This window comes from Corynebacterium sp. 2571A, from assembly GCF_055700935.1.
Genome location: NZ_JASTTE010000004.1, coordinates 171602 through 284501, shown reverse-complemented (window position 1 = coordinate 284501; position 112900 = coordinate 171602). Strand labels below are relative to the sequence as shown.

The 112900-nt window shown below is 65.9% G+C and carries 103 protein-coding genes, 2 tRNA genes and 1 pseudogene (1 of these 106 only partly in view); 45 read left to right on the top strand and 61 right to left on the bottom strand.

Translation table 11 applies throughout. The features are described 5' to 3' along the window. Nucleotides 1–254: 254 nt before the first annotated feature. The 12 genes and pseudogenes from QQS53_RS10040 to QQS53_RS09985 form a co-directional block, all read left to right on the top strand. Nucleotides 255–1187 (top strand): annotated as a pseudogene (locus QQS53_RS10040) (hypothetical protein); the annotation flags it as partial. After that, nucleotides 1188–2174 carry an HAD-IIA family hydrolase gene (locus QQS53_RS10035; RefSeq protein WP_472775682.1) on the top strand — a complete coding sequence of 329 codons (987 nt, stop codon included), beginning with the start codon at nucleotides 1188–1190 and terminating at the stop codon, nucleotides 2172–2174. It abuts the pseudogene before it with no gap. Then, nucleotides 2174–2341, top strand: coding sequence for a hypothetical protein (locus tag QQS53_RS10030; RefSeq protein ID WP_472775681.1), 168 nt, complete (start codon nucleotides 2174–2176; stop codon nucleotides 2339–2341). Before QQS53_RS10035 ends, QQS53_RS10030 begins: the two co-directional genes overlap by 1 nt. After that, nucleotides 2341–3156: a TlyA family RNA methyltransferase gene (locus QQS53_RS10025; protein WP_472775680.1), complete on the top strand. Its 816-nt coding sequence runs from the start codon at nucleotides 2341–2343 to the stop codon at nucleotides 3154–3156. The genes QQS53_RS10030 and QQS53_RS10025 overlap by 1 nt, the downstream gene beginning before the upstream one ends. Further along, nucleotides 3153–4058 carry an NAD kinase gene (locus QQS53_RS10020; RefSeq protein WP_472775679.1) on the top strand — a complete coding sequence of 302 codons (906 nt, stop codon included), beginning with the start codon at nucleotides 3153–3155 and terminating at the stop codon, nucleotides 4056–4058. Before QQS53_RS10025 ends, QQS53_RS10020 begins: the two co-directional genes overlap by 4 nt. 30 nt (nucleotides 4059–4088) lie before the next feature. Further along, the gene (gene recN / locus QQS53_RS10015) at nucleotides 4089–5825 is read left to right on the top strand and encodes a DNA repair protein RecN (RefSeq protein WP_472775678.1); all 1737 of its coding nucleotides are present in this window, start codon (nucleotides 4089–4091) and stop codon (nucleotides 5823–5825) included. A gap of 26 nt (nucleotides 5826–5851) precedes the next feature. Beyond that, nucleotides 5852–7045: a putative cytokinetic ring protein SteA gene (steA, locus tag QQS53_RS10010; RefSeq protein ID WP_472775677.1), complete on the top strand. Its 1194-nt coding sequence runs from the start codon at nucleotides 5852–5854 to the stop codon at nucleotides 7043–7045. Then, nucleotides 7042–7974, top strand: coding sequence for a copper transporter (locus QQS53_RS10005; protein WP_472775676.1), 933 nt, complete (start codon nucleotides 7042–7044; stop codon nucleotides 7972–7974). The genes steA and QQS53_RS10005 overlap by 4 nt, the downstream gene beginning before the upstream one ends. Nucleotides 7975–7990: 16 nt before the next feature. After that, nucleotides 7991–8629, top strand: a complete 639-nt coding sequence (locus QQS53_RS10000; protein ID WP_472775675.1) for an NUDIX domain-containing protein — start codon at nucleotides 7991–7993, stop codon at nucleotides 8627–8629. A 10-nt stretch (nucleotides 8630–8639) separates the two neighbouring features. Then, entirely contained in the window at nucleotides 8640–9569 is a 930-nt protein-coding gene (gene xerD, locus QQS53_RS09995; RefSeq protein WP_472775674.1) for a site-specific tyrosine recombinase XerD, read from the top strand. A gap of 144 nt (nucleotides 9570–9713) precedes the next feature. Continuing rightward, a complete protein-coding gene (locus QQS53_RS09990) occupies nucleotides 9714–10595 on the top strand; it encodes a ParA family protein (protein WP_368519434.1) in 882 nt (293 codons plus the stop codon). Beyond that, nucleotides 10588–11430: a segregation and condensation protein A gene (locus QQS53_RS09985; protein WP_472775673.1), complete on the top strand. Its 843-nt coding sequence runs from the start codon at nucleotides 10588–10590 to the stop codon at nucleotides 11428–11430. Before QQS53_RS09990 ends, QQS53_RS09985 begins: the two co-directional genes overlap by 8 nt. Before the next feature lie 31 nt (nucleotides 11431–11461). On the opposite strand, the gene QQS53_RS09980 is transcribed toward QQS53_RS09985, so the two are convergent. Continuing rightward, nucleotides 11462–12031: a GNAT family N-acetyltransferase gene (locus QQS53_RS09980; protein ID WP_472775672.1), complete on the bottom strand. Its 570-nt coding sequence runs from the start codon at nucleotides 12029–12031 to the stop codon at nucleotides 11462–11464. Nucleotides 12032–12167: 136 nt separating this feature from the next. On the opposite strand from QQS53_RS09980, the gene scpB reads away from it, so the two are divergent. The 4 genes from scpB to der all read left to right on the top strand — a co-directional run bounded on the left by scpB (nucleotide 12168) and on the right by der (nucleotide 16101). After that, entirely contained in the window at nucleotides 12168–12722 is a 555-nt protein-coding gene (scpB, locus tag QQS53_RS09975) for an SMC-Scp complex subunit ScpB (protein ID WP_472775671.1), read from the top strand. Nucleotides 12723–12848: 126 nt separating this feature from the next. Next, nucleotides 12849–13784 carry a pseudouridine synthase gene (locus tag QQS53_RS09970; RefSeq protein ID WP_472775670.1) on the top strand — a complete coding sequence of 312 codons (936 nt, stop codon included), beginning with the start codon at nucleotides 12849–12851 and terminating at the stop codon, nucleotides 13782–13784. After that, the gene (cmk, locus tag QQS53_RS09965) at nucleotides 13785–14483 is read left to right on the top strand and encodes a (d)CMP kinase (protein ID WP_472775669.1); all 699 of its coding nucleotides are present in this window, start codon (nucleotides 13785–13787) and stop codon (nucleotides 14481–14483) included. Next, nucleotides 14473–16101: a ribosome biogenesis GTPase Der gene (der, locus tag QQS53_RS09960; protein WP_472775668.1), complete on the top strand. Its 1629-nt coding sequence runs from the start codon at nucleotides 14473–14475 to the stop codon at nucleotides 16099–16101. The genes cmk and der overlap by 11 nt, the downstream gene beginning before the upstream one ends. Here the strand turns inward: der and QQS53_RS09955 are convergent. Continuing rightward, nucleotides 16098–16907, bottom strand: coding sequence for a class I SAM-dependent methyltransferase (locus QQS53_RS09955; protein WP_472775667.1), 810 nt, complete (start codon nucleotides 16905–16907; stop codon nucleotides 16098–16100). The genes der and QQS53_RS09955 overlap by 4 nt on opposite strands. Nucleotides 16908–16956: 49 nt before the next feature. On the opposite strand from QQS53_RS09955, the gene QQS53_RS09950 reads away from it, so the two are divergent. Genes QQS53_RS09950 through QQS53_RS09940 form a run of 3 tightly spaced genes read left to right on the top strand, consistent with a single transcriptional unit; the run spans nucleotide 16957 to nucleotide 21085 of the window. Then, a complete protein-coding gene (locus tag QQS53_RS09950) occupies nucleotides 16957–18393 on the top strand; it encodes an ABC transporter transmembrane domain-containing protein (RefSeq protein ID WP_472775666.1) in 1437 nt (478 codons plus the stop codon). Then, nucleotides 18393–20135 (top strand): ABC transporter ATP-binding protein, encoded by a 1743-nt coding sequence (locus tag QQS53_RS09945; RefSeq protein WP_472775665.1) that lies wholly within the window; start codon nucleotides 18393–18395, stop codon nucleotides 20133–20135. The genes QQS53_RS09950 and QQS53_RS09945 overlap by 1 nt, the downstream gene beginning before the upstream one ends. After that, entirely contained in the window at nucleotides 20132–21085 is a 954-nt protein-coding gene (locus QQS53_RS09940) for a CE1 family esterase (protein WP_472775664.1), read from the top strand. The genes QQS53_RS09945 and QQS53_RS09940 overlap by 4 nt, the downstream gene beginning before the upstream one ends. Nucleotides 21086–21137: 52 nt before the next feature. Here QQS53_RS09940 and QQS53_RS09935 read toward each other — a convergent pair whose 3' ends face one another. Further along, complete coding sequence (locus QQS53_RS09935) at nucleotides 21138–22394, bottom strand: SLC5/6 family protein (RefSeq protein WP_472775663.1); 1257 nt, start codon at nucleotides 22392–22394, stop codon at nucleotides 21138–21140. 349 nt (nucleotides 22395–22743) lie between these two features. On the opposite strand from QQS53_RS09935, the gene QQS53_RS09930 reads away from it, so the two are divergent. Both QQS53_RS09930 and QQS53_RS09925 read left to right on the top strand, forming a co-directional pair. Beyond that, entirely contained in the window at nucleotides 22744–22947 is a 204-nt protein-coding gene (locus QQS53_RS09930; protein ID WP_070768093.1) for an antitoxin, read from the top strand. Between the two features lie 133 nt (nucleotides 22948–23080). Continuing rightward, complete coding sequence (locus tag QQS53_RS09925; RefSeq protein WP_472775662.1) at nucleotides 23081–24466, top strand: TetR/AcrR family transcriptional regulator; 1386 nt, start codon at nucleotides 23081–23083, stop codon at nucleotides 24464–24466. A 3-nt stretch (nucleotides 24467–24469) separates the two neighbouring features. Here the strand turns inward: QQS53_RS09925 and QQS53_RS09920 are convergent, their stop codons facing one another. From QQS53_RS09920 to QQS53_RS09885, 8 genes are all read right to left on the bottom strand, one after another. Further along, nucleotides 24470–26164 (bottom strand): hypothetical protein, encoded by a 1695-nt coding sequence (locus QQS53_RS09920; protein ID WP_472775661.1) that lies wholly within the window; start codon nucleotides 26162–26164, stop codon nucleotides 24470–24472. A 276-nt stretch (nucleotides 26165–26440) separates the two neighbouring features. Continuing rightward, complete coding sequence (locus tag QQS53_RS09915; RefSeq protein ID WP_472775660.1) at nucleotides 26441–29524, bottom strand: type I restriction endonuclease subunit R; 3084 nt, start codon at nucleotides 29522–29524, stop codon at nucleotides 26441–26443. After that, nucleotides 29517–30764: a restriction endonuclease subunit S gene (locus QQS53_RS09910; protein WP_472775659.1), complete on the bottom strand. Its 1248-nt coding sequence runs from the start codon at nucleotides 30762–30764 to the stop codon at nucleotides 29517–29519. The genes QQS53_RS09915 and QQS53_RS09910 overlap by 8 nt, the downstream gene beginning before the upstream one ends. Next, nucleotides 30764–32698 (bottom strand): type I restriction-modification system subunit M, encoded by a 1935-nt coding sequence (locus QQS53_RS09905; protein WP_472775658.1) that lies wholly within the window; start codon nucleotides 32696–32698, stop codon nucleotides 30764–30766. The genes QQS53_RS09910 and QQS53_RS09905 overlap by 1 nt, the downstream gene beginning before the upstream one ends. Nucleotides 32699–32888: 190 nt before the next feature. Further along, complete coding sequence (locus QQS53_RS09900; RefSeq protein ID WP_472775657.1) at nucleotides 32889–33050, bottom strand: hypothetical protein; 162 nt, start codon at nucleotides 33048–33050, stop codon at nucleotides 32889–32891. Between the two features lie 553 nt (nucleotides 33051–33603). After that, nucleotides 33604–33677, bottom strand: a tRNA-Pro gene (locus QQS53_RS09895). A 98-nt stretch (nucleotides 33678–33775) separates the two neighbouring features. Continuing rightward, a complete protein-coding gene (locus tag QQS53_RS09890) occupies nucleotides 33776–34171 on the bottom strand; it encodes a YchJ family protein (RefSeq protein WP_472775656.1) in 396 nt (131 codons plus the stop codon). Then, nucleotides 34168–35325: a bifunctional alpha/beta hydrolase/OsmC family protein gene (locus QQS53_RS09885; protein ID WP_472775655.1), complete on the bottom strand. Its 1158-nt coding sequence runs from the start codon at nucleotides 35323–35325 to the stop codon at nucleotides 34168–34170. The genes QQS53_RS09890 and QQS53_RS09885 overlap by 4 nt, the downstream gene beginning before the upstream one ends. A gap of 91 nt (nucleotides 35326–35416) precedes the next feature. Here QQS53_RS09885 and secA2 point away from each other — a divergent pair, with 91 nt between their 5' ends. The 5 genes from secA2 (at nucleotide 35417) to QQS53_RS09860 (ending at nucleotide 40631) form a co-directional block, all read left to right on the top strand. Then, a complete protein-coding gene (gene secA2, locus QQS53_RS09880; protein ID WP_472775654.1) occupies nucleotides 35417–37714 on the top strand; it encodes an accessory Sec system translocase SecA2 in 2298 nt (765 codons plus the stop codon). A 75-nt stretch (nucleotides 37715–37789) separates the two neighbouring features. Continuing rightward, nucleotides 37790–38224, top strand: coding sequence for an oxoglutarate dehydrogenase inhibitor Odhl (gene odhI / locus QQS53_RS09875; protein ID WP_290221697.1), 435 nt, complete (start codon nucleotides 37790–37792; stop codon nucleotides 38222–38224). Between the two features lie 187 nt (nucleotides 38225–38411). Further along, nucleotides 38412–39143: a transcriptional regulator FtsR gene (gene ftsR / locus QQS53_RS09870; RefSeq protein WP_472775653.1), complete on the top strand. Its 732-nt coding sequence runs from the start codon at nucleotides 38412–38414 to the stop codon at nucleotides 39141–39143. Nucleotides 39144–39212: 69 nt separating this feature from the next. After that, nucleotides 39213–39902: a bifunctional nuclease family protein gene (locus QQS53_RS09865; protein WP_472775652.1), complete on the top strand. Its 690-nt coding sequence runs from the start codon at nucleotides 39213–39215 to the stop codon at nucleotides 39900–39902. Nucleotides 39903–40070: 168 nt separating this feature from the next. After that, the gene (locus tag QQS53_RS09860) at nucleotides 40071–40631 is read left to right on the top strand and encodes a MerR family transcriptional regulator (RefSeq protein WP_472775697.1); all 561 of its coding nucleotides are present in this window, start codon (nucleotides 40071–40073) and stop codon (nucleotides 40629–40631) included. A gap of 288 nt (nucleotides 40632–40919) precedes the next feature. On the opposite strand, the gene QQS53_RS09855 is transcribed toward QQS53_RS09860, so the two are convergent. The 4 genes from QQS53_RS09855 to gndA all read right to left on the bottom strand — a co-directional run bounded on the left by QQS53_RS09855 (nucleotide 40920) and on the right by gndA (nucleotide 45613). Then, nucleotides 40920–41780 (bottom strand): VWA domain-containing protein, encoded by an 861-nt coding sequence (locus tag QQS53_RS09855; protein ID WP_472775651.1) that lies wholly within the window; start codon nucleotides 41778–41780, stop codon nucleotides 40920–40922. Between the two features lie 63 nt (nucleotides 41781–41843). Next, the gene (locus QQS53_RS09850; RefSeq protein WP_472775650.1) at nucleotides 41844–42704 is read right to left on the bottom strand and encodes a 3-methyladenine DNA glycosylase; all 861 of its coding nucleotides are present in this window, start codon (nucleotides 42702–42704) and stop codon (nucleotides 41844–41846) included. A gap of 3 nt (nucleotides 42705–42707) precedes the next feature. Then, a complete protein-coding gene (locus QQS53_RS09845) occupies nucleotides 42708–44114 on the bottom strand; it encodes a DEAD/DEAH box helicase (RefSeq protein WP_472775649.1) in 1407 nt (468 codons plus the stop codon). Between the two features lie 38 nt (nucleotides 44115–44152). Beyond that, on the bottom strand, nucleotides 44153–45613 hold the full coding sequence (gene gndA, locus QQS53_RS09840; RefSeq protein ID WP_472775648.1) for an NADP-dependent phosphogluconate dehydrogenase: 1461 nt from the start codon (nucleotides 45611–45613) through the stop codon (nucleotides 44153–44155). A gap of 57 nt (nucleotides 45614–45670) precedes the next feature. Here gndA and QQS53_RS09835 point away from each other — a divergent pair, with 57 nt between their 5' ends. Then, nucleotides 45671–46144, top strand: a complete 474-nt coding sequence (locus QQS53_RS09835) for a PaaI family thioesterase (protein WP_472775647.1) — start codon at nucleotides 45671–45673, stop codon at nucleotides 46142–46144. A gap of 4 nt (nucleotides 46145–46148) precedes the next feature. Here the strand turns inward: QQS53_RS09835 and QQS53_RS09830 are convergent, their stop codons facing one another. Further along, the gene (locus QQS53_RS09830; protein ID WP_472775646.1) at nucleotides 46149–47222 is read right to left on the bottom strand and encodes a magnesium and cobalt transport protein CorA; all 1074 of its coding nucleotides are present in this window, start codon (nucleotides 47220–47222) and stop codon (nucleotides 46149–46151) included. A gap of 88 nt (nucleotides 47223–47310) precedes the next feature. On the opposite strand from QQS53_RS09830, the gene QQS53_RS09825 reads away from it, so the two are divergent. Continuing rightward, a complete protein-coding gene (locus QQS53_RS09825; protein ID WP_472775645.1) occupies nucleotides 47311–47913 on the top strand; it encodes a class I SAM-dependent methyltransferase in 603 nt (200 codons plus the stop codon). A 28-nt stretch (nucleotides 47914–47941) separates the two neighbouring features. On the opposite strand, the gene QQS53_RS09820 is transcribed toward QQS53_RS09825, so the two are convergent. The 4 genes from QQS53_RS09820 to QQS53_RS09805 all read right to left on the bottom strand — a co-directional run bounded on the left by QQS53_RS09820 (nucleotide 47942) and on the right by QQS53_RS09805 (nucleotide 52751). After that, the gene (locus QQS53_RS09820) at nucleotides 47942–49528 is read right to left on the bottom strand and encodes a bifunctional hydroxymethylpyrimidine kinase/phosphomethylpyrimidine kinase (RefSeq protein WP_472775644.1); all 1587 of its coding nucleotides are present in this window, start codon (nucleotides 49526–49528) and stop codon (nucleotides 47942–47944) included. Nucleotides 49529–49619: 91 nt separating this feature from the next. Continuing rightward, nucleotides 49620–50261: a thiamine phosphate synthase gene (gene thiE / locus QQS53_RS09815; protein WP_472775643.1), complete on the bottom strand. Its 642-nt coding sequence runs from the start codon at nucleotides 50259–50261 to the stop codon at nucleotides 49620–49622. Further along, nucleotides 50258–51061, bottom strand: coding sequence for a hydroxyethylthiazole kinase (gene thiM / locus QQS53_RS09810; protein ID WP_472775642.1), 804 nt, complete (start codon nucleotides 51059–51061; stop codon nucleotides 50258–50260). Before thiM ends, thiE begins: the two co-directional genes overlap by 4 nt. A 334-nt stretch (nucleotides 51062–51395) precedes the next feature. Then, nucleotides 51396–52751, bottom strand: coding sequence for an NAD(P)/FAD-dependent oxidoreductase (locus tag QQS53_RS09805; RefSeq protein WP_472775641.1), 1356 nt, complete (start codon nucleotides 52749–52751; stop codon nucleotides 51396–51398). Between the two features lie 290 nt (nucleotides 52752–53041). Here QQS53_RS09805 and QQS53_RS09800 point away from each other — a divergent pair, with 290 nt between their 5' ends. Both QQS53_RS09800 and QQS53_RS09795 read left to right on the top strand, forming a co-directional pair. After that, nucleotides 53042–54367, top strand: a complete 1326-nt coding sequence (locus QQS53_RS09800; RefSeq protein ID WP_472775640.1) for a class I SAM-dependent methyltransferase — start codon at nucleotides 53042–53044, stop codon at nucleotides 54365–54367. A 90-nt stretch (nucleotides 54368–54457) separates the two neighbouring features. Beyond that, on the top strand, nucleotides 54458–54985 hold the full coding sequence (locus tag QQS53_RS09795; RefSeq protein ID WP_472775639.1) for an SRPBCC domain-containing protein: 528 nt from the start codon (nucleotides 54458–54460) through the stop codon (nucleotides 54983–54985). A gap of 553 nt (nucleotides 54986–55538) precedes the next feature. Here QQS53_RS09795 and QQS53_RS09790 read toward each other — a convergent pair. From QQS53_RS09790 to QQS53_RS09780, 3 genes are all read right to left on the bottom strand, one after another. Beyond that, entirely contained in the window at nucleotides 55539–55697 is a 159-nt protein-coding gene (locus QQS53_RS09790; RefSeq protein ID WP_296203653.1) for a hypothetical protein, read from the bottom strand. Nucleotides 55698–55841: 144 nt separating this feature from the next. Then, a complete protein-coding gene (locus QQS53_RS09785) occupies nucleotides 55842–56549 on the bottom strand; it encodes a YceI family protein (RefSeq protein ID WP_472775638.1) in 708 nt (235 codons plus the stop codon). 6 nt (nucleotides 56550–56555) lie between these two features. After that, nucleotides 56556–56894, bottom strand: a complete 339-nt coding sequence (locus QQS53_RS09780; protein ID WP_472775696.1) for a hypothetical protein — start codon at nucleotides 56892–56894, stop codon at nucleotides 56556–56558. A 138-nt stretch (nucleotides 56895–57032) separates the two neighbouring features. On the opposite strand from QQS53_RS09780, the gene QQS53_RS09775 reads away from it, so the two are divergent. Next, nucleotides 57033–57413 (top strand): RNA polymerase-binding protein RbpA, encoded by a 381-nt coding sequence (locus QQS53_RS09775; protein ID WP_296203648.1) that lies wholly within the window; start codon nucleotides 57033–57035, stop codon nucleotides 57411–57413. A gap of 87 nt (nucleotides 57414–57500) precedes the next feature. Here QQS53_RS09775 and QQS53_RS09770 read toward each other — a convergent pair whose 3' ends face one another. The 4 genes from QQS53_RS09770 to QQS53_RS09755 all read right to left on the bottom strand — a co-directional run bounded on the left by QQS53_RS09770 (nucleotide 57501) and on the right by QQS53_RS09755 (nucleotide 61828). Beyond that, nucleotides 57501–58673 carry an ABC transporter ATP-binding protein gene (locus tag QQS53_RS09770; RefSeq protein ID WP_472775637.1) on the bottom strand — a complete coding sequence of 391 codons (1173 nt, stop codon included), beginning with the start codon at nucleotides 58671–58673 and terminating at the stop codon, nucleotides 57501–57503. A gap of 89 nt (nucleotides 58674–58762) precedes the next feature. Next, the gene (locus QQS53_RS09765; RefSeq protein ID WP_472775636.1) at nucleotides 58763–59659 is read right to left on the bottom strand and encodes a polyprenol monophosphomannose synthase; all 897 of its coding nucleotides are present in this window, start codon (nucleotides 59657–59659) and stop codon (nucleotides 58763–58765) included. 16 nt (nucleotides 59660–59675) lie between these two features. Beyond that, nucleotides 59676–61229: an apolipoprotein N-acyltransferase gene (gene lnt / locus QQS53_RS09760; RefSeq protein ID WP_472775635.1), complete on the bottom strand. Its 1554-nt coding sequence runs from the start codon at nucleotides 61227–61229 to the stop codon at nucleotides 59676–59678. Then, the gene (locus QQS53_RS09755; protein ID WP_472775634.1) at nucleotides 61229–61828 is read right to left on the bottom strand and encodes an FxsA family protein; all 600 of its coding nucleotides are present in this window, start codon (nucleotides 61826–61828) and stop codon (nucleotides 61229–61231) included. Before QQS53_RS09755 ends, lnt begins: the two co-directional genes overlap by 1 nt. A 95-nt stretch (nucleotides 61829–61923) precedes the next feature. On the opposite strand from QQS53_RS09755, the gene QQS53_RS09750 reads away from it, so the two are divergent. Then, the gene (locus QQS53_RS09750) at nucleotides 61924–62778 is read left to right on the top strand and encodes a hypothetical protein (protein WP_472775633.1); all 855 of its coding nucleotides are present in this window, start codon (nucleotides 61924–61926) and stop codon (nucleotides 62776–62778) included. On the opposite strand, the gene QQS53_RS09745 is transcribed toward QQS53_RS09750, so the two are convergent. Both QQS53_RS09745 and QQS53_RS09740 read right to left on the bottom strand, forming a co-directional pair. After that, nucleotides 62775–63584: an SDR family oxidoreductase gene (locus QQS53_RS09745; protein WP_472775632.1), complete on the bottom strand. Its 810-nt coding sequence runs from the start codon at nucleotides 63582–63584 to the stop codon at nucleotides 62775–62777. The genes QQS53_RS09750 and QQS53_RS09745 overlap by 4 nt on opposite strands. Further along, a complete protein-coding gene (locus QQS53_RS09740) occupies nucleotides 63581–64735 on the bottom strand; it encodes a M24 family metallopeptidase (protein ID WP_472775631.1) in 1155 nt (384 codons plus the stop codon). Before QQS53_RS09740 ends, QQS53_RS09745 begins: the two co-directional genes overlap by 4 nt. A 21-nt stretch (nucleotides 64736–64756) precedes the next feature. Here QQS53_RS09740 and QQS53_RS09735 point away from each other — a divergent pair, with 21 nt between their 5' ends. Then, on the top strand, nucleotides 64757–65446 hold the full coding sequence (locus QQS53_RS09735) for a serine protease family protein (protein ID WP_472775630.1): 690 nt from the start codon (nucleotides 64757–64759) through the stop codon (nucleotides 65444–65446). A gap of 26 nt (nucleotides 65447–65472) precedes the next feature. Here the strand turns inward: QQS53_RS09735 and QQS53_RS09730 are convergent, their stop codons facing one another. From QQS53_RS09730 to QQS53_RS09680, 11 genes are all read right to left on the bottom strand, one after another. Next, nucleotides 65473–68250 carry a DEAD/DEAH box helicase gene (locus QQS53_RS09730; RefSeq protein WP_472775629.1) on the bottom strand — a complete coding sequence of 926 codons (2778 nt, stop codon included), beginning with the start codon at nucleotides 68248–68250 and terminating at the stop codon, nucleotides 65473–65475. Nucleotides 68251–68271: 21 nt separating this feature from the next. After that, a complete protein-coding gene (gene tatC / locus QQS53_RS09725) occupies nucleotides 68272–69267 on the bottom strand; it encodes a twin-arginine translocase subunit TatC (protein ID WP_472775695.1) in 996 nt (331 codons plus the stop codon). A gap of 231 nt (nucleotides 69268–69498) precedes the next feature. Next, entirely contained in the window at nucleotides 69499–69810 is a 312-nt protein-coding gene (gene tatA / locus QQS53_RS09720) for a Sec-independent protein translocase subunit TatA (protein ID WP_296203622.1), read from the bottom strand. Between the two features lie 101 nt (nucleotides 69811–69911). Then, the gene (locus QQS53_RS09715; RefSeq protein WP_472775628.1) at nucleotides 69912–70868 is read right to left on the bottom strand and encodes a helix-turn-helix transcriptional regulator; all 957 of its coding nucleotides are present in this window, start codon (nucleotides 70866–70868) and stop codon (nucleotides 69912–69914) included. Continuing rightward, nucleotides 70868–71926 carry a helix-turn-helix transcriptional regulator gene (locus QQS53_RS09710; RefSeq protein WP_472775627.1) on the bottom strand — a complete coding sequence of 353 codons (1059 nt, stop codon included), beginning with the start codon at nucleotides 71924–71926 and terminating at the stop codon, nucleotides 70868–70870. Before QQS53_RS09710 ends, QQS53_RS09715 begins: the two co-directional genes overlap by 1 nt. A 68-nt stretch (nucleotides 71927–71994) precedes the next feature. Beyond that, nucleotides 71995–73377, bottom strand: a complete 1383-nt coding sequence (pafA, locus tag QQS53_RS09705) for a Pup--protein ligase (protein WP_472775694.1) — start codon at nucleotides 73375–73377, stop codon at nucleotides 71995–71997. Between the two features lie 63 nt (nucleotides 73378–73440). Then, a complete protein-coding gene (locus tag QQS53_RS09700) occupies nucleotides 73441–73638 on the bottom strand; it encodes a ubiquitin-like protein Pup (protein ID WP_070768054.1) in 198 nt (65 codons plus the stop codon). Between the two features lie 75 nt (nucleotides 73639–73713). Next, nucleotides 73714–75231, bottom strand: a complete 1518-nt coding sequence (dop, locus tag QQS53_RS09695; RefSeq protein WP_472775626.1) for a depupylase/deamidase Dop — start codon at nucleotides 75229–75231, stop codon at nucleotides 73714–73716. Further along, on the bottom strand, nucleotides 75216–76760 hold the full coding sequence (gene arc / locus QQS53_RS09690; RefSeq protein ID WP_472775625.1) for a proteasome ATPase: 1545 nt from the start codon (nucleotides 76758–76760) through the stop codon (nucleotides 75216–75218). The genes dop and arc overlap by 16 nt, the downstream gene beginning before the upstream one ends. Before the next feature lie 84 nt (nucleotides 76761–76844). Next, the gene (locus tag QQS53_RS09685) at nucleotides 76845–77681 is read right to left on the bottom strand and encodes a tRNA (adenine-N1)-methyltransferase (RefSeq protein WP_472775624.1); all 837 of its coding nucleotides are present in this window, start codon (nucleotides 77679–77681) and stop codon (nucleotides 76845–76847) included. Nucleotides 77682–77764: 83 nt separating this feature from the next. Then, nucleotides 77765–79039 (bottom strand): M18 family aminopeptidase, encoded by a 1275-nt coding sequence (locus QQS53_RS09680; RefSeq protein ID WP_472775623.1) that lies wholly within the window; start codon nucleotides 79037–79039, stop codon nucleotides 77765–77767. Nucleotides 79040–79085: 46 nt separating this feature from the next. Here QQS53_RS09680 and QQS53_RS09675 point away from each other — a divergent pair, with 46 nt between their 5' ends. After that, nucleotides 79086–79949 carry a RecB family exonuclease gene (locus QQS53_RS09675; RefSeq protein WP_472775622.1) on the top strand — a complete coding sequence of 288 codons (864 nt, stop codon included), beginning with the start codon at nucleotides 79086–79088 and terminating at the stop codon, nucleotides 79947–79949. 163 nt (nucleotides 79950–80112) lie between these two features. Here QQS53_RS09675 and QQS53_RS09670 read toward each other — a convergent pair whose 3' ends face one another. The 9 genes from QQS53_RS09670 to QQS53_RS09630 form a co-directional block, all read right to left on the bottom strand. Further along, nucleotides 80113–81777: a formate--tetrahydrofolate ligase gene (locus tag QQS53_RS09670; protein ID WP_472775621.1), complete on the bottom strand. Its 1665-nt coding sequence runs from the start codon at nucleotides 81775–81777 to the stop codon at nucleotides 80113–80115. A gap of 140 nt (nucleotides 81778–81917) precedes the next feature. After that, nucleotides 81918–83225 (bottom strand): anaerobic C4-dicarboxylate transporter, encoded by a 1308-nt coding sequence (locus tag QQS53_RS09665; RefSeq protein WP_472775620.1) that lies wholly within the window; start codon nucleotides 83223–83225, stop codon nucleotides 81918–81920. A gap of 232 nt (nucleotides 83226–83457) precedes the next feature. Further along, entirely contained in the window at nucleotides 83458–85023 is a 1566-nt protein-coding gene (aspA, locus tag QQS53_RS09660) for an aspartate ammonia-lyase (protein ID WP_472775619.1), read from the bottom strand. 112 nt (nucleotides 85024–85135) lie between these two features. After that, nucleotides 85136–85981, bottom strand: coding sequence for an ATP phosphoribosyltransferase (gene hisG / locus QQS53_RS09655; RefSeq protein ID WP_472775618.1), 846 nt, complete (start codon nucleotides 85979–85981; stop codon nucleotides 85136–85138). Between the two features lie 81 nt (nucleotides 85982–86062). Then, nucleotides 86063–86326, bottom strand: a complete 264-nt coding sequence (locus QQS53_RS09650) for a phosphoribosyl-ATP diphosphatase (RefSeq protein ID WP_472773479.1) — start codon at nucleotides 86324–86326, stop codon at nucleotides 86063–86065. A 51-nt stretch (nucleotides 86327–86377) separates the two neighbouring features. Further along, entirely contained in the window at nucleotides 86378–87139 is a 762-nt protein-coding gene (locus QQS53_RS09645) for an HAD family hydrolase (protein ID WP_472775617.1), read from the bottom strand. A 99-nt stretch (nucleotides 87140–87238) separates the two neighbouring features. After that, nucleotides 87239–87619 carry a hypothetical protein gene (locus QQS53_RS09640; protein WP_472775616.1) on the bottom strand — a complete coding sequence of 127 codons (381 nt, stop codon included), beginning with the start codon at nucleotides 87617–87619 and terminating at the stop codon, nucleotides 87239–87241. 24 nt (nucleotides 87620–87643) lie between these two features. Then, nucleotides 87644–88882, bottom strand: coding sequence for a cysteine--1-D-myo-inosityl 2-amino-2-deoxy-alpha-D-glucopyranoside ligase (gene mshC / locus QQS53_RS09635; RefSeq protein WP_472775615.1), 1239 nt, complete (start codon nucleotides 88880–88882; stop codon nucleotides 87644–87646). 104 nt (nucleotides 88883–88986) lie between these two features. After that, nucleotides 88987–89811, bottom strand: a complete 825-nt coding sequence (locus tag QQS53_RS09630; protein WP_472775614.1) for an undecaprenyl-diphosphate phosphatase — start codon at nucleotides 89809–89811, stop codon at nucleotides 88987–88989. Between the two features lie 257 nt (nucleotides 89812–90068). Between QQS53_RS09630 and QQS53_RS09625 the strand changes: the two genes are divergently transcribed. Together QQS53_RS09625 and QQS53_RS09620 are read left to right on the top strand one after the other, a co-directional pair. Then, complete coding sequence (locus QQS53_RS09625; RefSeq protein WP_472775613.1) at nucleotides 90069–91100, top strand: hypothetical protein; 1032 nt, start codon at nucleotides 90069–90071, stop codon at nucleotides 91098–91100. A 12-nt stretch (nucleotides 91101–91112) separates the two neighbouring features. Beyond that, nucleotides 91113–92222, top strand: a complete 1110-nt coding sequence (locus QQS53_RS09620; protein WP_472775612.1) for a quinone-dependent dihydroorotate dehydrogenase — start codon at nucleotides 91113–91115, stop codon at nucleotides 92220–92222. A gap of 115 nt (nucleotides 92223–92337) precedes the next feature. Here QQS53_RS09620 and QQS53_RS09615 read toward each other — a convergent pair whose 3' ends face one another. Together QQS53_RS09615 and QQS53_RS09610 are read right to left on the bottom strand one after the other, a co-directional pair. Further along, a complete protein-coding gene (locus QQS53_RS09615; protein WP_472775611.1) occupies nucleotides 92338–92739 on the bottom strand; it encodes a hypothetical protein in 402 nt (133 codons plus the stop codon). A gap of 14 nt (nucleotides 92740–92753) precedes the next feature. After that, entirely contained in the window at nucleotides 92754–93290 is a 537-nt protein-coding gene (locus QQS53_RS09610) for a YbhB/YbcL family Raf kinase inhibitor-like protein (RefSeq protein ID WP_472775610.1), read from the bottom strand. Between the two features lie 303 nt (nucleotides 93291–93593). Between QQS53_RS09610 and QQS53_RS09605 the strand changes: the two genes are divergently transcribed. The 3 genes from QQS53_RS09605 (at nucleotide 93594) to QQS53_RS09595 (ending at nucleotide 95212) form a co-directional block, all read left to right on the top strand. Continuing rightward, nucleotides 93594–93679: transfer RNA gene (locus QQS53_RS09605), tRNA-Leu, on the top strand. 143 nt (nucleotides 93680–93822) lie between these two features. Continuing rightward, nucleotides 93823–94572 carry a TVP38/TMEM64 family protein gene (locus QQS53_RS09600; protein ID WP_472775609.1) on the top strand — a complete coding sequence of 250 codons (750 nt, stop codon included), beginning with the start codon at nucleotides 93823–93825 and terminating at the stop codon, nucleotides 94570–94572. Between the two features lie 70 nt (nucleotides 94573–94642). Beyond that, nucleotides 94643–95212: a MarR family transcriptional regulator gene (locus QQS53_RS09595; protein ID WP_368519327.1), complete on the top strand. Its 570-nt coding sequence runs from the start codon at nucleotides 94643–94645 to the stop codon at nucleotides 95210–95212. Here the strand turns inward: QQS53_RS09595 and QQS53_RS09590 are convergent. Continuing rightward, nucleotides 95209–96063, bottom strand: a complete 855-nt coding sequence (locus QQS53_RS09590; RefSeq protein WP_472775608.1) for a DUF3097 domain-containing protein — start codon at nucleotides 96061–96063, stop codon at nucleotides 95209–95211. The two genes, QQS53_RS09595 and QQS53_RS09590, sit on opposite strands and share 4 nt — an antisense overlap. A 33-nt stretch (nucleotides 96064–96096) precedes the next feature. Between QQS53_RS09590 and QQS53_RS09585 the strand changes: the two genes are divergently transcribed. Then, nucleotides 96097–96873: a hypothetical protein gene (locus QQS53_RS09585; protein ID WP_472775607.1), complete on the top strand. Its 777-nt coding sequence runs from the start codon at nucleotides 96097–96099 to the stop codon at nucleotides 96871–96873. Here QQS53_RS09585 and QQS53_RS09580 read toward each other — a convergent pair. The 3 genes from QQS53_RS09580 to QQS53_RS09570 form a co-directional block, all read right to left on the bottom strand. Then, entirely contained in the window at nucleotides 96870–97955 is a 1086-nt protein-coding gene (locus QQS53_RS09580) for a ferrochelatase (RefSeq protein WP_472775606.1), read from the bottom strand. The two genes, QQS53_RS09585 and QQS53_RS09580, sit on opposite strands and share 4 nt — an antisense overlap. 47 nt (nucleotides 97956–98002) lie before the next feature. Beyond that, on the bottom strand, nucleotides 98003–99886 hold the full coding sequence (locus tag QQS53_RS09575; RefSeq protein ID WP_472775605.1) for a DIP1281 family NlpC/P60 protein: 1884 nt from the start codon (nucleotides 99884–99886) through the stop codon (nucleotides 98003–98005). Nucleotides 99887–100715: 829 nt separating this feature from the next. Then, nucleotides 100716–101303 carry an Rv1476 family membrane protein gene (locus QQS53_RS09570; RefSeq protein ID WP_472775693.1) on the bottom strand — a complete coding sequence of 196 codons (588 nt, stop codon included), beginning with the start codon at nucleotides 101301–101303 and terminating at the stop codon, nucleotides 100716–100718. A gap of 387 nt (nucleotides 101304–101690) precedes the next feature. Between QQS53_RS09570 and can the strand changes: the two genes are divergently transcribed. Together can and QQS53_RS09560 are read left to right on the top strand one after the other, a co-directional pair. Further along, nucleotides 101691–104507 (top strand): aconitate hydratase, encoded by a 2817-nt coding sequence (gene can / locus QQS53_RS09565; RefSeq protein ID WP_472775604.1) that lies wholly within the window; start codon nucleotides 101691–101693, stop codon nucleotides 104505–104507. Nucleotides 104508–104686: 179 nt separating this feature from the next. Beyond that, a complete protein-coding gene (locus QQS53_RS09560) occupies nucleotides 104687–105256 on the top strand; it encodes a TetR/AcrR family transcriptional regulator (RefSeq protein ID WP_070768031.1) in 570 nt (189 codons plus the stop codon). Here the strand turns inward: QQS53_RS09560 and QQS53_RS09555 are convergent. The 5 genes from QQS53_RS09555 to QQS53_RS09535 form a co-directional block, all read right to left on the bottom strand. Beyond that, on the bottom strand, nucleotides 105253–106503 hold the full coding sequence (locus QQS53_RS09555) for an ATP-binding cassette domain-containing protein (RefSeq protein WP_472775603.1): 1251 nt from the start codon (nucleotides 106501–106503) through the stop codon (nucleotides 105253–105255). The two genes, QQS53_RS09560 and QQS53_RS09555, sit on opposite strands and share 4 nt — an antisense overlap. Next, nucleotides 106494–107261, bottom strand: a complete 768-nt coding sequence (locus QQS53_RS09550; protein WP_472775692.1) for an energy-coupling factor transporter transmembrane component T family protein — start codon at nucleotides 107259–107261, stop codon at nucleotides 106494–106496. The genes QQS53_RS09555 and QQS53_RS09550 overlap by 10 nt, the downstream gene beginning before the upstream one ends. Nucleotides 107262–107288: 27 nt before the next feature. Further along, nucleotides 107289–108029, bottom strand: a complete 741-nt coding sequence (locus tag QQS53_RS09545) for an ECF transporter S component (RefSeq protein ID WP_472775691.1) — start codon at nucleotides 108027–108029, stop codon at nucleotides 107289–107291. A gap of 194 nt (nucleotides 108030–108223) precedes the next feature. Beyond that, nucleotides 108224–109228 (bottom strand): nucleoside hydrolase, encoded by a 1005-nt coding sequence (locus QQS53_RS09540; RefSeq protein ID WP_472775690.1) that lies wholly within the window; start codon nucleotides 109226–109228, stop codon nucleotides 108224–108226. 181 nt (nucleotides 109229–109409) lie between these two features. Continuing rightward, nucleotides 109410–110090: an NAD(P)H-binding protein gene (locus tag QQS53_RS09535; protein WP_472775602.1), complete on the bottom strand. Its 681-nt coding sequence runs from the start codon at nucleotides 110088–110090 to the stop codon at nucleotides 109410–109412. 88 nt (nucleotides 110091–110178) lie between these two features. On the opposite strand from QQS53_RS09535, the gene QQS53_RS09530 reads away from it, so the two are divergent. Continuing rightward, nucleotides 110179–110448 (top strand): ACT domain-containing protein, encoded by a 270-nt coding sequence (locus QQS53_RS09530; RefSeq protein ID WP_290221813.1) that lies wholly within the window; start codon nucleotides 110179–110181, stop codon nucleotides 110446–110448. A gap of 15 nt (nucleotides 110449–110463) precedes the next feature. Continuing rightward, nucleotides 110464–111828, top strand: a complete 1365-nt coding sequence (locus QQS53_RS09525) for a PFL family protein (protein ID WP_070768026.1) — start codon at nucleotides 110464–110466, stop codon at nucleotides 111826–111828. A gap of 237 nt (nucleotides 111829–112065) precedes the next feature. Here the strand turns inward: QQS53_RS09525 and QQS53_RS09520 are convergent, their stop codons facing one another. Continuing rightward, nucleotides 112066–112317, bottom strand: coding sequence for a hypothetical protein (locus QQS53_RS09520; RefSeq protein WP_472775601.1), 252 nt, complete (start codon nucleotides 112315–112317; stop codon nucleotides 112066–112068). Nucleotides 112318–112635: 318 nt separating this feature from the next. On the opposite strand from QQS53_RS09520, the gene QQS53_RS09515 reads away from it, so the two are divergent. After that, nucleotides 112636–112900: the beginning of an inorganic phosphate transporter gene (locus QQS53_RS09515; RefSeq protein ID WP_472775600.1), read on the top strand. The gene runs 1025 nt beyond the window's last position; the window shows 265 of its 1290 coding nt (coding positions 1–265); it begins with the start codon at nucleotides 112636–112638; the stop codon falls past the right edge of the window.

Sequence of the window (112900 nt, the reverse complement as noted above, 5' to 3'; positions counted from 1 at the left end):
CCGATGGTACTGCAACCGGGAGGTTGTGGGAGAGTAGGTTACCGCCGACACCAAACAACAACATATAATTCAATAACTCGAGGCGCTCGGTAGGGCAGTCACCCGATGACTGTCTTACCGGGCGCTTTTTCGTGCCTGCATGAGGCCTTATGGTTCTTCAGCCACGTGCTGTTAGTGCACCCCGGGTGCGGGTTCTTAATAGAGCTTCTACGCCTAGTAGAATGGGCGGGTATTAGATTGCTGTCGCGATGGTAGAAACGGATTTAGGTATGTCAGACAACGAAGGTGGCCGTAAGTCTTTTGATTCCGCTGGCGGTGAGCGTCGCGGCGGTGGCCACAAGGGCGGCCGGAAGCCTTACGGGAAGCCTTACGGGAAGCGTTCGGAAGGCTCCCGGGATGAGCGCCGCGGCAATCGGAGCGGGCGCAAGCCGGCCCACAAGGGCCGCGGTGGCAAGCCCAATTCCCAGCAGCGTCGCAGCCACCCGCAGCGCAGCGGCTTCCGCGAAGAGCGCCTAAACCAGCGCATGGCGGACCCGGATCTGCCCAACGATATTGACGTGCGCGACCTGGACCCGATGGTCCTGCAGGACCTGAAGGTGCTGTCCAAGGACAACGCGGAGGCCGTCGCCAAGCACATGATCATGGCAGCGACCTGGATGGAAGACGACGCGCAACTGGCCCTGCGTCACGCCCGGGCGGCGAAGAACCGCGCGGGGCGGGTCTCCGTGGTGCGGGAGGTCAACGGCATCGCCGCCTACCGCGCGCAGGAGTGGAAGGAAGCCCTCTCGGAGCTGCGCGCCGCCCGCCGTATTTCCGGCGGCCCGGGGCTGATGGCCGTGATGGCCGACTGTGAGCGCGGCCTGGGCAAGCCGGAGAAGGCCCTGGAGCTAGCCAAGGAGCCGGAGGCGAAGGACCTGGACGAGGAGTCCCGCATCGAGCTGGCGATCGTTCTGGCCGGCGCCCGCCAGGACCTGGGCCAGAACGAGTCCGCCGTGGTGACACTGTCGCGGCTCAACCCCGACAAGGACGACCGCGGGATTAGCGCCTGCCGTTTGTCCTATGCCTACGCCAACGCGCTGGAGCTGGCCGGCCGCACTGATGAGGCCAAGGACTGGTTCCAGCACACCGTCGCCATCGATGAGGGCGAGTGGACCGACGCGGCCGAGCGCGTGAAGGAAATCGGATAGATGGCTTCCCTGTTAGAGTCGCACGACTCGTTGCTGCTTGACCTCGACGGCACGGTCTGGGAGGGCGACCGCCCCATCGGCGCCAGCGTGGACATCATCAACGCCTGCGGCCTGCCGTGCGTGTATATCACCAACAATGCCTCCCGCAGCCCCGGCGCCGTCGTCGACAAGCTGGTGGGAATGGGCATTCAGGCAGACGCGAAGCACGTGCTGACCTCGGCCCAGGCCTGCCTGAACCTGGCAGGCGAGGAGCTAGCTAGCGGCGCGACCGTCCTGGTCGTGGGCGCCGAGTCGTTTAAGCAGCTGGCCCGGCAGGCCGGTTTCACCGTTGTCACCAGCGCGGACGAGAACCCGCAGGCTGTGCTGCAGGGCTTCGACCCAGCCATCGGGTGGGCGGAGCTGACCGAGGCGGCCCTGGCTATTCGCAACGGCGCTAAGTTCTACGCCTCCAACCTGGATACCTCCCTGCCCATGGAGCGCGGTTTGGCTGTGGGCAACGGCTCGCTGGTGGCGGCCGTGTCCACGGCGACCGGGGTGCAGCCGGCCTCCGCCGGCAAGCCCGCCGCCGCCATGTTCACCCAGGCTGTCCAGGACATTGGCTCTAAGGCCCCGCTGGCAGTGGGCGATCGCTTAGACACCGATATCCAGGGCGGCAACGCCGCCGGTTGTGACACCTTTCACGTGCTGACTGGGGTCTCGGGCCCGCTGGCGCTCATCGAAGCAGAAAAGGACCAGCGCCCCACGTTTATCGGCGAGTCGATGGGCGATATCAACCTGCCGGAGGCGCAGCTGCGCCCGGGCGCCCAGGGCGGTTTCACGGCCCGCGTCGACGGCGAGGACATCATCTTGAGCGGCGGCGACCCGGGGGCGACCCCGGGGCAGGCGCTGCGGACGGTGCTCGAGGTCGCCTGGGCCATGCCGCACCCGCCGCGGTATGTGCGCCCGGCCTCCGACGCGGCCGATCAGGCCACCGGGGCGTGGTGGTAATGGCACGCCCCATCCCGCACGAACCGCGGCAGACCCAGGTCAGCCCGGAGGACGTGGACGCGAAGATCGCGGAGATCTTCAACGAACCGGCTGGGGACCTGCCGGAGGAAGTCGATCAACTCAACAACGCCCACGAGGTCCTGCGTGCGGCGCTGCAGGAGAACTGATGCCACCAGCACGCAGGCGGCTGGACGCGGAGCTCGTCCGGCGCAAAATCGCGCGTTCCCGGGAGCAGGCCGTCGAGATGATCAAGGGCGGCCGAGTCTTCGTCAACGGCTTCAAGGCGGCCAAGCCGGCCACCATCGTGGATCCGGAGGCCTCCATCCGGGTCGAGCACGCCCCCGAGGACGATTGGGCCTCCCGCGGCGCCCACAAGCTGCTCGGCGCGCTGGGAGCCTTTGACGTCTCGCTGGAGGGTAAGCGCGTGCTCGACGCGGGCGCATCGACGGGCGGGTTCACCGACGTCTGCCTGCGCAACGGCGCAAAGGAAGTGCTCTCCGTGGACGTGGGCTACGGCCAGCTGCTCTGGCGGCTGCAGAACGACCCGCGCGTTCATGTTTTCGATCGCACCAACATCCGCCACCTGGATCTTGAGACCATCGGCCAGCCGGCCGATGCCATGGTGGGCGACCTATCGTTTATCTCCCTGAAGCTGGTGCTGCCGGCCATCGTCTCCTGCCTGCGGCCCGGCGCCTTCCTGCTGCCGATGGTCAAGCCCCAGTTCGAGGTCGGCAAGGACCGCCTGGGCCAGGGCGGGGTGGTGCGCTCGCCGCAGCTGCGCGCCGAGGTCACGCTCGACATCGCGCTTTTCGCCCAGGAGCTGGGGCTTAGCTGCCAGGGCGTGTGCGCCTCCCCGCTGCCCGGGCCGAGCGGGAACGTGGAATACTTCCTGCACCTGGTCGCCGATGAGGCGAAGACGCAGCCGGGGCAGGCAGAATTGGAGACAATGATCGACAAGGCAATCAAGGAGGGGCCGCAGTGAGCCAGGAAAACACCGTGACACAACAGCGCGAAATCCTTTTGGTCCCCCACGCCGGCCGCAGCACCAACCTGGCCGCCACGGACCGGGCGGCGCAGCTGCTGGACGAGGCCGGCATCGTCGTGCGCGTGTGCGCCCCGGCCGAGATCCTGCCCGACTTCCCGCACGTCCAGCACACCGCGGCGGCAGCCGAAGGCTGCGAGCTGGTACTGGTCCTGGGCGGGGACGGAACCTTCCTGCGCGCAGCTGACATGGCACGCGCCGTGGACGTTCCGGTGCTGGGCATCAACTTGGGCCACGTCGGCTTCCTCGCCGAATGGGAGGCAGAATCCCTCGACAAGGCCATCGAGCGGGTGGTCTCGCGCAACTACCGCATCGAAGACCGGATGACCATCGACGTCACGGTCACCGGACCCGACGACGAGCTGATCGGCCGCAGCTGGGCTCTCAACGAGGTCAGCATGGAAAACCTGAACCGTTCCGGGGTCTTGGACGCCATCCTGGAGGTGGACGCCCGCCCGGTCATGGCGTTCGGCTGCGACGGCGTGCTGATTTCCACGCCCACGGGTTCCACCGCCTACGCGTTTTCTGCCGGCGGCCCGGTGCTATGGCCGGAGCTGGATGCCATCCTGGTAGTGCCCAACAACGCCCACGCGCTGTTTACCAAGCCGCTGGTCGTGTCACCGAAATCTACCGTGGCCGTCGAATCCGCCTCCGAAACGTCGGCGGCGTTGGTTAACATGGACGGGTTCCGCGAGATCGCCATGCCACCCGGCTCCCGCGTCGAGGTCGTGCGCGGCGAGCACCCGGTGCGCTGGGTCCGGCTGGACGATCACCCGTTCACGGACCGACTGGTGTCCAAGCTGCGGCTCCCCGTCGAGGGCTGGCGGGGCCCGCAGCGCTAAACGCCCCCACGGAAGGAGTCAGTGATAGGCGTGCTAACCGATATCACCATCGAAGATTTGGGTGTCATCCACAAGTCGAGCGCCGAGCTGGCCGACGGCCTGACCGTTCTCACCGGTGAGACCGGCGCCGGCAAAACCATGGTGGTCACCGGCCTGCGCCTGCTGGCCGGCGCCCGCGCGGACGCCTCCCGCGTGCGCAGCGGGGCGAAGAAAGCGGTCGTGGAGGGCACCTTTGCCACCTCCTCCCCGCGCGCGGCCGAGATCGTCGAGGAATCCGGCGGGCAGCCGGACGACAACGGCGAGTTCATCACCACCCGCACCGTGTGGGCGGCCGGCCGCTCCAAGGCCCACCTGGGCGGCCGGGCCGTCCCGGCCGCGACCCTGGCCGAGTTCACCGGCGAGGTACTAACCATCCACGGGCAAAACGATCAGCTGCGCCTGCTCGCCCCGGAACAGCAACTGGCGGCCCTGGACCGCTCCGACGAAGCGCTGCCCGGCCTGCGCGAGGCCTACGCCGAGAAGTTCACCGCCTGGCGCAAGCTGGCCCGCGAGCTCAAGCGCAAGACGCAGTCGCGCCGCGAGATGGCCCAAGAGGTCGACCGCCTGCAGTTCGCCGTCGACGAGATCGACAAGGTCGGCCCGGTGGATGGGGAAGACACTGAGCTGGTCGAGCAAATCCGGCGGCTCCAGGACGTCGACGCCCTGCGGGAGGCGGCCACCACGGCGCTGGCCGGCATCGACGGCCCAGAGGGCATCTCGGGCGCGGACGGGGCGGAGGCAGCCGGCGGCTACGCCGAACAGGAGGCCGCCTCCACCCAGCTGGGGACTGCCGCGGCAGCGCTGGCTGCCAGCTCGGATTCCCAGCTGCAGGCGCTAGGCGAGAGGATGCAAGACATCACCGCCCAGCTGGCGGATATCTCCGGCGAGCTAGGGCTTTTCTTGGGACAGCTGCCGGCCGACCCAGACCTGCTGGAAAAGTCCCTGGTGCGCCAACAGGAACTCAAGCAGTTGACCCGCAAATACGCCCCGGACATCCAGGGGGTTATCGCCTGGCGGGACGAGGCGGTGGCCAAGCTGGGCACCATGGACGTCTCCAGCGAGGCCCTCGAGGAGCTGAAGAAGGACGTCGCCGCCGCCGAAAAGGAGATGATCGCCGCGGCGGAAGTGCTCACCCGGGAACGCACGTGCGCGGCGGGGGACTTGGCGGCGGCTGTCACCCAGGAGCTGCGCGGGCTGGCGATGCCCAAGGCGCGCATCGAGGTCGCGGTCCGGCCGGCGAAGTACTCGCGCACCGGGGCGGACGAGGTCGAACTCGCGATGGCGCCCAACGACGCCGCCGACGCCCGGCCCCTGGCCAGCGCCGCCTCCGGCGGTGAGCTCTCCCGCGTCATGCTCGCCCTCGAGGTGATCCTCTCCGCGGACAACGAGGGCGGAACCATGGTCTTCGACGAGGTGGACGCCGGGGTGGGCGGCCGCGCGGCGGTGGAGATCGGCCGCCGGCTGGCCAAGCTCGCGCGCAACCACCAGGTCATCGTGGTCACCCACCTGCCGCAGGTGGCCGCCTACGCGGACTGCCACCTGCACGTGGCCAAGGAGGTCTCCGACGAGACCGTGACCTCCGGCGTATCCAACCTGGACCGGCAGGAGCGCATCGAGGAGCTCGCCCGGATGCTGGCTGGCCTCGACGACACGGCCACCGGCCGCGCCCACGCGGCGGAATTATTTGACAAAGCGCAAGCGGAAGTCGCATCTTTCCGCGCGCCTTGACCACTTTTGCCCCGCGACGGGGGACAATGCCACACATGAGTTTGTTTTCCCGCAACGACGACCTGCCGGGGCTGCACGGCGCATTGCGCGATTGCACCCCGGGCGGCAAAGGCATGAAGAAGTTCCATGCCGGTGATATTGCCGTCATTAGCGCCGCAGATATCTCCCGCCAGGAGGCCCAGGCCCTGGTGGATATTTCCCCGGCTGCCGTAATCAACCTCAACAAGTTCACCACGGGAGCCATCCCGAACTACGGCCCGCACATGCTGCTGGACGCCGAGGTGGTCCTCCTGGAGGACCTCGGCGAGGCCTTCATGTCCGAGTTCCGCGACGGCAAGAAGGCGCGGATCACCGACGACGGCACCGTCTACCTCGGCGACAAGGCGATCGGCACCGGCAAGCTCGTGGAGCGCGCCGCCGCCGAAGACGAGTTCGCCAACGCCCAGCGCGGCCTCATCGACCACATGGAGGCCTACTTCGGCAACTCCATCGAGTTCATCCACTCCGAGGGCCCGCTGCTCATCGACGGCCTCGGCGTTCCGGACGCGGGATCCGAAATGCAGGGCCGGAAGGTCGTCGTGGTCTCGGACACCGAGGGCCACCGCGGCAAGGTCAAGGATCTGCACAACTTCATCCGCGAGTACGAGCCCTACCTGATCGGCGTCGACGCCGCCGCCGACACCTTGGTGGAGCTCGGCTACAAGCCGGATCTCATCGTGGGTAACCCGGCGGGCATCGCCGCCGAGACGCTGCGCTCCGGCGCGCGCGTGATCCTGCCGGCCGAGCCGGACGGCACGGCCGAGGGGCTGGAGCGCATCCAGGACCTGGGCATCGGCGCGATGACCTTCCCCGCGGCCACGCAGTCCGCCACGGACCTGGCGCTGCTGCTGGCCGACTACCACGACGCCCAGATGATCGTGCAGGTTGGCAACGCCGTGGACCTGGACGACGTCTTCGCGGACCGCCCGCATGCCACGCCGGCCGCACTCCTGTCGCGGGTCAAAGCGGGAACCCGCGTGGTGGACGCGGACGCCATCATCAATCTCTACACGGTCAACCGCGGCGGCGGGGGCGCGTGGCTGTGGGCCATCCTGGGCATCCTGGTCGCCTTGGCCGTTATCGTGCTGGTGGTCGGCTTGGGCGGCGACGGCGGATTCGCCGACAACCTCGTCGACACCTGGAATAACCTGGCTTTGACCGTCCAAGGGTGGTTTAAGTGAAAGTCTCTAGCTCCGTACCCGGCGGCGTCATCGCCGGGCTTGGTTTCGGCGTAGCCGCGGGCGTGGCCCTAGGTGCCCTGGTGCTGGCCCCCTCGATGGATGGGGCGCCTACCGCCGGCGGGAACAACGACAACAGTGATTATGAGAAGGCCGTGCAGGACAAGGAGGTCGCGCGCGCCCAGGCTAATTCCTCCGACTCGGTCGTCCGGGAGTTTAGCTCCGAGACGGTGCGGGACACCTTGAGCGACCGCCCGGTGCTGGTCATCAGCACCCCGGACGCCGCCGACGGCGATATCCGCGGGCTGCAGTCCCTATTGCACAGCGCCGGCGCGCAAAAGGCCGGCCACCTCAAGCTGACGCAGGACTTTTTCACCCAGGACAAGGCCGACGAGCTGAAGTCCATCGTCGCCAACACCCTGCCCGCGGGGGCAGAGCTGAGCGAGGACAAGATCTCGCCCGGCACCCACGCCGGCCAGGCCCTGGGCGCGGCCATGCTCATGAACCCGGACGACGCCCAGCCGCTGGCGAGCGTGGACGATCGCGCGCAGCTGCTGCAGGCGCTGCGCAAGGCCGGCTTCATCGACTACGAGGACGGGACCATGCGCCCGGCGCAGGCGGTGCTGCTGGTGACCGGTTCCGAGAAGGAAGGCTACGCCACGGAGACGCTGGGCACCTTCGCCGAGGCCATCGACGAGGTGGGGAACAACACCGTCGTGGCGGGCCGCGTGGAGCAGGCCGCCCCGGACGGCGTGATCGGCTCCCTGCGCGGCGCCGACTCGCACATCTCCACCGTGGACTCGGTGGACCGTTCCTTCGCCCGGATGGCGGCGGTGCTCGCCGTCGCCGAGCAGCTCGATGGCGGCGACGGCGCCTATGGCTCCGCGGCCTCGGCAGAGGCCGCCGCGCCGGCCAAGCCGGAATCCAACTAGCACGAGAGGGGATACCGTGGCCCACGAATTCGCAACGCTCGACTCGGAGCTCCTCCTGGACGCTCCGATCATCGCCGTCCGCAAGGACCTGGTGTCCATGCCGGACGACCACCAGGCCTACCGCGAGGTGGTCGAGCACATGGGCGCGGTGGCCATCGTGGCGCTCAACGATAAGGGCCAGGTAGCGCTCATCCGGCAGTACCGCCACTCGGTGGGGCAGCGGCTGTGGGAGATCCCCGCCGGGCTGCTCGACGTCAAGGACGAGCCCGCCTTCGACGGCGCCCAGCGGGAGCTGCAGGAGGAAGCGGGCCTGGCCGCCGAAGACTGGGCGGTCTTAGCCGACATCGTGACCTCGCCCGGCTTCTGCGAGGAGGCCAGCCGCATCTACCTGGCCCAAAGCCTGCGCCAGGTGGAGCTGCTGGACGCTGTCGGGGACGAAGAAGCCGACATGGAACGCGCCTGGGTCGACCTGGGGGAGGCGGTCGACATGGTCTTTTCCGGCCAGGTGGTCAATTCCATCGCGGTCGCCGGCATTCTCGCCGCCTTCGCCTACCAGCAGGGCGAGCGGACCCTGCGCGGGGTCGATGCCCCCTTCGAGCTGCGCCCGAGCTCGATCGCGGCGCGCCGGCCCGGCCCGGATCTGAAGAAGCTGTGAGTGACAAGCGGTGAGCGATAGCCACAGCCCGCTGCGCGAGGTGGCGGATACCTGGCTCAACCACCTGGCCGTCGAGCGCGGCGCCGCCGGCAACACGCTGAGCAATTACCGCCGGGACGTCAACCGCTACCTGGAGTGGCTGGAACAGGCGGGGGTGAGTGACCTTAAGGACGTGACGACCGGCCAGGTCGAGGCCTATATGGCGGATCTGCGCCGCGGCTATGCCGGGCACCGGCCGTTGGCGGCGTCCTCGGCCAACCGCGCGCTGGTGGTGGCCCGCGGCCTGCACAAATTCGCGGTCACCGAGGGGGAGGTGGCCGTCGACGTGGCCGCGGAGGTCTCGCCGCCTTCGACCGGCACCCACCTTCCCGAGACCCTGTCGGTGGACGAGGTTTCGGCGCTTATCGATGCTGTGCCCCAGGGCCCGGAGGCCACCGCGCTGGATCTGCGGGACCGCGCGCTGCTGGAGATGCTCTATGGCACCGGCGCGCGTATCTCGGAGCTGATGCGCGTGGACGTGGACGAAGTCTCCGGCGGCGAGGGCATCATCAAGCTCGAAGGCAAGGGCGGCAAACAGCGCCTGGTGCCGGTGGGCTCGATGGCTCAGGCGGCCGTGGAGGCCTACCTGGTGCGCGGGCGCCCGGCTCTGAGCCGCGGGCTGAGCCCGGCGGTCTTCCTCAACACCCGGGGCAAGCGCCTGTCGCGCCAGTCCGCGTGGGCGGTGATCCAGCAGGCGGTGGCCCGGGCCGGGTTGAGCAAGAAGATCTCCCCGCACACCCTGCGCCACTCTTTTGCCACGCACCTGTTGGAGGGCGGCGCCGACGTGCGTACCGTCCAGGAGCTGCTGGGGCATTCCTCGGTGACGACGACGCAGATCTACACGCACGTCAGCGCGGATTCCCTCCGCGAGGTGTGGCGGACGGCCCACCCGCGCGCGTAAAATCAACCAAATAGCCTTGACTGTGACGGTTGGGTGTCGCCGCGTTACGGTCTAAGGGTAATGTGTTAATTACAAGCGTGTAATTGCTAGTTGCGGTACCGGCGTTGCGTGGCGCGCTAGCTAGTCAAGGAAGCAGGTGTGACTGTGAGCGACGATGGTCTGTTCGATGCCTCTGAGGTCGAAGTGGGCTTGACGGGCCGGCCGGTTCGTGAGCTGCCCGAGCCCGCGCCCCTTGATTCCCATGGGCCCGCGACCATCATCTCCATGTGCAACCAGAAGGGCGGGGTCGGCAAGACCACCTCGACCATCAACATGGGGGCGTGCCTCGCGGAGCTCGGCCGCCGCGTGCTCTTGGTGGACCTGGACCCGCAGGGCGCGCTCTCGGCGGGGCTGGGGCTGACCCATGACGAGATTGAAGACACGATCTACGACGTCATGCTGGACAGCCAGACCTCCATCCACTCCGCCATCAAGCACACGGCCGTCGACGGCCTGGACCTCGTGCCCGCCAACATCGACCTGTCCGCGGCGGAGATCCAGTTGGTCAACGAGGTCGGCCGCGAGCACACCTTGGCCCGGGCGCTGCGCCCGGTCCGCCGCGACTATGACTTCATCATCATCGACTGCCAGCCCTCGCTGGGCCTGCTGACCGTCAACGCGCTGGCCTGCTCCCAGGGCGTTATTATCCCGATGGAGTGCGAGTTCTTCTCCCTGCGCGGCCTGGCGCTGCTGACGGACACCGTGGAGAAAGTCTCCGACCGCATCAACTTCGATCTGGAAATCCTGGGCATCCTGGTGACCATGTTCGATCGCCGCACCAAGCACGCCCGCGAGGTGATGTCGCGGGTGGTCGAGTACTTCGGGGACAAGGTCTTCGACACGGTCATCACGCGCACCGTCCGCTTCCCGGAGACCTCCGTGGCCGGCGAGCCGATCACCACCTGGGCGCCGAGCTCGCAGGCGGCCTCGCAGTACCACAACCTGGCGCTCGAGGTCATTGAGCGCACCAGCCCGTCGCGTGGCTAAGAACGAGGCCGCGGTAGCCGAGGCGCCGGCGGGGGAGCCGGTTCAGCCTGAAATCACCGGCTTCCGGATCGCGCTGGATAACTTCGAGGGCCCCTTCGACCTGCTCTTGCAGCTCATCCAGTCTAAGAAGATGGAGGTCACCGACCTAGCGCTGTCGGAGGTGACCGACGAATTCGTCGAATACACCCGCGCCCTGGGGGTGGACGCGGACTTGGACGAGACCACGGAGTTCCTCGTCGTGGCCGCCACGCTGTTGGATCTCAAGGCCGCCCGCCTGCTGCCGCGCGGGGAGGTCGATGACTTGGAGGACCTGGAACTCCTCGAGTCCCGGGACCTGCTTTTCGCGCGCCTTCTGCAGTACAAGGCCTACAAGCAGGTCGCGGATCAATTCGCCGAGTGGCAGCGCCACGCACAGCGGCGCTACCCGCGCGCGGTCAGCATGGAGGAGCGCTTCGCCGATCTCTTGCCCCCGGTCCGGCTGGGCCACAGCCCCGCCAGCTTCGCGGAGCTGGCCGCCAGCGTCTTCCGGCCGAAGCCGCCGGAGGAAGTCGGCATCGGGCACGTGCACCAGGTGGCCGTGTCCGTGCCGGAGCAGGCCGGCAAGATCATGGACACGCTCAAGCTGCTGGGCCAGGCCCGGTGGATGAGTTTCGCGGCCCTGACCCGGGACTGCACGGTATCCATGCAGGTGGTCGGCCGCTTCCTGGCGCTGCTCGAGCTGTATAAGGCGAAGGCGGTCGACACCGAGCAGCCGGAGTCCCTCGGCCCGCTGTCGGTTAGCTGGACCGGTCTCGACGTCGACCCCGCGGTGGTCGCCGCCGCCAACTGGGACTAGGCGGCAACCACAGCGGGGTACTGGGGCAGTCTTAAGGGCGCTGCTGGATGAACTCGAGCACCTCGGCGGACAGTTGGCGGTCGGCGTAAACGCGCACGTCCGGCTCGTCCGGGTTGTCCTCGGTGCCGATACGGCGGCCCTCCCACATCTTTTCCAACCCGAATTTTTCCGCGATGTGCGAGGAGGCCGGGTGGTTGGTGGTCACGCGGATGGTGATCGGGGCGTCCGGGTGGACGCGGCGGGCGGACTCGATGGCTTGCTTAGTCAGCTCGGTGGCGATCCCCTGGCCCCAGTGCTCCGGCAGCAGGCGGTACTTGATGTCCCAGAAGCCCCCGGCGCCGTCGACGTATTCTGCGCCGCCGACGCCCAGGAACTCACTGGGGCGGTCGCGGAAATAGGCGCTCCACGGGCCGAGCTGGTGCTCCGACCAGGAGTTGCTGGCCACCTCGGCCAGCGCGCGCGTGGTCCGGATGTCCATGTGGCGGGCGTTGGGGCGGTGCGTCCAGATGCGGCTGTCGCCGTAGACCTTGTGGGCTTCTTCCACGTTGGCGGTCGACAGCGGGATGAGGAGCAGGCGGTCAGTTCGTGTGATTGTATCCATGACACCATGTTATTAACGTCACAAGTGCTGTCAAGTGTGAGCGTATTAAGGATTGATAAATTTTTGCCCGGGTTTTGAAGGGCAGTACGGGCGGTGACGCTAGTGCGGGTGGAAGGGGGAGTCTAGACTGTGGCGCATGGATTTGCCCATGATTTCCCAACAGCGCTCCCGCCTGGAGTCCATCCTGCTGGTCCTGGACGCCCCCGCGCCGGTCGAGCAGCTCGCCGCGGCGCTGAACGAGGAGACCGCGGTGGTCAGCGACTTGCTCCGGGAGCTGTCGCAGGAATACGACGCGCGCGGCTCCGGCATCGACGTGCGCGAGACCGCCGAAGGCTGGCGGTTATACACCCGGCCGGCCAACGCCTCGGTGGTGGAGCGCTTCGTGCTGGACGGCGCGCAGTCCAAGCTCTCCCGCGCCGCCCTAGAGACCCTGGCCGTCGTGGCCTACCGTCAGCCGGTCACGCGTGCCCAGGTCGCCGGCGTGCGCGGCGTGAACGTCGACGGCGTCATGCGCACGCTGACCCTGCGCGGGCTCATCCGGGAGCTGCCGGAAGAGGACTTCGAAGGCTCGGCGCACCGCTACGAGACCACCGAGCTCTTCCTCGAGCTTTTGGGCATCGATTCTCTGTCTCGCCTGCCCGACCTAGCCCCGCTGCTGCCCGACGTCGACGCCATCGACGAGGAGTACTAGCGCGCGGGCCCCAGCGCTGGGGCGCTAGGGCTCTTGGCCTGCTCGCGGCGTTTAGCGTGGCCTGCGGGCGCTGGGGTAGCATGGCGGGGTACCTAATCAACTGCATATTTCGAAAAGGATGCACCTGTGAATCCACCCGCTCGCCGCGATGGCACACCGGACAAGAAGGAGCGCGTCGACGATATCATCGTCTCGAACGCCAAACCGGCACGCCACCAGCACGTTTCTAAGAAAGACCGCGCCGCGACCGCGCAGTCGGTAGCCGAAGAACTGGGCGCCGACTGGCTGTATGCCGACGAAGACTCCGCGGATTCCGCCGCGCCCGCCCAGCAGGGCGAGCGCCTCCAGAAGGTCCTGGCCAAGGCCGGGGTAGCCTCGCGCCGCCACGCCGAGGTCCTCATTGAAAAGGGCCGCGTCGAAGTCAACGGCAAGAAGATCACCCGCCAGGGCGTGCGCGTGAACCCGAACGTGGACATCATCCGCGTGGACGGCACCCGCGTCAACGTCAACGAGGACATGGAATACTTCGTGCTCAACAAGCCGCGCGGAGTCCACTCCACGATGTCGGACGAGATGGGCCGGCCCTGTGTGGGCGACCTCATCTCCGAGCGCGTGGCCGCCGGCCAACGCCTCTTCCACGTCGGCCGCCTCGACGCGGACACCGAGGGCCTGCTCCTACTCACCAACGACGGGGAGCTGGCCAACCGCCTGATGCACCCCAAGTACGAGGTCCGCAAGACCTACCTCGCCACGGTGCTGGGCGAGGGGGACAAGAAGCTCGTGCGCGCGCTCAAGGAAGGAATCGAGCTCGACGACGGTGTCGCCAAGGCCGACTTCGTGCAGGTCGTGGACAAGAACCAGGGCTATTCCCTGATCCGCCTCGAGCTGCACGAGGGCCGCAAACACATCGTGCGCCGCATGCTCAAGGCCGCCGGCTACCCGGTCCAGCGCCTGGTCCGCACCAAGATCCACACGGTGCAGCTGGGCGAGCTCAAGCCGGGCAAGATGCGCGCCCTCAACGACAGCGAACTGACCAGCCTGTACAACGAAGTGGGGATGTAGATGTTAAGCAATATGCCCAACGACGGCCTGCTGCTGGCCGTGGATGGCCCGTCCGGCACCGGCAAGTCCAGCACCTGCCGCGAGCTGGCCAAGCGGCTTGCGGCCAAGTACGTCGACACCGGCGCCATGTACCGCGTGGCGACCCTGGCGGTTTTGCGCGGCGGCGTGGACCCGGCCGATGCCCCCGCGGTCATCGAGGCCACCAAGGATCTGCCGCTGGAGGTCTCTGACGACCCGGACACGACCGCCGTCTTCCTGGGAGGCGAGGACGTCTCCGGCGAGATCCGCGGTGACGAGGTCACCCGGAACGTCTCGGCCGTCTCCGCCATCCCCGAGGTCCGCGACAACTTGGTCGCCCTGCAGCGCAAGCTGGCCCACCAGGCCCACCGCGCGGTCGTCGAAGGCCGCGATATCGGCACCGTCGTGCTGGCGGACGCCCCGGCGAAGGCCTACCTGACGGCCAGCGCGCAGGTGCGCGCCCAGCGCCGCCACGATCAGAACCTCGCCGCCGGCCGCGAGTCCGATTTCGACGCGGTGCTCGCCGACGTGGAACGCCGCGACGCCGCGGATTCTTCCCGCGCGACCTCGCCGTTGCGCCCGGCCGACGACGCCGCCGTCATTGATACCTCCGAGCTCAGCCTCCCCGAGGTGGTAGAGCGTTTAGTGCAGCTAGTAGAGGAGTCCCGTAATGACTCATAACCCCAACGACCACGCCGCCGGCAACGGTCGCGACAACGCCCCCGAAGCCGAGACCGAGTTTTACTACCCGCACGGGCAAACCCCGGGTACCGAGCCGGCCGAGGAGACTTTAGAGCGCGATCCCCACGAGGGCTGGGCGGCGGCCGATTTTGATGCCGAGGAGTTCGACTACGAATTCGACGACTCCGAGTTCGGCGACGCTGACTACGGCGAGGACGAGGAACCGGAGACCCCGCTGACGGAAGAGGAGTGGGCCGAGATCGAGGCCGCCTACGGGATGGGCGGCCAGCAGTATGACTCGGAGGCCCTGTGCACCGTGGCCATCGTCGGCCGCCCGAACGTGGGCAAGTCCTCCTTGGTCAACCGCTTCTTGGGCCGCCGCGAGGCCGTGGTCGAAGACCACCCGGGCGTGACCCGCGACCGCGTGTCCTACATCGGCGACTGGAACGGCCAGCGCTTCCTCGTCCAGGACACCGGCGGCTGGGATCCCAACGTCAAGGGCATCCACGCGGCCATCGCCCGCCAGGCGGAGGTGGCCATGGAAACCGCCGACGTCATTGTCTTCGTGGTCGACACCAAGGTCGGCATCACGGAGACCGACTCGGTCATGGCGCGGCGCCTGCAGAAGTCGCAGGTCCCGGTCATCCTGGTGGCCAACAAATTCGACTCGGACAACCAGTACACCGACGTCGCAGAGTTCTACGCCTTAGGCCTGGGCGATCCGTGGCCGGTCTCGGCGCAGCACGGCCGCGGCGGCGCGGACGTCCTCGACGAGGTCCTGCGCCTGTTCCCGGAGACCCCGCGGTCGCATTCGATTACCGCCGGCCCGCGCCGCGTGGCGCTGGTGGGCAAACCGAACGTGGGCAAGTCCTCGCTGCTGAACAAGTTCACCGGTGAGAACCGCGCGGTGGTCGACAACGTCGCGGGCACCACCGTGGACCCGGTCGACTCCTTGGTGCAGCTGGACCAGCAGCTGTGGCGGTTCATCGACACCGCTGGCCTGCGCAAGAAGGTCAAGAACGCCCAGGGGCATGAGTACTACGCCTCCCTGCGCACCCGCGGCATCATCGACGCGGCCGAGGTCTGCGTCATGCTCATCGATGCCTCGGAGGAGATCTCCGAGCAGGATCAGCGCGTGCTCAACATGGTGCTCGAGGCCGGCAAGGCCCTGGTCATCGCCTTCAACAAGTGGGACCTGATGGACGAGGACCGGCGCTACTACCTGGATCGGGAGATCGACCAGCAGCTGGCTCACCTGCCCTGGGTCACCCGCATCAATATCTCCGCGGAGACCGGGCGTGCGCTCCAGAAGCTGGAACCGGCCATGATCGAGGCCCTGGAGAGCTGGGATCAGCGCGTGACCACCGGCCAGCTCAACAACTGGATGCGCGAGGCGATCGCGGCCAACCCGCCGCCGATGAAGAATAACCGCCTGCCGCGGGTGCTCTTTGCCACGCAGGCCTCCACGCAGCCGCCGACCATCGTGCTGTTTACCACCGGCTTCCTGGATGCGGGCTACCGCCGCTACCTGGAGCGCAAGTTCCGCGAGCGCTTCGGTTTCCACGGCACCCCGGTCCGGATTGCGGTGCGCGTGCGCGAGCGCCGCAAGAAGCGCTAGGCGCGGCGCAGCAGGAAGGCGTCGGTGCGGTAGCGCAGCCGGACTGCGTCGTCGTCGCTCAGCCCGGTGTGCTCGCGCAGGTACCAGTTGAGGTTGTGCGTCATCCGCTGGTGGATCTTGTCCCCGTTGCGCAGCCAATAGGCGCGGGTGTGCATGAGCTGGTGCAGCTGCGCGGGGTACAGTTCCTGCGTAAAGGTCGTGCGCAGCTCGCGCTCGATGGTCCAGGGCGCGGCCAGGGCCGGTAAAAAGCCGGGCTTCTGGACGTCGCCGCTGTGCATGATGCGCGCAAGCCGCAGCAGCCACGGATCATCGGTGACATCCAGGGTGTTCCACACCAGCAACACGTGCCCGCCGGGGCGGACTATCCGGTCGAATTCCGCGCAGGCGGCCGGCACGTCCACCCAGTGCCAGGTCTGCGCCGCCGCCACGGCGTCCACGCTCGCCTCCGGCAGCGCGGTGGCCTCGGCCTTGGCCCGCCACACCGGAACCGCGAGGTTTTCTTCCAGCACCCGCGCCATGTCGGCGGAGGGGTCGACGGCAAAAACGCGCTCGACGCCGGGGACCGCGGCCAGCTGTTCCGTGAGCTTTCCGGTGCCTGCCCCGATATCGACCACGGTGGCGTGGCCGGCCAACAGCTGCGCGACCTGTGCCGGGTAGGCCGGCCGCACGTCGTGGTAGGTGCCGGCGCCGTGCCCGAAGGCTCGGGCCGTGGCGGTGCGGTGGGCGGCCCCGCGGAACTCGGGGCCCTCCTTCTCCGAGGGCGGGCGGTAGGACGGGAAATTGCGCGGGTCAGGCTGTGTGGACATCGCTAATCAACTTACCTGTTTCTCACGTTCCCTTATAGAATGGATCCCTATGTCAAGTCTTCCAGCACCCGACCAGAGGCGTTGGCTGCTGAAAACCGTCTTCTCGCAGAAGCAGCGGACAATCCCGGCCGCGGTGCTCATGGCAGTGACCTTCGTGTGCAACGGGCTCACCCCGGTGGTCGTCGGCAAGGCCGTGGACGACGCGATTGCCAGGGGGTCTGTGCGCTCGCTCGTGGTGTGGGTAGCGGTGCTCGTCGGGCTTTTCGCCGTCAACGCGGCCGCGAGCTGGTTCTCCCGGGGCCTGTTTAACTGGGCGATGTTGCTCATCGCGCACGAGCTGCGCATGGCGGTCACGGACCGGATCACCCACCCGCGGGGCATCGGCGGGCGGCGCCGCACCGCCGGCGAGCTGCTGTCCATCGCCTCCACCGACACCCAGCGCGTGGCGAACGCCGTGTTCATGACGGTGTTTCCCGTCGCCGAGGTCGTCTCCATCGTCTACGTGGCCGTCATGGTGGGGCTTATCTACCTGCCGCTGGGCCTGGCCGTCCTGCTGGGCGGACCCATCATTGTCTGGTGCTCTCTGACGGCGGCGCGCCCGCTGCGCAAGCGCTCCAGCGTGCGCCAGGCCGCCCTGGCCCAGGCGGCCGCCACGGCCACCGACGTCGTGGAAGGGCTGCGCATCATCAAGGGCATCGGCGCGGTCGATCCGGTACGGCGCCGCTACGCGGAGGCCTCCGATAACGCCTACGACAAGACCATCTATGCCAACGCCGCCCAGGCGCGCCTGAACGCGGTGACCACCGGCATCGGCAGCCTGTATGTGATCGTCGTTGGCTGCGTGGCGGGTTGGCTGGCGCTGCAGGGGCACCTCAGCGTGGGCGAGCTCATCACGATCATCGGCCTGACCCAGTTCATCATCACCCCGATGACCATGCTGGGCCGCAATATCGCCTCGCGCTGGGCGGCCGCCCAGGCCAGCGGGGCCCGGATCGTCGATCTGCTGAACCAGCCGCCGGAATTCGCCGCCGATGACACCGCGGAGCTGCCGGCCCTGCGCCCGGGCATCCACGTGGAGACCGGCGAGGTTCCGGACTACCTGGCGCGGCTGCCGCGGGAGCGCTACCTGGTGGCCCCGCACCAGGCCGATATCTTCGACGGGACCGTGGGCAGCAATGTTTCCGCAGACGCCGAATCCGCCGCCCGGGCGCTGTGGGTGGCCGCGGCGGAGGAAATCCCCGGGGGCCACGACCGCGAGGTAGGCGAGAACGGCGGGCACCTGTCCGGCGGCCAGCGCCAGCGCGTGGCCCTGGCCCGCGCCATCGCGGCGGACCCGGAAGTCCTCGTGCTCATCGAGCCGACGTCTGCGGTGGACTCGGTCACCGAGGCCACCATCGTGGAGCGCATCGCGGCCACCCGCGCGGACAAGCCGACGGTGGTCTACACCTCCTCGCCGGCCTGGCTGGCCCAGGAGGTGAGCGCCTAATGCGGTTCCCGAACGCCACCTGGCCGCAGGTGCGCCGCTGCGTAGCGGGCAACGTGAAGGCCATCCCCGGGGCGGGCTGGCGGCTGGTCCTGGCACTGGTGGTCTTAAGCGCCGGCGCGGCCGCCAACATCTTAATCCCGATCTGGTTGGGACGGATCGTCGACGTCGTCATCGCGGACGAGCCGCAACGCCTGGGCGGCCTGGCAGCCCAGCTACTGGGCGCGGCTGCGGCCGCGGCGATCCTGGCGGCGCTGGGTTTCTACCTCATATCCCGGGTCACGGAGAAGATCATCGCGCAGCTGCGCCTGCAGATGGTCTCCACCGCCGTGGGCCTGCCTACCCACCGGGTCGAGGACGCCGGGACGGGGGACCTGGTCTCGCGCTCTACCGACGACGTCGCGGAGCTGTCCGCCGCGGTCACCGAGACCGCGCCGGTGCTGAGCAATTCCGCCTTCTCCATCGTTGCCACCGCCATTGCCCTGGTTACCCTGGACTGGCAGTTCCTCCTGGTGGTCGCCTGCGCGGCCCCGCTGTACTTCTTCGCCGCGCGGTCCTACCTCAAGGTCGCGCCCGGTCGTTACGTGGCCGAGCGCGAGTCCATGGCTACCCGCGCCCGCCGCGTCCTGGAGGTCATCCGCGGCAGCGCCACCATTCGGGCCTTCCGCCTGGAAGACGAGATGCACGACAAGGTCGGGCAGGCCTCCTGGCAGGTCGTCGAGCGCGGTTACAGCGCCCGGCGCACCATGATCACGCTGCAGTTCTGGATGACCGTCGTCGAGCTCGTCATGCTGTCTGCCGGTCTCATCGCCGGTTACCTGGCCACGCAGTCGGCCGGCCTGAGCGTCGGCGCGGTCACGGCCGCCATGCTCATGCTCATCCGCCTGCGCGGACCGCTGCTGGGTCTGATGCGCATCCTGGACACCGTCCAGTCGGGGTATGCCTCCCTCTCGCGCATCGTGGGCGTGGTCATCGATCCGCCGCGGCCGGTTTCCGCCGCGGGCGCGCCCACCAGCCGCGGCGAGGTCGAGATGGAAGGCGTCAGCTTCGGCTACGGCGACGGCTGGGCGGTCGAAGACGTCAGCCTGCGCGTGCAACCCGGTCAGAAGATCGCCCTGGTGGGCGCCTCCGGCGCGGGCAAGACGACGGTGGCCGCGTTGGTGGCCGGCCTGCGCGTGCCGGACGCGGGTAGCGTCACCGTCGATGGGGTAGAGGTCTTTGCCCTTTCGGACCGCGAGCGCGTCGCCCGCCTGGCGCTGATCTCCCAGGAGGTCCACGTCTTCTCCGGCACGCTGCGCGAGGACCTCGCCCTGGCGGCCCCGGCGGCCACGGACGCACAGATGCAGGCCGCGCTGGACCGCGTGGGCTTCCCCGAGCTCGTGGACGGCCTCGACACGGAGGTGGGCGCCCGGGGACTACAACTGGACCCGGTCGCCGCGCAGCAACTCGCCCTGGCTAGGATTCTCTTGTTGGATCCGAAGGTGGTTATCATGGACGAGGCAACCGCGGAGGCCGGCACCTCGGGTGCGGCAGTGCTTACCGACGCGGCGCAAGCGGTCACCGAGTCCCGCTCCGCCCTCGTCGTCGCCCACCGCCTCGACCAGGCCTGTGATGCCGACGAAATCCTCGTCATGGACAGCGGGCGGATTATCGAACGCGGCAACCACACGCAACTAGTCGCCCGCGGTGGGCAGTACGCCCGCCTGTGGGCCGCATGGAAGAAAGGCCGGGATAAAGCGCAGTGAAACCCATTCTCCGCGCACTAGCGGCAGTCACGGCGACGGCCGCCTTGATGGCTGGGTGTTCCTCCCAGGGCACTCCGGACGAGGACGCGGCTGCCCCCACCTCGCGGGAGCGCACCGATCTGGGCATCCCGCGCTCGGCGCCGCTGGACGGGCCGGAGCCCGGCAGCTTCACCGAGATCAACCTGCCCTCGGGACGCACCTACGTGCTCGCGGTGCCGGAAGACTATGACCCGGCTAAAAAGTGGCCGCTGTTGATGTCCTTCCACGGTTGGAAGGAAACCAGCTGGAACAACTTCAAGTACACCGAATTCCGGCACGCGGAAGCCATTTCCGTCTACCCGCAGGGCAAGAACGGCGCGTGGGCGCCGGCCCCTTATGCGGACACCAAGGGCTCCGAGGACATCGCCTTCGTCGAGGACATCCTCGACACCGTGCGCGCCACCTACACCATCGACGACGAGCGCATCTACGCGACCGGCATGTCCAACGGCGGCGGTTTCGTGGCCTACCTGGCCTGCCAGATGCCCGGGACGTTCAAGTCCATCGCCAGTATCTCGGCCGCCTATTATGAGGCGATCCACAACAACTGCGCCGATCAACCCGTCGGGCGCCTGGACCTGCACGGCACCAACGACCCGGTGGTCAAGTACTACGGCGGCAAGCGGCACGGTACCCGCTACAACTCGGTGGTCGATGTCCTAGCCCACGACGAGGAGCGCAACCGCTGCAGCTCCCGCATCCGGACCGAGCGCCTGGCCAATTCCGCCCTGCTGCAGACCTGGAGCGGCTGCGAGGAACCACTTCAGCACATCCGGATCGGCGGCGGCAAGCACGTCTGGCCCGGCGGCGCCTACGATAAGGACGCCAAGGTGGGCAAGGGCTTTGCCACCGACAAGGTCCTCGACTTCTTCGGGATTCCGGGCCGCCCCGAGGGCACCCGCGATACCTAGTTGCCAGGCGTAGAAGCCGCGCCCTGAGCGCGGCGTGCCACCTGGGGCGCGTTTAGTTGAACAGGCCCCAAACCGCAGCGGAGATGGTGATGACGCCGAGGACCACCACGAACCAGTTGGTCCAGCGGCCGCGGAAGCGCTTGAGGGCATCGATGCGGTAGATGGCCCAGATGGGCATCAGGTAGAGGATGGCCGCGATGAACGGGCCGCCGATGCTCTCGATAAGCCCCAGGATATCCGGGTTCAGGACGGCGGCAATCCACGTGGTGATGAAGATGAGCGCGTAGGCGATGTTGGTGATCTGCTGGTGCGTGGTGCGCTCGGCCAGGGAAGGAGAGACCTTCTTGAGGATGTAGCGCGCTCCCTCGGTGGTACCCAACACGTGGCCGAAGTAGGAGGAGATGATAGCCAGGATGGCGATGACCGGGGAGAGGTAGGCCAGCACCGGAACGCCGGAGATATTCGCCAGGTAGGACAGGACCGGGATGTTTTGTTCGCGGGCCTCCTGCAGACCGTCGGCGCCGAGCGCCAGGGTGCACGACCAGACGAAGAACATGGTGAACACGGTCAGCATCAGCGCCGTGGCGAGCAGGACCTTGGAGGCGTTCTCGTGGGACTTGATGCCCCACTGGCGCTGCATGGCCAGGGAGAACTGGGAAATGGCCGGGGAGTGGTTAAAGGAAAAGACTAGCACCGGCAGAATCATGATGATGCCGCCGATGAGAGCCAGCGAGTTGCCGGAGTCGACCTCCATGAAGCTTTGCAGGTCCCACTGCGGGATGAGGTAGATGGACACGCCCGCCAAGCACAGGATGAGGGGATAGACGATGAACTGGGTCAAGTACAGCATCAACTTCTCGGAGAAGGCGAAGACCAAGGTCATCGCGCCAATGAGAAGGAAGGACAGCAGCGCGCGGTTAATGTGCGGACCGTTGAACTGGTTGACGATGAAGGAGTCGACCGTGTTGGTAATGGACACGCCGTAAATCAGCACGATCGGGTAGATCGCGAAGAAGTACAGCACGGAGATGACTAAACCGATCTTCTTGCCGAAGTAGTCGGTGACGACGACCGTGATGTCCTCGCCCTGGCGCGGGGAGACGCACATGATGCGCGCGAGCGCGCGGTGGGACAGGTAGGTCATGGGGGCAATCAGGATGGTGGCAATCAGCAGCGGCCAGAAGCCGAAGCTGCCCGCGTTAATCGGCAGGAAGAGGATGCCCGCTCCCACGGCGGTGCCGAAGAGTGAAAAAGCCCAGCTAGTGTTGACGGCCCGGCCGGATGCCTGGGCTGGGGCAGAAGAGGTCATGAAAAGATCTCCTTGTAGGGGAGGTAGACGGTGCAATCGACATCAGCAGCGTAGGAGCTACTACCTTGTGGATTACGCTAACACTTGGGAATAGACCTGTTTGCTCTTTGGAAACAGAAGAAGTCTCACCCCTCCTTTTGGGGGTAAATCTGCGCCCGCCCCACGACGCGGCCGGTGCCCCTAGGCTGGGACAGATCCGGTGGTCGGAGGGCGCGGTTATCAAATTGTTGCGCTTGCGCGGTGGGCGCGTTGCAAAGAAGTCGGTACGATCGGTAGCGGCCGGTCAAACGGTCCAGATAAGTGAAAATTTAAGCAGTCAAGATACTCGAGACTATTAGGAGTAAAGACAATGGGTTTGATGGACAAGGCTAAGGACGCACTGAACTCTGACAAAGGCAAGGAAGCCACCTCTCAGGGCCTCGACAAGGCCGAGGACTTCGCCAAGGACAAGCTGGGCGAGGACAAGTCCGACCAGATCTCTGACGTCCGCGGCAAGGTCGAGGATCGCCTGGGCACTGGCAACGACGAGAACAAGGGTGAGGACGAGAAGTAAATCGTCTAACTCTTCAACCGCCGTGGCACATTGGGGCCTCGGCGGTTTTTGCATGCTTAAGCGAGATGTTAACTGTGCTACTTTTGGCCAACTCTAGGGTATGCCCATGGATTTAACCGCTAGGCTAGGGGCTGTGGCTATGTCTCAGGAGGATTCCGAAGTCCCAGCCCTACCGAAGACCGCTATTGTCCGTCAGGCGCTGCGCATCACCGCACATCTCGGCGAAGCTCAGCTATCGCTAGAGCGCGCGGCCACCTACGCCGGCGTGGACTACGCCGCCGCTCAAGCGATTTTCGGGGATACCCCCGGGCTCATCGATGAACTCAACGGTCACCTCAACTCGCGCCTGCGCAAGCGGTGCGCGGAAGAAGACGCCCACTTAGCAGAAGCGGCGGGCGCCGTCGAGCGGCTCCGAGCGTATATGAACGCCTATTTCCGCTTCGGTCAGGAAGACCCCGCGAGTTTCGCTGCGTTTATCGCCCTTCGGTGGGACGGCGAGCCCGCCATTGAATTCGAGGAAAGCCCGAACCAGGCGGATTGGCAGTGGTCTTACGCGGAGATGCTCCGGCGTACCCGCGCGGTCTTGGTCGAGTACGGCGCTCCCCGCAGCGTCAACCTGCTTAACCGCTACGCCCTTACCGCACTGGCCGTCGTCCATGGGGCCTCCCACATGTGCGTCTTCGGCGCGGCCCGGCACCTAACTCCGGCCGGTCGCCGGCACACCATGGCGCGCGTCTTCGACGTCTTTATCACCGGTCTGGAATACGAGCTCGAAGGCCATCCGCAACGCGCTTTCGAGCCGGTTAACCTTGAGCCTACCCAGGCTTATTCCGCGGTCCCGCCGGCCCGCCAGCTTCCGCGCGGAACCGACCAAGAAAAGACCGTGGCCTTATACCGCGGCGGCATCGAGCTGTTGGCGGCATCCACTACCTTCAACGTCTCTATAGCTGCGGCGGCCGAGCAGGCCGGACTCGATTCGGCGGAGGCGCGCCGCCTCGTGGACGGCGACAACCGCTTCGATGCCCAGATAGAGCGCTTCTTAGACCAGCAGTGCCGCGCGGCAACTGAGAAATTCCTACGTACTCTCCAGCCGGAGGCGACCCCCATCAACCGCATCAAAGCTTTGGGTATTGGCTACCTGGGCCTAGCGTTGTCGGACCCCGCCGGCTTCCTGGCCCTGGGGTGCGTCAGCTCGGGTTCTATCATCCCGTCCACCTTTGACCTAGACGGGCGGGCCGAAAGGCTAGGGCCGACGCTGCGCTTCCTTGTCGAGGAGGTGCGCGAAGTCATGCAGGACAGTTCGGAGTCCGGGAATACCTGGGCTCTTTATACCTATTCCATGGCGCTTTGGTGCGCCGCACACGGCATGGCACACCAGTTCTCAGTCGGATCGTTTAGGCTCCTCTCGCTGGAGGAAAAATTGCGTTCTTCCAGTCACATTATGGATCTGGGGCTTATGGGCCTGATAAATTCCCTCGGCCTCGACGTCCCGGTCGACGCACTTCATAGGCACCGCTGAGCGCTAGCCCGCCGGCCAGAGCGTGCCAACGCGACTGGTCTGCACGCAGATGGGGGAGGCTCCCTCCGGCAGGTCCACGGCCAGCTCGGTCCCGCCGCCGGTGACCTGAACGAAGACTTGGTTCAGCCCGGCGCGCAGGGGAACCTCCGTGGGCTCGCCGTCTAGGCTGAGCTGCGCCGTTGTTTCCGAACCAGCCAGGTAGTTGAGTTCCACCACCCACTCGCGCTCCAACAATGGGCCGTCCAAACGCAGTTTTTGTTCCTGGCCGGGCCCGATCTCCTGCCCGCACCGTGCCATGCCGGCGTTACCGGCCCCAGTCGGGGTGGTGGTGCGGGCGGGGTTGAGGTCAGCGGCGAGGATGCGGCCGTCGCCGCCGACGATGCCGGGTTGCTCTGTCCAGGCGGCGATTGCTGCGCCCGGCAGGATCATGCTCAGCCGGTTGTCGGGGTAGGCGACAGGTAGTAGGACCTGGGTGTCGACCTCCTGGTCCAGCTGGGGAGCCTCCCGCGCGGCGAGCTGGCCGTTAAGGGTCCGGAAATACTCGCGGGCCGGCTGTTCGGCCCAGGACGCTGCATAGCTGAGCGTGCTAGCGATACTCAGGGCGGCAATCACCGCGCCCAGGGCGAGAAGGATTCTACCCGGCCAGGTGGTGGAGTCCAGGCCGCGGAAGGCGAGTGCCGTGGCGATAACCAGCAGCACGCTGACCTCGGAGAAGTGGCGCAGCGTCTGCACGATCTCGAAGGCCGTGTCTGTACCGCCCCGGCCCAGGCTGACCGCGAGGAGGCAGGCGGCCACGTAGGCGCCGCAGATGAGAAAACCTGCCAGGCCGCGCCGGCTGCGGGCGCTTAGCACCACGACGGCTGCCGCGACGAGGACGCCGACGGCCACCATGGCGGTAGCCGGCGTGGCGAAAGGCGGTCCCGGGTGCCACCTATCCCACCTCAATGGGCCGCCGGCCGCCGCCGGCAGGAAGCCCTGCAGGAAACCGTGCCTTAAGGTCTCCGCAAGCCCCAGGCTCTCCGCGCGGGGGAGGTCGACCGCGAGGAGGTAGACACCCGCCCAGACCACGGCCACCCCGAGGGAGGGGAAGATGCTGCGCCGGCACCCCAGGAGGAACCAGCAGAAAGCGAGGAAGGGCAGGGCCAGCAGCATGCGCTCGCTGAACAGGCAGCCCACCAACACGCAGAGTGCGGCGGCCCACGGGCCGACGTGCGCCCTCGGACGGTCCTTGCTGCGGCCGCGAACCACGCGGGCGCCACCGAGCACGCAGGCGGTCGCCGTGGCCATGGCGGCCTCCAGCGGGAGCAGGTTGATAGCCGCCGAGAGCCAACTGGTGGCTGGTAGGTTTAGCGGCGACAGGCAGTACAGGGCGAAGGCCAGCAGCACCGGCCAGCCGCCCCGCAGGTGGTGGGCGAGGAATCCCACCGCAGCGATAGCCGCGGCATTGAGTAGGCCCAGCACGCACAGCGCGGCGGCCCAATTGAGGTCGCCGGCGGCCGCCACCAGCCGCATGATCCCGCGGGCGGCCGGCATGAGGTGCCCGTCGTGCGGGGCCATTAGCGCGGTCTCCGGGGCCTGGGCCATAAGGATGAAGTCGTCCCAGTAGAACCAGCCGCGGGCGGCAACCCCCATGCGCACTAGCCAACCTACGATCCCAACGGCCAGCAGGGGCAACAGCTGGTGGCGGCGAGTACGCATAATGACGGCTATTCTAACCGGCCCCGGCGGCCCCGTTGCGGAAACTCGGCCGCGAAGCGCCCTGAAAATGGGGCGGTGGCGGCAATGGGTATGAAATATGAAAAAGGCCCGTGCCGAAGCACGGGCCGAGAGTCTTTCGCGGAACTACCCACCCACCAGCAACGAGCCGCACCACAGCGATGGTTTCCGCCGGTTTCCGTGGCCGATTCCGTCGGCTGGGACCGGGGCGGTGTGGTGAGACGACAGGGGGTACATCAGGAGGTTCGTCCCCTAAACCTACTCCAACTCGCCAGTTTCATTCGCCGCGGCCATGATTTCAGCCAAGGTGGAAATCACGTTGCGTAGCACGTCTCGGTCGGTGGTAAGCAGCGCGTCGCGCTGTTTGCGTTGTTCGATGCCGTCGAAGATGGCGCTGGTGGCTTCCTGCTGGAACTTGCGCGAGCGTTTGAGTTGCTCGCGGTTGTTCTCTTTGCCCAGCCGCACCGCTATTGGACTGGAGGACAATGTTCCCCAGGCAGCAACAATCATCTGCGCGGTTTCATCACTGTTGACATCTACACCTGCCATGGAGAAGATGTCGTTGACTTTTTCAACGGCTTCATCAAAAGCCGCGCGTAGTGGGGTTTTCGGCTCACCAAGACGAACCGTGAACTCAGGGACATTCAACGGTTCTGGTTCACTGTTCCTCACGCTATAGTCTTCCTCTACGCCGCTCTGGGCAATGGCGACACCGGCCAGGGTGACACCTGTCAGGAAGTCTTCATCGCCGTCTAGCTCGGTGATGTGCAGGTTCGGCTCCAGCACGCTACACAACATGGCGCGGCGTGACACGTCAGCATCTGCGTAGGCAATGATCTGGGAGAGGAACTCGTAGGCGTGCCGATATTTGAGTACGTGTGCCCTGAAATCCTTGGCACGCTCGCGGGTGTCCTTATCGGTGGAGTTTCGGTCTGAGCGCCAGCGGTCAAGAATCGTATTGGCCGCACCGCGCAGATTTTCTGAGTCCTCGCCTGCTATATAGGCTTCGGCAACCTTGTTCATCTCGTCTAGGTCATAGTAGCCAGCGGTGTCCAACTCGTCTGCCAGCGTGTGCAGGGAATTAGGGTCAATGTCGGTGTCAATGACCGCGCCCTGGTAGTAGCGTTTGAAATCAGCCTCAATGAGTTCGGGATCATTGACGAAATCGACCACCATCGGGGCGGGCTTATTCGGATAAATTCGGTTCAGGCGAGATAGAGTTTGCACCGTTGCGACACCAGAGAGGTGCTTGTCCACATACATCGCGCACAGTCGCGGCTCGTTGAAGCCGGTTTGGAACTTGTTGGCCACGATGAGCACGCGGTAGCTTAAATCGTCGTCTTTGAAGGCGCGCTCCACATCGGATTCGCCGTTCATGCTGACTTCGGTGACCGGCTCTGATTCGTCCTCCATACGCACCGCGTCGGAGAACGCCACGAGCGAGTGAAACTCGTAGCCTTTTTCGTTGATGTAGCGGTTCATCTCACGCGCCCAGTGCACCGCTGCCTTGCGCGAGGAGGTCACCACCATGGCACGTGCCTGGCCGTCGAGGTGGTGGGCCACGTTGCGGCGGTAGTGCTCTACAACGACCTCAACTTTTTGTGCAATGGAGGTCGGGTGCAGGCGGACAAAACGCACCATGTCGGAGACTGCTTCGGACTGATCTACCTCTTCGGTTCGTCCCAACTCGTCGCGGACTTCCGCCCACATAGTGTAGGTGGAGTAGTTGGTAAGCACGTCCATGATGAAGCCCTCGGCAATGGCCTGACCCATCGGGTACGTATCAAAAGCGATGTAGTGCCCGTCCGGGGTCTGTGAACCGAATAGACGCAGGGTTTTACCTTTCGGCGTGGCCGTGAGCGCTACAAAAGTCATGTTGGACGCTGTTGCCACAGCCTCCTGGCGCAGCTCCAGCAGGTCGTCGGCAGTGTAGTCCTCCGACTCGTCTAACTCCACCTCAGCGAGAAGCTCACGCAGCGCCGAGGCAGACGAACCAGTTTGTGAGGAGTGGGCTTCATCGGCAATCACACACCAGTTGCGGCCCTGAATATCTGGGTCGTCATCTAGCAGTGAGAGCACATACGGGAATGTCTGCAGCGTACAGGTGATGATGTGACCGCCCTCGACCAGTGCTTCGCGCAGCTGTGGTGATTTCGCACCGGAGTTTTCACCGACCGAGACCACCAGTCCGCGCGATGCCGCTAGTGCCTGCATGTCCTGGCGAATGTTGGTATCGAGTGCTGTGCGGTCGGTGACCACGATGACGGAATCAAAGGTCTTGGTGCCGTCCTCGGCTACCTGCCTAATTAGGCGGTGCGCAAGCCACGCAATGGTCTTTGTCTTGCCTGAGCCTGCTGAATGTTCGATGAGGTAGCGCCCGCCAGCGCCACGCTCGGCGACATCGGTGGTGACTTTCTCCACCGCGCGCAGCTGATGGAAGCGCGGGAAAATCAAGGTACCTTTCGCACCGCGCTTGGACGTGGAATTCGGCTCCCATACCGCGAAGTCGCTCAAGATGCGCAGCAGTAGCCTCGGCTGCAACACCTGCTCCCACAAGTAGGACGTAGCCGACTTATCCGCAATCGGCGGGTTTCCGCCTGCGCCGTCATGTCCCTGATTAAACGGCAGGAACCTCGTGTCGTTGCCGTGAAGCGCGGTGGTCATGTACACCTCGTCATTCGACACTGCGAAGTGAACCAGTGCGCGCCCCGGCAGGAGTACGCGGCGATTCTTCGACGGCACACGATCCTTGCGGTACTGCTTTATCGCATGAGCCACTGACTGTGTGTTGTCCGTCTTCAACTCAAACGTGGCTACCGGAATGCCGTTGACCGTAGCCACCAGATCCAGCGTCTCGCCGCTGGTGGTATCAAAATGCACCTGGCGGACAATGCGCAGGCGGTTGTCCTGTGCTCGCTTGGCAGCAGACACACTGAGCGGATTAGCTGGTGGGAACGCCACCATGGGGCCAAAGGTGGCTGAGCGCGCGTTAGGCTGCGCGTACTTAAAGCCCTCGCGCAGAGTACCCAGCAGACCTCCACGGATGCGTCCGGTCTGTGCGTCCTTACGGGTTGCGGATTCGAGCCGCTTGGCGACGTACTCCAGCAGCAACCTCTCCGAATTCTCCCGTGTTGCTTCAGGGGCATCCTGCGGTACGGCTTTGGCGTAGTCCTCTGGGTACTGGGTAGAAAGCCAGTGCAACACATCAGCCGGGAACAGCCCCAGGCGTGCATCCCAGCCAATGTCCTTCATTCCCGGTTCATAAATCCAGCCGCTAGCTTGCAACGACTCGCAGATGGTCTCTTCCAGGCGCTCTTCGCGCATAATGTCACGTTTAGGCATGAGGTTCGTCCTTGTCGTCGAGTGAAGCAGGAATATCGATCTGGCCAGTCACCGCCGCCGAAATCACTGCCGCGCGGCGCTCCGTCAGCAAGTCCCGCAACTTCGTAATGTCCTCCAACATCGAATCAATCTCGGCGGTTTCACGGTCGATCTCGTCGGCGATGCGGCGCTGTTCGGCAAGGGGAGGGAGAGGTATACGATTTTGCCTTAGTCCGGTTAGATCGAGGGTGGGAACAGGCCCAGGTCTCTCTAATAGTTCAATATCTACTAAGGAGAGTGAAAGCATTAGAAAACTTGAATCCACATTGTTGCTAGGAATCAGTGCCAGCATGTTGTTGTCAATGCAGCAAGCTATTGAATTTCTAACAAACCTACCCAGAAGTAGGGCTGCACCAATTTTAGCCATTAGCACACTATTTGCAGGGATGATGTGAGCAGCTAGCTGGTGGGCTTCCTCAGAACTTATTGTGTTCCTGTCGTCACGAATGAAACCCTGCCGGTCTACAAGGGATATAGAACCAACTTTATAGAATGGAAGCTCTTCGCCGACCTTCCCCTGATGCTTATGTGGAAATCCGCTTCCCGAAACCAGCTTAACGAGCGTACCGACCTGAACATTTGGATACTCCTCTGCTAGATGGAGCATTGTCTCTGAAATAACCGCCGCCCGTCGCTCCGTCAGCAGCCGCTCCATCTCGTCCAAATCGGCACGCATACCGTCGATCTCGGCGGTCTCGCGGTCGAGGTAGTCAGCGATGGCGCGCTGGGTGGGGAGTGGAGGGACGGGTACTTCAAGCCGAGAAAACTCTTCATAGTTTAAAGTCTGACGAACTCCCGTGCCCATTTCATAAAAGACCTTTGCCTGATCCATCGCACGCATGAAGTATGCAATGAAATCAGGGTGCACTCTTGAACTATCCGGCCGAAAGTTGATGTAAGCAGAAGTCATTATTCCTCGCTCCGTAACCAATGCTGAACGGAGTGAGCGGTGATCGTTCTGGAGGTCAGTGAATCGGAAAATAACATCACCCGGTTCCACTATCTGATAGGTCTCATACGATGCAGGTCTAAGTCCGGTCTTGTCTTTGATGTCCTTTCTAATGACATTTCCATAGGACAATGACAGTAGGTTTTTCTCTTTTAAACCATAGTTCTTATCGTTAGTTCTTTGTCCTAGAATCCATAGCGCCGCAGTCGGCCATTCATCAGGAACAGAACCTATCCACTTGTGGATCCCCATCACTTCCTCACCTGCCCGAACTTGTCCATAAGACGGCCCATGACCTCGGCTACGTCGGCATCGATCTCGGCTAGAGGACGAACCGGCTCAGGTTTGTAGAACACGCGCTTAAATGGGATTTCGTAGCCGGTGATGGCCTTGGTTGCATCCCAGGTGACATCGGGTGCGAAGGGGAGTACTTCGCGCTGCATGTGCTCGTCGATGTCCTCGGTGAGTGGCACGCGCTCAGTCATGGTGAATGACGGATCGAGAACTGGGTTGCCCTTGCGGTCTACTGCTGGCTCGGCTTCGTTGTCGGGAACGGCGATGGCCTTGGAGATGGTGTCGATAAGCGTGGCGGGCATCTTCACGCCGTGTTCCTTGGCCGCGGCCTTGAGCGCGTCCGGCAGGTCGTTGTAGGAAGCGTTAGCTACCGCGCGCACCACGTCGGCGTGTTCATTAACTGCCTGCTTGTGTTCCAGTACCTCAGCAATTGCGGCGTCGGTGACGTGGACTCCTAGGCGTGCTTGCTTCGTCACCTTCACATCGCGGAAACCCAAGTCATCTGGGGTAAGTACCTTGGACATGTCACTATCGGCAAAAGCACTGTAGGCCTCCAGCACCTTGGCGCGGTCGGCCTCGCGCATCTCGCGGCGCTTGTCGCCCAAGCCCTTGTCTGGCACAGACCAGCACGCGGAGGCATCGATAAGCTGCACAAAGCCCTTGCGGTGGTTTTCCTTGTTGGTGTCCAGAATCCAGACGTAGGTGGAAATACCCGTGCCGTAGAACATGTTGGTGGGCAGCTGGATAATCGCGTCCACCAGGTCGTTTTCCAGCAGCCACGCGCGGATCTGGTCGGGGCCTGAACCAGGGCCACCCGTAAACAGTGGGGAACCATTGGACACCACCGCGCCACGTCCCCCAGACCCGTTCTTGCCTGCGGGCATGAGCTTGGAAGCTACGTGGGAGAGGAACAGCATCTGGCCGTCGCCCTTATTGGGCAGGCCGTGGCTAAAGCGAGAACCCGGTACCTTGGCCTGCTCCTTGACTGATGATTGTTGAACCGACCAGTCAGAACCAAACGGCGGGTTAGACAGAATGTACTCGAACTGCTCGCCCTCATAGAGGTCTGTCAGCAACGTGTCACCGTGGCGGATCGCGTCGGGCTCACCGCCCTGAATGAGCAAGTCGGCCTTGCCAATGGCATAGCCGGTGGGCATCAGTTCCTGACCGGCGAGGTTGACCTCAATGTTGGGGTTGAGTTCCTTCAACGCGCGCTCGGCCACGAGCAACATGCCGCCCGTACCCGCGGTGGGGTCGTAGACGGTGCGCGACGCGCCAGGGGAGGTCAGACCAAGGTCATCGGAGGCAAACAGGATGTCCACCATAAGACGAATCGCATCACGTGGGGTGTAGAAGGCACCCGCGGCTTTGCCCTTGGTGTTAAACGCGCGGTACATGACGTGCTCGAACAGGTCACCCATCTGTGCATCTGGTAGTGCCTCCACAGACATGTCAATGGTGGAGAAGTGCTTGACCACCGGCCACAGGCGACCTGCTTGGTCAAGGTTGCGCATTTTTACTGCGAAGTCGAACGCGTCCCAAATATCACGGACGCTTTGTGAGAACGCGCCGACGTAATCCATGAGGGAGTCGAATACGTGGTCATCGGTTTCCGCAATGCGAGTCAAGTCCAGCCGTGAGGTGTTGTAGAAGGATAAACCGAACTGTGACTGCACCTCCCAGTCCAGGTAGGCCTCACTCATTCCTTCGACATTGAGCTTGGTTGCCAGGTCTACAACCTTGTCCTTGGTGGGGGCCAAAATGCACTCCAAGCGGCGCAGGACGGTCAGCGGCAGGATGTAGTCACCGTAGTCCTCGGGTTCGACGATGGAGCGCAGGTACTTGTCGGCGGTGTTCCACACGACGGACTGATTCAGTTCAGCTGTACTCACTGTTGAGGTGTCCTTTTGGGTCTGAGAGACAGTTTCGTCTCATAACCCTAGCTGGTGGTGGCGACATTTAGGCCGAGGGTGCCTCTGTTTTGGTGAAACCTCCCCTTGGGGGACTGGGCAAAAGAGAAGCCCCAGCCGCAGCATCGCACCACAGCTGGGTTTCCTTTATCGCATAAAGTGAAGCCAGTAGCTACAGCCGCTCGATGTCTACCTCGCCGTCGAGAATCCTCGGCTCGATGTCCATGTGGATCCCGCGGTAGGGAAGTAGCGCGCGGATAATGTCGTGGGTGATGTCGATGCCTGGGGCTGGTTCGTCCCGTAGTAGGCGGTGCAGGCCAGGGCAGTAGTCCACGCCGGGAAACTCGTCTTTGGCTGCGGGAACGCACCCGTGCGGGTTAAAAGTGGTGCAGCGAATGATCAGGTCGTCGTGGGCATCACTGTGCAGGTTGATGGTAAGTCCTGGTGTGGAGGCAGACATGTCCGCAACCGTGGCCTCGTTTACAGACCGGGCAAGTGGGATGGGGCGGCGGGCAGTATCCCCGCCCTGGATTCGGGTGAGTCCTGCGCGGTGTCCACCAGCGTCGGCAAGGGTGACAAAGGTGCCCCGCTCGCAGGGTGGCGGTGATAAGTGGCAGGTCGTCAGCGGTGGCTTCGCGGATACGCAACCGCGTCCGACAGTGGTCACGCTAGACCGTTAAGGCCACGTATGTGACCCGCGCAGGTCCCGGGCGAGGTTGCATAAGACCAACTGGATATGCTTCTACATCTAGCTCGGAAACCCGTGTGGGGTTCCGGGCCAGAAGTCGTTGTAGAGGGGACGAACCATGTTGTGTTTCTTATTGTTTAAGGAGGCCTAAGAGTCCGCAATGACTAAACCCACCGCGACGACGCGGTGGGTTTATCTGTCGGACTAACAGGATTTGAACCTGCGACCCCTACACCCCCAGTGTAGTGCGCTACCAAACTGCGCCATAGTCCGCCGTTGCTTGTCGCAACGTTGACTAAGGTTACAACAGTGTCATTGCGCTAGTCGAATCGCCTGCACATCCGGGGTGAGGGCGAGCGGGGCTTGAGGGCTTAAGCGCCGGTGGTGTAGATCCACCGGCCGTTAACACGACTGAAGTTGGAGCGCTCGCGCTGGCTTCCGGTCGCCGCGCCCTTGTAGAAGGCCTCGAACTCGACGATGCCCTTGTCATCCAGGGGTCCGCCGGCCACGGTGTCGAGGATGTCGAGCCGGTAGAAGCGGATGGAATCATCGGCGAGGTTAAGCTCGCTGGGCCGGGTGAAGGGATCCCAGGTGGCCAGCAGGTAGTCCTCGTTGCCCGTGACGAAGGCGCTAAACCGCGAGCGCATGAGGGTCTCAGCGGTCGGCGCCGGTTTGCCGGCGTGGTACTGGCCGCAGCATTCGCCGAAGGTCAACCCGGTGCCGCAGGGGCAGCGGGCGTCATCGGTTAAGGGGCGGTGGATGCTCACTTATCCTCATCTACCAATCGGGCGTTGCTGATGTGCTTGAGGATATCCGCCTGGCGGGCCGCGGCGAGCAGGGCCTTTTCCTGGCCGGCGTCCAGATCCCCGAAAAGCTTTATGGAACGGGTGAAGTTGGCGCCCTCGCCCTGGGTGACGGTGACGTGGACATCGTCGAGCTTCATGCCGCGGGCGGCGGCCTTGATGGCCTGGGCCGTGCCGGCGGCAACGGCGGACATCAGCAGGCCCTCCGGGGTAAAGCCCTGGCCTTTGCCGCCGTCGGCCTTGAGGCGATCGGAGGTCACGGAGCGCTCGTTGTGGCGCACGACCACGCCCATCTTGGTGCCGTAGGCCAGGTGGGCCTCGGCGGCATCGGCCGCCACGGCCGGCGGCTGGTTATCGGGGACGATGAACTGCTCGGCCCAGGCACCGATGAGATCGGCCGCGCGCTGGGCGGCGCCCTGCTTGGTGATGAGGTGGTCGGCCTTGTCCAGGGCGACTAGTGACTTCGGGTAGCGGGTCACGCGGAAGATGTTCTGGGCGTTGTCAATGCCGACGGTCTGGTCGATGGGCGAGTGCAGCACCATCAGCGGCTTGCGCAGCTTGCTCAGGTAATCGACCGGGTTGGTCTCTGCGAGGTCTTCCAGGAAGCCGCGGGAAATAGTCAGCGTGCGCCCGCCCAGGACGACATCGACGGCCCCGTTGGCGTCGACCTCGCCGATCTTGTCGGCGTAGTGGAGCACGGAGTGGGCCGGGTCAAAGGGCGCACCAATGGTGGCGACGGCGCGCAGGGAGGGGATGCCGGTGGCGGCAGCCGCCAGGGATGCCGCCCCGCCCAGGGAGTGGCCCATGAGCAGCTGCGGGGCGTGGTAGTTGTCCGCTAGCCACTCCGCCGCGGCTTGGATATCGGCGACGTTCTGGTGGAAGGTGGTGTCCGCGAACGCCCCCTCCGACTGGCCCAGGCCGGGGAAATCGAAGCGCAGCGTGGCGATCCCGAAGTCGGTGAGCTTCTTCGAGGTGCGGGATGCGCCCGGGGTGTGGCGGGAGCCGGCGAAGCAATGGGCAAAGATGGCGAAGGCTTCCGGCGGGGTGTCGGGGAAGTCTATAGTCCCGGCCATCTTCAGGCCGGTGGACGACGGTAAGGTGACGTTCACTGATTGCATGCCTATAAGGATAACGAGGCGACTGCGCACGAGCTACTGCGGGTTTATTAGAGTTGAAGGGACCAACGTTCGAGGAGGATGCCACACAACCATGGGCGCATTTGATTGGTTCTGGAAAGCGATGGGCGCGCAGTCCGAGCGCAACGATAAAAAGTCGAAGGCGGTAGTAACGAGCGCGGAAGATTCCGTGGCCCAGCTCCGCGAGCTGGACGACGCCGCGGTGGCCCAGGCCGGCCGCGACGCCATCCGCAACGGCGACGTCGCCGACAAGCCGGCCTTCCTGGCCGCGCTCGCCGTGGCTGCGGAGCGCCGCCTGGGCATGTCCCCCTTCAACGTCCAATCCCAGGCCGTGCTGCGCCTGCTGGAGGGTGATGTCATCCAGATGGCCACCGGCGAGGGCAAGACCCTGGTGGGCGCCATGGCCGCCACCGGCTTCGCCCTCACCGGCAAGCGCGTCCATGTCGTTACCGTCAACAACTACCTGGCCGGCCGCGACGCCGAGTGGATGCGCCCGCTCGTCGAGTTCTTCGGCCTGTCCGTGGCCCCGGTGACCGAAAAGATGACCTCCGCCGAGCGTCGCGCCGCCTACCGCAGCGACGTCATCTACGCCCCGGTCAACGAGCTGGGCTTCGACGTCCTGCGGGACAACCAGATCACCGCCCGCGAGCAGACGGTGCAGGCCCGTCCCGACGTCGCGCTGGTGGACGAGGCGGACTCCGTGCTCGTCGACGAGGCCCTGGTCCCACTGGTGCTGGCCGGTTCCGAGCCGGGGCAGGCGCCGACCGGGCAGATCACCGACGTGGTCGGGCACCTGACCGAGAACAAGGACTATATCGTCGCCGAGGACGGCCGCACGGTCTCCCTGACCGACGAGGGCGCCCAGCGCGTCGAGAAGGCACTGGGGATCGACTCGCTGTACTCGGAAGACAATATCGGCACCATCCTGGTCAAGGTCAATCTGGCGCTGCACGCCAAGGCGCTGCTCATCCGCGACATCCACTACTTGGTGGCCGACGGGCAGCTGCAGCTTATCGATGCCTCCCGCGGCCGCGTCGCAGACCTCCAGCGGTGGCCGGACGGCCTGCAGGCCGCGGTCGAGGCGAAGGAGGGCCTCGAGGTCTCCGAGGGCGGGCGCATTCTCGACACCATCACGCTGCAGGAGCTGATGCGCCGGTACCCGACGGTCTGCGGCATGACCGGCACGGCGGTTGAGGCCACCGACCAGCTGCGGCAGTTCTACAACTTACGGGTCTCGGTCATCGACCGGAACAAGCCTCTAGTCCGCGAGGATGAGCCCGATCGCATTTACTCGACCATCGCGGAAAAGAACCGGGCCATCGTCGGCGAGATCCAGCGGCTGCACGCCGCCGGCCAGCCGATCCTGGTCGGCACGCACGACGTCGCCGAGTCGGAGGCACTTGCCGGCGCCCTCGAGGAGTTGGGCATTCAGGTCAACGTGCTCAACGCGAAAAACGACGCGGAGGAGGCCCGGATCATCGCCGAGGCCGGTGAACGTGGGCGCGTGACCGTGTCCACCCAGATGGCCGGCCGCGGCACGGACATCCGCCTGGGCGGGGCGGATGAGGCCGACCACGACGCGGTTAGTCAGCTGGGCGGCCTGGCCGTTATCGGCACCTCGCGGCACCGCAGCTCCCGGCTGGACAACCAGCTGCGCGGGCGCGCCGGCCGCCAGGGGGACCCGGGCCGCAGCGTCATCTTCGTCTCGCTGGAGGACGACGTGGTCCGCCAGGGCGGCGAGGACGAATCCCTGTCGGTCCGGCCGGATGCGGACGGCCGGGTCGAATCCAAGCGCGTGCGCGATTTCGTGGCCCACTGCCAGCGCGTGACCGAGGCGCAGCTGCTGGAGATCCATGCCCAGACGTGGAAGTACAACCAGCTGCTGGCCGACCAGCGCGTCATCATCGACGAGCGCCGCGCCAAGCTACTCGACACCCCGCAGGCGTGGGAGGAGCTCGCCGAGCGGGCCCCGCAGCGGGCCACGGAGCTGACCGAGGCCGGCGTGAGCGAGGACGCGCGCGTGCGCGCTGCCCGGGAGATCATGCTCTACCACCTGGATCTGGGCTGGGCCGACCACCTAGAGCACCTCGACGACGTGCGCGAGTCGATCCACCTGCGGGCGATCGCCCGCGAAACTCCCATCGACGAGTACCACCGGATTGCCGTCCGCGAGTTCAAGGACCTAGCGCAGCGCGCCGTTGAGCAGTCGGCGGAGACATTCCGCACAGTGCCGATCGACGAGTCCGGGGCGCACCTGGCGGACGCCGGCCTGGCGCGCCCGAGTGCCACCTGGACATATATGGTCTCGGACAACCCCCTCGCGGGGGCAGGCAACTCCGCCTTGAGCAGCATAGGTAATCTGTTTAAGTAGAAGGCCGCCCGCGCGTCGCGCGAAGTCGCTATTATTGGAATAGTTAATTGAGAGCCACCAACCGGAGGTAAAACAATGAGTGAGAACAACGGCACCTCGGAGCCGCAGGTCGAGACTACCTCGGTCTTCCGCGCTGACCTGCTGAAGGAAATGGAAAACGGCGCGGCAGCAACCTCGGAGTCCGGCGCCACCGGTGCGGACCAGCTGCCGGAGGGCCAGGCCTTGTTGGTGGTTAAGCGCGGCCCGAACGCGGGCGCCCGCTTCCTGCTGGATCAGGACACCACCACCGCCGGCCGCCACCCGGAGGCCGATATCTTCCTGGACGACGTGACGGTCTCCCGCAAGCACGCCGAATTCCGCAAGCAGGACGGCCAGTTCGAGGTCGTCGACGTGGGATCGCTCAACGGCACCTACGTCAACCGCGAGCCGCGCAACAGCCAGGTTCTTGAGGTGGGCGACGAGATCCAGATCGGCAAGTTCCGACTGGTGTTTATTGCTAACCAGGACTAGGGTCCGTAGCACATTCTGGACTAAGTCCGCACCGCGCGGAAGTTTTGGATCCCGGGATTTCGACCCCGGGGATCTCCCGCAGCGCCGGCTCGTTGTGGCACGCGGAGTTGAGCTCCGCCTGCCCGACGGGCTGCTGCGACCGCGCGTTAACAACCGTTCGTTTTAGGGAATTGGCGAGTAAGGCACAGTGAGCGCAGTACCAAAGAAGACCCAAGCAGCAGGGCAAGCTGCCAAGAAGGCGAAGACCATGTCCATCGGCGTGGTCCTGGGGAAGCTGAATCAGGAATTCCCCGAGGTCACCGTCTCCAAGATCCGCTTCTTGGAGGCCGAGGGGCTCATCACGCCGCAGCGTACCGCCTCCGGCTACCGCCGCTTCACCAATGACGACGTGGAGCGCCTGCGCTACATCCTGACCACCCAGCGGGACAACTACACCCCGCTGAAGGTCATCCGCCAGCAGCTCGAGGCCATGGACTCGGGCGAGGTGACCGCGATTGTCAGTGCGGGCCAGACCGAAACCCTGGTCAGCCCGGACAAGTTCCGTGCCCCGGTCGCCACCCGTCTGACCGACGGGGACATTGCCGCGCAGGCCAACTCCGACCAGAAGACGGTGGCTCACCTGGTCAAGCTGGGCCTGCTCGCCCCGGACGAGTCCGGCTACTTCACGGCTGACGATGTCGCCGTGGTCAAGTCGATTGAGGCGCTGCGCGCCTTCGGCCTGGACGACCGCCAGTTCAAGAGCCTGCGCAACAACGCTCGCCGGCAAGCGGATCTGATCTCCCAGGTCACCAGCCCGGTAGCAAACTCGAAGTCGGATACCGCTAAGCTGCGGGCGGAAGAAATGTCGCAGCAGATGACCGCGCTGGTGGTTTCCCTGCACGCCACCTTGGTCAAAACGGATCTGCGCAAAGAGTTTTAGTCGATTGGCGTCGCTTTCATGGCGGCGCGGAGACAAGGAGGTCGCGTGGCCCGGATAGCCCTAGAGTTTATGGGCATTCACATGCTCGAGCCGGAGGAATTCCTCTGTGCGCTGTTCCGCTGGAATGCGGGGGAGCGGGTCGTGCCGGTGTGGATGTCGCCCATCGACGGCGCCCGCGTGGTCGCGCACCTGGGTGGCGCGCAAAGCCGCCGGCCGGACACCCATGAACTGCTCATCGACGTCTTGGCCGAGCAGGGCGGGCTGGAATCCGCCATCGTGACCAGCTACCACGAGGGCGTTTTCATCCTCGAGCTGACCACCGGCGATGGCGCGGTCCTGGACGCGCGCATGTCGGACGCGCTCATCCTGGCCGATCACTTCGACGTCCCCATTGAAATCGAAGAGGAAGAACTCAACCAGGTAGCGGTCTTTGTGTCTCCGGAGGATCTGCACCACTACGTGGGGGTGGAGGGCGCTACCCCCGCCGGGGAAGCGGGCGAAGACCTCGGTGGCGCCGCAGATCAGCCGGATTCGGCCTCCGGCGACGCCCAGGCCGACGCGGATTTCTCCGCGATGATGCAGGAGCTTGGGATGACGGAGGAGGATTTCCAGGCGCTGGACCCGGACGATTTCCGCGAGTCCGGGCGGGATTCCGCCGGTGAGCGGCCTGAAAACACTGAGGCTCCTGGTTCGGATGAGTCAGAAGACACTGATGTGACACCTGATGAAGATGGGGAAGAGGGGACTGAAGGTTCCTAAGCAACAGGTGTGAACTGTGGTGCTCTCGAGTTGAGGGAAAGTCTAAAGTTAAACTCGAGGTTTAAGTTTCGGCGTGTTACGCCAGATAACGCTTGACTCTTGCCTAGGCTTGACTTTAAATAAAGCATTAGGGCTTCCCCCAAACTTCAATGGAGTAATTACGTGAGCATCGAAGAAGACATCTACGCACACGAGGACAACGGGACTTACGTTCAGGAGTCCCTGTTCGATCTCGGCCCGGACGAGCAGGTCGGCTACCGTGTTCCGATCGCCTGCCAGGTCGCCGGCATCACCTACCGCCAGCTGGACTACTGGGCGCGCACAAACCTGGTCAACCCGTCCATCCGCACCGCCCGCGGTTCCGGCTCCCAGCGCCTGTACTCCTTCCGCGACGTGCTGGTTCTCAAGATCGTCAAGCGCCTGCTGGACACCGGCATCTCGCTGCAGAACATCCGCCTGGCCGTGGACTCCCTGCGCGACCGCGGCGTCAACGACCTGGCTGAGCTGACCTTGGTCTCCGACGGCAAGACAGTTTACGAGTGCCGCTCTAACGACGAGGTCATCGACCTGCTCTCCGGCGGTCAGGGCGTGTTCGGCATCGCCGTCCCGGGCATCATGAAGGAACTGTCCGGCACCATCTCCTCCTTCCCGTCCGAGCGCATCGACAACGATGCCAACGTCGTCGGCCTCGACGAGCTGGCCGCCCGCCGGCAGCGCAAGTCCTCCTAGCACGCCCGCTCAAGGCCCGACACTCCCGGGCTAATACACAGGCTCCCCAGCCGTCGCTCACGCGGCCGGGGAGCCTTGTGCTGTGTCTGTAGGGGTGGAGCTGGCACCGCGCACTTCCGGCCGCGCATGACGAAGCCGGGAGAGCTGCCGTCGGCAACGCAATCAGCGGCTACCTAGACGACAACCTCCGCCCGCCGCTTCGGACGAGGGAGGTTGGAGGCCCCAGACCACTAGGGGAAACGAAGAAAATGCAGCAGGAATAACGCCGGTGTGAGGCGTTCTAGCTGACTACTTAACGCCGGCGGCAGTGCTGACGGCCTTGTTGACGGCGGCAGCGTCGGCGGGACGGTCGACCTTGTCAAAGTAGTCCGCGGCGTCCTCCAGGGCCTTGTCGACCTCGCCGTCGCCCAGGTGCACGACGGAGATTTCCACGTTGCGGTCCTTGGCCTCGGCCAGCTGGGCGGCGAAGTCACCGTCAGACAGCGAATCGTCGGTGCCGGTGGTTACCAGCACGACGCGGGCGGGGGCGTTGGATTCGCGGGCATAGTCCGCGGCGTTGTTGGCCGCGGCGACGATGGCGGCGCGAGTCTGTGGGACGCCGCCGGTGCCGAAGTTGTTGACCACGCCGGCGGTCTCGCCGCCGTCGGTGAAGCCGAGGTTCTGGCGGTAGCCGACGGTAGCCGTCGCGGAGATCGGGGAGGAGTAGTTCCACAGGGACACGGCCTTATCCTCGCCGCCGACCCCGTCAGCGGCCGCGGCCACCCCGGCGGCCGCAGCGTCGAAGTACGGCGCCATCTGGTCCGAGGTATCCAGCAGGAAGAGCGTGGACTCCGCAGCACCCGGGGCGGCAGCGCCGGCGGCCGCGGCGGTGGAGGAGGCCGCGCTCTCCGCAGCGGGGGCCGAGGACTCCGCGGAGGTCGGCGCCTGGCTGGCGTCCTTGTCCTCGCTGGCGGCTGTCTCGTCGGTAGCGGTCTCTTCCGGCGCCTGCGTGGTTTCCTGGGCAGCCGTGTCGGCGCCGTCGCCGTTGTCCTCGTTGCCAGTAAACAAGTAGAGGAGCAGGCCGAGCACCACCAGGATGGCTATGACAATGACGGCGATGAGCCATCCGGCGATAGCGAAGTTGTTTTTGTCGTTGGCGTGGCGGGCCATATCGTCTTCCTCACTTGTGGTGCTTGCGGGGCCGGGAAGCTCGGTAGCAAAGACCGAGCGTACTTAGCTGCCCAGTCTAGTGGCTTGGGCCTGCTCAATGAGTCCGACAAGCCGCTGGCGGATGGGTTCGGCCCGCTGGGCCAGCGCGCGCTGCCGGTGCACGTACTTGGCCTTCCCCTCCGGCGTTTCGATGGCGACGACGCCAAAACCCCAGGCGCGGCAGTCATACGGGGAGGCTTCCATGTCCAGCACCCGGGCGTCGACCGCCAGGTCCAACGCGTCCAGGAAGACCTCCCCGGGGACTAGGGGCCCAAGCTTCCACGCCCACTTGTAGAGGTCCATCGTCACGTGCACGCAGCCGGCCTGGTCGTTGTTCGGCTGCTCTTGGCGGTTCAAAGGGCGGATATTGAGCGGCCGGGCCGGGGGAGTAAAGAAGCGGAAAGCGTCGTAATGGCTGCATTTGAGCCGGTGCGACTCCACTACGGCGTTCGTGCCGTCGGCGCCTAGGCGCAGGGGCAGATCGTGGCGCGGGGTATCGGTGCGGTAGACCATCGCCCACTCGTGCAGGCCGAAGCAGTCGAAGTTAACCGGGTTGCGGGCGGACTGCGCGAGCAGTCGGTGGATATAGTCCACGGAGTCGCCGCGGCGGGCCCAGAACGCCTCCAGATCGAGTCCGACTGTTCCGTCCTCGTTGCGGTGGTAGTCCCGCCACTCGGCGTGCGGCGGGTCGCCGGCCAGGCGGGTGCCGATACCGGGGTGCCAGGCGCGCAGGTGGCTGGGGCGGACCGGATAGTACTGGAAGAGGAAGTCGTAGACCGGGTGGTAGCTTCCCGGGTGGCGGAATCGCGCCATCCTGTCGTCGGCCCGCGCCTCGTGGGCGGCGAGTAGTTCCCGCCACTGTTCCGGGGCAAGGACTGTGGACATGGTCTACTTCCTCCTCGGGTTCTTCCTATCGGCGCCCGCGCGCTTGTTCGTCCGGTTCGATCCGGTGGTCTTCTTCCGCCCCCGGTTACCGCCATTATTACTGCCACCGCGGTTGCTGCCGCCGCGGCGTTGGCGGGGCTTCTTGGCGCCGGGCTGGCGCTCGGAGCTTGCCGTGCGGGACTTGGCCGAGGCGGCCGGCGGCTGCTGTCCGGGGGCGGGGAGGGGAGTGCCCGGCGGGGTGGTGGCGCCGGTGACCTCGATGAGGCGCGGGTCGTGGGCCGGATCCGCGGAGTCGCAGAGTTCGACGACCGTGGCGTCCACCCCGGCCTTGCGGAGCAGTTGGGTGATTTCATCGCGCTGCTGCTCCATGCCCAGGGTGACCACGGTGCCGGACTCGCCGCCGCGGGCGGTGCGCCCGGCCCGGTGGAGGTAGGCCTTGTGCTCGGCCGGCGGGTCGACGTGGACGACCAAGGACACACCGCTGATGTCGATACCGCGGGCGGCGATGTCGGTAGCCACCAGCACCGGTACGCTGCCGTCGCGGAATCCCTCGATGGCGCGCGTGCGTGCGCCCTGGCCCTTGTCGCCGTGCAGCGGCAGGGCGTTGATCCCATTGCGGCGCAGCTTCTTGGTCTGCCGGTCCACGCCGTGCTTGGTCCGCATGAACATGATGGTCTTGCCGGCCCGCGCTGCGATGGTCAGCACCACGTCGTTGCGCTGCGGGCGCTCGCCCACGTAGAACACGTAGTGCTCCATGGTCTCCACGGCGGCCTCCACCGGTGCGGTGGAGTGCTCGACCGGGGAGTGCAGGTAGGCGTTCACGACCTCCTCGACGGCGGCATCCAGGGTGGCCGAAAACAGCAGGCGCTGCCCGCGGGCCGGGGTGAGCGCGAGGAGCTTTTTCACCTGCGGCAAAAAGCCCATATCGGCCATCTGGTCGGCCTCGTCCAGCGTGGTGATTTCCACCTGGGACAGATCCAGGTAGCCCTGGTTGATCAGATCCTGGGCGCGGCCCGGGGTGGCGACTAGGATGTCGACCGGGCGGGCCAGCTGCCGGATGTGATTGTTGATGTTGACGCCGCCGACCACCGCGAGGGTGCGCAGGTTGAGGCTAGCGGCCAGGTCGTCGAGGCGCTCTTGGATCTGGGTGGCCAGCTCGCGGGTGGGCGCCAAGATGAGACCGCGGGGCTTGCCCGGCCGCGAGACGCCCTTATCGCCCAGGCGGGCGAGCATCGGCAGCCCGAAGCCCAAGGTCTTGCCGGAGCCGGTCGGGGCGCGGCCCAGCAGGTCCTTGCCCGCGAGCACGTCGGGGATGGTGGCCGACTGGATGGGGAAGGGGCTGTCCATTCCCTGCTGAGCCAGGGTGTCGACGAGGGCGCGGGGTAAGCCGAGATCGGCGAAAGTAGTCATAAGGTGCTTTAGTCTAGCACCGCAGGACTACCAGACGACTAGTCCCACTGGCTCAGGCTGCGATCACCGGACCACTCGAGGTGGTAGGTGCCCTCCTTGTCGGTGCGCTGGAAGGTGTGGGCACCGAAGAAGTCGCGCTGACCCTGGATCAGCGCGGCCGGAAGGCGCTCGGCCCGCAGGGAGTCGTAGTAAGACAGGGAGGACGCGAAGACCGGCACCGGCAGGCCCAGCTGGGTAGCGGCGACCACCACGCGGCGCCAGGCGGAGATGAGCTTGCCCAGCTCGCCCTGGAAATACGGCGCCAGGATAAGCGCCGGCAGCTGCGAGTCGGCGTCGTAGGCCTCGCGGATGCGGTCCAGGAACTTCGCCCGGATGATGCAGCCGCCGCGCCAGATGGTGGCCAAGTCCCGCGGGTCGACGTCCCAGTTGTGCTCGGCGGAGCCGGCCTTGATCTCGTCGAAGCCCTGGGAGTAGGCGATGAGCTTCGAGGCGTAGAGCGCGCGGCGCACGTCCTCGATGAACTCGGCGCGGTCAAGGCCCAGCGACTCGAAGGTGGCCTCGGTCCCGGCCGGCAGGACCGCCTGTTGTGCGGCGGCGCGCTGCGCGGTGGAGGAGGACAGCGCGCGGGCGAAGACGGCCTCGGCGATGCCGGTTACCGGCACACCCAGCTCCAAGCCGTTGATGGCGGTCCAGCGGCCCGTGCCCTTCTGGCCGGCGGCGTCCACGATGACGTCGACCAGGGGCTTGCCGGTTTCCGGATCGTCCTGGGCCAGGACCTCGGCGGTGATCTCAATCAGGTAGGAGTCCAGGTCGCCGGAGTTCCACTCGCGGAAGGTCTCGGCGACTTCGTGCGGGCTCAGGCCGGCGCCGTAGCGCAGCAGCTGGTAGGCCTCGCCGATGACCTGCATGTCGGCGTACTCGATGCCGTTGTGCACCATCTTGACGAAGTGGCCGGCGCCGTCCGGACCGATGTGGGTCACGCACGGGGTCCCGTCGACGTTGGCGGCGATGGACTCCAGGATGGGGCCCAGGGTCTCCCAGGACTCGGCCGGGCCGCCCGGCATGATGGACGGGCCGTTGAGGGCGCCTTCCTCGCCGCCGGAGATGCCGGCGCCGACGAAGTGGCGGCCGCGGGCAGCTACCTCCTGCTCGCGGCGGATGGTGTCGGTGTAGTTGGCGTTGCCGCCATCGATGATGATGTCGCCGTCGTCCATGGCGCTGGCCAGCTGGTCGATGACGGCGTCGGTAGCGGCGCCGGCCTTGACCATGATGATGGCCTTGCGGGGGCGCTCCAAGGAGGCCACGAAGTCTTCGATGGACTCGGAGGCGACGAAGCTGCCTTCACCCGCGTGCTCGTCCATGAAGGCGCGAGTCTTTTCCGGGCTGCGGTTGTACACGGCCACGGTGTTGCCATTGTGGGCGAAATTGCGGGCGAGGTTAGACCCCATCACGGCGAGGCCAACGACACCAATCTGGGCGAGATCCTTAGGTTCAGTCATGCCGCCTAGATTACCGCATAGGCCATCGGCACAGCCGCAAGACTAGATTGGGAAAGCATGAGTGCTAGCGGAGAACCCCACAACCCAACCCACGAGCTAGAACAGTTGCTCTATTCGGCCCACGAGACCGCCCTGGACGACGCCCAGCTTGCGACCATCAACCGGCAGCTGACCGGCCTCGACGCCACCCTGGGGATCACCTACACGGCCATCAGCAACGGCGAAGTGCGCGCCACGATGTCCGTCGACGCCCGCCACCACCAGCCGTGGGGCGTGGCCAACGGGGGCGTGTACGCGTGCCTGACCGAGTCGGTCGCCTCCGTGGCCGGCGTGGTCGCCGCGCGTCGGCCCGTCGTCGGCGTCAACAACAATACCGACTTCCTGCGCCCGGCCAGCTCCGGCACGCTCTATGCCACGGCCACCCCGCTGCACCTGGGCCGACGCACCCAGCTGTTGGGCGTAGACATCCGCGACGAGCAGGGCCGGCTGATGGCCCGCTCCCAGCTGCGGACGATGCCGCTGGGCGGCTAGCGCACTAGAGCCAGTTATTGCGGCGGAACCACCAGAACATCAGCGCCACGATGCCGACCATGACCAGCAGCGCGATGGGGTAGCCGTACTCGGTGTGCAGCTCCGGCATATGGTCGAAGTTCATGCCGTAGATACCGGCGACCATCGTGGGGGCGGCGGCCATGCCGACCACCGCGGAGATGGTGCGCATGTCGGAGTTCTGCTGCATGGAAACCTTCGCCACCGAGGCATCGATTAGCGAAGTAAGGCGCTCATCGAAGGAGGCAACCTCGTCGCGGACCACCAGCTCGTGGTCGTTGACGTCGCGCAGGTAGGACCGGAGTTTTTTGGGGATCAGATCCTTGTGGTCGTTGACCATCGCCTGCAGCGCCGTGGACAGGGGCGCGACGGCGTGCTTCATCTCCAGGATCTCACGCTTGAACATGTAGATGCGGTCGATGTTGAACTGCGCGCCCGGGGTGAAGACCTCTTCCTCGACCTCGTCGACCTCGGTCTCCAGCAGGGTGGTGATTTCCTTGTAGCGGTCCACCATCATGTCCAGGACCTTCCAGGCCAGCGCGATGGGGCCGAGCTCGACCAGGTCCTGCTCGTCGTTGATGCAGTGGGCCAGGTTCGGCAGCTTGGCGCTGTGGCGGACGGTGATGAGGAAGTCGTAGGCCACGATCATCTGGATCTCGCCGGTGGTAATGATCTGGCGCTTGTCCTTGACCTCGTCGTGGTCGCGGTAGTTGACGGAGCGGGCCACCACGAAGAGCTGATCGTCGTAGCGCTCCAGCTTGGGGCGCTGGTGGGCCTGGACCGTGTCCTCCACGATCAGCTCGTGGATGTTGAACTCGCTGGCTACCTGGGTCATCTGGCTCTCGTACGGCTCGTGCATGCCGACCCAGATGAAGCCGCGACCGTATTCGCGGAGGGCCTCCTGCGCGGTCCGCGGGGTGTATTCGCCGGGCAGGGCCTCGCCATCGACGAAGACGCGACAATGCTCGATTGCCTCTTCCACGGGAACCTTGAACTGGGTGACCTCAGGTTGCGTGAGCTTCTTCTTGCGGGGCCGAAGCGGGTTGGGCACATTTGCCATGGCGGCCTCCTCCTCGTGGTCGGGCAGTGGTAGCCGCACAGTGCGGCGAATAAAGTGTAGCGCGAAACCGCGCCCTATAATGAAACCTATGCCTACGTGGAAAGAACTGACGACAGCCAACCCCGCCCATTCGCACAACTACGCGCGGCGTTGGAAGCTCATGCAGGCCCAGGGCAAGGACATCAACGGCGAGGCACGCCTCATTGATGCCATGGCCGAGCGCGAGTCCCACATCCTGGACGCCGGCTGCGGCACCGGGCGCGTCGGCGGCGAACTGGTCCGCCGCGGCCACGACGTCCTGGGCGTCGACGTCGACCCCGTGCTCATCGAGCACGCCGAGCACGATTTCCCGGAGGGCCGCTGGGTGGTAGGGGATCTCTCCGCCGAGGAAATTCCCGAGACCGGCTTCGACCTGGCCGTCTCCGCGGGCAACGTGATGGGCTTTCTGGCGCCGGAGGGCCGCGAGCCGGCCCTGCGCCACATCTTCGAGGCCCTGCGCCCCGGCGGCCGCCTGGTGACCGGCTTCGGCGCCGGCCGCGGCTGGGAATTCGCCGATTTCATCGCCCAAGCCGAGCAGGTCGGCTTCCGCGTGGACAACCAGTTCAGCTCCTGGGACCTCAAGCCTTTCGGCCCGAACTCCGCCTTCCTGGTTGCCGTCCTGACCCGGCCGGGCGCCGATCTTATCCAGTAGCGGCTAGCAAGCGACTGTCGACCGCCGGCTAGAAGCGGCGATCCGCCTGGTCGAAGAAGGCCAGCTCGGCCAGGCTGGCGCGGTAGAAGGCGTCGAAGGCGCGCTGGCGCTGGGCATCGGTGGCTTCCTCCAGCGCCTCCTCAACCATCTGAAGAGCCCGCTGGGTCCCTTCCACGAAGTCGGGGCCCGAATACATCTGCAGCCACGCGTGGAACGGATGATCCTCGCGGTCTTGGGCGAGCAGGTGCCGGCCGACCTCGGCGTAGAGCCAGTAGCACGGCAGCACGGCCGCGGCGGCTACCGCGTAATCCTCGGTATAGGCAGTGGCCACCAGGAAGTCCGTATACGCGCTGGTGACCTGGGAGTACCGCGCCGCGGTCTCGCCGCCCAGCCAGTCGCGGTGCAGCTCGGATTCGGCGACTAGGACCTCGGCCGCGCCGGCGGCCCAGAACTGGCGGTCCTGTGGATCGCGGGCCAGCGCGCCCAGGCGCCCCAGCGCGGTGGAATAGTGGCGCAGGTAAATCGCGTCCTGGGCCACGTAGAAGCTGAAATCGTCCGCCTCCAGGGTGCCGTCGCCCAGGCGTCCTATGAACGGCAGGGCGAGCAGGTCCTTCCACAGCCCCAGGGTCGCCGCCCACAGCGCCGCGGTGTGCGGCCCGGCTGCCGGGATTGCCGGTTGCGGGGCGGGCTGGGACTGGGCCGCGGTATAGGCGGCGGCAACGTCCACGGCGGGCACCGGCTCAGCGCTGGCCGCCCGCGCCAGGCGGCGCTGCCGGTGCCCGTGGTCGACCGGCCCGTGCCCACGGCCGACGGCGAGGGCGTCCGCGTTGGCAATCGCCTCGTGCAGCCAGCGGGTGGACCATTCCAGGGCCGCGGCAAGGCCTTCGCCTTGACCCAAGCGCGTGGCCAGCGCCGAGGACAACGAGCAGCCGGTACCGTGCGTGTTCTTGGTCGCCACCCGCGGGCAGGCGACGCGGTGGATAAGCCCGGTCCCGTCGACCACGGCGTTATCCGCCCGGTCGTCGCGCAGGTGGCCGCCCTTGACAATCACGGTGGTCCCGGTCTGCTGGGCCCAGTCCCGGGCCATGGCTACGGCCTGCTCCACGTCGGTGGCTTCCTCCTCGGGGCTGAGCCCGCAGAGGACCGCGAGTTCCTTCAGGTTGGGCGTGACGCAATCGACCCGGCCGGCCAGATCCAGGATGGCGGACTCGGCGTCCTTGTCCAAAAGGCGATCGCCGGAGGTAGCCACCATGACGGGATCCAGCACCACCGGCGTGCCGTCTAGCGTGGCGATGAATTCGCGCACGATATCGATGGTCTCCGGGTTGCCGAGCATGCCAATCTTCACCGCGTCGATGTCTACGTCCGCGGCCACGGAGGCCAGCTGGTCGCGCAGCACGTGCGCCGGCGGGGTGAAGATGGAATCGACGCCCTGGGTGTTCTGCGAGACGATCGCGGTGGTCACGGCCATGCCGTAGCCACCGGCGGCGCTGATGGCCTTGAGATCGGCGTGCAGGCCCGCGCCGCCGGTCGGGTCGGTGCCGGCGATGGACAGGACGCGGGCGACGGGCAGCGGCTGGGCAGGCTTAGTTCCAAGAGGGTAGACGTGAGTCATAGTGGCATTCCTATCGAGCAAAGAATTGGGCGCACCGGCGAGCACGGGGTCGTGCCGCACGCCGTGCGCAGTGAGGTAGAGGGCGGAAAGACTAACCGCGGAAGGCGGCAAGCAGCTCGGCCGCGGCGGTGGCGGGGTCCTTGGCGGCCATGATGGCGGAGACCACGCAGACGCCGGCGAAGGCGCTGCCTTTCAGTTCGGCGACGTTGTGGGTCTTCAGGCCCCCGATGGCCACGGCGGGCATTCCGGCTTCGGCGGCGCGGCTGGCTAGGGCTGCGGCGGCTTCGATCCCGATGCCTTCCGGCGCGTTGGCCTTGGTGGTGGTGCTGAAGACGGGCCCGATGCCGATGACGTCCGGCCGGGCCGCCCCGGTAGCATTCAGCGCGGCGTCGAGCTCCTCCTCGGAGCCGACGGACAGGCCCACCAGTGCGCCTTCGGCCAAGCGCGGGCGGGCCTCGGCGACGCTGAGATCGTCCTGGCCGACGTGCAGGTGGCAGCCGAGTTCGGCGGCGAGCTCAACCCGGTCGTTGATAAACAACGGGATCTGACCCAACTGTTCCTTCAGGCTGCGGGCGTAGGGGAGCAGCTCGGCACAGCTTGCGCCCTTGTCGCGCAGCTGCACCACGGTGGCGCCGCCGCGGCAGGCCGCCAGGGCGATCTCGGCCACGTGTTCCCGCCCGCCGGCCAGATCCGGATCGGTGACCAGGTAGAGGCTCCAGTCGATTGCGGTCATGCCAGCTCCACCGGCTGGAGGGCGCTGTAGGTGATCAGATCGTCGGGGCCCAGCTCGTAGAGCGCGTCCATCCAGGCTACGGCGAAGCTGCCGGGCGACTGGGCGTGCTGGTAGGCCAGGGAACCGGCTACGGAGACGTGGGCGTGAGCGGCGATGACCGCGGCGAGCGGCGGCTGGCCGGTGCCCAGGTAGGCGGCGGTGATGGCGCCCAGGCTGCAGCCGGTGCCGATGACCCGCTGGAGCAGCGGCACGCCGCCGGCCAGCTCCCAGGCGGCATCCTGGGTGACGAAGACGTCCTTCTCGCCGGAGATTGCCACCACGCCCCCGGTGCGCTGCGCCAGCGCCTGGGCGGCGGGCAGGGCGGCGCTTGCTGTGTCGGTGGCATCGACGCCGCGGCCGCCCTCGCCGAGCTGCGCCAGAGCGATGATTTCGGAGGCGTTACCGCGGATGGCCGCGGGCTTTGAGTCGACCACGGAGCGGGCGAATTCCGTGCGGGTGGACAGCCCGCCGGCGGCGACCGGGTCGAGCACCCACGGGTTGCCGGCCTCGTTGGCACCGGCGATCGCCTCGCGCATACCCTCGTACTGGGCCGCGGACGGGGTGCCGATGTTGATGAGGACGCCGTTGGCTACGCGCGCGAACTCGCGGGATTCCTCCGGGGTATCGCACATGGCAGGGCTGGCGCCGATAGCCAGCAGGGCGTTGGCGGTCACGTTCGTGACTACGGTATTGGTCAGGCACTGGACCAGGGGATTTTGCTCGCGCACGGCGGCGAGAGCAGCGCGTACTGCTTCTTTCACAACACTTTCCTTCGCTAGTTCTAACTAAGAGCAGGTTCCATGGGTATGTTCTCAGCCGGAAGATCTCCTTCCGGCACCCCAATGTTGTGCCGTCCACCCTAACAGAGCCGGGCTCGGAAGTTGCCCGGTGTGCAAGAAAACACCCCCAACGGGGAAGGCGACAAACGCCAGTGCCAGCCCCAAAAAACACGGCTAGAATCCGCCCATCGGCTTGGGACAAAAAGAACCCCGCCGTAGGGCGCGCGGGTTCTAAACCAGCGCGCCTGCGGCGGGGTAGAGGTGCGGGTGCTCGGCGGCACCGCGCGGGGCTGTTTAGCCTCCCCTCTCGGGGCTCTTAGGCCTCGGAATCCTTCGACTTCTTGGCCAGCGCGTTGCGGGCGGTGCGCATCTGCTCGGTGATGGCGAGGTTACCGCGGTCGCGGGTGAACGCGTTGGAGATCCAGTTGATGAAGGTGACGAAGCGGTTGCGCATGCCGACCAGGTAGGTCGCGTGCAGCGCCAGCCAGCCCAACCAGGCGAAGATACCGGTGAACTCGACCTTGCCCATCTTCACCACAGCGTTGAAGCGGGAGATGATTGCCATGGAGCCCTTGTCGAAGTAGTCGAAGGGTTCCTTCTCGTTGGCGGTGGACTCCTCGTCGACCTTGGCGTCGATGAGGCGGCCGACGTGGGTACCACCCTGCATAGCGACCTGGGCCAGACCCGGCAGCTTGTTCAGGTTGATCATGTCGCCGATGACGTAGACGTTGGAGTACTCGCCCACGGTCAGGTCCTCGTTGACGGAGACGCGGCCCGCGCGGTCGGTCTCGACACCGGCCTGGTCGGCGACCATCTTGCCCAGCGGGGAGGCGGACACGCCCGCGGACCAGATCTTGGTCGCACCGGTCAGGGTGGTCTCGGAGTCATCCTTGGTGTTCTTGTAGGTGACGGTGTCCTGGTCAACGTTGGTGACCATGGCGTTCAGGCGGACATCGACGCCCAGCTTTTCTAGGGTGCGCTGCGCCTTGCGGCCCAGACGCTTGCCGAACGGCGGCAAGACCTGGGGAGCGCCGTCCAGCAGGTAAATCTTGGCCGAGGACGGGCCGTAGGTGGAAAAGGCGTCGGTGAAGGTACGGTTAGCCAGCTCAGCGATCTGGCCGGTCAGCTCCACACCGGTCGGGCCAGCGCCGACGATGATGAAGGTCAGCAGGCGCTCGCGCTCTGCCGGATCCTCGGTGAGCTCGGCCTGCTCGAACGCGGAGACGATCCGGGAGCGCAGCTCCAGAGCGTCATCGATGGTCTTCATGCCCGGGGCGAACTCGGCGAAGTGATCGTTGCCGAAGTAGGACTGGCTGGAACCCGCAGCAACCACCAGGGAGTCGAAACCGTAGGTGCGGTGGAAGTTATCGTTTTCCGCGGTCACCGTCTGGTCTTCCAGGTTGATGTCGGTGACGGTGGCGTTGACAAAGTTCGCGTTCTGCTGACCGCGCAGCATCTGGCGGGTCGACGGGGCGATCTCGGAAGCGGAGATCATGCCGGTAGCCACCTGGTAGAGCATTGGCTGGAACAGGTGGTGGTTCTTCTTGTCGATGATGGTGATATCGACTTCCGTGCCTTTAAGCTGCTTTACGGCGTTGATGCCGCCGAATCCAGCACCAATAACGACGACGTGGTGGCGTCCTCCATTGGGGCGGTAAGGGGTTGCTGACATGTAGATGACTACCTTCCTAAATGCTTGAACTAAGTACCTACCGTTTAGACATTGTAAACGCTACTCCCCGGAACAGATAGTTTCACCCCGATATAAACCAGGCCCCTCGGCATGGCACCCGGGCTGCGGCCTTAATCGGCATTAGTCTAGGAACGATTGGACTAAAACGCGAGGCCGCCGACACAGCGTTTTCCTTTTCGGCCTAGGTCTAAAACCCCTGGCCAGGCCGGCTAATCCACGGTAGGGATAGGGGCTGTGCGGGCGGCGTCAGGATTGGACTTTTGAAGGAAATGGCCTTGGAGCATACTGCGGCTATCGATGCCGAGCAATGGCCAGGCGTTGCCCGCGTGCCCAGCGGCCGCCTGTTGGGCCTGCGGGCGCGCCACGCGGAGGCTGACTTCGCCCGCGCCTGCGACCGCGCGGGCCTGGTCCTCGACGCCGAGGATCCGGAAGACCTGGATCTCAAGGTCGAATACGACTCCTTGTTCGCGCGCATCGCGAGCTCCGGCTGGCTGGGTGTGGCCGAGTCCTACCTGGCCGGGGAGTGGACCACGCCGAGCTCGGACAAGCTGGTCCACGTGCTCACCCGGCTGGTGCAGTGCGGTTATTCCCCGAAGACACCCACCGCGCCGGTTGCCGCGTATGAGGGGGGAGAGATCCCCCAGGAGCTGCTGGCACTCTACGCCGGCGACAGCGTCAGCCACCAGGGCGGCATCTTTGCCACCGGGGTGCCGACGACGACTAGGCAGACCATCGACCGGCAGGGCAAGCCCGTGGACGCCGAGCAGCACAACCGGCGCGGGCTGCCGGCCGGCGCCCACTTCGTTGACGTCACCACCATGACGGAGCCGCAGGCGGTCGACCGCGAGGATCTCAAGTCCGCCCAGACGCGGGCGGCGAACTGGCTGCTCGATGCCACCGGGGTTCGCGCCGGCACGCACTGTCTAGTCTTTCCTTCCTCCGGCGCGCGCGCCGCGGTGGAGGCGGCCGGGCGGAAAGCGACCGTGGACTTGCTTTCTGCCGATCCGGCCAGCCTGCGGCCGCTGGAGGAGTTCTTCCTGCTAGAGGGCGCGGACGACTCCGTGCACTGCCAGCTCATCGATGCCCCGATCCCAGGTCCGCGCCAGTGGCGCGGGCGTTATGACTCGATTATCAGCGTGGAGCTTTTCGAGGCGCTGACCCCGCGGCAGCGCGCCGACTACATCGACACCCTGGCGCGCCTGCTCATCAGTGGGGGAAAGGCGGCCGTCCAATCGCTGGTGGCCACCGAACAGATGACGCCGGCGGCCCGCTCGGCCTGCCAGGTGCTGCGCGCCTATATCTGGCCGGGCCTCGAATACCCGACGGTCGCCGACGTCCACAAGGCCTTTGAGAAGAACGGCCACCTGCGGATAATCGGTCAGACCCACACCGGATCGCATTACCGCGAATCCATCGCGCAGCAGCGCTCGTTTTTCTCCGGGCGCCTGCGGGAGGCGGCCGCCGCCGGTTTCGACCCCGTCTACCGCCGGCTGTGGATGTTCCAGTTCGCCCTTCGGGAAGCCCTCCTGCAGGCCGGGATGCTGGACTCGGTCCAGTTCGTCGCCACGCACCGCAGCCGCGGCGGGCAGCGCTAGGCCACGGCCATCGATTGTTTACCCTTTAACGGGGTAGGCTTTTCGCAGCTAGTTGCGCGCCGCCATTGATGGCCAGCTAGGCTGAGATAAATGAGTCAAGAACTGGATTTTTACGACCCGACAGGGGAGATCGAGGACGCCGCCGGCGGCCCGGAACTAGTGATTGAGCGGGAATTTCACCAGGGCCCGTCCGTCATCTGGGGCTACCTGACGGACACCAAGGATCTGGGTCGTTGGCACGGGGAGTGGTCGAAGGAAGCCGACAGCCCCGAAGGCCACCCGTGCTACCTGGTCGACCACGTCGGCCAGACCAAGGACGTCCACATCGAGGTCACCGAGAAGGTAAAGCCGGAATACCTGCGTTTTGAGGTCAGCTTTGCCAACCGCCCGGACGCCTGGATGGATCTGCGCCTGACGGACACCCCGGAAGGCTCCGAGCTCGAGCTGCGCCACGGCCTAGCCGGCCTCGAGGACCGCGCCGAGTTCATCGGCCCGCTGTGGGAATTCCTCCTGGACCGCCTCATGGCCGCAGTCTCCGGCGACGACCCGGACATCCTGGAATGGGAAAGCTATTACCCGAACCAGGCCGAGTACTACACGCTAGAGAGCAACCAGTAAACCAACCGCTCGGGGAATGCGTGCCGCAACCCGCCGGCACGCAATCCCGCCGTTCCGTAGAAATAGCGGGGAGCGGCCCCGGATCTAAAATGACATAATGTACATTATCGGACAATAACGTATATCGGGCGATTACCAGGCCGGCCCGGTTTAGTTCTACCGCCCGTCAAGGACGTTCGCCCGTCACAGGCGTTACTCCACGGCAAACACAGCTCAACACGCGCTGACTCACCCAGTCTCCCTGAATGCCACTACGTAGAAGAATGCCACTACGCCGAAGGCGTCTTCGTGTGGCTCGGTGTCGCCGATGCTCCTGTGGCGCACGCTGGCCCGGCCAGGTCCGTACGTCACCCGAATTGCGACGCTGGGCTCTCGAGTGTTCCTGTGCCAAACGGGCCCTAATCGGTATCTCCCTTAGCACCTAGGCTCCTTAATCGAGGATCTCGGTCCGTGTCTCAGTTGCACAGCAGATCCGCGAATCTAGACCGCTTCGCCCCTAGGGGCAAGGTTCGCCCTATTAACGTCACTGTGACTTTAATGGGAGGAAGTCGGACTACTTTTCCTTCTTGTTCTGGTAGGCCTGTTGGAGCTGCCAGCCGGTGAGCCCGGCCAGCGCGATGGCGATGACCATAACGAGCCACATCTTCTGCGTGGCCACGAAGATGGCGAAGCCGATAATCACGACGAGGCGGAACCATAGCATCGGAATCATGCGTTCGGTCAACATAGTGGGTCCTCCCGTTCTCGTGCCGTGTTCGCGCCTTGTGCGCCGGAACCTTGCTTCGGCCGTCGATGTGTTTTGGTGGCGAAGACTGGATTCTCCCCCTCCGCGCTATTAGTTAGTTTGTGAAAGGAACTAATCCTGCTTCTCGAAGGAGATGAGGATGTTCACGTCGCCCTCCTCAGCCACCTTCGCGGCCAGGAACTCCGGGGTCTTCACGTTGTAGTCAAGGCGGTTGATCGGGATGGTCCCGCCGATGACTAGGTGCTCGCCGTCGCGGAGAACGTCGAAGTCCTGCTTAATCTCCTGGGTGGCGTCCTTGATGGTCAGCTCCCCTTTCATGGTGACCTTCCCCTTGGTGCCATCCTCCGGCACGCCGGACAGGTCTACCGGTGCCGTCAGCTTAAAGAACGCCTCGGGGAATTTGTCGGTCTCGAAGAGCTTGGACTTCATATTCTGATCGCGCACCGTCTTGTCGGTGGTGAGATCCTCCATGAGGACCTTGATGGAGCCCTCGGTAACCTCCTGGTCGGTGACCTCAATCTCGCCGTCCACGGCGGTGGTCGAGCCCGAGGTCAGGCGGCGTTCCGCCGGAAGCACCTCGTTGAAGCTAAAGCCCACGGAGGTAAAGTTCGGGGCCGTGCCATCGCCCACGCGCCACTGGCCGTTGACGTCGGTGCTGGCCGCCTTCGACCGCGAATCATCGAGCGGCTCAGTGGTCACCCCGGGGCCGGCGATCATCGAGTAGATCAGCGGACCCAGCCCCACGACGGTCAGCGCGATGATGAGGACTACGAAGACGCTGATCACCAGAGTCCGGTTGTAGAAAAGTTTCTTTAGCATGGCGTTTTACCTTAACTCCTCTAGGTGGCGGGCCAAGGCCACCATTTCTTCGCATAACTGGTTGATTTCGCTGGCTTCGGCACCCTCATGGACGGCGGTCTGAATATCCTGCGCCCCGCAGCGTAGCTCGAACAAGCCGTCGGCAAGCTCGGCCGCGCTCTTGGGCGACATGATAATCGCGTCCTCCGGGATTGTGGTCCCCGAGACCGCGTTGCGCTGCTCGTATGCGCGCTGCTTGCAGGCCGCGCTGCAAAACTTCCGGGGTCGCCCCCGCCCGTTTTGGACCATTTCCTTATTGCACCACTGACAGGTGATTTTTTCGCGGGAATGAGCCGAAGTACGCATCACGGTAAACTACCTTAGCCCATTAACCCCTACCTGGGAACAATCACACTGGGTTCTTCGTTATACTGTTAGGACTGGGCGCGGGAATAGTAATCGCCCCGCACCTTCATAGGTAAATCTAGTAAAGGATGATGTTGCATGGCAGATCGCGTACTCCGTGGCAGCCGAATGGGCGCCGTTAGCTACGAAACAGATCGCGACCACGACCTTGCGCCCCGCCAGATGGTGAAGTACCGCACCGAAGACGGCGATATCTACGAGGTCCCCTTTGCCGATGACGCAGAAATCCCCGAAGAGTGGATGTGCAAGAACGGCAAAGTAGGCACCTTGGTCGAGGGCGAAGGCGTGGAGTCCAAGCCGGCCAAGCCGCCGCGCACCCACTGGGACATGCTGTGCGAACGCCGCTCCCTGGACGAGCTCGACGAGCTCCTCGAGGAGCGCATCCAGCAGCTGCGCAAGCGCCGTCGTTCCGCTGCCCGCCTGCTGCGCGAGCAGCAGGAAAAGAAGGATAAGAAGTAAGTCTTTGCGCGGGGCACTTCTCCCCGAGCTATTAAACAACCGCCAGCACTTAGCCCTTAAGGCTTAAGTGGCTGGCGGTTTCTCGTGCTACTGAACAGTTGCGGCGCTGTTGATGCGCTTTCCGGTAGTCACGCTGAAGCAGTGCACGTGGTTGGGGTCCACGGTAGCCACGACCCGGCTGCCCTTGGCTGGCGCTGTCCGCGGCTTAGCGCGCATGACCAGTTCGTTGCCGGTGGGCGAGGCGGCCTCCTGCGTCGTCGCCCCCGAGCTGAGCTCGCTGCCGCCCGGGATCTGGCCATAGAGGTAGGAGTCCGCGCCCAGCTCCTCGACCAGCTCCAGATCGAACGGGATAGAGGCGCTGCCGGAGGCCCGTCCTTCGCCCTCCGCGACCAGCTGCAGAGCCTCGGGGCGCACGCCCAGGATGACCTGCTTCTCGCCGGCATCGGCTAGGGCCTGGACGGCATCGTCAGGTAACTGGATCCAGGCCTCGCCGGAGGACGCGCGGCCTTGGTCGTCGACGGTGAAGCGGCCCAGGTTCATGGCCGGAGAGCCGATAAACCCGGCCACGAAGGTGGTCTGCGGGGCTTCGTAGAGCTCACGCGGGGTGCCGACCTGCTCAAGCACGCCGCCGTTGAGGACGGCGATGCGGTCGCCCATGGTCAGCGCCTCGGTCTGATCGTGGGTGACGTACACGGTCGTTACGCCGAGGCGGCGCTGCAGGGCCGCGATCTGGGTGCGGGTCTGCACGCGCAGCTTGGCGTCTAGGTTGGACAGCGGCTCGTCCATGAGGAAGACCTGCGGGTTGCGCACGATGGCGCGCCCCATGGCCACGCGCTGGCGCTGGCCGCCCGAGAGGGCCTTCGGCTTGCGGTCGAGCAGATCGACCAGGCCCAGGGTCTGGGCCGCCTCATCGACGCGCCGGTTGATCTCTTCCTTCGACTCCCCGGCCAGCTTCAGGGCGAAGCCCATATTCTCGCGCACGCTCATGTGCGGGTAGAGCGCATAGTTCTGGAAAACCATGGCGATATCCCGTTCGCGTGGGTCGAGGCTGGTGACGTCCTTGTCACCGATAAAAATGCTGCCGGAGGTGACATCTTCGAGGCCCGCCAGCATTCGCAGCGTGGTCGATTTGCCGCAGCCCGATGGGCCGACCAAGACGAGGAACTCGCCGTCGGCGATCTCCAAGTCGAAGTCGTCCACGGACGGCGCTTGCGCCCCCGGGTAGGTCAAACTGGCGTGTTTAAAGCTCACGGTAGCCATGGTGTCTCCTCCATCGGCAGGTACGTGCCGAACGATCCGAGTGGAAAATAACTTTTGCCTAGACTACCGCGCCAGCCAACTATCGCACGCTAGCCGCGCCGCATGGACTTCCACTGGTGCTTAGCCAGGTTACCCAGCTCCTCGCCAAAGTCGCCGAGCCAGCGCAGCTTCTTGCCCGCCTTGTGCGGCAGGTCGTAGGCGCCAATCTCCTTGAGGGTCTGCTGGGCAATGCGGCCCGTCTCGTGCGCGACCTCGCTGGCCTGCTCGGCGCGGTGCTGCACGCCCCACTTGGTGACCTCGAACAGCGAGTCCTTGACAAAGGAGCCGTCGAGCTTGGACTCGCCGTACTCGCGCTCGGTGAAGGTGATCGGCACCTCGCGGACGTCGAAGCCCTTCTTAACAGCACGGAAGGCGACGTCCACCTGGAAGATATAACCGGCATTCGACAGCTCGTCGAAGTCGAGTGCCTCCAGCAGCTCGCGGCGGAAGGCACGGTAGCCGGCGGTCATGTCCGACAGGCCGGCGCCGAGGGCCACCGAGATGTAGATGTTGCCCAGGCGGGACAGGTACTCGCGGGAAGCCGGCCAGTTGACGGTCTCCCCGCCCGGGATGTAGCGGGAGCCGATCACCAGGTCGGCGCCGTCATCGATGGCTTCCAGCAGCAGGTGCAGCTGTTCCGGGGCGTGGGAGCCGTCCGCGTCCATCTCGCACAGGACCTGGTAGTCGCGCTCCAGGCCCCACTCGAAGCCGGCGAGGTAGGCGCCCAGCAGGCCGCCCTTGCCCTCGCGGTGCAGCACGTGGAGGTTCTCATCCTTCGCGGCCAGCTCATCGGCCAGGTCGCCGGTGCCGTCCGGGGAGTTATCGTCCACGACCAAGACGTGGACGTCCGGGGTGGCGGAACGCACGCGGCCGGTGATGAGCGGGAGGTTTTCCAGCTCGTTGAAGGTGGGGATGATGACCAGCGTCGACGCTGAGTTAGCGGTCACGAGTGGGAGACTCCTTCTACTTCTTGGCCCGCGTGGAGCGGGTGTTCTTCTTCGCCCTTGCGGCCGTGGGGCTCGCGGCGGCCGACCGCCGGGATCCGGCAGAGATCAGGGCAGCCAGCGCTAATACTCCACCAATAATAACCATGGCCAGTTCTAGGATCGAACCAAAGCGTACCGCAAGCGTCTCGCCGCTGCGCAGTGGCAGGTCCTCGACTAGGTATTTGGCCTCGAAGATATTAGACTCCTGACTAACCTTCCCATCCGGGTGCACGATGGCGGAGACGCCGGAGGTCGCCGGGACCACCACCGCGCGGTCGGTTTCCAGCGCCCGCATGCGGCTCATGGCCAGCTGCTGGTAGGTCATGTCGGAAAAGCCGAAGGTGGCGTTGTTGGTCGGGGTGGTCAGGATCTGCGCGCCAGACTGCACCGCGGTGCGGAAAGCCTGGTCGAAGATGACCTCGTAGCAGGTAGCGACGCCCACGGCGACGCCGGCCATGTTCACCACGCCGTTGCCGTTGCCGGGCTGGAAGTCGCCGGCCAGCTCCACGTAGTCGGACAGCTTGGCGAAAAAATCCCGCATGGGCATGGTCTCGCCGAAAGGCTGCAGATACTTCTTGTAGTGGCGGTCTCCCGAGTGCCCACCGGACTCGAAGACCTGCATGGTGTTGCGCGCGCCGACCTCGTCGTAGGTCAAGGTGCCGACCATGATCGGCACGCCGACGGCCTCGACGGCGCTCTCGATGGAGGCGCGGGCCTCCTCGTCCGTGAAGGGGTTGACGTCCGAGGAATTCTCCGGCCAGATGACCAGGTCCGGCTCGTGGCCGTCTTCCGCTAGCTGCTTGGTCACCCGCACGTGGTTGTTGAGGACCGCGCGGCGCTGGGCGTTGAAGTCCAGGCCCATGCGCGGGACGTTGCCCTGCACGGCTGCGACGGTCACCCGCCCGATCTCGTGGCCGGCCATGCCGCGGGTCCAGCCGGCGACGAAGCTGGCGGCAAAGACCGCCACGATAACGCCCACGGCCGTGAAGCGGACGGCGTGGCGCCGCGACCAGACCGCCACCAGGCTCGTGCCCAGCAGGCTGGCCGTCACCGTCACCAGCGCGGGCCCGCCCCACTGGACCAGCTGTGCCAGGGGCCCGTTGACCTGGCCCCACGCCAGGCGCACCCAGGCGAAGCCGCCAAAAGGTAACGACGAGCGCACAAACTCGACGGCAAGATAGATAAACGGGAAGGCGAGGAAGCCGAAGCGCCAACGCGCTACTGCCGCCCCGCACAGCCCGGTCAGGATGGCGTAGAGGCTCAGCGCCGCCGCTAGGGCCAGGTAGGGCGTATTACCGACCAGCTCCCCGATCCACGGCAGCAACAGCGCGTAGGTGGCGAAACCGTGGACAAAACCCAGCCCCGCGCCCAGGCGCAGCGAGACGCGCTCCCCGCGCCACGGGGACAGGCTGAAATAGAACGCCGCGATGCCCACGCAGGCCATGGGCCACCAATTCAGCGGGGCATAGCCGGTATAGACCACCGCCCCCGACCCGGCCGCCAGCAGCCACCGGGCAAGCAGCCGCCACACTAGCGCTTGTCCCCCGGGTTCGTACCGTCTTCGCCGTCTGCATCACCCGAGTCCGGCTCACCGAAGTCGGACGGGTTAGCGTTTTCGGACCAGCGGCGGATCTCTTCTTCCTCGAGCACGGTCGGCTCATGCGCAGCAACCGCGCCGCCGGCAGGGCCGCTAAAGCTGCCGTAGCTGTCGTGCTGCTGCGACATCGGGCTACGGTCGTATAGACGCACGCCGAAGTTCTCCACGGAACGCACCAAGCGGAAGGCGATGAAGCCGCGCAGCAGCGCCCGGGTCGGCGGGAAGAGGAAGAGCAGGCCCACCAGGGTGGTGAAAAAGCCCGGCAGCGTGAGCAGGATGCCGCCGACCATGGTCAGGCCGACGTTGCCGGCGGTCTTGCCCGGGGTATCGTCCTGCATGACCGCCGTGCCGTCCTCTTGGCGCACAACCTTGGAGCTCATGATCCGGCGCGCCTCCCAGCCGGCGATCGACATCCCGAAGAACATCGTGGCGAACAAAGCGACCAACGCCCAGCCCACGCCAATGAGTGAGACCACAGCCCAAAACGTCAGGGTTTCCAAAACCAGGTACGCAACAAACAGCAGAAACGGCATAATTCCCTAGCCTACCTGCCTGACTGGGCAATGTGGAACAGGCGCGAAGGCAGCGGTGAGACGTGCACACGGCGGCGGCAATTAGACTACTGCCTATGGCATTGCTGAATTTCTCTCACGCTGATTCCGCGCCGGCCGCTGATAGCTTCATCCCCGGCGGGCTTACCCGCCCGGACGACTGGTTCGCGCTCGGGAAAACGGCCTACGACTATGCCGACGGCAAGGTTTATCTGGGCGCGTGGAGCCGAGTCGCCCTGCGCGGCATCCAGGACGAGGAGGCGGTAGCAGACGGCCTGGGCCAACTGTCGTGGCCGGGCAGCGCTCACCAGATTCTTGCTTCTCCCCTGTCTGCTAGCGCCCGCGAATTCGCCCGCGGGCTCGCCGCCCGTTTAGGTGACGAGGAGTCCGCCAGCCCGGCCGCCGCGGCCCGCGTGGCCCGCGTGGCCATCAGCGCCGAGGACGAGCAGCTGGGCGCGGTGCCCGCCCGAGTCCGGGTAGCCCTGGCCGGGTCCTCCTTTACTGTCTTCCGCGGGGCTGAGGAGCTGGCCCACCACGCCGAGCCGGAGGAGGCCTGGGAGCACGTCCGGGAGCTTCTCCAGCAGGAAGCTGCCGACGCCGCCTATGGGGCTGGTGCGGCTGGTCCGGCTAGCACGGGTGATCGCCCTGCGAACACCGGCTCGGTCGGGCCCATCGGGTGGCTGGGCGACCACCGCGACGACGGGCTCGTGGACCTGGGCACCGCCCTGCCCGACGGCGTCCTGCCGGCCGAATACGCCACGCTGCTGGGGCATTTGGGCGTGCCGATTACCGTCACGCCCTTCGGCGGGCTCGTCCTGCACGGCCTCGCCGAGGGCGACGCCGACGTCGTGCTGCGCGTGTTGGCACCCCGCGGCTTTATCTTCGACGCCAGCGCGGTCAGCCCGGAAGGCATGGTCAGCCCTATGGGCTAGCGCGGCATGTGCCGCCAGATGGGGCGCGGCACCAGCGCCATCACCCACGCTAGGAACCGGAGCGTGCCGGGGATCCACAGCGTGCGGCTGGCCAAGGCGCCGCCGGCAGCGGCCTTGTCCGCTTCCTCAGCGATGGCGGCGACGACGTAGCGTGCCACCACCTCAGGTGTCACGGACAGCGGCGCGGGCTTCATGCCCTCGGTCATGGAGCCGATGACGAAGCCGGGGCGGGCCGTGATCAGCGCCAGGGGCCCGCCGTGCAGTCGGTCCGCCAGCCCCTGGCAGAAGGCGTCCAAACCGGCCTTCGTGGAACCGTAGACGTAGTTGGCGCGGCGGGCGCGCCACCCGGCGATGGAGGAAAACGCGACGATGTGCCCGCGCTCCATCTCATCGGCGAGCACGGTCAGCATGGAAACCTGCGCGGTGTAATCCAGCTGGGCTATATGCGCTGCGTGGGACTCGTCGGCCTCGGCGCGCTCCTGGTCGCCCAGGATCCCGAAGGCCACGACGGCCGTGGTGATCTCGCCGGCGAGCTCGCGGGCCCGGCTCACCACGGCACGGTGGTTGTCCATGTCCAGCGCGTCGAAGTCGAGGAAGTCGACCTCCCGCGCGCCAGCAGCCTGCAGGCGGGCGCGTTGCTTATCGATGCCTTCGTCGCCGCGGGCGGCGAGGACCACCCGGCGCCCAGGCGCGAGCAGCGCGGCGATCTCCGTGCCGATATCCGAGCGCCCGCCCAGCACCAGAACAGCGCCCGGGACCTGGGGCGCGCCGCCAGCGTGGTCGGCGGTGGTGTTCTGCGCGCTCATCGCAGGCCGCGCTCGCCCTCGTTCAGGCTCTCGGCCACGCCGTCGCCGTTGATGGTGACGATGTCTTCCAGGCGCATGCCCCACTCGCCTTCCTTGTAGATGCCGGGCTCTATGGAAAAGGTCATCGACTCGGCCAGCTCCAGGTCATTGCCGGCGGCGATGAACGGTTCCTCGTGCGTGGACAGGCCGATACCGTGCCCGGTCCGGTGGGTGAAGTACTCGCCCCAGCCGGCGTCCGTGATGACCGTGCGGCAGGCATCGTCAACGCTGCCCGCGGTGGCCCCGCGGCGGGCCTGCTCCATGCCGGCGGCGTGGGCTTGACGCAGCACCTGGTAGGCGGCCTGGAAGTCCTCCGGCGCACGGGAGGCGTCACCGCCGACCACGTAGGTGCGGGTGCAGTCCGAGTGATAGCCGGCGCCGAAGGTGCCTCCGATGTCCACGACGACCGGCTCGCCGTCGCTCAGGACGCGTTCGGAGAAGCTGTGGTGCGGGTTCGCGCCGTTGGGGCCGGAGCCGACGATGACGAAGTCGACCGCATCGTGTTCGTGCAGGATAAGCTCCTCAAGCTCGTCCGCCACCTGCTGCTCGGTCACGCCGGGCTGCAACAGCGAGGGCACGCGGGCGTGGACGGCATCGATAGCCAGCGCGGCCGCACGCAGCTGCGCGATCTCCTCGCCGTCCTTGCGGGAGAACAACGCGCCGATGACCTGATCGGCGGCCACCCACTGCGCGGACGGGAACTGGGCCTGCAGGCCCAACAGGTGCGCGGCGTCCATCACGCCAGAGACCGCCAGGCGTGCGCCGTCTTCGGCCACCGGGGCGTGGGCGTCGCGCAGCTTCTCCGCCGCCAGCGCGTGGGCGTTGGTGCCGTCCTGCCAGCCGTGGAAGGCCAGGTTGAGCTCCGCGACAGGGGCGGCGGCTAGCTCCGCACCATCGGTGGCCGGCGCCAGCAGGAAGGCCTCCCCCTCGGCCGGGATGGCCAGGGCGCTAAAACGCTCATGCGAGCTCATCCAGGAACCGGTGAAATAGGCGAACTCGGCGCCCGGGCTAATCACCAGCGCGGCCACGTCGTTGGTGCGCGCTTGCTGCTGCGCCGCGGCGATCCGGTTTCGATAGACTTCGGAAGGGAAAGCAGAAGAATTTTCACTCATAGGACAACAGTGTAACCGCCCATGGATGACTCCTTCGACCAGTTGGAAGAAATTGCCAGCTCCACCACCGTGCGCCTCAACGAGCGCAACCGGGTCTGCTCCGGCGTTCTCATCGCCGAGCCGCACAGCGGCACCGGCCATGCTACCGAGGGTCCAAAAAGCACCCGCCTGGTGCTTACCTGCGCCCACTTCTTCCGCACCGCCCCGCGGCGCGGCTACCAAGTCACCGGGTTTACCGGCGGCACGAAATGGCGCCGCCGGATCCTGGCGGTACGCACCATCGACGGCACCGACTGCGCCCTCGCCCTCCTGCACCACCCAGTAGAGGCACCGGCCCTGCTCGGGCTCTCCGCGGCCAGGCCCGAGTGGGGCCAGGAGGTCACCACCTACGGATTCGGCGGGCTGGACGGGGCCACCGGGCGCCAGGCGGCCCAACCCCGCTGGGGTCGGGTCCTCTTCGGCCTTCCCCTAGCGTTCGGGCGCAACCTGCGCACCGTCGTGCGGCCCGCGGCCCTGGTGCGCAACGCTCCCCCGGCGGTCAAGGGCGACTCCGGCGGGCCGGTCATCGCGGATGGCACAATCGTCGCCACGCAGTCGCTTATCGCGGATCCTTTCGGGACCAACCTCGGGGTGGCCACGGTCAGCGTGCTCGCACCGCACCTGCCGGCCATCCGCGCCGCCGCCGCGGCGTTGTGCACTGAGCCCTACTAAATAGCGGCTGGGCCATGTGGTGGGCCTTAAGCGCCGATGGCGACGACGCCGCGCTGGATAGCGTCCATCGCCCGGCGGGCGTTGGCCCGGATTCCGTCCTCGTAACCGGTCTTGGCGACCTGCTGGAGCAGGTCCACCACCTGGCGGCACCAGCGTACGAAGTCGCCGGGGGTCAGCTCCGCGCCGCACTCGGCAGCCGCGGCCAGGCAGTAGCCCAACGGGGCGCCGGCGGCCCACTGGTGCATGGCCAGGGCAAAGCCGGGCTCCGGCTCACGGGTGACCGGCAGGCGGTGGCGCTGCTCGTCAGCGACCAGCTCGGTGTAGATGCGCCAGGTGTCGTTCATGGCATCGGCCATGGCGTCGGTGGCGGCTTCCGGCTCGCCGCGGGTGGCCTTGCGGTTTTCGAAGGTGCACAGGGAGACCACCCCGGCCAACTCCGCCGGGTCCAGGTCGTTCCAGATCCCGCGCTTTAAACACTGCGCGACCAAGAGATCCGACTCGTTGTGGATCTTGGCCAGGCGCTCGCCCTCGTCGGTGATCTCCGGATGCCGGTCCTCGCCCGCCCCGACGAACTCGACGTAGTCCATCTCGGACAACAAGTCAACGATTCGCTCGAAGGTGCGGCCCAGGGTGTCGGTGGCCTGGGTGATCTTGGCGCGCAGCTTCTCCGCGTCCCTCTCGCGCCGGGCCAGCTTATGCGCCATGCTGGCCAACGGTTCCCGGTCCGTGGCCGGCCAGGCGTGGACCGGGTGCTGCCGGATGGCATCGCGCAGCTCTCCCACCTTCTTGTTAGGCCGGTGGCGCGGGGTCAGGCGCATCTTCTTCGGTCGCGGGTACTTGTTGCGCTGGAAAAGCTTCTGCACGTAGCCCGCGGACTTGCGCGGCGCCTTGGTCACCCGCCGGGGCAGCTTCATGTGCCCGACCACGATGGGCGGGTTGGCGATGCCGGCGGCATCGATACGGCCCGACCAGCCGCCCTCCGTGGTCACCCACGGGCGCGGATCCTTGGTCTGGTTAGCCGGGGTGTTGACCACTGCCAGCAGGGGCTGCTTCTTGGTGGCCAGCGCGATGACGTCGCCGACCTGCAGCTTGGCCAGCACCGTGGCGACCTCCTTGGAGCGCTCCTCCTTTCCGCTGACCTGGGAGGAACGCTCCTCCGCGGTCAGCTCCTGGCGCAGCTGGATATAGTCCAGCAGCTCCTGGCGGGCGGTGGCGGCATCGCTAGCCGGCGGGGCCAGCGCCGCAATCAGCTCGTCGAGCTGCTCGCGCAGCTGGCGGGCGCGGTGCTCGGCCTTTTCGACCTGCCGGGTCTCCTCGACCACGGAGCCGTCGGCCTGGAACTGCGCGAAGGACTTTTCCATCAGGCGCAACGAATCCTCGAAGCCGAGCATGCCCAGCAGGTTGATGGCCATGTTGTAGCCGGGCTGGAAGGTGGAGACCAGCGGGTAGGTGCGCGTGGAGGCCAGTCCTGCGACGTAGTGCGGGTCCATCGCCGGGGCCCACTGGACCACCGCGTTGCCCAGCGTGTCGATGCCGCGGCGTCCGGCGCGGCCGGTCAGCTGCGTGTACTGGCCCGGGGTGAGATCCACGTGGGCTTCGCCGTTGAACTTGATGAGCTTTTCCAGCACCACCGTGCGGGCCGGCATGTTAATGCCCAGCGCCAGGGTCTCCGTGGCGAAGACCGCGCGCACCAGCCCGCGGACGAAGAGGTCTTCGACGATGTGGCGGAAGGCCGGCAGCATCCCGGCGTGGTGGGCGGCGAAACCCCGGCTTAACGCCGTGCGCCAGGACTTAAAGTTCAGCACCTCCAGGTCTTCTTCCGGGATCCCCTCGACCCCGGCGTTGACTGCCTCGACGATCTCCGCGGCCTCCTCCGGCGTGGTCAGGCTCATCCGGGAACGCAGGCACTGGTAGAGAGCGCCGTCGCAGCCGGCCCGGGAGAAGATGAAGGTAATGGCCGGTAGCATGTCCTTGCCCTGCAGGGCCTTGAGGACTTCCGGGCGGCCCAGCGGGCGGTAGCGATCCTGTGGACGGCGCGCGCCACTGCGGCCGCCGCCCGAGCGCGCCCGGAAGCCTTTACCCGACTGGTAGTCCGCGCGGCCTTCGTCCGTATCGCCTGCCTCTAGGCGGCGCACGCGGCGGATGAGCTCGCGGTTGACTTCCCCGTCGGTGCCGGGTTCGAAAAGGGAATAGACCTGGCGGCCGATCATCATCCACTGGTCCAGCGGCACCGGGCGGTGCTCGGAGACGATGACCTCCGTCTCGCCCCGCACGGCGCGCAGCCAGCGGCCGAACTCCTCCGAGTTCGACACCGTGGCGGACAAGCCGATGATAGAGACGTATTCGTCCAGGTTGAGAATCACCTCTTCCCAAACCGCGCCGCGGGAGGCGTCGGCCAGGAAGTGGATCTCGTCCATGACCACGTGGCTTAGGCGATCCAGCGCGGGCGACTTCGCGTAGATCATGTTGCGCAGCACCTCGGTGGTCATCACGACGATCTCGGCGTCGCCGTTGATGGAGACGTCACCGGTGAGCAGGCCGACGGCGTCCTCGCCGTGCTGGTCGACCAGGTCGTGGTACTTCTGGTTGCTCAGAGCCTTAATCGGGGTGGTGTAAAAGCACTTAGTCCCCCGGGACAGCGCCAGGGAGACCGCGAATTCGCCGACGACGGTCTTGCCGGCACCGGTTGGCGCGCAGACCAGCACGCCGCTTCCGCGCTCTACCGCCTGGCAGCCGAGTAGCTGGAACTCATCGAGCGAATAGGACAGGTTGTGCGAGAAGTATTCCAGATGCGACTGCGTCATAGCCGCCCAGCTTACCCGGCGCTAGAGGACGTCGTCGAAGAAGCCGCCCTCCGGTTGCTGCGGGCGGGCCGGGCGGCTGTTTCGCTGCGGCTGCGGCTGGGCCTGCGTGCTCGCCGGACGCGCGGGTGCCGGGGCGTTCGGGTGGCTGCTCGGCGGGTTGACCGGGGTCGGTGCGGGAACCGGCTCGGCTAGGCCCACGGCACCCGGGCCGGAGCCCAGCGGCGAGGCCCGCTCGTCGTCCAGGTCCATCCAGTCGGGGCGCTGGCGGTTGCGGCGCTTGTCATTGATGCGGCAGAACTGGAAAGCCGACTCGATGAGGATCCACAGCGCCGCCGACAGGGCAATGAGCGAATAAGGATCGGCCGGGGTGATGAAGGCGGAGATGATCATCACGATGATGAACAGGATGCGGCGCTTGCCCTTGACGTGCTCGTACTCGAGCACCCCCACCAGGTTCAGCGCGATGATGATCAGCGGGACCTCAAAGGCGATGCCGAAGAGGATAAGCATGGTCAGCATCAGGCCGAAATACTCCTTACCGGTCAGCGCGGCGGTCTGGTACTCCGCGCCGACGGACATCAGGAACTCCAGGCCCTCGGAGAGGACGAAGTACGCCAGCGCCGCGCCGGCGACGAAGAGCACGCCGGCGACGCTAACGAACATGAAGGTGTAGCGCTTTTCCTTCTTGTGCAGGCCCGGCACGATGAACGCCCAGACCTGGTAGAGCCAGACGGGCGAAGAGATCACCGCGCCGGCCAAGGCACCGACCTTGATGCGCAGCATAAGCATCTCGAATGGGGTCGTGGCAAGCAGGCGGCAGGTGCCGTCGTTGGTGAAGTCGGCGCGCTTGTCCGCCGGCAGCGCACAATAGGGCTCGCGCAGGATCTCGCCCAGCGTGGACCAGCCGAACGGGGCGTGCTGGTACCAGAAAAACCCGATGAGTGTGCCCACAACCAGGGCCAGCAGCGCATAGACAATGCGCCGGCGCAACTCCTGGAGGTGCTCAATAAGCGTCATCTCCCCCGTCGGGTTCTTTTTGGCGCGGCGGGCCTCCTGCGCCTGCTTCAGGCGTGACCACGCGCCGCCGCGGGGCCGCTGACGGCGCGCCGGCGCACCGGCGCGAGCACTCAGTTGCGGCAGAGACCGCGAGCCTTCAGAACCCTTCGGGCTAGGTGACATCGCTTCTAGAACACTTCCTGGTTAACACGACACAAATTGAGCAGGTCCCGCGAACGGGGGCTTTAAGCCTTAGCGGTTATCGGGGCGCGGTGCCTGCTGGTTGTTCTGGTCGTAGCGCGGCTGCATCTGCGGGCTGTTCCAGAAGTCCTCGTCCGACTGCTGCTGGCTAGCCGGGGTCTGGCTGATCTGGCCCTGCTGTTGCTGGCGCTGCTGCTGCTCGTCCTGGTAGCGCTGGTCGTCGTTGCCCATCTCGTGGACCTCCGACTTGAAAATGCGCATCGAACGGCCCATCGAGCGGGCCAGGTCCGGCAGCTTCTTCGCGCCGAAAAGCAGCACGATCAGCAGAATGATAATGGCAATTTGGGCGGGTCCGACCGTCATAGTTTTCTCTCTTTCTCCTCCACAGGCGCCGCGGAGCGGCTGTTTTGCCCCTAAGAGCCTAACGCATTCGCTGGTGGCTTGCTAAGGTTGCCAGCGGATAATTAGTCAGTATATCTCCGCAGGCCCGCCTCGCTGGCGTGCGCAATAGCATTCTTAACCGAATCTGGGCCAATTACCCGGAACCTGTCAGCATGCCCGATGGCAAAGCGGGCGAACCACTCCACCGATCCGATGGGCATAGAGGCTGCTACGTAGCCGTTTCCGAGGTCCTCACCCAGCCGGATGTCGTAATCATCGGCCAACCAGGTGGCCTCCTTCTTGAGCTCTATATGGGCTCTGTCACTGTCCGCCAAACCGAAGGGATCGCGCGGATCGAAGTCGAGCTGCCGCAGATGGGGCTGGGCCTCGTCGTCCAGGACCGTGGCCTGGCGGATCCGGTCCATGCGGAAGCGCCGGTGCTCGCCCTTGTCTTCCTCCCAGGCCACCAGGTAGACCTGCGAGTCGAAGATGAAGATACGGGCCGGGTGGACGGTACGGGTGCGTTCCTCGTTTGAGCTGGCTGACCAGTAGCGCAACCGCAGTTGCCGCTTGGTCTCAATGGCGCGGGCGGCCGCCACCTGGGCGGCCGACTCGGCCTCCTCCGGCTGGGCGATGGAGTCGTAGATGGCCCGCGTCTTATCGTCCATGATCCCGCGGACCTTCTCCGCCGCGCTTTGGACCGCCGCCGTGTCGATGAGCCCCGGCATGGACTCTAGCGACTCCAGGGTCAGCAACAGCGCGCCGGCCTCCGTGGGCGTGAGGCGCAGCGCCTGGTTGAGCCCCTGGTCGTCCACGATGGTCACGCCCTCGCGGTAACCGAAGCTAATGTCGATCAGATCCTCGGTGCGCTGCCCCACCCCGGAGCAAAACAGGCGGTTGAGCGCGCTGTTGAGCTCAGCCACGTCCATCCCGAGGTCCTGGGCGGCTTCCATGAGGGTGGCCTTCGGGTGGCTGCGGAAATACGGGATCAAGTTCAGGGACTGGACCAGGGCGTGCAGTTTCTGGGGTGCGTCGGCCATTAGTCGCGGGCCTCCTTGTCCTTCTTGTCCTGCTTGTCCTGCTTGTCGTGGGAAGCGGTAGCGGCAGCCGCGCGTAGCAGCGCGGCGATGGCGTCGCGCACGCTAGTCGGCTCGAGGACCTCCACGTCCGCGGCGTATCCGGCGGCCGTGCGCACGAGGAAGTCGCGCGAGATGTCTTCTAGCACCACGGTGCCGTCGGCCCCTGGCGTCCCGAGAGCTTCCAGCTCGCCGGCGCGGCCGGCGGGGATGCGCAGCACGGCGCGGTCCACGACGTCCCGGTTGAGGGAGGCTTCCACGACCTCCTGCAGGGACTGCGTAGGGTGGGCGTGCTCCGGGGCCTGGCGGGTCGCCCGGATCTCGGTGACCCGCAGCAGCCGGAAGGCACGCGGCGCGCCACGGTCGTTGTCCCAGCCCACCAGGTAGACGCGGTTGTGCAGGGTCACCAGCCCCCACGGGTCCATCGAGCGGGACTGGGCACTTTGCTGCGGGCCCGGCACGTAGGTGAAGTTAATCCGTAGCCCCTTGCGCACGGTGGTCAGAATGTCGCGGACGATGTTCGGGTCCAGGCGGGTCAGGTCATTGTCCGCGGTGTAGACGGGCGCGCCGCTCAGGTCGCGGGAGGCTCCGGAGGCGGCGATCTTCGTCCACGCGGACGAGGAGAACGAGCTCAGCCCGCCCGGCTGCCCCATCCCGGCGGCAACGCCTAGGACCATGGCCTCTTCCGGGGTGAACTCGACCTCAGCCAGCTGGTAGTCGGCCTGCTGCATGCGGTAGACCGACAGGCTCCGGTCCTGGCCTGGCCCAGCGCTGGCTTTGGACGCTGACTGCGTAACCGGAACGCCGGCGCGCTGCAGGCTGCGGATGTCCCGGCTGAGCTGTTTCTGGAAGGCCTCGTCGCCCAAGTCTTGGTAGCCCGCGACGTGGGAGCGGATCCAGGCGGCGGAGCGGTCCGGGCTGCCGCCGTTCGAGGCCGCGCCGTGGAGGGCGAAGCAAAGATTGGTCAAACGCTCGACGGCCTTGTCGCGGCGCGAGCCCTGCGAGACGGTAGCACCAGCCAAGTTCTCTCCGCTCTCCTTCCCCGTGGCACGAGCTCGCCGGCCGATTTCACCGGCTGGGCAGCGCCTGCCTAGTGTCCTTGATTTTCCTGCATGTAGTCTAGCAGCGGTTGCAGGCGGGCATCGTCCGCAACGAAGGGATCCAGGAACTGCTCGACGCGGGGCTCGGGCCGGTTGACCTTGAGCTTGGTCCAGTCCACCGTCACATTGGCGCCGGTCTGACGCGCGGCGGCCAGGAACTTCCCGCGCAGCGCGGCCCGGGTCGTGGCCGGGGCCTGCTCCCGGGCGGCCGCGATGGCCTCGTCCGTGGTCCACCGCCGGACCAGCCCACGGCGGCTGAGCACGCTGTAGAGACCCCGGCCGGACCGGATGTCGTGGTAGGTCAGATCGACCTGCGCCAGCTTGGGGTGCGACCAATCGCAGTCCAGTTTCGCCCGGAAGCTGTCCAGGAGTTTCTTCTTGATCACCCAGTCGATCTCCTGATCGACTGGGCTGAAGTCCTGCGTCTCTACGGCCGTGACGGTCCGCTCCCACAGGTCGACGACCCGGCGCATCTCGCCGTTAGGGGTGCCCGCGTCGGGGCGCTCGTCCAGCCAGCGCGCGGCGGCACTCGCCAGCTGGCGCTGCACCTCGATAGCCGGGACGGTGCTGCCGTCTGCCAGGGTCAACGGGGTCTGGCCGGTCTGGTCGCCGGCGATGGCGCGCATCTGGGCGATGGGCTCAGCGATAGCGAAGCTGGGCACGTCGAAGCCGGCCTCGAGCATCTCCAGCATCAGCAAGGCCGAGCCCACCTTCAGCGCGAAGGTCGGCTCCGCCATGTTCGAGTCGCCCACGATGACGTGCATGCGGCGGAAGCGGGAGGAATCCCCGTGCGGCTCGTCGCGGGTGTTGATGATGGGCCGGGAGCGCGTCGTGGCCGAGGAAATGCCCTCCCAGACCTGGTCGGCGCGCTGGGAGAGCACGAACTGCGCCGGCGACTGCCCCGCTGCCGGTTTGATGCGTCCGGCCCCGCAGATGAGCTGCCGGGTGATGAAAAACGGCAGCAGCGCGGTGCTGAGCTCTTTGAGCACGAGGTGGCGCGAGACCAAGTAGTTTTCGTGGCAGCCGTAGGAGTTGCCGGCCGAGTCGACGTTGTTTTTAAACAGGTAGACCGCGCTGGCCTCGCCGCTGGCAACCAGCTCGTCCTCCGTGGCGCGCGCGAGTTGGTCGACCACAAGGTCGCCGGCGCGCTCGTGGTTGAGCAGCTGGGTCAGGCTGTCGCACTCGGCCGTGGCGACCTCGGGGTGCGAGCCTACGTCCAAGTACAGGCGCGAGGAGTTGCGGGTAAAGATATTCGACGAGGAATACTTCTCCACCACCGGGCGGAAGAGCTTGCGCGCCAGCTCATCCGGGTCCAGCCCGCGCCGGTCGGCCGGGGACGAGGAAAACAGCCCGTATTCGGTCTCAATGCCCATGATCCGGCGCGCGAAAGGCCCGGGGGCGTGCTGCGGGCCGTTAGACGACAGCGGGCTCACCGTCTACTGACCGCCCTTCTGCACGTAGTGGCGGACGAATTCCTCGGCGTTGTTTTCCAGCAGGCCGTCGATCTCATCGAGCAGGTCGTCGGTACCGCTGGTGGAAATCTGCGCCTGGCCGGAGCCCACGGCGCCGTCTTCGGCGGCACCGTCCTGGTCGTCGCCGCCACCGGAGTGAATCTGTTGGTTCTGCTGTGACATGGTGTTGTATTCTCCCTTCCCAGGCTAAGCGCCTGTTAGGTACGTCTGGCTAAAGCTTGGCTCGTGCTACTAGTTCTAACGGTACTCCGGGCTAATCCCCTCGGCCGTGAGCCGGGAGATGAGCTGGTCTAGGTCCAGCTCGCCGTGGAGTATCGCCTCGCGGGTCTCCGGCGTCGCCGTTAGGAGCTCGTCCAGCTCGAAAAGCGCGGTCAGATCGCCCCGGCGAAGCGCCACGTACTGCCAGTTCGCCGAGACCAGATCCGCGGCGTAGTGCTGCATGAAGGCACCGCGCAGGCCGGCCCGGGAGGCCGGCGGGGCAACTTCGGCGGCGCGCTCGATTTCTTCCTCGCTGACCAGCGTGCGCATCTGCCCGCGGCGCACCAGCGCGTGGTAGAGGGACTTGCCCGGGTCGATGTCGGTGTACTGCAGATCGATAAGCGCCAGCTTGGGGTCGTCCGCCGCCACGCCGCGGTCCAGGTAGCCCTTGATGAGGCGATACTTGGCCACCCAGTCCAGCAGGTGCGCGGCCTGCAGCGGATCGGTGCTCAAGAGCTCGACGACCTCGTCGAAGCGGCGCAGGACCTCGCGCTCGGCGTCGGTGTCCGCGCTAACCCGCGATCGGTAGACGGCCAGGACTTCCAGCGCGGTCATCTGCCCGCCGCCGCGCAGCGGCAGCTTCTCCTTGAGCTCCATGTCCCGGCTGACGGTGCGCACGGCTTCGACCGGATCGGCCAGCCGCACGTCGCTGAAGTCCACGCCGGCCTCAATAGCGTCCATAACCAGGGAGGTCATCCCCAGCTTCAGCAGGTTGGCGGTCTGCGACATGTTGGCGTCGCCGATGATGACGTGCAGGCGCCCGAACTGGCGGGCGTCGGCGTGCGGCTCGTCGCGGGTGTTGATGATGCCGCGGTTGAGCGTGGTCTCCAGGGAGATTTCCTGCTCGATATAGTCCGCGCGCTGCGAGATCTGGAACCCGGGCTCCTCGCCCTCCGGGCCAAGGCCCACGCGCCCGGCGCCGGTGACCACCTGCCGGGTGACGAAGAACGGGATAAGCCCCTGCGCCAGGTCGTCGAAGTCGGTGCTGCGCGACCACTGGTAGTTTTCGTGGGAGCCGTAGGAGGCCCCCTTGCCGTCCACGTTGTTCTTGTAGAATTTCAGCGGCGGGCAAGGTTCGTGATCGCTTAGCACCGAGGTATCCTGCGCCGTCAGCTGGGCCACGGCCGCGGCCGCCTTGCGCAGCACGACGTCGCCGGCGGCGTCGTAGAGCATGCCCTCCCAGGCGTTCCGGCACTCCGGCGAGGAGTACTCCGGGTGGGCGTGGTCGACGTAGAAGCGCGCGCCGGAGGCGGTGACCACGTTGGCCACCCCGATGGCGTGCGGGTCCACCACCGGGACAGTCTGGTAGCGCTTGAGATCGAAGCCGCGGCTGTCGCGCAACGGGTGCTCCTCCGCGAAGTCCCAGCGCGTACGGGCGTCGGTGTGCAGCGCCGCGTAGGCGACCACCGCGTGGGTCGAGGAGACGATCGGCGAGAAGTCCGGCCGGTCCGGCGTCACGATGGCGTATTCGGTCTCGGTTCCTAGAAGGCGTGCCACGTGGGGCTCCTAAATCCAATCAGTTCGACGTGCGTGATGGGCTGGCCGGTGGCGTTGCCGCCGACGATCTTGGCCCACTCCTCCGGGTTGGTGGAGGTCGGCACGTGCTCGCTTTCGGACTGCTCGGCCGCGATCGCCTGGGACAGGTGGCGCATTTCGATGGCCGCCTCCTTGCCGGTGGCCAGGGACTCCTTGATGGCCAGCTTCTTGGCGCGGGCGACGATGTTGGCGATCATCGCGCCGGAGACGAAGTCGCGGTAATGCAGGGTGGTCACCGAGTCGTCGGCGTGGTGCAGGTCCACGAACGGGCGCGGGGCGAAAAGCTCCGCGATGCTCGACGAGATCAGCGCCTCGCGGTCGCCCGCGTGCGGGATGGACTCCGAGAAGTGGCGCTGCATGATTTCGCGCGCGCCCTGCTTGTTGGGGCGGCTCACGCGGATCTTGATGTCGAGGCGGCCCGGGCGCATGATCGCCGGGTCGATGAGCTCCTCGCGGTTGGTCGCGCCGATGACGATGACGTTGCGCAGGTCCTCCACGCCGTCGAGCTCCGCCAGCAGCTGCGGGACCACCGTGGTTTCCATGTCGGAGGAGACGCCGGAGCCGCGGGTGCGGAAGATGGACTCCATCTCGTCGAAGAAGATGATGACCGGGCGGTTGGTGGACTTGCCGGCCAGCTCGCGGGCGCGCTCGAAGATCAGGCGGATCTTGCGCTCGGTCTCGCCCACGAACTTGTTGAGCAGCTCTGGGCCCTTGACGTTGAGGAAGTAGCTCGGCTCGCCCGCCCCCATCTTCTGGGCGAGCGAATGGGCCACCGCCTTGGCGATGAGCGTCTTGCCGCAGCCCGGCGGGCCGTAGAGCAGCACGCCCTTGGGCGGGTGCAGCTGGAAGGAGCGGTAGAGCTCCGGGTGCAGGAAGGGCAGCTCCACCGAGTCGCGGATCTGGGTGATCTGCGCGTCCAGACCGCCGATGTCGGAAAACTCGACCTCGGGGACCTCCTCCAGGGACAGCTGGGAGACCTCCGTCTTGGCGATGACTTCCAGGCCGATGCCGGCCTTCGTGTCGGCCAGCACGGTGTCGCCGGCCCGCAGTGTCTCGCGCAGTGACTCCGCCAGGGTGATGACCTCCTCGTCGGCCGGGCCGTTGGTAACCAGGGCGCGGTCGGGCCCCAGGCGCTCCAGCACGGTGGCCAGGTGCCCGGTGCGCCGGGCCGCCACGCCTTCTACCACGACAATGCCGTCGCCGATGCGCACCTGCTGGCCCACCCGCAGCGAGCCCTGCTTCACCTCGGGGGAGATCTTCAGGCGCATGGGCCGGCCGTTGGTAAAGACCTCGGCCTCCTCGCGGCCGCCGGAAGGCGTCTGGTTATAGCCTAGGAAGGTGCCGTAGGTCGAGGCCGGCTCGGCCAAGGCGTTGACATCGGCGGCGAGCTGACCGAGCTTGTCGCGCGAATCCTTCAGCAGCTCCGCGAGCTTCGCGTTGCGGTCGGCCAGCTGTGAAATCTGGCGACGCAACTCTTTCGTGTCATCCATGTCACTACCCTAACGTTTTTGGCGACGAGCGGACTATCCGCCCCACCATTGTGCGGGGTTGCCTATCCCCCACGGCAATTTCTCCTAACGGCGGGCGCGGCGCTGCGGGCGCGGCGGCGTCACCCCGTCGGCCAGGCGGCGGGTCCAGATGAGGAAGGCGGTATGCGCGTTCATGCGGTGCTCCGGGCGCGTGGCCAGGCCCTCGACCTTCCACTCGCGAACCAGGGACTCCCAGGCGCGCGGCTCGGTAAAGCACTTGAGCTCGCGGATGCCCTCCATGACCTTCATCAGCTGCGGCACGGTGGCCACATACGTCATGAAGACCCCGCCTGGGATCAGCAGGTCGCGGACCTTCTCCAGGTGCTCCCAGGGCTCCAGCATGTCCAGGATGATCCGGTCGACCGGGCCGCCTAGGTCTTCGACCTGCACGTCCGCCAGATCGCCCAGGCGCGGGGTCCACCACTCCGGCGTCTCACCGAAGTATTCCTTGACGTTGTCCACGGCGTATTCCAGGTGGTCGTCGCGCACCTCGTAGGAAAATACCTTGCCCTCCGGGCCGACCGCGCGCAGCAGGGTCATCGACAGCGCGCCCGAGCCGGCGCCGGCCTCGAGCACGCGCGCGCCCATGAAGATATCTCCCTCGACCAGGATCTGGGCCGAGTCCTTGGGGTAGATAACGGCGGCGCCGCGGGGCATCGACAGCACGTGGTCCACCATCAGGTGGCGGAAAAGCAGGAAGTCCGAGCCCAAGCTGGAGGTGACCACCGAGCCCTCGTCGAGGCCTACGATCTGGCTGTGCTCGATGATGCCCTTGTGGGAGTGGAACTGACCGCCCTCGGCCAGGACGATGGTGTAGTGCCGGCGCTTGGCATCGGTGAGCTGGACGCGGTCGCCGTACTGGAAGGGGCCGGAATAGGCCATGTGCTTGTTGCTCCTTGCATCTTCTTGGGCCAGAAAGGCTGGCCCGCCGGTTTTAAAATTGGGGACCAGTCAACCCGGCCATTTTAGCCGACCAGGTATTCCAGCAGAGCGCCGGACAGGGCGGCTTGGTCAGAAACGCCGACCATCTCGCGCGCCGAGTGCATGGACAGCATGGGCACGCCGATGTCCACGGTCTCGATTCCTAAGCGGGTGGCGGTAATCGGCCCGATGGTGCTGCCGCAGGGCACGTCGTTGTTGGCCACGAAACGCTGGAAGGGCACGCCCGCGCGCCGGCAGGCGTTTTCCCAACGGGTGATGGATTCGGAGTCAGAGGCGTAGCGCTGCTTGCCGTTGATCTTGGTCACCGGGCCGTGGCCGATGAGCGGCTGGTGGTGCGGATCGTGCTTCTGCGCGTAGTTGGGGTGCACCGAGTGCGCCGCATCCGCCGACACGCAGTGCGAGTGGGCGAAGACGCGGAAGAGATCGTCGCCGGTCGCGCCCAGGGCGACGGCGGTGCGCTGCAGGATATCGGCCAGGATGGGCCCGGCCGCGCCGTACCGCGAGTTGGAACCGACCTCCTCGTGGTCGAAGGCGGCCATGACCAACACGTCCGGCCCGTCGTAGTCCTGGGCCGCGGCCGTGAAGGCCTCCAGGCTGGCGTGCACGGAGCTTAAGTTATCCATCCGGCCCGCGGCGATGAACTCTTTGGCCGGTCCGAACAGCCCGGCTGGTTGCGCGGCGGCGGTAATCAGGTTGAACGCGGCAATGTCGGCGGCCTGCACGCCCAGCTGCTCAGCGACGTATTCGCCCAGCGAGTCGTACTTGCGACTACCGCTAAGCTGCCAGACCGGCTGCAGGTGGAACTGGCGGTCCGGAGTGAACTCGTCCTTGCGCACCATGTGGATGGCCAGGTTCGGGATCCGCAGGATGGGGCCAGTGTTGACCAGGTGGGTGCTCTGATCCCGCAAGGTCACCTGTCCGGCCAGGGTCAGCTCCCGGTCAAACCAGGAGTGCAGGATCGGCCCGCCGTAGACCTCCACCCCGATCTGATCCCAGCCGGCCTGCTGGAAATCCGGCTCGGGCTTGACGCTAAACCCGGGCGAGTCCGTGTGGGAGCCGACAATCCGAAAGCCCCGCAGCTTCTCGCCCGCGCCCTCGGCCAGCCGGGGCGGGATGATATAGGCCATCACGGCGCCGCCGCGGACCACGACGTGGCCGCCCGGGCTCACGTCCCAGGCGTCTTCTTCACGTTGGCGTTGGAAACCGGCTGCCACCAGCTCGCGCTCCACGTTGGCCGCGGCGTGGTAGGAACTCGGGGAAGCGTCAATGAAGTCGAGGAAATCCTGCGTGCTAGTCATACCCTCTACCTTGCCACGTCAGCGCGCGCGATAGGGTAAAAACACCATGACTCAATCTTCCCAACCCGCTACCCCGGCCCAGCCCCGCACACCGCGGCCGTTGGCTCTTTCCCCCTCCCGAGCCTCCGATTACCAGCAGTGCCCCCTGCTCTACCGCTTCCGCGCGATCGACCGCCTCCCGGAGCCCAAGACCCTGGCGCAGGTCAAGGGCACCCTGGTCCACGCGGTCTTGGAGGAGATGCACGAGCTGCCCAGGGAGGAACGCACCTACCCGGCCGCGGTCAAGATGATTAAGCCGGCGTGGGAGAAGATGCGCGCCGGGGATGACGAGTTGGACGAGCTGGTCCCTAAAGACCAGACCCTCGACTTCTTCGTCCAGGCACGCGCGCTGGTCAAGGGCTATTTCGAGATGGAAAACCCCCAGGGCTTCGATTGCCAAGAAGTCGAGATGTACGTCAACACAGTCCTGCCTAACGGCGTGCCCGTCCGCGGGTTCATCGACCGCGTCGACGTCGCCCCCACCGGCGAGGTCCGCGTGGTCGACTACAAGACCGGCAAGAAGCCGGCGCCTAGGTTTAGCCACTCGGCGCAGTTCCAGATGCGCTTCTACGCGCTGGTCTACTGGCGCCTGCTGGGCACCATCCCCACCCAGCTGCGCCTGATGTACCTCAAGGTCATCGACTCGATGTTCCTGGCCCCCAGCCGCGAGGAGCTCGAGTACTTCGAGCGCGATCTCGGGCAGCTGTGGGCGCGCATCGAGGGCGACGGCAAGGCCGGCACCTTCCACCCGAAGACCTCAAAGCTGTGCGGCTGGTGCTCGTTCCAGGACCTGTGCCCGGCCTTCGGCGGCACTCCCCCGGCCTACCCGGGCTGGCCCGGCTCTGCGGCCGATGCCGCCTCCTCCACCTAGCCAGACTGCAACTAGCCAGACTGCCGCAGCGCCCGCTATTCTGCCCTGGTTCCGACCTGGCCGCGACCTGCAGATAATCCTGCACAACGCGTCAAACCCCACGGCCCGAAACGCGGAGGTTCGGGGTCCGTGGGGTCTAGTGGTCTTTAGAGCTAGGTAAAGCCTAGAACAGGCCGGAGATGAGGCCGTCGGCGTCCACGTCGATGTTGTTGGCCGCCGGCTTCTTCGGCAGGCCCGGCATGGTCATGACGTTGCCGGTCAGCGCGACCACGAAACCGGCGCCGGTGCGCGGCAGAAGCTCGCGCACGTGCAGGGTGTGGCCCTCCGGGGCGCCCAGGGCCTGCGCGTCGTCGGAGAAGGAGTACTGGGTCTTCGAGATGACCACCGGGAGGGTGTCCCAGCCGTTATCCTTCAGGTACTTCAGGTCCTTCAGCGCCTTGGAGCCGTACTCGACCTTGTCCGCGCGGTAGATTTCCGTGGCGATCTTCTCGATGGAGGCCTCGATGCCCTCGCTCGGATCGTACAGCGGCGCGGAGTTGCCGCCCAGGTTGTCCAGGACGATCTGGCCCAGCTCGAGGGCGCCGTCGCCGCCCTTGGTGAAGACCTCGACCTCGGCCAGCTGCACGCCGACCTTCTCGGCCCAGTCGCGCATGAAGTCGCGCTCGGCCTGGGTATCCGAGGGGAACAGGTTGAGCGCAACCACCGGGGTGACGCCGAACTTGCGTACGTTTTCGACGTGGCGCTGTAGGTTGACCACGCCCTTTCCGAGGGCCTCAACGTTTTCGTTGGTCAGTTCGTCCTTGGCCACGCCGCCGTTGTACTTCTGGGAGCGGATGGTGGCCACCACCACGGCGGCGTCCACGTTCAGCTCGCCGAAGCGGGACTTGATGTCCACGAACTTCTCGCCGCCCAGGTCGGCGCCGAAGCCGGCCTCGCTGAGCACGACCTCGCCGTATTCCAGGGCGGTCTGCGTGGCCAGCAGGGTGTTGCAGCCGTGCGCGATGTTGGCGAACGGGCCGCCGTGCACGAACGCGGGGGTCCCGCCCAGAGTCTGGACCAGGTTCGGGTTGAGGGCATCGCGCATCAGGGCGGTCAGGGCTCCCTCGGCCTCTAGGTCCCGGGCGGTAACCGGGGCCTGGTCGTAGGCGTAGCCCACGGTGATGTCGCCCAAGCGCTTCTTGAGGTCCTCCAGGCTGGTGGCCAGGCCGAGGATCGCCATGATCTCGGAGGCGGCCGTGATGGTGAACCCGGTCTCCGCCGGCACGCCGTGGGCCGGGCCGCCCAGGCCGGTGACGACGCCGCGTAGGGCGCGGTCGTTGACGTCCAGGCAGCGCTGCCAGGTCACCCGCCGCGGGTCGATGTTCAGCTGGTTGCCCTGGTGGATGTGGTTGTCGATGATGGCGGCCAGCGTATTGGTCGCCGCGGCGATGGCGTGCAGGTCGCCGGTGAAGTGCAGGTTGATGTCCTCCATGGGGACGATCTGGGAGTAGCCGCCGCCTGCGGCGCCGCCCTTGATGCCCATGACCGGCCCCTGGGAGGGCTCGCGCAGAGCTACGATGGCCTTCTTGCCCAGCTTCGCGATGGCGTCGGTGAGACCGATCAGGACGGTGGACTTGCCCTCCCCGGCCGGCGTCGGGGACACGCCGGTGACCAGCACGAGCTTGCCGTGCTCGCGGGAGTGGTCCAGCTTGGTGATATCCACCTTGGCCTTGGTGGTGCCGTACGGGATGAGGGCGTCGGCCGGCAGGCCGGCCTTTTCCGCAATATCGGCGATGGGCTGCAACTGGTGGGACTGAGCGATTTCTACATCGGATGGCTGAGTAGTCATGGCCCCTATCGTACCGAGGCTCACGCCTCCTGTGGCCGCTTTAACTCAAAGACCCGGAAGCAAAGAAAACCACCCCGGTCCCGCGCTAAGGCGGGACGAGGTGGCGATGACGATGGGGATGGCCTCCCCTCCTCGGTGGCTTAGACCACCACTGCCCCGATGGCGTAGCAGAGCACGATGGACAGCGCGATGCTGACCACGCCGGGGACTAGGAACGGGTGGTTGAAGACGGCCTTGCCGATCCGGGTCGAGCCGGTGTCGTCCATCTCCACCGCGGCGAGCAGCGTCGGGTAGGTCGGCAGGACGAACAGGGCGGAGACCGCCGGGAACGCGGCCAGGGCGGTCAGCGGGCTAACGCCTAGCGCCAGCGCGGCCGGCATGAGGGCCTTGGTGGTAGCGGCCTGGGAGTACAACAGGGCGGCGGCCAGGAAGAGCACGACGGCCAGCAGCCACGGGGTGGCCTGGATGACGTCACCGGCCAGGACCTGGATGTCCTCGATGTAGTGGTTAATCAGCGTGGTGCCCAGCCAAGCCACGCCCAGCACACAGACGCACGCGGACATGCCGGACTTGAAGACCTGGGTGTTCAGGACATCGCCGGCCGGGATCTTGGTGGCCATGACGATGGCAGTGGCGGCGGTGAGCATGACGGCCATGATGGCCTCGTTGCGCGGGAGCGTCGGATCCGCAATCAGGCCGACCTGATCCGAGGTGATGGTGGCCCAGAGCATCACGATAATGATGGCGACTAGGAAGATGAGGACCGACAGCTTCGCGCCCGGAGCCGGGCTGAAGGAGGATGCCCCGATGGGCTCCTTGACGCGGCCGGCGGCCTTGCGCTCGAGGTAGACCGGGTCATCGTCGAGTTCCTTGCCCATCTTGTTAGCCAGCCAGGCCGCGGGGAAAATCGACAGGAAGGTCGCCGGGATGAGGACGGCCAGCACCTGCAGGTAGCCCACGCCGGCGGGTTCCAGCAGGGAGGCCATCAGCACGACGGCGGCGGAAATCGGCGAGGCACAGATGGCCATCTGGGAGGCGACCACCGCGATGGACAGCGGGCGCGACGGGCGCACGCCGCCCTCCTTGGCGACCTCCACGATGACGGGCATGGTCGAAAACGCGGTGTGGCCGGTGCCGGCGAGCACCGTCATCAGCCAGGTGACGACCGGGGCGAAATAGGTGATCTGGCGGGGGTTCTTGCGCAGCAAGCGCTCGGCCAAGTGGACGAGGTAGTCCATACCGCCGGCGCGCTGCATGGCGGCGATGGCGGCGATGACGCACATGATGATGCCGATGACGTCGAACGGGATGTCTTCGCGGGTGACGGGCACGCCGGTCAGGCCCAGGGCGAGCACGCCCAAGCCGCCGGCGAAACCAATGGCGATAGACCCCAGCCGGGCGCCCAGGAAGATTGCCGCAAGGACAATCAAGATATGGATAACAACCATGGAGGTCTCCAAACGTTGTAAAAAATTATCACTACGTTACTATTGTGCCCTGCCGCCGTGATTCATCCCAATCGAAATGCCCGGTTGTGTTGATTGCCACACCCGCTTCGGTGGATTGACGTCCGTTAGGGCATAAGCAAACCCTCCCGGCCGCGGGGCTGACTCGCCTACTCGGGGAGCCAGCCTCCGCAGTGGGAGGGGATGCCAAGCGCTGTGCTCTACTTCTTAAGAATTAGTTCTCGTCCATGTAGAGCTTGCCGCGGAACTCCGGGTGCATGAGGTTTTCCACGGACAGCACGCGGTCCAGGGTGGCCTCGTCCAGCAGGCCCTTTTCCAGGACCAGGTCGCGCACGCCCTTGCCGGTCTCCAGGGACTCCTTGGCGATGAGATCGCCATTGTGGTGCCCGATGAAGGGGTTCAGGTAGGTGACGATGCCGATGGAGCTTTCCACGTAGTGGCGGCAGACGTCCGGATTGGCGGTGATGCCCTCGACGCACTTCTCGCGCAGGGTATCGACCGCGTTGCCCATGATGCGGATGGACTGGAACAGGGCCTCGCCGATGACCGGCTCCATGACGTTGAGCTGCAGCTGGCCGGCCTCGGCAGCCATGTTGACGGTGATGTCGTTGCCGAAGACCTTGAAGCAGACCTGGTTGACGACCTCCGGGATAACCGGGTTGACCTTGCCCGGCATGATGGAGGAACCGGCCTGGCGGGCCGGGAGGTTGATCTCGTTCAGGCCGGCGCGCGGGCCGGAGGACAGCAGGCGCAGGTCGTTGGAGATCTTGGACAGCTTCATGGCCGCGCGCTTGATGGCCGAGTGCAGCAGCACGTAGGCGCCGCAGTCGGAGGTGGCCTCGATGAGGTCGCGGGCGGTCTTCATCTCCAGGCCGGTAACCTCGGACAGCGCCGCGGTGACCTGGTGGCGGTAGCCGGCCGGGGTGTTCACGCCGGTGCCGATGGCGGTAGCGCCCATGTTGATTTCCAGCAGGCGGGCCTGGGCGTCGCGCAGGACGGACTGCTCTTCCTGCAGGTTGTGGGCAAAGGCCTTGAACTCGTCACCCAGCGTCATCGGGACCGCGTCCTGCAGCTGGGTGCGGCCCATCTTCAGAATGTCCTGGAACTCGTTGGCCTTGACGCTAAACGCGTTCTGCAGGGCGTCCATGCGCTCGATCAGCTGGTTGATGGAGGCGTACAGGCCCAGGCGGAAACCGGTCGGGTAAGCGTCGTTGGTGGACTGGGACATGTTGACATCATCGTTCGGGTTGATGATGTCGTATGCGCCCTTTTCCTCGCCGAGGTATTCCAGCGCCAGGTTGGCGATGACCTCGTTGGTGTTCATGTTGACCGAGGTGCCAGCGCCGCCCTGGAAGACGTCCAGCGGGAACTGGTCCATGCAGCGGCCCTCTTCCAGAATCTGGTCGCAGGCCCACATGATGGCCTCGGCCTTCTTCTTCGGCAGGGTGTGCAGGCGGCGGTTAGCCATGGCGGCGGCCTTCTTGACCTGGGCCATGCCGCGGATGAACTCCGGGATGGAGTTGATGGTCACGTACGAGATCTGGAAGTTGTCCATGGCGCGCATGGTGTGCACGCCGTAGTAGGCGGAGTTAGGAACTTCCATCTCACCGATGAGGTCCTGCTCGACGCGGGACTTCTTCGCCTTGGCAGCGGTCTGCTGCGACTGCTTGGTCTCCTTGGTGGACTCAGCAGAATCGGAGGCGTTTGCGGCTGCGGTGGTTTCCTTGTCCTGGACGTCCTCAGAAGGCTTCTTAGTATCCTTCTTGGCATTCTTTGCCATCTCGGCGACGCTCCTTTGCGTTAATTGGGGGTTGAATTTAAGTACTTCAAATACTTGACCCCCATGGTAGCTAGCAAAGGAATTTTAGAATCCTCGCGCCGAAGGTGTACCCCTAAATGCGGGCAATGCGTAGTTCGGAACCCAGAATCGCCTCCGCACCGAGGCCGGAAAGATCATCCATCAGCTGGTTCGCCTGCTTCTTCGGCACCAAAGCGCGCACCGCTACCCAGCCCTCGCGGGCCAGCGGGGAGACCGTCGGGCCGGTAAGCCCCGGGGTGATCTCCGAGGCAGCCGGCAGATTCTTCTCGGCGATGTTGTAGTCAATCATCAGGTAGCGGCGGGCGTTCAAGATGCCGCGCAGGCGGCCCAGGAGGATTTCTTCCTCGCGGCCCACGGTCGCACCCTGGCGCTTGATAACCACGGCCTCCGAGGAGATCAGCGGTTCGCCGAAGGGCTCCAGCCCCTGCTCGCGCAAGGTGCGCCCGGTAGAGACCACGTCGGCGATGACGTCGGCCACGCCCAGGCGAATGGAGACCTCCACTGCCCCGTCCAGCCGGATGACTTCGGCGTCCAGCCCGCGCTCGGCCAGGTCCTTGCGGACCAGGTTCGGGTACGAGGTGGCAATGCGCTTGCCACCCAGCTGGTCCACGCTCCAGCCCTCGCCCTTGACCCCGGCGTAGCGGAAGGTCGAACCACCAAATCCGAGATCGAGGATTTCCTGGACGTCGGCCTTGGCGTCGGCGGCCAGGTCCCGGCCGGTCACGCCGATATCCAGCACGCCCTTGGCGACGTAGATGGCGATGTCTTTCGGCCGGAGGAAGAAGAACTCCACCCCGTTGGCCTCGTCGACGACGTTGAGCGACTTGGAATTGCCGCGGGACTTGTACCCGGCTTCCGCGAAGATGGACATCGCGGCTTCGGACAGCGAGCCCTTATTGGGTACTGCAATAGTGATCATGCGTGTGTCTTTCTTCCCTGCTGGTGTGTACTCGGGTGGGCTGGGAGCAGCGCCTGCGCTTAAGGAAGCGCAGCGGGTGCGCTAGAGGTACTTGTAGATGTCCTTGGGCTCAAGGCCACGGGCCAGCATCATCACTTGCGTCCAGTAAAGCAACTGCGAGATTTCCTCCGAGAGCTCCTCGTCGGACTCGTATTCGGCCGCCAACCAGACCTCGCCGGCTTCCTCGATGACCTTCTTGCCGATGTGGTGCACACCATGGTCCAGGGCGTCGACGGTGCCGGATCCCTCCTGCCGCTCGGTGGCCTTGGTCTTTAGCTCTGCAAATAAATCATCGAAGGTTTTCACGCCATCTATTGTTCCATAGAAATTAGCGCCGAGGCGCTCAGCGCGCGCCTACTACCCCCGATATGCGGTCATCTGGCGCCACCAGGCGTAGACATCCGCAGCCCCAGCCGGGGCTACGTGGCGGTTACCGTGCAGCTCGGATATCTGGACCACGCCGTCGGGCACGACCACGTGATCGTCTTCCGGCAGGCCGATGACGCGGCACCCCGCCTCGACCGCCGCGGTCATGCCGGCCGTGGAGTCCTCAAAGACGAGGCAGTCCCCCGGGTCGGCGCCGACGCTGCGCGCGGCCTGGAGGTACATGTCCGGCGCGGGCTTTCCGGTGGGCACCTCGTCGCCGCAGATCGTGTCGAAGAAAAACTCCGGTCCGATGGCCGCGATGGCCCCGTCGGCGACGTAGCGCTCCGTGTTGGTGGTCACCAACATCGGAAGGCCGTCCGCGTGCAGCTCGCACAGCAGGTCGCGGACGCCGGGAAAAACCTCCAGGTTGCCGGCGAAAAGTTCCCGGACCTTGGAAAACATCAGCTTCCGGTACTTCGGGTAATCCTCCTCGGTCAGCGTGACCCCCGCCTTCGCCGCGCAGATTTCCAGCGTGGTGGCGAAGGTCGAGCCGACCGTGGCCAGCCGCTCCGTCGGCGTCAGGCGGTTGCCTAAGGTCTCCGAGAGGTAGAACGTCGCTTCCGCCCACAACGGCTCGGAATCAGTCAGCGTGCCATCCATATCCCAGAAGATGGCGCGGGGACGCTCCGGCGATCCGTGGTCGCTTAGGGTCTGGGCGGCGTCGCCCGGGTGGGACTCACTAGGAAGCGGCATAAAACTCGTGACTACTTTCTTCTTGGGTCGGCACATTCGCGCCCAGGCGCGCGGGCGCACAGCTGCGCCAGTGATGATCCCGGGGCGTGGCGGCGGGGACTAATCCAGCTCGGGGATCTGGGCCAGGGCCTCGTCGTCCGCGCCGGTCGCGGCAGAAGCCGAATAGATAAGCTCGGCGAGCTCCTCCTTTTCCTCCGGCTCCAGCACCGCGTAGTCGTTGGCCTTGTTGAAGGCGGTCAACTCCACCTGCCGCTTGGTGATCACTGCGGCAAGGACGTCGCCGTTCGGATCATCCGGGACCGCGTCCAGGTCATCCAGCAGGCCTTCAAGGATCTCCTTGAGATCCGGCAGGACGGCTGGGTCGAAGGGCTGGTCCCAGAATTCTTTTTCGTCTTCCTTCAGGTAGTCGCCCGTGGCGAAAGACTTGAGGTTGGCAATGAACTCGTCGACGGTGGGCTGGAAATCTGCGCGAATGCTCATGCGCTTAATTCTTACTCAATTCCGCTACGCTCGCACGCCGAGCAGGCTCCGGAGCGCGACCGTCACCAACTGCTGGGCGGCCGGGTCATCCTCGCCGCGCTCGCCGGCGGCCCACTCGTCGAGGACTTCCAGAACACGCGGGGTATCCAAGTCGTTGGCCAAGGCGGCGCGGATGTCGTGGACTAGTTCCTCGGCCCGCTCGCGCGAGCCGGCGTGTTCCAGGGCCTCGCGCCAGGTAGCCAGGCGCTGCTGGGCGGCGCCCAGGACCTCGTCGGACCAGTCCCGGTCGCTGCGGTAGTGGCCGGCGTAGATGCCGATGCGGATGGCCGAGGGCTCCACGCCCTGCTCCACCAGCTTGTGCACGAACACGAGGTTGCCCAAGGACTTGGACATCTTGGTCCCGTCCAAGCCGATCATGCCGGTGTGGACGTAGAAATCGGCCATGCGGTCCACCCCCAGGCCGGCCTCCGCGTGGGCGGCGGAGAACTCGTGGTGCGGGAACTTCAGGTCGCTGCCGCCGCCTTGGATCTCGAAGGTCTTGCCCAGGCGGTTGGTCGCGATAGCCGAACACTCGACGTGCCAGCCCGGGCGGCCCGGGCCGAACGGGGATTCCCAGGCCGGCTCGCCGTCGCGGTGCGCACGCCAGAGAAGCGCGTCCAGCGGGTTGCGCTTGCCGGCGCGGTCCGGATCCCCGCCGCGCTCGGCGAAGAATTTCTCCATCTCTTCGCGGCTGTAGTTGGACTCGTAGCCGAACTGCTCCGTGGCCTCAATGGAGGCGTAAACATCCGGGTACTCCGGATCATCGACCACGTAGGCGGCGCCGCGGTCGAGCAGCTTCTGGACCAGCTCGATAATCTCGTCGACGGCTTCCATGGCGCCGACGTAGTCCCGCGGCGGGATGACCTCCAGCAGCTCCATGTCGGAGCGGAAGAGATCGATCTGGGAGGTGCCCAGCTCGCGCCAGTCCACGCCGTCGCGCTCCGCGCGCTCAAAGAGCGGATCGTCGACGTCGGTGATGTTTTGCACGTAGTGGACGCCGTGGCCGTTATCCATCAACATGCGGTTGACCAGGTCAAAGGTCACGTAGGTAGCCGCGTGCCCGAGGTGCGTGGAGTCGTACGGGGTAATCCCACACACGTACACACCCGCCTGCGGGCCGTCGACCTTGACCTCGCGGACGGCGCGGTCCGCGGAATCAAAAAGCTGCAGGGGAACAGAAGCGCCCGGGACGGGCTGGATTTCGGGCTGGGGCCAAGTATGCATGCCCACCATCGTAACGCCGAGTCCCGCCGACGCGCACAACGCCACAGCCGGGCCTGTACGACCCACGGGCGAACTTGATACTCCCCCGAATCTTTAGGGCGCCCTTAGGGCTGCAGCACGCCGAAGGCCAGCAGGGCCATGACAAACAGGCCGACCGGGATACGGTAGGCGGCGAACCAGGAGAAGGAGTGGTTGGCCACGAACTTCAGCAGCCAGGCGATCGCGGCGTAGCCGACGACGAAAGCGATCGCCGTGCCGACCAGCAACTGGGTTCCGCTGGCGGATTGGCCGACGGTCGGGCCGAAGGCATCGCCCAGCGAGAACAGGCCGGAGGCCAGCACCGCCGGGATGGCCAGCAGGAAACTGAAGCGGGTGGCCACCTCGCGGTCAAGCCCCAAGAAGAGGCCGCCGGAGATCGTGCCGCCGGAACGGGACACGCCCGGGATAAGTGCCAGGCACTGGCACAGGCCCATGATGATGGCGTCCTTCATGGTCAGCTCGTCGAAACCGCGGGTCTTCTTACCCATCTTTTCGGCCAGGATGAACACGAAGGAGAACAGGACCAGCATGGCCGCGGTGATCCACAGGTTACGCAGCGCGTCCCGGATGAGGTCCTTGCCGAAGAAGCCGATGATCCCGATCGGGATGGAGCCGACGATGACCATCCAGCCCATCTTCCAGTCCTGCCCGCGGGAGTCCTTGTCGACCCAGCCGCGGAACCAGCCGGCCAGGATCTGCCAAATGAGCTTGGCGAAATAGACCACGACGGCCAGCTCGGTGCCGAGCTGGATGACCGCGGTGAAGGAGGCCCCGGCGTCCTGGCCCCAGAAGAGCTCGGAGACAATGCGCAAGTGTCCCGAGGAGCTGACGGGGAGGAACTCGGTGAGGCCCTGGACTATAGACAAGACGATGACTTGCAACCAGGACATGTCTGATTGTTCTACGCCTGCTTGGGCGAGGTACTGCACGTTATTCACTCGGAACAGCATACTGACGCCCCCGTACCCCACGCGAGGACCACCCCGGGCGAGTCCGACTTTCGAAGCAAGCTCACACCTTCCATTCAGTTCGGGATAATTCCCCTGTGCTGCCTCTGCCCGCCACCGCCTGCGACCGTCCCGGCCGCGGCTGGTGGGGGCTGGTGGGACTGCTGGATTCCGGGGTCTGACTGCTAGGATGACTGTCTGTGACTTCTAAGACCGGTTTCGCAGTAATGACTGTCTCCGCAGTCTCCGCCCTAGCTCTCGCGGGGTGCCAACAGACCCCGCCGGAAGAGGAGGCGAACGACGGCGCCACGGTGGGCAATGCAACCCCGGCCGACTCCCCCGCCGCCACCGACCCCGACGGCGAGGTCGTCGAGCTGCCGCGGGAGGTCGCGCAGGTAACCGACATGGCCGCCACCGGCGAGAACATCGCCGTGCGCAGCGCCGATCACCTGGCCGTGGGCGACGCCGCAGCCTTCCAGGACGGCTCCGCCGCGGTGGTGGAAATCCCGACCGATTGCGGCCAGCTGACGGCCGCCGACAACGAGTTCCTACTCGGCTGCGGCAAGGAGGTGCTCTCCTTCGATCCGGCACGCCCCGAGCAGCCGGAAAAGATCGCTGTCGACGAAGAATTCCCCGTCACCGCCGCCGCGCGGACCTCATCCGGGGAGCTTTTCGTGGCCTCCGATCAGGCCGCCGACGTCGCCATCTACACCGACGGCGAGCGCAGCGACTCCTTCGCCGTCGAAGACGCGACCGACCAGCTACTGGCGGTCCCCAACCAGGACGGCACGGACAACGTGGTGCGCACCTTGCGGGCGGATTCGACCATCCAGTCGCTGGATTGGGAGCAGTCCCGCGCGGGCGGCCGTCTGCGCGTGGGCGTCGGCCTGGGCCAGGCCTCGGTCGGCGACAACGGCACCATCGTGGTCTCCGATACCTTGGGCGAGCGGGTAGCCATCTACAACGCCGAGGACGTCATCCGCCTGCACCAATACGGCAACACCGACGGGGTGCCGTGGGCCACGGCCTGGGACGAGTCCCGGCAGCTGGCGTGGGTGACCACGACCGACAACAACCAGGCGCAGGCCTTCGAGATTTCCCACGGCGTTCCGGAGGAGCGCGCGAAGGTCTCTACCGTCGCTAACGCACAGAACATGGTCGCGCTCAGCGACGGGACCATCGCCATTGCTTCCGCCACCGGTGACGGACTGCAGATCATTAAAGATATCTAAGGAGTTTCTACAATGCCCAGCATTTTCCGCACCGTCCGGGGCAAGGTTTACGATGCCGCGCTCAAGGCTATGTTCCAGATCGACGCCGAGCGCATCCACCACCTGATGAGCTCGGCCCTCCACGGCTTCCACGTGGCCTGGCCACTCAACCGCGGGCTGAACAAGGTCCTGCCCGTCAAGGACCCGGTCCTGCGGCAGACCGTCTTCGGTGTGGACTTCCCGCGCCCGCTCGGCCTGGCGGCCGGCTTCGACAAGAACGCCACCGCCGCGGACGCCTGGGGACCCATCGGTTTCGGGTACGCCGAGTTGGGCACCGTCACCGCCGCGGCTCAGCCGGGCAACCCGGCTCCCCGGCTTTACCGCCTGCCCAAGGACAAGGGCCTGCTCAACCGGATGGGCTTTAACAACCAGGGGGCGGAGGAAGTTGCCCGCAACCTGCGCGCTCGCCGCAGCGACGACGTCATCGGCATCAACATCGGCAAGACCAAGGTCACCCCGGTGGATCAGGCCGTGGACGACTACCGCCGTTCGGCCTCCGTCCTGGGCTCGCTGGCCGATTTCCTGGTGGTCAACGTCTCCTCCCCGAACACCCCGGGCCTGCGCGACCTGCAGGCAGTCGAGTCGCTGCGCCCCATCCTCACCGCCGTTGCCGAGGTCACCCCGGCCCCGGTCTTGGTGAAGATCGCCCCGGACCTGTCCGACGAGGACGTCCTCGCCGTCGCCGACCTGGCCCGCGAGGTCGGCCTGGCCGGAATTGTCGCCACCAACACCACCATCTCCCGCGAGGGGCTGAAGACCCCGGCCGCTAAGGTCGAGGCCATGGGGGCCGGCGGCGTGTCCGGCGCGCCGGTGGCGCAGCGCTCCCTGGAGGTGTTGCGCCTGCTCCACGAGCACCTGGGCGGCGAGCTGCCCATCGTCTCGGTCGGCGGCATCTACACCCCGCAGCAGGCCTGGGAGCGAATCACGGCAGGCGCCAGCCTCCTGCAGGGCTACACCCCGCTTATCTACGGCGGACCGGACTGGATCCGCGACATCCACCTAGGGATTGCCCAGCAGATCCGCGCCCACGGCCTCGGCAGCATCAGCGAGGCGGTAGGCTCCGGGCTGCCGTGGAAGAACTAAACACTGCCAAAAGGTAGCAGTGAGAAGAAAGAGCTAGGGTTGCGCGGGCAGCCCTAGCTCTTATTTTTAGCTCTCTTCATTTTTGAAATAGCCTGCCGGCGCATCCCGCCACCGGTCAGCCCTCCCCTTGGGAGCGAGGAGCCAGGCTGCGGCGTAGCGCGAGGGCGCAGACCAGCGCCAGGCCGGCGTAGATGAGCAGCCACCACTGGCCCATCACGGCGAGCTGCGCCGTGGGCAGGAAGCGGCTGGCGATGATAATGAGCACCGCCCCGCCCAGAGCCACCACCTGGGCGATGCTTGGGCGCTGATCCTTGCGGATGGTGGCGAAAGCGCCGATGATAAGCGCGGCTACCACCAGCGCCACGCGGGCTGGGGTCCACACGAAGGGGCTCATCCACCCTTCGGTGAGCACCGCGACGAAGGTCATGATGACGAGGACGAGTGCGACGGCAATGAAAGCTCCGCCCACTCGCAACTGCAGCGGGATCGTCACCCCGGGATTGTCGTTGTTGGCCATGCGCTAAGTGAGGACTACTTCTCCTCGTACCAGCCCCACAGAATGGCGCGGCCAATGGCGTGGAAGTGCAGGTTAAAGCCCAGGACCGTCGGGGTGGCGTCGGGGTCGATGTCCAGCTTCTCCGTGTCCACCGCGTGGACGGCGTAGAGGTAGCGGTGCGGGGCGTGGCCGGCCGGCGGCTGCGGGCCGTGGTAGGTGCGCTTGCCGGAGTCGTTGCGCAGGGAGATAACGCCCGCGATGCCCAAGTCTTCGGCGGCACCGGCGTTGGTGGGCAGTTCCGCGACGTCGGCCGGGATGTTGAAGGCGGCCCAGTGCCAGAAGCCGGCGGCCGTCGGAGCGTCCGGATCAAGGCAGGTCACGGCCAGGGACTTGGTGCCCTCCGGTAGGTTGGACCACTCAAGCTGCGGCGAGACGCTCTCCGGGGCGCGGAAGCGCTCGGCGATCTCGTCACCATCGACGAGGTCGGAGGACGACAGCGCAAACGACGGGAGATCCCGCAGCGGGGCGTACGGGTCGGGGCCAGGGAACCGAGAATCGTTGTAAGAAGTCATACTCCCATTTGTACCGGAAAACACATTCCGTGTCTGTCAGTAACGCGCACCATATTCATCGCCCCACCGCAGACCGGAGTGTGGCCTAAATCCAAGAGTAGAATTACCTCGCCTCTCGCCCCGCGTCGCGCTCGCGAATGGCACCCAGCCTCCCCTTGCCCACCCGGCGAGGGAAAGGAACTTTCAAACAGTGGTTCCATAATCACGCGGGAGTTTACCGCCTTGTGCTGGCGATTTGTTTGCCCGCCGCCGGCAGGCTAGAGTTTTGGGAGTGCCGAAGCCGGTAAAGGCTGAAAACACCCTGCCCGGGTGGCGGAATGGCAGACGCGCTAGCTTGAGGTGCTAGTGTCCTATTAACGGACGTGGGGGTTCAAGTCCCCCTCCGGGCACAACACTCCCCGCGTTCTTTCACCAAGAACGTGGGTTTTTTCTTTTTCTACCCGTTACGTGCGCGCACAGGTGCGAACAGGATTGGCGTAGAACTGGAAAGAGAGTAAAGACAGAACAGAGGCATAAAAGCAAGGTGTCCGGCATGCACGATGAGAACTCCGCGCGGGGCTGGTTGCGCAGCTTTGGCGGGTTCCTGGCCCAAGTATTCCGCGACGCCGTGCGCACGTTGTGCGGGCTGGGCTGGCGGCGCTGGTCGGTCATCCTGCTGGCCGTGGCCGCGCTGGCGGTGGCGGCGCGCTATATCGACGTGCCGGAGCTAACCGACCTGCGGGCCGGCGCCCAGCAGTACGGCGACTTCTTCGTCGTACTTTTCGCGCTGTCCTATATCGTCTTCACCCTCTTTCCCCTTCCCCGGACCATCTGGACCGTCGCGGCGGGCATCCTCTTCGGGCCGGTGTTGGGGCTTGGGCTGGCGCTGGTCTGTCTGACCGTCTCGGCGGCGCTCGCCTTTCTGGGCGTGCGCACCCTCTTCGGCGAGTGGATGCGCCCGCGGCTATCCCACCCGGCGGTGGCCGGCCTGAACGCCCGCCTGGCCCGCCGCGGATGGCTGGCCATCTGCAGTCTGCGCATGGTGGCGGGAGTTCCCTTCTCCTTGCTCAACTACACCGCCGCGCTGACAAGCATCCCGTTCTGGCAATTCGTCACCGCGACCTTGGTCGGCTCTGTCCCCACGACCGTCATCGGCGTCTTCTTCGGCGAGGCCCTCACGAGCGGGATCTCTCCCTGGATCCTCGCCGCGTTCCTGATTGCCGCAGCCGCCGGGCTACTGGGCCTCTACGTTGAGTCCCGGCTACCCCAACCTACCGTCAGTCAAGCCCAGGACGTAGACTAGAAGAAAAGGTCAAGGCTTTTGCCTTGCCGAGATTCCCTATTTACCGCTTACCGGAAGGAGCTGGATCCCTATGCTCGCCGTGCACGCTCGTTACCGCGGTTCCTCCATGCACCGCGCCGACCTCGTTAAGCGTTCCGCCCAGGCGCTAGCCACCCTCGACGGCGTGGACGACTTCACCATCCTCGGGGTCGAGGACATCTGCACCGTAGTGGACTCCCCCTCCTCTGTCTGCGAGGTTGTCATGGCGCTGCTGGCGGACGGCGACTGGGCCGTGGGGATCGGCCTGTGCCCCGGCGCCACCGACAAGGCCGTGGCGCGAGCGACGGCCTCCGGGGCCTTGGGGCGTTCCGCCCGCGCCGGCCAGGTGAGGGCCAAGACGGACGTGCGCGCCCGCAAGTCGGAGGCCGACGATATCGCCGCAGCCTTCGGCCTGCTGGGCTACGTGCTCCACAAGCGCACCGCCGAGGGGCGCGAGGCCACCTCTTTGGTGCGTTCCGGCTACAACCAGAATGAAGCGGCCGAGCAACTGGGCATCTCTAAACAGGCCATGTCCCAGCGCCTGCAAGCCGCCGGCTGGGCAGCCGAGAGCGCCGGCTGGCAGCTAGCCGTCCGCCTGTTGGAGCGAGGCAACCAGGCCTAGAGCAGGTCCTCCTTGCTCAGCTCCGGGGTGGTCACGAAATCCACCAGGCGCTCGACCGCGCCGATCAGGCTGGGCTCCAGATCCCGGAAGGAGTTCACCGCACTGTAGACGCGGTGCCAGCCCTCCTTCGGATCGGACCAGCCCACCCGCTTGCAGATGCCCGTCTTCCAGTCCTCGCCGTAGGGCACGTCGGGCCAGCTTTTCAGCCCGAGGCGCTCCGGTTTTACCGCGGCCCAGATATCGATGTAGGGGTGACCGGTGACCAGGCAGTCCGGGCCGACTTCGCGGGTCAGCCGGCTCTCCTTACTGCCTTCGACCAGGTGGTCGGCCAGCACACCGATGCGGCGACCAGGCTCGGGGCGGAATTCCGCGAGCCGCTCCGGCAGGTTGTCTAAGCCCTCGAGGTATTCGACGACCACGCCCTCAACGCGCAGGTCGTGGCCCCAGACCTTCTCCACGATGGCGGCGTCGTGGACGCCTTCGACCCAGATGCGCGAAGGCGCGGCGACCTTGGCCTCCAAGTTTTCTACCCTCCGGGAGCCGGAGTTAGAGCGGCGCGGGGCCTGCTTTTCCACGTGCCTCACCAGGGTCACGGGCTTGCCCTCGATGAGGAAGCCGCCCTTGACCAGGTTAAAGACCCGCTCGTTGCCGTGGCGGTCGACGAGCCGGACGACCTCGCCGAAAACCGTCTTGTCCACGCCCTGGACCGCGCCGGTGAATTCCTGCTCGTCCCCGCGGACCTCGACGACGAGCCCGGGCTCGGCGGGCACTTCCGGGTAGCTCTTCGGCTGCTTGCGCGCGTGTCCGGCGAAAATATCGCCGCCATAGGGGTCTCGGGAGTTGAAGCTCATGGCGGTACATTTTATCTACTACACTGTGCCGTCATGGATATGCGCGCCGAGGTATGGTCACCCCTGCAGAACACCGCCGTCTGGTTGGGGGCCTGGCTCTACCACCACGAGTCCGCGGATGCGACGCTACAGGCACTAGAAGAGTTGGGCGGGTCGGTCTACGTCCGCCACGGCGAGCCCGGGATCGAGCTGCTGCGGCTTATCCGCGACAACGCCGCGGACAATGCCGAGCTTTCGCCCAGTGCCCGGCCCGAGCCGGCGCTGCGGCTCATCCTCTCCGGGCCCGGGGACCCGCCCGCCTTGCCCGCGGGTACGGCAGCCGCAGAGCACGTGGCGGCGAACGGGGCCGGCGGCATCGTCGTGCGCACCGCAGACCCCGGCCGCCACGTGGTCTTGGCCCCCGAGTTCTACGACGGGGCGACCTGGTGGTTCGATTACGAGGTCACCGGGCGCCTACCCGAGCCGGCCTGGCTGAGCCCCGGGGAGGCCAACGCTGTGCTATCGGCTGCGACGGAGGAATCCGCGCAGCTTATCGAGGCCAGCGGGCAGCGCAAGATAAACGCCGCCGACGCCCGGCTGACCGTCGGCACGCTGGCGGACTTCTACGACACCCCCGGCCTGCCGTCGTGCGTGCCGGGACGCGCGGCCAAGCTTTTCGCCCGCGCCGATCGCGTCGCGGCCATTATCGAAACGGTCACGGATCGCCTGGGGGATCACAGCCTGGATCCGCAGCTGCTGCGCCTGTGGCGACACATCCGCCAGGCGCGCATGGCCGGGGTGGCCTACGCGCTCAGCGACTTCGCCCGCTAGCTGGATTTGCGCAGCGACCAGATGTCGCAGCAGCCCGGGGCGCAGGGCTCGCCGTTGACGGTGCAGCCCTGGGTGGTGACCTCGCCGAGGTCCTCCCGCGGCGCGCCGGCGGTCATCTCCTCGATGAGGTCGACGATCATCTCGGTAAAGGCCGGGGTCGGCCCGGCGGTGCGGGTGCGCGACATTTCGACGCCCATCTCGCGGCAGGCTTCGGCCAGCTCCGAGTCCAGGTCCCAGATGACCTCCATGTGATCGGAGATGAAGCCGACCGGGCACACGACGATCGCGTCCACGCCCTCGTCGTTATGGATGTCGGTGGCGTGGTCGACGATGTCGGGCTCCAGCCACGGCGTGGCCGGGTTGCCGGAGCGGGAGTTCCACACCAAGTCGTAGCGCCCGATCCCCGCCTGCTCGGCGATGAGTTTGGCCGCCTCCGCCACCTGGCGGGAGTAGAGGTTCTTGTCGCCTTCCGCGCCGCCGACGGCGTCGTGGGCGTTCGGCACGGAGTGGGCGGTGAATAGCACGCGGGTGCTATCCCACTTCTCCTGCGGGATCTCGGCGCAGGCCTCCTTGAGCGCGCGGGCCATCTCCCCGACGAACTTCGGGTGGGAGTAGAACTGCCGCAGCTTGGTGAACTCGATCTCGGGCAGGCCCTTATCCGCCAGGTGCTCGCGCATGGCGACGATGTCCTCGTCGTACTGCCGGCAGGCCGAGTAGCCGCCCCACGCCGAGGTGGCGAAGACGAGCACGCGGCGCACGCCGTCGGCGGCCATCTCCTCCGCAGCCTCGTTGCCGAAGGGGTGCCAGTTGCGGTTGCCGAAGTAGACCGGCAGGTCCATCCCGCGGCGGGAGAGCTCGCCCTTGACGTTGTCGATGATTTCGCGGTTGAGCCCGTTGAGGGGGCTGACACCATCGAAGTGGAAGTAGTGCTCGCCGACCTTGACCAGGCGCTCCCGGGGGATGCCGCGGCCGCGAGTGACGTTCTCCAGAAACGGGACAACCTCCTCGTTTCCTTCCGGGCCACCGAAAGAAAGAACGAGGAGGGCGTCATAGCCAGGATTAGTCTGTTGTGCGTCAGTCATAATCCTGACAGTACCAACTAAAGTTGGTGGCTTAATATTTGGCGACGCTAGATGAGACGTACGGCATACGGTGCCATACCCCCGTAGCGCACCGGAGATTTCTGCACGTTCTGGCCCGACTGCGGGGCCTCCAGCATCATGCCGTCGCCCAGGTAGATGGCGACGTGGTGCGAGGCGTTGGGGCCGTAGAAGATCAGGTCGCCGCGCTCCATCTCGGAGGTCGGGATCTTCTCGCCGTGGTTGTACTGGTAGCCGGTGAAGTGCGGCAGGGAGATGCCGACGCCGGCGAAGGCGTAGATCACCAGGCCGGAGCAGTCAAAGCCGACCTTGTTGTAGTCGCCGAAGGAGTCGGCCACCCCGCCGTCGCGGATGCCCTGGGTCGGGCCGTTGGCGTCGCCGCCGCCCCAGGCGTAGGGCACGCCAATCTGGGATTCGGCTCGGGCGATGACGGCCTCGATCTGGGCCTCGCGGCCTATGTCGGAGACCGCGTCGCTGGCTTCTTCCGTCACCGAGTCAGAGGTCTCGAGGTCCTCCAGAACGCCGCCCAGCTGGCTGGTCAGGTCCGCGTCTTGGTCGCCCTGGCCGTCGCCCTGCAGGGCCGGCAGGCTACCGGTGGACTCGTCCGCGGTCGCCTCTTCCAGCTGGGTGTGCACCGGCTGGGAGCCGGCGACGATGCCTTGGGCCACGGCCATGGCCGCGCTCGACAGCAGCGCCATGTCTTCCTCGGAAGAGCCGTTTTCGTTAGAGCTCAGCTGGTCGCCGGAGGCCGTCTCGCCCGCGCCGGAACGCTGGGCCGGCTCTCGGCCCTGGACGGTCGGCTCGTTCTGATTCGAGTCGCCGTGGCCCGCGCCGGAGTCCTCCGCGCTGGTGGAGGTAGCCGAGGAATCGCTAGACTCGGTCGGCTCTGCGGACGCGGTCGAGTCGGTGGACTCAGCCGCGGTAGAGGACTCCGAGGCGGAAGCGCTCTCCGCCGTCGGAGTCTGCGCCGAGGTGCTGTTCTGCGCGCCCGAGCGGGCGGAGGAGGACTCCTCCTGCGGGGCGGCCGAAGAGGTAGCCGTGGCGGACTGGGAGCGGCCGCTGCCGGAAGCCTCCTTGTCGTCCTTGTCGGCCTTGGCTTCGCTGGTGGAGCCGTGGTTGCCGCGCGGCGAGTGGCCGCGGGCCTCATCCAATGCTTCCTGGGCGTTTTCTTCCTGGAGGGCCAGTTCGTTGCGCTCAGCGGAGATCTTTTCGACCTCGGCCAGGGAATCCTCCAGGGTCTTGCGCGCGTCTTCCTCGGCGGAGGTCGCGCGCTCCTCGCGCTGGTCGGCCAGTTCCTTGGCCAGGCGCAGCTGGGATTCCTTGTTCGCCTTCTGGGTGCGGACCTTTTCCAGGTCCTCGACGACGGCGCGTTGCTTGTCCGACTGGCCCGCCAGGTAGCTCTGGCGCTCCAGCTTCTCAGCGCGCGCGTCAGCGCCGGCGGCGTTGGTCACCGCGTCCGAGGTCCCGGAACGGCGGTAGGCCGAGCGAGAAATCTCGTCGAGCTTCTCCTGGGCCTTTTCGACGTCCACCTGGGCGCCGTTGAGCTCATCCTTGGCGGCGGCCGCGCCATCGCGGGCCTGCTGGGCCTCGGTGCGCGCGTCCTGGAGATCGACCAGGGCTTGGTTGACGATTTCGCGGTAGCGGCCGATTTCACCTTCCAGGCGGGAGATTTCGCCCTGGACGTCGGCGATGGCGCCGGCGACATCGGAGATCGAGCTGCTGCCCCGGCTCAGTTCACGGGTCAGCCGCTGGAGGTCATCCCCCGGCTCATCGGCGTTGGCAACGGCAGGGGTCAAGGTGGCGACGGTAGACAGCGTTGCCGTGCAGGCAACTGCGGAAAACGCCGCCCGGAAACGGGACTTGAAAGAACGGCCGGATTTACTCCGCGCGTTCACATTGGATGTGGTGGCCACGAATATGCTCCTTGGCCAGCAACCTAGGCGTGTTGAGACAGACCTACCTCGCACAAAGGTATGCCGAAGCCTCTCCTCCTCGACCGTCAACGCATACGCGCGCTCGCCCACTCACGCGATCCGCGTGGCCGGCGTGCGGACTCAGGCACAGACTTCCCCATCGGCATGAGTTCCTCGCACAGCAGCCCCTGGATTCTGGGCACGTCCCCGGTCGGATGACCTCCGGATGTCCCCTGATGTGGGTGCGGCACTTATCGAAAACGGTAAAGGCTTAAGGCTTGTCTCCTCCTAGCCTGCTGGTAATACAAAGATTGGACATTAACTCCAACCCATGAGCCAAATAACAAACGCGGCACAACGGTTGAACCCCGACCACAACTGCCCTTCGCCGGGTCTTGGCGTGCTTCCCCACATGCCCGTACCGCGTGCGCTTAGACGTTCCAGTCAAGCCTCAATCCGTGAACCATGTTCCACAATTCACCTCATGAGTTGCTATGGAAACCATAGAGCACATCCGCCACATCTCGCATATGTTTCCCACAAACCACAGGAGTTAAGTAAAGCCACAGCACTTAACATTCCGCCGTCACCAGCACCGTTACCAACTTGAGATTTAAACTGTGAGTTTCATCACGTTTCCCCTAGTTTCTCCCCGCTGCCCGCGTCCCGGGCTATTAGCTACCCGACAGATCGGAGAAGCGGTCAACCTTCTAGGGTTGACCGCTTTCCATGTAACGGGCGCCTGCTAACGCCCACCAGTGCCGTTTTATTCCCGGGGTTCCACGGCCAGAAGTGACCGTGCCGTTATGCTTCTGCCTTCCGTATGTTTCTACTTACCACCCAGGCGCCCGGCGCTCCCCGCGTGGGCGGTAGCGCCCGCGCCAACGCCTCCTGCCGCCGCGTGGGCGGTAGCGCCCGCGCCAACGCCTCCTGCCGCCGCGTGGCCGGTGCGCCTCGCCGCGCCGGCCGCCTGCCGGAAGGCCCACACTCCGCCGACGAGGGCGACCACGAGAACCACGAGTACTGCCGCCGGGAGGTAAGAGGACGGGGTCTGGTCGACCCCGTCGTAGAAGGCGTCCAAGGCCGCGGCCTGGGCGATCCCTGCCGGCACCCCGGACTGGGCGGACTCGATTTCTGCCCGGGACAGGGAATCGCTCACCACTGAGATTGTCCCCGGCGACTGGACGATGACCGTGTCTAGGCCAGTGGCGTCCTGCAGCTCCTGGGCCACGTCGCGGTAATCGGCCGGCATGCCGCCTGCCACGTCGACGACCGCAATGCCATCGCCGTCACGTAGGGCGGCCTGCGCGTCAGCCTGGGCGGCCGGGTCCCCCGCTAAAACGGGGTTAGTAAAAGCAACGGAATCTTCGGAAAGCTGTTCCGCCAAGCCCGGAACATCTACCCCCTGCGGAATCATCGCCACGCCTCCTTGTTGTCTCCCAATCGCGACCCCAGTCCCCCACAGCAGCGCGCTGAGCTGGGGATAGGCAAAACCCGTCCGGTTTGTTTACCGGGCCAGATTACGCACTCATCTATCCCCCGCGGGCATCCGACTCGCCGGGTAGCGCCAAAATGCTGGAAACAGAACGCGCGTACTGTTATAGTTAAGGCAGTCGACGGTTCAGCCATCTATGATGGATAAATGAACCATCGCGTTCACGTCGTCTCCGAAGTATATATCCCATGGCTATTAACTTCGCCCCCGTTTCCCGCTAGCGCGGGATAGCCCGGGCGAGTATGCGGAACTAATACCTGAGCGACGATGGCGAACATCTTAGTTCTCAAACAAGGAATGGAGCTCCCTGTGACTGAAAGCTTGAACTCTTTCGGCGCCAAGAAGACTCTTGACGTCAACGGCAAGTCCTACGATTACTTTGACATCAACGCTGTCGAGGGCATGTCCAAGCTGCCCTACTCGTTGAAGGTCCTCGGCGAGAACCTGCTGCGCCACGAAGACGGCAAGAACGTGACCAAGGAGCACATCGATGCCCTGGCCAACTGGGACCCGAAGGCTGAGCCGGACACCGAGATCCAGTTCACCCCGGCCCGCGTTCTGATGCAGGACTTCACCGGCGTCCCCTGCGTGGTCGACCTGGCCACCATGCGTGAGGCCGTGTCCGCTCTGGGCGGCACCCCGGATCAGGTCAACCCGCTGAACCCGGCCGAGATGGTCATCGACCACTCCGTTATTACCGAGGCCTTCGGTTCCTCCGACGCTCTCGAGAAGAACGTCGAGATCGAGTACCAGCGCAACGAGGAGCGCTACCAGTTCCTCCGCTGGGGCTCCGAGAACTTCTCCAACTTCCGCGTGGTGCCCCCGGGAACCGGTATCGTCCACCAGGTCAACATCGAGTACCTGTCCCGCGTCGTCTTCGACAACGAGGGCCTGGCCTACCCGGACACCTGTATCGGTACCGACTCCCACACCACCATGGAAAACGGCCTGGGCATCCTGGGCTGGGGCGTCGGCGGCATCGAGGCCGAGGCTGCCATGCTGGGCCAGCCGGTCTCCATGCTCATCCCGAAGGTCGTCGGCTTCAAGCTGACCGGTGAGATCCCGGTCGGCGTGACCGCTACCGACGTCGTTCTGACCATCACCGAGATGCTGCGTCAGCAGGGCGTTGTCGGCAAGTTCGTCGAGTTCTACGGCAACGGCGTCAAGTCCGTCCCGCTGGCCAACCGCGCCACCATCGGCAACATGTCCCCGGAGTTCGGCTCCACCGCGGCCATCTTCCCGATCGACGAAGAGACCATCAAGTACCTCGAGCTCACCGGCCGCCCGGAAGAGCAGATCGATCGCGTCCGCGAGTACGCCAAGGCGCAGGGCATGTGGCTGGAGCAGGACGCTCCGGAGGCCGAGTACTCCGAGTACCTCGAGCTCGACCTGGGCACCGTCGTTCCGTCCATCGCCGGCCCGAAGCGCCCGCAGGACCGCATCCTGCTGTCCGAGGCCAAGGAGCAGTTCCGTAAGGATCTGGGTAACTACACCACCGACGAGGTCATCGTCGACGAGACCACCGTTGAGGCCAAGCGCATGACCGACGAGGGCGGCGCTCCGGAAGACGACGTCGACGTCACCGGCGGCCTGAACCAGTCCCGCGCCGGCAACAACGAGTCCGCCGCCAAGGGCTCCTCCGGACGTCAGTCCCACCCGGTCGTGGTCAACTCCCCGAACGGTGGCGAGTACACCCTGGACCACGGCATGGTGGCTATCGCCTCCATCACCTCCTGCACCAACACCTCGAACCCGTCCGTCATGGTCGGTGCCGGCCTGATTGCCCGTAACGCGGCCAAGAAGGGCCTGCACTCCAAGCCGTGGGTCAAGACCATTTGCGCCCCGGGCTCCCAGGTTGTCGACGGCTACTTCCAGCGCGCCGACCTGTGGAAGGACCTTGAGGCTCTGGGCTTCTACCTCTCCGGCTTCGGCTGCACCACCTGCATCGGCAACTCCGGCCCGCTGCCGGACGAGATCTCCGACGCCATCAACGAGCACGACCTGGCTGCCACCGCAGTCCTGTCCGGTAACCGTAACTTCGAGGGCCGCATCTCCCCGGACGTCAAGATGAACTACCTGGCGTCCCCGATCATGGTCATCGCCTACGCTATCGCCGGCACCATGGACTTCGACTTCGAGAACCAGGCCCTGGGCCAGGACCAGGACGGCAACGACGTCTTCCTGAAGGACATCTGGCCGTCCACCGAGGAGATTGAGGAGACGATCCAGTCCGCTATCTCCCGCGAGATGTACGAGGCCGACTACGCCGACGTCTTCAAGGGCGACGACGCATGGCGCAACCTGGACGTTCCGGAAGGCGAGACCTTCGAGTGGGACGAGAACTCCACCTACGTCCGCAAGGCACCGTACTTCGAGGGCATGGAGCTCGAGCCGGGCGACGTCGAGGACATCAAGGGCGCTCGCGTCCTGGTGAAGCTGGGCGACTCGGTCACCACCGACCACATCTCCCCCGCTTCTGCCATCAAGCCGGGCACCCCGGCCGCGCAGTACCTGGACGAGCACGGTGTGGCCCGCAAGGACTACAACTCCCTGGGCTCCCGTCGTGGTAACCACGAGGTCATGGTCCGCGGTACCTTCGCCAACATCCGCCTGGCTAACCAGCTGGTGGACGTCACCGGCGGCTACACCCGCGACTTCACCCAGGAGGGTGGCCCGCAGGCGTTCATCTACGACGCCGCTCAGAACTACAAGGAGCAGGGCACCCCGCTGGTCGTGCTGGCCGGCAAGGAGTACGGCACCGGTTCCTCGCGTGACTGGGCTGCTAAGGGCACCAACCTGCTGGGCGTCAAGGCCGTTATCACCGAGTCCTACGAGCGCATCCACCGCTCCAACCTCATCGGCATGGGCGTGGCTCCGCTGCAGTTCAAGGACGGCGACTCCCACGAGTCCCTCGGCCTGGACGGCACCGAGACCTTCGACATCGTTGGCCTGAGCGAGTTCAACAACGATGGTCACCCGAAGGAAGTTCACGTCACCGCCACCAAGGAGGACGGCTCCACCGTCGAGTTCGACACCGACGTGCGCATCGACACCCCTGGTGAGGCTGACTACTACCGCCACGGCGGCATCCTGCAGTTCGTGCTGCGCCAGATGGTCAAGTCCTAAGAGGGCTAGGCCACTAGCCGCACCTTAGAGTCAAAGGGGGCTGCACTTCCGCGATAAGCCCGCGGGAGCTTCGCGGCCCCCTTTGCCGTCCCCTCTCCTTGTCCACCGGTAGCCGGTGTTAGCGCTTCACGCGTGCATTTTCCTGTCCACGTCCACCCCACAGAGCAAGAGGTCACAACATGCCCATCGTCAGCGATAGCGAACTCAATCGGCGCCGCCACGACATCTTGATAGGCGCTCGGCGTTGCTTCGCTGAGCATGGTTACGAAGGTGCCACCGTGCGCCTGCTGGAGGAGGCGACCGGCAAGTCCCGCGGCGCTATCTTCCACCACTTCGGTGATAAGGAGTCGCTGTTTTTGGCCCTGGCCCGCGAGGACGCCGCCCGCCAGGCGGAGGTCGTCGCCCGCGAAGGTTTGGTCGAGGTCATGCGGAACATGCTCAACCAGCCGGAGCGTTACGACTGGCTGGCCACCCGCCTGGAGATCATCTCGCTGCTGCGCACGGATGCCTCCTTCCGGGCCCGCTGGAAGGATCACCAGTCCATCCTGGATGACGCGGTGCGCCAGCGCCTCTACTCCAATGCGGAGAAGGGCCGGCTGCGCGACGACGTCCCCGTCGAGACCCTCGTCATCTACCTGGAGACCTTCATGGACGGTTTCATCAACCGCCTGGCCATGGGTGATACCCAGCGGCTCAGCAGCGTCCTCGATATCGTCGAGCACTCCATCCGTAAGGACGGCGTCGACTAGCTGAGGTCTCCCCCAGCCCGCCCGAGCCACAGTTCGTGTACGGCCAGCCCCGCAGGCAGGTCGTGCACGAATTTTTCGTTATGGCAGGTCAGTAGCACCGCCGAACCATTGGCGGCCGCCCGCGCGATAAGCCCGCCGACCAACTGTCGGTACTCGGGCGCGAGGTAGGTATCCGGCTCGTCAAAGATGGCCACGCGTGCTACTCGCCGGGCCGTGGCTAAAACCTGCACCACCCGCAGCTGAGAAACCGGCAGGTCGAGCGGGTGCGCCTGCGGGTCCACGCCCAGCCGCGCGCAGGCCTGCTCGGACCCCAGCATCGCCCGCACGGTCGGGGCTGCCACCTGGTCGAAAGGCGACTGCAGGCAGGCCGCGACCGAGTCACACACCGGCGCGTGCCCGTCCAGGCCGGCCAGCGCCCGCAGCAGCGTGGTCTTCCCGCTGCCATTGTCCCCGCGCACCCACAGGACTTGGCCGGGCACGAGGTCGAAGCCCACCGGACCGACCCGGAAACCCGAGCCGGTGGCCCGCTGGAACTGCCACCAGCGCCGCCGGCCCGCCCCGCGCCGCACAACCAGGTCCCGCACCGCCAAGCTTTCCCCGACCGGCGACGGCACCGGCGCTGGTCCTGGCGCCTGCCCCGCCTGCGGCTTCGGCTCCTTGTGCTCGGCTATACCGGCCGCTTCCAGCTCGAGGCCCTGCACCGCAGCTGCTAGATCGGGCGCGTCTGCCGCCAGGTCGATGCTGAGAACTTCGCCGCCCAGGTCTTCTTCCGCGGCGTGGCTAACCGTCACCACCCGGCTGCCTCCCAGGGCGTGGAGGAGCTCGACGATGCCGGCGCGGGACGCCCGGTCCAGCCCCGCCAGCGGTTCGGTCAGCACGACTGCTGCCGGGGAGACGATGGTCAGCGCGGCGATGGCCAAGCGGCGGGCCTGACCGCCGGATAGGCGCAGCGGATCGCGCTCCGCGTGATCGCTAAGCCCTACCTGCGCGAGTGCTTCCCTGCAGCGGCGCTCCATCCGCTCCCGGGGCCAGCTGGCGTGCTCCAGCGGGATGGCCACTTCCTCAATGACCGTGGAGCGCAGACCGGAGATATGCACCTGCGGATCCGCTCCTAACACCGCCCGGGTCTCCAGCGCGGCGGAGACCGTCTCGGCGACGTCCTCGGCCTGGTGGGTAGCGGGCACCACCACCTGCACGAGCGGCGCGGACGACTCCCGAACGTGGGCCGCTACCTGGGCTAAGTCCATAGCGACCACCCCACGACGGCCAGGCCCAGGCACGCGACTGCCCAGCGGAAGGCCCGTTGCCCGCGGCTATCCGGCACCGGGCGGAGCACCGTACGCGGGCCGGCCTGGTCGAAGCCGACGGCGGTCAGCGCCTTGGCTTGCGCGGTGGCTTGGTACAAAAGCAGGGAGACCACCGGGCCGATATACCGGCCCGCCAGGTTCCGCCACCCGGGCCTGCGGCCGTCCAGGAGGTTGGCGTCCCGCACCACGCCGACGACCCGGGTGCCCCGGGGCAGCAGCTGGAGCGAAGCGCCCACGATATAGGCCACCTTGTGGCCGGCCTGAGAGGCCTGGATAGCCTTGGCCACGTCCGACACGGTGACACAGGCAACCGCGGCCAGCACCACCGCGACGAGCGCGAAAAACCGCAGGGACAAGGCCCCGGCCAGTGCCAGCCCGTCGCGGGTGACGAATGCAAAGAGCTGGTCCTGACCGTGCGGGGCATGGATAGCCACCATCGACAGCGCCGCGGGCAAAGAAATGACGCAGGTCGTCAACGCAACCGCTAGCCCGCGGCCAGTGACGGCGCCGGCGACAAGCGCGAGCAGCAGAACCACCACGGAGACCACCGGGTGGTTCAGCGCGATGACGAGCAACCACGCCACCGCGGCGCAGGTGGCTGGTGTAGCCGGGTGCAGCCTGCCGCGTAGCACCCCGGCCGGCGCGCCCTCGCCGCCACTCATGCCCATGTCCGCAGTCGGGACCGCGTCCGTGCCCATACCCACTCTGGACCGTCTCCCCGGCCGCTAGGACTTCGTCTCGGCGGCCGGGCGCGGCTGCACTGCCGGGCGCAGGCGCTGGAGGACTCGTTGCGGCAGCGCTTTGACCGTCAGGGCGACGAGGAAAAGGACGACGATCTTGTCGAGCGGGTCGGAGACCAGCGACTGCATGGTCACTGAAGCCAAGAGGGAATTGCCTAATTCGCGGAAGACCGAGACTAAGGCCCCGGTCCCCAGCCCGGCCGTGCCGCCGTAGACGAAGGCCGCCACCGGAGCGGCGAGCATGCCGCTGATGATGCCGATGATGGCGCCGGCGACCACGATCCGCCAGATGCGCTGGAGGGCGCCGCGCTGGATGGCCCACCCGGCCATCCAACCCGTGACCGCCGACACCGCCGCAAACGGCAAGGCGGCCGGGTTGATAAAGCCCCAGACCACGGAGGACAACGTGCCGGTGGCCAGACCTGCCACCGGGCCCAGGAGGGCGGCCATCAGAACGGTACCCAGGGAATCCAGGTAGAGCGGCACGCCGATTGAGCCGATGAGCTCACCGATGACGATGTTGATGACCAAGCAGACGGGGATGAGGGCGATGGCCCCGGCGGTCAGGGAGGGCAACGCGCCGGCGAGCAGCAGCGCTGCCCCGCCGAGATAGCCGGCCAGGGTGATAAACGCCTCGGGGCTGCCGGCCACGGACTCCCAATCGGTAGGCCGCAGCAGGACTAGGTAGATCCAGGTCCCGGCGACGACTAAGCCGCCGGCTACCATCAGGGCGCGGCGGCCGGCGCTGAGCTTAGCCGGGCCGGGGTTTCGCGGCCCGGAAGAATCAGCAAATTGAGCGGACTTCGAAAACAGCGGAGACATAGAAATTGACCACCTGCGGGGTTGGTAATGGGGAGGAAAGCACGGCGGGCGCCGCGCTGCCTGCTCTATGTCACCTCGAGCCAGCACACGTACGCGGGCTATCTTAGCGTCTTCGACTCCTGCGGCCCGAATTGGGCTAGCAGCCGCCAGCCCCGCTCCAATTCCGCGTACGCGCCCTCGATGTCTATCGCCCTGACCAGGGAAGCGTTGGCATCGCGGCCCCAGTGCCCGCGCAGATCCGCCACGCTCGTGCCCCGCAGCAGCGGGCTGTCGACCTCGACGTCCATGGTCGTGGGCACGGCATCGTAGCCGCAGGCGCCCAGCGCCACGATCGCAGTCACGGCGTCGTGGACTTGGGCCTGGTATCCCTCGCCTTGCGCGTCGTGGAACTCGAAGTAGAACCGGAGCATCTCGAGCATCGCCTCGGCCAGGTCCGCGTCGGCAAGCACGCCTGCCAACCGCGCGGCGCGCTCCGGGGTGATGAGGAATTGCTCGGTCACCTGCAGCGAGCACAGCACCACCGGCGGCAGCTGGGCGCGGAAGAAACGGTGGGCGGCCAGAGGGTCCACCCAGAAATTCCACTCGGCGGTGGGCGTGGTGTTGCCGCGGTAGTTAACGGCCCCGCCCATGACGGTTACCTGGCGAAACTCCGCGAGCTTGTCCCACTGTGCCGCGTTCGTCAGCGGACCGGTCACGATGAGGTCTACCGGCGATGCCGGGTCCAGGCACTGCTGCCACAGCTCCCGCCACGACAGCCGCGGCGCTACCCCGTCGGCTAGCTGCGCGTCGAAGTGCCCTAGGCCGCTGGGCCCGTGGGTCTCCGGGGTGGTGACCAGCTCGCGGTCGGCGGGGCCGGCCTCCCCCACGCCCACGGGAACCTCGGGCAGCCCGCAGGCGTCCAGCAGCCAGCGGGCGTTGAGCGCCGTCTGCTCAGCGCTGGCGTTGCCCCCCGTGGTGCTCACCCCGACCAGCTCGATTTCCCCGGCCTGGTGCCGCCCGGCCAGGTACAGGATCGCCACGGCATCATCGATGCCGGGGTCGCAGTCCAGCAGGACCCTGCGCGGCCCCTGCCCCGCCGCTGCATTCACTGGATCGTCCACCATCTCGTCTCCCACGCCACCTCAGTTGTCTTCTCCCCGTCTACAGTCTCCGGAGTCTGCACGGCCCTCAAAATCTCCAGAGTCTCCAGAGTCTCCAGGGTCTCCAATGCTTTTGGAAATCTCCACGGTCTGCGAAGTCCGTGGGCCCGACAGGATCTGTGAAGCCTACGGACTTTCTCCCGTTCTAGGCGATCTCGCTGAGTGCGCCTTCGCCGTCGATGAAGGAGACCGGGCTGTGCGGAGTCTGCTCGCGGGTGACGACTTCCGCGATGACCGCGGCCACTAGTTCGCGGGAGGTGTGCTCATCGGTGGAGGTGGCAGGCTGATCGGCGACGAGCTCGATGCCCGCGGCCGGTTCGTCGCTAAGCACTGCCGGTCCCAGGATGACGTAGTCCAGGTCGGTGGAGTTCAGGTAGTCGTCCACGGCCTTCTTGGCCAACGAGTAGGTGTAGAGGTCGTGATCCGGATCGAATTGGGCCTGCGTCGCGCCCTTGTAGGAGACCATGACGTAGCGCGGGACCTTCGCGCCCTGATCGCGCAGCTGCTCCAGGCCGTGGATGCTGGCCAGCGCGGCGTCCTGGTCGACGTCGATGGTGACCTGCTCGCCGCCGCGGCCGCCGTTGCCGGCGGACCAGACCACCGCGTCGAACTGGGTCTCCAGCTGGGCCCAGTCCTCCACGGTCAGTTGGGTGACGTCCGCCAGGTACGGCGTCGCCCCCAGCTTTTCGATGTCGGCCTGCTGCTCCGGGTTGCGGATGAGCGAGGTGACGTCGGCGCCGGCCTCGCGCAGCTTCGGAGTGGCGAGCTGGGCGACCTTGCCGTGCCCGCCGATGATGAGGACCTTGGGTTTATGGTTGACAGTCATAAGCCCCACCGTACCAACGTGAGGCGAATTACCTTGCCGATTGTGCCCATTGCCCCGCCACCTGTGGAGTGACAGATACAATAGGGGCATGTTTGCGATTATGACCGTGACCGGTGTGGATTCCACCGGTATTGTTGCCTCCGTGTCCACCCAGCTCGCCGAGCTCGATGTGAATATTGTTGATATCTCCCAGACGTTGATGTCGGGCTTTTTCACGATGATCCTGCGGGTCGAGTTCGATGATTCTGCCACCTCTATTGCCGAAATCCAGTCGAAGATGGACCCGGTCGCGGAGGCGAAGAAGCAGTCCATTCGCATCCAGTCCGAAGAACTGTTCACCACCATGAACGAGGTCTAAGGAGAGTCTGGATTCATGGTTAACACGTTCAACACTCACCGGGTCCTCGAGACCATCGAGATGATCGACAAGTACCGCCTGGACATCCGGACGGTCACGATGGGCATCTCCTTGCTCGGCTGCACCCGCCCCACGATGTCCGCCACCGCCGAGGCCGTCTACGACCTGGTCACCCAGCGCGCCGAGCGCCTGGTCGAGGTCGCCCGCGGTATCGAGACCGAGCTGGGCATCCCGATTGTCAACAAGCGCATCTCCGTCACCCCGGTCTCCCTCGTCGTCGCCGGCGTCGACGGCAACCCCGTCGAGGTCGCTGAGGCCCTCGACCGCGCCGCCAAGGAAGTCGGCGTCAACTTCGTGGGCGGCTATTCCGCCCTCGTGGAAAAGGGCGCCACCTCCGCGGAGAAGAAGCTCATCGACTCCATCCCGGAGGCCCTGTCCACTACCGAGCTCGTCTGCTCCTCGGTCAACATCGCCTCCTCCCGCGCCGGTATCAACATGAACGCCGCCAAGCGCATGGGCGAGGTCATCAAGGAGTCCGCGGAACTGACCCGCGACAACTCCGCCATCGCCTGCGCCAAGCTGGTGGTCTTCGCCAACTCCGTGGGCGATAACCCGTTCATGGCGGGCGCTTTCCACGGCATCGAGGAGCCCGACTGCGTGGTCTCCGTGGGCGTTTCCGGCCCCGGCGTGGTCGACCGCGCCCTGGGTTCGCTGGAAGGCGCGACCCTCAACGAGGTCGCCGAAGAGGTCAAAAAGGCCGCGTTCAAGATCACCCGCGCCGGCCAGCTGGTGGGCAACCTCGCCGCGGAGCGCCTCGGCGTCCCCTTCGGCATCGTGGACCTGTCCCTGGCGCCTACCGCCGAGCTGGGCGACTCCGTCGCCCACATCCTCGAGCACATGGGCCTGGACCAGGTCGGCACCCACGGCACCACCGCTGCGCTGGCGCTGCTTAACGATGCCGTCAAGAAGGGCGGCATGATGGCCTGCTCCCGCGTCGGCGGCCTGTCGGGTTCCTTCATCCCGGTCTCCGAGGACAAAGGCATGATCGACGCGGTCAAATCCGGGGCCATCTCCATGGACAAGCTGGAGGCGATGACCTCCATCTGCTCCGTCGGCTTCGACATGATCGCCCTGCCGGGCGATACCTCTGCCACCACCATCGCCGGCATGATCGCCGACGAGGCGGCCATCGGCATGATGAACCATAAGACCACCGCGGTACGCGTCATTCCGGTCCCCGGCGCCCAGATCGGCGACGAGGTCAACTTCGGCGGCCTGCTGGGCTACGCCCCCGTCATCCCGGTCAACACCGTGGGCAACTCCCAGTTCATCAACCGCGGCGGCTTCATCCCCGCCCCGGTTCACGGCTTCCGCAACTAGGAGCCATTCCCCTATTCCGCCTGGTCCCCGGGGTCAACCGCCTTATAGGCGCCCACCCTGACCAGGCAGAGCACCCCGCCCAACCCGGCCAGCCCACAGGCGACCGGGGCCGGCGGGGTTTCTAGTAGGAAAAGCACGCAGCCCCATGACCCGCGCGGAGATAGAAAGGGCCGCTCCCCGAACGAAGAAAAGTGGCAGCCCGGTCGAAACCAGGGCTGCCACTAAGTGCCCTACGTTCTAACGGCGTCGGATGCCGCCGAGGAGGAAGCCGGCGGGGCCGAACGTGCCGATGACGGCGGTGATGATGGCCCAGAGCCACTTCGGTCCGCGGATTTTGCGGCTGGGCAGGTGGTAGAGGTAGTGCCACGCGGTCGCCTTGAGGACGCCGTCCAGGACGAGGGCGGCGATAACACCCTTTTGCTCGGCTGAAGAAAGCTGCGACCAGCGCTTGTTCAGGTCGCGTTGGCACTTATCCCACGAACAGGCCATGGTTGACTCCTTTTCCTGCGTCACGGTAGGCGCAAAGTAGTGAAATGTTTTCCCCTATTTTAGTGTTTGCTTCGGGAGAATTCGGGGCTTTAGATGTTGCGTTAGCCACCTCCGGCTAGGGGGAAGCAAGCATTAAGGTTAACGTCGGGTTAACTCCATGCGACCTAGGATTTAATTTAGTGTGACAATTTAGATAGGTCCATGAACTAAATTGTTTAAATTTCCAGGCAGGAGTAAAGTTTCGGACCGTCCGCGACGCTTGGGCGCCGCAGATGCACTCTGTACTACTCAAATCATGCACTGCAAGGGGCCGACACTGTGACAGCGACTCTGATTATCCTGGCGATCGTGGTGATTACCGCCATCGCGTTTGACTTCACCAATGGTTTCCACGACACGGCCAACGCCATGGCGACCTCCATCGCCACGGGAGCGCTCAAGCCTTTTACCGCGGTAGCAATCTCCGCGGCACTGAACCTGGTGGGCGCGTTCCTCTCCGTTAACGTGGCCGCCACGGTGGCCAAGGGAATCGTCAACCTGGACTCCTATGACCTTTCTGGCGCTGGCACCGGCGGCGTGCCGG

What these genes read in the sequence shown, in the direction of transcription:
- QQS53_RS09910 (WP_472775659.1), bottom strand. Translation starts at nt 30,764, where the DNA reads ATGGGGATCCACAAGTGGATAGGTTCTGTTCCTGATGAATGGCCGACT.
- QQS53_RS09800 (WP_472775640.1), top strand. Translation starts at nt 53,042, where the DNA reads ATGGCCTTGGAGCATACTGCGGCTATCGATGCCGAGCAATGGCCAGGC.
- QQS53_RS09745 (WP_472775632.1), bottom strand. Translation starts at nt 63,584, where the DNA reads ATGAGCGCGCAGAACACCACCGCCGACCACGCTGGCGGCGCGCCCCAG.
- QQS53_RS09830 (WP_472775646.1), bottom strand. Translation starts at nt 47,222, where the DNA reads ATGGCAAATGTGCCCAACCCGCTTCGGCCCCGCAAGAAGAAGCTCACG.
- QQS53_RS09855 (WP_472775651.1), bottom strand. Translation starts at nt 41,780, where the DNA reads ATGGCCCGCCACGCCAACGACAAAAACAACTTCGCTATCGCCGGATGG.
- QQS53_RS09915 (WP_472775660.1), bottom strand. Translation starts at nt 29,524, where the DNA reads ATGCCTAAACGTGACATTATGCGCGAAGAGCGCCTGGAAGAGACCATC.
- QQS53_RS09610 (WP_472775610.1), bottom strand. Translation starts at nt 93,290, where the DNA reads ATGACTTCTTACAACGATTCTCGGTTCCCTGGCCCCGACCCGTACGCC.
- QQS53_RS09750 (WP_472775633.1), top strand. Translation starts at nt 61,924, where the DNA reads ATGGCATTGCTGAATTTCTCTCACGCTGATTCCGCGCCGGCCGCTGAT.
- QQS53_RS10025 (WP_472775680.1), top strand. Translation starts at nt 2,341, where the DNA reads ATGCCACCAGCACGCAGGCGGCTGGACGCGGAGCTCGTCCGGCGCAAA.
- QQS53_RS09545 (WP_472775691.1), bottom strand. Translation starts at nt 108,029, where the DNA reads ATGGTAGCCGGCGGCTTAGTCGTCGCCGGGACCTGGATCTACCTAGTC.
- QQS53_RS09820 (WP_472775644.1), bottom strand. Translation starts at nt 49,528, where the DNA reads ATGACTCACGTCTACCCTCTTGGAACTAAGCCTGCCCAGCCGCTGCCC.
- steA (WP_472775677.1), top strand. Translation starts at nt 5,852, where the DNA reads ATGCCACACATGAGTTTGTTTTCCCGCAACGACGACCTGCCGGGGCTG.
- tatC (WP_472775695.1), bottom strand. Translation starts at nt 69,267, where the DNA reads ATGACGCTTATTGAGCACCTCCAGGAGTTGCGCCGGCGCATTGTCTAT.
- QQS53_RS09555 (WP_472775603.1), bottom strand. Translation starts at nt 106,503, where the DNA reads ATGGACTTAGCCCAGGTAGCGGCCCACGTTCGGGAGTCGTCCGCGCCG.
- arc (WP_472775625.1), bottom strand. Translation starts at nt 76,760, where the DNA reads ATGGATGACACGAAAGAGTTGCGTCGCCAGATTTCACAGCTGGCCGAC.
- QQS53_RS09535 (WP_472775602.1), bottom strand. Translation starts at nt 110,090, where the DNA reads ATGACTGTCAACCATAAACCCAAGGTCCTCATCATCGGCGGGCACGGC.
- QQS53_RS09790 (WP_296203653.1), bottom strand. Translation starts at nt 55,697, where the DNA reads ATGATTCCGATGCTATGGTTCCGCCTCGTCGTGATTATCGGCTTCGCC.
- scpB (WP_472775671.1), top strand. Translation starts at nt 12,168, where the DNA reads ATGGATTTGCCCATGATTTCCCAACAGCGCTCCCGCCTGGAGTCCATC.
- tatA (WP_296203622.1), bottom strand. Translation starts at nt 69,810, where the DNA reads ATGACGGTCGGACCCGCCCAAATTGCCATTATCATTCTGCTGATCGTG.
- QQS53_RS09580 (WP_472775606.1), bottom strand. Translation starts at nt 97,955, where the DNA reads ATGACTGACGCACAACAGACTAATCCTGGCTATGACGCCCTCCTCGTT.
- QQS53_RS09835 (WP_472775647.1), top strand. Translation starts at nt 45,671, where the DNA reads ATGAGTGCTAGCGGAGAACCCCACAACCCAACCCACGAGCTAGAACAG.
- QQS53_RS09885 (WP_472775655.1), bottom strand. Translation starts at nt 35,325, where the DNA reads ATGCAATCAGTGAACGTCACCTTACCGTCGTCCACCGGCCTGAAGATG.
- QQS53_RS09805 (WP_472775641.1), bottom strand. Translation starts at nt 52,751, where the DNA reads ATGTCAGCAACCCCTTACCGCCCCAATGGAGGACGCCACCACGTCGTC.
- pafA (WP_472775694.1), bottom strand. Translation starts at nt 73,377, where the DNA reads ATGGGCATTGAGACCGAATACGGGCTGTTTTCCTCGTCCCCGGCCGAC.
- QQS53_RS09865 (WP_472775652.1), top strand. Translation starts at nt 39,213, where the DNA reads ATGGGCATTCACATGCTCGAGCCGGAGGAATTCCTCTGTGCGCTGTTC.
- QQS53_RS09630 (WP_472775614.1), bottom strand. Translation starts at nt 89,811, where the DNA reads ATGTCCTGGTTGCAAGTCATCGTCTTGTCTATAGTCCAGGGCCTCACC.
- QQS53_RS09550 (WP_472775692.1), bottom strand. Translation starts at nt 107,261, where the DNA reads ATGGGCACGGACGCGGTCCCGACTGCGGACATGGGCATGAGTGGCGGC.
- QQS53_RS09945 (WP_472775665.1), top strand. Translation starts at nt 18,393, where the DNA reads ATGCGGTTCCCGAACGCCACCTGGCCGCAGGTGCGCCGCTGCGTAGCG.
- cmk (WP_472775669.1), top strand. Translation starts at nt 13,785, where the DNA reads ATGTTAAGCAATATGCCCAACGACGGCCTGCTGCTGGCCGTGGATGGC.
- QQS53_RS09620 (WP_472775612.1), top strand. Translation starts at nt 91,113, where the DNA reads ATGCCCAGCATTTTCCGCACCGTCCGGGGCAAGGTTTACGATGCCGCG.
- QQS53_RS09935 (WP_472775663.1), bottom strand. Translation starts at nt 22,394, where the DNA reads ATGACCTCTTCTGCCCCAGCCCAGGCATCCGGCCGGGCCGTCAACACT.
- QQS53_RS09530 (WP_290221813.1), top strand. Translation starts at nt 110,179, where the DNA reads ATGTTTGCGATTATGACCGTGACCGGTGTGGATTCCACCGGTATTGTT.
- QQS53_RS10035 (WP_472775682.1), top strand. Translation starts at nt 1,188, where the DNA reads ATGGCTTCCCTGTTAGAGTCGCACGACTCGTTGCTGCTTGACCTCGAC.
- aspA (WP_472775619.1), bottom strand. Translation starts at nt 85,023, where the DNA reads ATGGCAAAGAATGCCAAGAAGGATACTAAGAAGCCTTCTGAGGACGTC.
- QQS53_RS09845 (WP_472775649.1), bottom strand. Translation starts at nt 44,114, where the DNA reads ATGACTACTTTCGCCGATCTCGGCTTACCCCGCGCCCTCGTCGACACC.
- QQS53_RS09675 (WP_472775622.1), top strand. Translation starts at nt 79,086, where the DNA reads ATGACTCAATCTTCCCAACCCGCTACCCCGGCCCAGCCCCGCACACCG.
- QQS53_RS09640 (WP_472775616.1), bottom strand. Translation starts at nt 87,619, where the DNA reads ATGAGCATTCGCGCAGATTTCCAGCCCACCGTCGACGAGTTCATTGCC.
- QQS53_RS09980 (WP_472775672.1), bottom strand. Translation starts at nt 12,031, where the DNA reads ATGGATACAATCACACGAACTGACCGCCTGCTCCTCATCCCGCTGTCG.
- QQS53_RS09670 (WP_472775621.1), bottom strand. Translation starts at nt 81,777, where the DNA reads ATGACTACTCAGCCATCCGATGTAGAAATCGCTCAGTCCCACCAGTTG.
- odhI (WP_290221697.1), top strand. Translation starts at nt 37,790, where the DNA reads ATGAGTGAGAACAACGGCACCTCGGAGCCGCAGGTCGAGACTACCTCG.
- der (WP_472775668.1), top strand. Translation starts at nt 14,473, where the DNA reads ATGACTCATAACCCCAACGACCACGCCGCCGGCAACGGTCGCGACAAC.
- QQS53_RS09850 (WP_472775650.1), bottom strand. Translation starts at nt 42,704, where the DNA reads ATGTCCACAGTCCTTGCCCCGGAACAGTGGCGGGAACTACTCGCCGCC.
- hisG (WP_472775618.1), bottom strand. Translation starts at nt 85,981, where the DNA reads ATGATCACTATTGCAGTACCCAATAAGGGCTCGCTGTCCGAAGCCGCG.
- QQS53_RS09755 (WP_472775634.1), bottom strand. Translation starts at nt 61,828, where the DNA reads ATGCCGTTTCTGCTGTTTGTTGCGTACCTGGTTTTGGAAACCCTGACG.
- QQS53_RS09645 (WP_472775617.1), bottom strand. Translation starts at nt 87,139, where the DNA reads ATGCCGCTTCCTAGTGAGTCCCACCCGGGCGACGCCGCCCAGACCCTA.
- QQS53_RS09930 (WP_070768093.1), top strand. Translation starts at nt 22,744, where the DNA reads ATGGGTTTGATGGACAAGGCTAAGGACGCACTGAACTCTGACAAAGGC.
- QQS53_RS09920 (WP_472775661.1), bottom strand. Translation starts at nt 26,164, where the DNA reads ATGCGTACTCGCCGCCACCAGCTGTTGCCCCTGCTGGCCGTTGGGATC.
- QQS53_RS09785 (WP_472775638.1), bottom strand. Translation starts at nt 56,549, where the DNA reads ATGCTAAAGAAACTTTTCTACAACCGGACTCTGGTGATCAGCGTCTTC.
- QQS53_RS09735 (WP_472775630.1), top strand. Translation starts at nt 64,757, where the DNA reads ATGGATGACTCCTTCGACCAGTTGGAAGAAATTGCCAGCTCCACCACC.
- mshC (WP_472775615.1), bottom strand. Translation starts at nt 88,882, where the DNA reads ATGCATACTTGGCCCCAGCCCGAAATCCAGCCCGTCCCGGGCGCTTCT.
- QQS53_RS09955 (WP_472775667.1), bottom strand. Translation starts at nt 16,907, where the DNA reads ATGTCCACACAGCCTGACCCGCGCAATTTCCCGTCCTACCGCCCGCCC.
- QQS53_RS09665 (WP_472775620.1), bottom strand. Translation starts at nt 83,225, where the DNA reads ATGGTTGTTATCCATATCTTGATTGTCCTTGCGGCAATCTTCCTGGGC.
- QQS53_RS09570 (WP_472775693.1), bottom strand. Translation starts at nt 101,303, where the DNA reads ATGATTCCGCAGGGGGTAGATGTTCCGGGCTTGGCGGAACAGCTTTCC.
- thiE (WP_472775643.1), bottom strand. Translation starts at nt 50,261, where the DNA reads ATGACCGCAATCGACTGGAGCCTCTACCTGGTCACCGATCCGGATCTG.
- QQS53_RS09590 (WP_472775608.1), bottom strand. Translation starts at nt 96,063, where the DNA reads ATGAGCTTCAACTCCCGAGACCCCTATGGCGGCGATATTTTCGCCGGA.
- QQS53_RS09540 (WP_472775690.1), bottom strand. Translation starts at nt 109,228, where the DNA reads ATGGTGGACGATCCAGTGAATGCAGCGGCGGGGCAGGGGCCGCGCAGG.
- QQS53_RS09700 (WP_070768054.1), bottom strand. Translation starts at nt 73,638, where the DNA reads ATGTCACAGCAGAACCAACAGATTCACTCCGGTGGCGGCGACGACCAG.
- secA2 (WP_472775654.1), top strand. Translation starts at nt 35,417, where the DNA reads ATGGGCGCATTTGATTGGTTCTGGAAAGCGATGGGCGCGCAGTCCGAG.
- QQS53_RS09595 (WP_368519327.1), top strand. Translation starts at nt 94,643, where the DNA reads ATGCTCGCCGTGCACGCTCGTTACCGCGGTTCCTCCATGCACCGCGCC.
- QQS53_RS09780 (WP_472775696.1), bottom strand. Translation starts at nt 56,894, where the DNA reads ATGCGTACTTCGGCTCATTCCCGCGAAAAAATCACCTGTCAGTGGTGC.
- QQS53_RS09795 (WP_472775639.1), top strand. Translation starts at nt 54,458, where the DNA reads ATGAGTCAAGAACTGGATTTTTACGACCCGACAGGGGAGATCGAGGAC.
- QQS53_RS09560 (WP_070768031.1), top strand. Translation starts at nt 104,687, where the DNA reads ATGCCCATCGTCAGCGATAGCGAACTCAATCGGCGCCGCCACGACATC.
- QQS53_RS09600 (WP_472775609.1), top strand. Translation starts at nt 93,823, where the DNA reads ATGCACGATGAGAACTCCGCGCGGGGCTGGTTGCGCAGCTTTGGCGGG.
- QQS53_RS09715 (WP_472775628.1), bottom strand. Translation starts at nt 70,868, where the DNA reads ATGGCCGACGCACCCCAGAAACTGCACGCCCTGGTCCAGTCCCTGAAC.
- gndA (WP_472775648.1), bottom strand. Translation starts at nt 45,613, where the DNA reads ATGACTGAACCTAAGGATCTCGCCCAGATTGGTGTCGTTGGCCTCGCC.
- QQS53_RS09680 (WP_472775623.1), bottom strand. Translation starts at nt 79,039, where the DNA reads ATGACTAGCACGCAGGATTTCCTCGACTTCATTGACGCTTCCCCGAGT.
- QQS53_RS09585 (WP_472775607.1), top strand. Translation starts at nt 96,097, where the DNA reads ATGGATATGCGCGCCGAGGTATGGTCACCCCTGCAGAACACCGCCGTC.
- QQS53_RS10030 (WP_472775681.1), top strand. Translation starts at nt 2,174, where the DNA reads ATGGCACGCCCCATCCCGCACGAACCGCGGCAGACCCAGGTCAGCCCG.
- QQS53_RS09685 (WP_472775624.1), bottom strand. Translation starts at nt 77,681, where the DNA reads ATGGCCTATTCCGGCCCCTTCCAGTACGGCGACCGCGTCCAGCTCACC.
- QQS53_RS09520 (WP_472775601.1), bottom strand. Translation starts at nt 112,317, where the DNA reads ATGGCCTGTTCGTGGGATAAGTGCCAACGCGACCTGAACAAGCGCTGG.
- QQS53_RS09730 (WP_472775629.1), bottom strand. Translation starts at nt 68,250, where the DNA reads ATGACGCAGTCGCATCTGGAATACTTCTCGCACAACCTGTCCTATTCG.
- QQS53_RS09950 (WP_472775666.1), top strand. Translation starts at nt 16,957, where the DNA reads ATGTCAAGTCTTCCAGCACCCGACCAGAGGCGTTGGCTGCTGAAAACC.
- QQS53_RS09775 (WP_296203648.1), top strand. Translation starts at nt 57,033, where the DNA reads ATGGCAGATCGCGTACTCCGTGGCAGCCGAATGGGCGCCGTTAGCTAC.
- QQS53_RS09770 (WP_472775637.1), bottom strand. Translation starts at nt 58,673, where the DNA reads ATGGCTACCGTGAGCTTTAAACACGCCAGTTTGACCTACCCGGGGGCG.
- QQS53_RS09525 (WP_070768026.1), top strand. Translation starts at nt 110,464, where the DNA reads ATGGTTAACACGTTCAACACTCACCGGGTCCTCGAGACCATCGAGATG.
- QQS53_RS09615 (WP_472775611.1), bottom strand. Translation starts at nt 92,739, where the DNA reads ATGGCCAACAACGACAATCCCGGGGTGACGATCCCGCTGCAGTTGCGA.
- QQS53_RS09825 (WP_472775645.1), top strand. Translation starts at nt 47,311, where the DNA reads ATGCCTACGTGGAAAGAACTGACGACAGCCAACCCCGCCCATTCGCAC.
- QQS53_RS09740 (WP_472775631.1), bottom strand. Translation starts at nt 64,735, where the DNA reads ATGAGTGAAAATTCTTCTGCTTTCCCTTCCGAAGTCTATCGAAACCGG.